Origin of the sequence: Lentzea jiangxiensis (assembly GCF_900104175.1) — a bacterium.
GTDB classification, from domain to species: Bacteria; Actinomycetota; Actinomycetes; order Mycobacteriales; family Pseudonocardiaceae; genus Lentzea; species Lentzea jiangxiensis.
Map to the genome: position 1 here is coordinate 1 of NZ_FNIX01000019.1, position 112409 is coordinate 112409.

General features: G+C 69.8%; 109 protein-coding genes, 5 tRNA genes and 2 pseudogenes (1 of these 116 running past the window's edge). 41 read left to right on the forward strand and 75 right to left on the reverse strand.

Annotation, left to right across the window (positions count from 1 at the left end):
• Both BLQ91_RS32430 and BLQ91_RS41720 read right to left on the reverse strand, forming a co-directional pair.
• Window positions 1–338: CBM35 domain-containing protein (locus BLQ91_RS32430; protein WP_281199709.1), on the reverse strand; the 338-nt coding region annotated here is incomplete at its 3' end.
• Between the two features lie 164 nt (window positions 339–502).
• Window positions 503–655 carry a hypothetical protein gene (locus BLQ91_RS41720; RefSeq protein WP_176960072.1) on the reverse strand — a complete coding sequence of 51 codons (153 nt, stop codon included), beginning with the start codon at window positions 653–655 and terminating at the stop codon, window positions 503–505.
• A 218-nt stretch (window positions 656–873) separates the two neighbouring features.
• Here BLQ91_RS41720 and BLQ91_RS32435 point away from each other — a divergent pair, with 218 nt between their 5' ends.
• Both BLQ91_RS32435 and BLQ91_RS32440 read left to right on the forward strand, forming a co-directional pair.
• Complete coding sequence (locus tag BLQ91_RS32435; RefSeq protein WP_090103116.1) at window positions 874–1467, forward strand: TetR/AcrR family transcriptional regulator; 594 nt, start codon at window positions 874–876, stop codon at window positions 1465–1467.
• 31 nt (window positions 1468–1498) lie between these two features.
• Entirely contained in the window at window positions 1499–2785 is a 1287-nt protein-coding gene (locus BLQ91_RS32440) for a cytochrome P450 (protein ID WP_090103119.1), read from the forward strand.
• Window positions 2786–2944: 159 nt separating this feature from the next.
• On the opposite strand, the gene BLQ91_RS32445 is transcribed toward BLQ91_RS32440, so the two are convergent.
• Window positions 2945–4414: a peptide MFS transporter gene (locus BLQ91_RS32445; protein ID WP_090103120.1), complete on the reverse strand. Its 1470-nt coding sequence runs from the start codon at window positions 4412–4414 to the stop codon at window positions 2945–2947.
• A gap of 180 nt (window positions 4415–4594) precedes the next feature.
• On the opposite strand from BLQ91_RS32445, the gene BLQ91_RS32450 reads away from it, so the two are divergent.
• On the forward strand, window positions 4595–5128 hold the full coding sequence (locus BLQ91_RS32450; RefSeq protein ID WP_245733982.1) for a TIGR03086 family metal-binding protein: 534 nt from the start codon (window positions 4595–4597) through the stop codon (window positions 5126–5128).
• Window positions 5129–5313: 185 nt separating this feature from the next.
• Here BLQ91_RS32450 and BLQ91_RS32455 read toward each other — a convergent pair whose 3' ends face one another.
• On the reverse strand, window positions 5314–5781 hold the full coding sequence (locus BLQ91_RS32455; RefSeq protein ID WP_090103124.1) for a GNAT family N-acetyltransferase: 468 nt from the start codon (window positions 5779–5781) through the stop codon (window positions 5314–5316).
• The gene (locus BLQ91_RS32460) at window positions 5778–6278 is read right to left on the reverse strand and encodes a DUF4262 domain-containing protein (RefSeq protein ID WP_236219076.1); all 501 of its coding nucleotides are present in this window, start codon (window positions 6276–6278) and stop codon (window positions 5778–5780) included. Before BLQ91_RS32460 ends, BLQ91_RS32455 begins: the two co-directional genes overlap by 4 nt.
• 127 nt (window positions 6279–6405) lie before the next feature.
• Here BLQ91_RS32460 and BLQ91_RS32465 point away from each other — a divergent pair, with 127 nt between their 5' ends.
• Together BLQ91_RS32465 and BLQ91_RS32470 are read left to right on the forward strand one after the other, a co-directional pair.
• Window positions 6406–7242: a helix-turn-helix domain-containing protein gene (locus BLQ91_RS32465; RefSeq protein WP_090103128.1), complete on the forward strand. Its 837-nt coding sequence runs from the start codon at window positions 6406–6408 to the stop codon at window positions 7240–7242.
• Window positions 7239–7412: a DUF397 domain-containing protein gene (locus BLQ91_RS32470; RefSeq protein WP_090103130.1), complete on the forward strand. Its 174-nt coding sequence runs from the start codon at window positions 7239–7241 to the stop codon at window positions 7410–7412. The genes BLQ91_RS32465 and BLQ91_RS32470 overlap by 4 nt, the downstream gene beginning before the upstream one ends.
• On the opposite strand, the gene BLQ91_RS32475 is transcribed toward BLQ91_RS32470, so the two are convergent.
• Entirely contained in the window at window positions 7386–7949 is a 564-nt protein-coding gene (locus tag BLQ91_RS32475; protein WP_176960073.1) for a TetR/AcrR family transcriptional regulator, read from the reverse strand. The genes BLQ91_RS32470 and BLQ91_RS32475 overlap by 27 nt on opposite strands.
• 116 nt (window positions 7950–8065) lie before the next feature.
• Between BLQ91_RS32475 and BLQ91_RS32480 the strand changes: the two genes are divergently transcribed.
• On the forward strand, window positions 8066–8995 hold the full coding sequence (locus tag BLQ91_RS32480) for an alpha/beta hydrolase family protein (RefSeq protein WP_090103134.1): 930 nt from the start codon (window positions 8066–8068) through the stop codon (window positions 8993–8995).
• Between the two features lie 57 nt (window positions 8996–9052).
• On the opposite strand, the gene BLQ91_RS32485 is transcribed toward BLQ91_RS32480, so the two are convergent.
• The 4 genes from BLQ91_RS32485 to BLQ91_RS32500 all read right to left on the reverse strand — a co-directional run bounded on the left by BLQ91_RS32485 (window position 9053) and on the right by BLQ91_RS32500 (window position 13204).
• The gene (locus BLQ91_RS32485; protein WP_090103135.1) at window positions 9053–9802 is read right to left on the reverse strand and encodes a YebC/PmpR family DNA-binding transcriptional regulator; all 750 of its coding nucleotides are present in this window, start codon (window positions 9800–9802) and stop codon (window positions 9053–9055) included.
• On the reverse strand, window positions 9799–10431 hold the full coding sequence (pdxT, locus tag BLQ91_RS32490) for a pyridoxal 5'-phosphate synthase glutaminase subunit PdxT (protein ID WP_090103342.1): 633 nt from the start codon (window positions 10429–10431) through the stop codon (window positions 9799–9801). The genes BLQ91_RS32485 and pdxT overlap by 4 nt, the downstream gene beginning before the upstream one ends.
• Before the next feature lie 109 nt (window positions 10432–10540).
• On the reverse strand, window positions 10541–11878 hold the full coding sequence (locus BLQ91_RS32495) for an amino acid permease (protein WP_245734014.1): 1338 nt from the start codon (window positions 11876–11878) through the stop codon (window positions 10541–10543).
• A 138-nt stretch (window positions 11879–12016) separates the two neighbouring features.
• Window positions 12017–13204 (reverse strand): trans-sulfuration enzyme family protein, encoded by a 1188-nt coding sequence (locus BLQ91_RS32500; protein ID WP_090103139.1) that lies wholly within the window; start codon window positions 13202–13204, stop codon window positions 12017–12019.
• Between the two features lie 74 nt (window positions 13205–13278).
• On the opposite strand from BLQ91_RS32500, the gene BLQ91_RS32505 reads away from it, so the two are divergent.
• Entirely contained in the window at window positions 13279–13719 is a 441-nt protein-coding gene (locus tag BLQ91_RS32505; RefSeq protein WP_090103141.1) for an Lrp/AsnC family transcriptional regulator, read from the forward strand.
• Here BLQ91_RS32505 and BLQ91_RS32510 read toward each other — a convergent pair.
• Together BLQ91_RS32510 and BLQ91_RS32515 are read right to left on the reverse strand one after the other, a co-directional pair.
• A complete protein-coding gene (locus BLQ91_RS32510) occupies window positions 13716–14024 on the reverse strand; it encodes an AzlD domain-containing protein (RefSeq protein WP_090103143.1) in 309 nt (102 codons plus the stop codon). The genes BLQ91_RS32505 and BLQ91_RS32510 overlap by 4 nt on opposite strands.
• Window positions 14003–14668, reverse strand: coding sequence for an AzlC family ABC transporter permease (locus tag BLQ91_RS32515; RefSeq protein ID WP_245733984.1), 666 nt, complete (start codon window positions 14666–14668; stop codon window positions 14003–14005). Before BLQ91_RS32515 ends, BLQ91_RS32510 begins: the two co-directional genes overlap by 22 nt.
• 88 nt (window positions 14669–14756) lie before the next feature.
• Between BLQ91_RS32515 and BLQ91_RS32520 the strand changes: the two genes are divergently transcribed.
• Window positions 14757–15311: a helix-turn-helix domain-containing protein gene (locus BLQ91_RS32520; protein ID WP_245733985.1), complete on the forward strand. Its 555-nt coding sequence runs from the start codon at window positions 14757–14759 to the stop codon at window positions 15309–15311.
• On the opposite strand, the gene BLQ91_RS32525 is transcribed toward BLQ91_RS32520, so the two are convergent.
• Window positions 15308–16384, reverse strand: coding sequence for a phthiocerol/phthiodiolone dimycocerosyl transferase family protein (locus BLQ91_RS32525; protein ID WP_245733987.1), 1077 nt, complete (start codon window positions 16382–16384; stop codon window positions 15308–15310). The genes BLQ91_RS32520 and BLQ91_RS32525 overlap by 4 nt on opposite strands.
• Window positions 16385–16997: 613 nt before the next feature.
• Between BLQ91_RS32525 and helR the strand changes: the two genes are divergently transcribed.
• Window positions 16998–19169 carry an RNA polymerase recycling motor ATPase HelR gene (gene helR / locus BLQ91_RS32530; protein WP_245733989.1) on the forward strand — a complete coding sequence of 724 codons (2172 nt, stop codon included), beginning with the start codon at window positions 16998–17000 and terminating at the stop codon, window positions 19167–19169.
• Window positions 19170–19340: 171 nt separating this feature from the next.
• Window positions 19341–19703, forward strand: a complete 363-nt coding sequence (locus BLQ91_RS32535; protein ID WP_090103151.1) for an LppU/SCO3897 family protein — start codon at window positions 19341–19343, stop codon at window positions 19701–19703.
• A 52-nt stretch (window positions 19704–19755) separates the two neighbouring features.
• On the opposite strand, the gene pdxS is transcribed toward BLQ91_RS32535, so the two are convergent.
• Entirely contained in the window at window positions 19756–20649 is an 894-nt protein-coding gene (pdxS, locus tag BLQ91_RS32540; protein WP_090103153.1) for a pyridoxal 5'-phosphate synthase lyase subunit PdxS, read from the reverse strand.
• Window positions 20650–20884: 235 nt separating this feature from the next.
• Here pdxS and BLQ91_RS32545 point away from each other — a divergent pair, with 235 nt between their 5' ends.
• Window positions 20885–22942: an elongation factor G-like protein EF-G2 gene (locus BLQ91_RS32545; RefSeq protein ID WP_090103344.1), complete on the forward strand. Its 2058-nt coding sequence runs from the start codon at window positions 20885–20887 to the stop codon at window positions 22940–22942.
• On the opposite strand, the gene BLQ91_RS32550 is transcribed toward BLQ91_RS32545, so the two are convergent.
• From BLQ91_RS32550 to BLQ91_RS32560, 3 genes are read right to left on the reverse strand one after another with little or no spacing between them, the layout of a single operon-like run.
• Window positions 22897–23535: a class I SAM-dependent methyltransferase gene (locus tag BLQ91_RS32550; RefSeq protein WP_090103156.1), complete on the reverse strand. Its 639-nt coding sequence runs from the start codon at window positions 23533–23535 to the stop codon at window positions 22897–22899. The two genes, BLQ91_RS32545 and BLQ91_RS32550, sit on opposite strands and share 46 nt — an antisense overlap.
• A 9-nt stretch (window positions 23536–23544) precedes the next feature.
• Entirely contained in the window at window positions 23545–25026 is a 1482-nt protein-coding gene (locus BLQ91_RS32555) for a CoA-acylating methylmalonate-semialdehyde dehydrogenase (protein ID WP_090103158.1), read from the reverse strand.
• Entirely contained in the window at window positions 25023–26306 is a 1284-nt protein-coding gene (locus BLQ91_RS32560; RefSeq protein ID WP_090103160.1) for an aspartate aminotransferase family protein, read from the reverse strand. Before BLQ91_RS32560 ends, BLQ91_RS32555 begins: the two co-directional genes overlap by 4 nt.
• Window positions 26307–26413: 107 nt before the next feature.
• Between BLQ91_RS32560 and BLQ91_RS32565 the strand changes: the two genes are divergently transcribed.
• The gene (locus BLQ91_RS32565; protein WP_090103162.1) at window positions 26414–28006 is read left to right on the forward strand and encodes a PucR family transcriptional regulator; all 1593 of its coding nucleotides are present in this window, start codon (window positions 26414–26416) and stop codon (window positions 28004–28006) included.
• A 31-nt stretch (window positions 28007–28037) separates the two neighbouring features.
• Here BLQ91_RS32565 and BLQ91_RS32570 read toward each other — a convergent pair whose 3' ends face one another.
• On the reverse strand, window positions 28038–28481 hold the full coding sequence (locus tag BLQ91_RS32570; RefSeq protein ID WP_090103165.1) for a hypothetical protein: 444 nt from the start codon (window positions 28479–28481) through the stop codon (window positions 28038–28040).
• Window positions 28482–28633: 152 nt separating this feature from the next.
• Between BLQ91_RS32570 and BLQ91_RS43875 the strand changes: the two are divergent.
• From BLQ91_RS43875 to BLQ91_RS43485, 8 genes and pseudogenes are all read left to right on the forward strand, one after another.
• Window positions 28634–28786: pseudogene (locus tag BLQ91_RS43875) on the forward strand (MerR family transcriptional regulator); the annotation flags it as partial.
• A gap of 207 nt (window positions 28787–28993) precedes the next feature.
• Window positions 28994–29617: a class I SAM-dependent methyltransferase gene (locus BLQ91_RS43040; RefSeq protein ID WP_090103167.1), complete on the forward strand. Its 624-nt coding sequence runs from the start codon at window positions 28994–28996 to the stop codon at window positions 29615–29617.
• A gap of 36 nt (window positions 29618–29653) precedes the next feature.
• On the forward strand, window positions 29654–30172 hold the full coding sequence (locus tag BLQ91_RS32580; RefSeq protein ID WP_090103169.1) for an RDD family protein: 519 nt from the start codon (window positions 29654–29656) through the stop codon (window positions 30170–30172).
• A gap of 382 nt (window positions 30173–30554) precedes the next feature.
• The gene (locus BLQ91_RS32585) at window positions 30555–32063 is read left to right on the forward strand and encodes an NCS1 family nucleobase:cation symporter-1 (protein ID WP_090103171.1); all 1509 of its coding nucleotides are present in this window, start codon (window positions 30555–30557) and stop codon (window positions 32061–32063) included.
• The gene (locus BLQ91_RS32590) at window positions 32060–32902 is read left to right on the forward strand and encodes a nitrilase-related carbon-nitrogen hydrolase (RefSeq protein WP_090103173.1); all 843 of its coding nucleotides are present in this window, start codon (window positions 32060–32062) and stop codon (window positions 32900–32902) included. The genes BLQ91_RS32585 and BLQ91_RS32590 overlap by 4 nt, the downstream gene beginning before the upstream one ends.
• Window positions 32899–34284, forward strand: a complete 1386-nt coding sequence (hydA, locus tag BLQ91_RS32595; RefSeq protein ID WP_090103175.1) for a dihydropyrimidinase — start codon at window positions 32899–32901, stop codon at window positions 34282–34284. The genes BLQ91_RS32590 and hydA overlap by 4 nt, the downstream gene beginning before the upstream one ends.
• Window positions 34285–34298: 14 nt before the next feature.
• Entirely contained in the window at window positions 34299–35291 is a 993-nt protein-coding gene (locus BLQ91_RS32600; protein ID WP_090103177.1) for a TIGR03842 family LLM class F420-dependent oxidoreductase, read from the forward strand.
• 1861 nt (window positions 35292–37152) lie between these two features.
• A pseudogene (locus tag BLQ91_RS43485) lies at window positions 37153–37260 on the forward strand (hypothetical protein); the annotation flags it as partial.
• 83 nt (window positions 37261–37343) lie between these two features.
• Here the strand turns inward: BLQ91_RS43485 and BLQ91_RS43050 are convergent.
• From BLQ91_RS43050 to BLQ91_RS32650, 9 genes are all read right to left on the reverse strand, one after another.
• Window positions 37344–38291 (reverse strand): NUDIX hydrolase, encoded by a 948-nt coding sequence (locus BLQ91_RS43050; RefSeq protein WP_090103182.1) that lies wholly within the window; start codon window positions 38289–38291, stop codon window positions 37344–37346.
• Window positions 38288–39400, reverse strand: a complete 1113-nt coding sequence (locus tag BLQ91_RS32615; protein WP_090103184.1) for a glycosyltransferase family 4 protein — start codon at window positions 39398–39400, stop codon at window positions 38288–38290. The genes BLQ91_RS43050 and BLQ91_RS32615 overlap by 4 nt, the downstream gene beginning before the upstream one ends.
• A complete protein-coding gene (locus tag BLQ91_RS32620) occupies window positions 39397–40299 on the reverse strand; it encodes a phosphatidylinositol mannoside acyltransferase (protein ID WP_090103186.1) in 903 nt (300 codons plus the stop codon). Before BLQ91_RS32620 ends, BLQ91_RS32615 begins: the two co-directional genes overlap by 4 nt.
• Window positions 40296–40898 carry a phosphatidylinositol phosphate synthase gene (gene pgsA, locus BLQ91_RS32625; protein ID WP_090103188.1) on the reverse strand — a complete coding sequence of 201 codons (603 nt, stop codon included), beginning with the start codon at window positions 40896–40898 and terminating at the stop codon, window positions 40296–40298. The genes BLQ91_RS32620 and pgsA overlap by 4 nt, the downstream gene beginning before the upstream one ends.
• Before the next feature lie 624 nt (window positions 40899–41522).
• Window positions 41523–42362 carry a helix-turn-helix domain-containing protein gene (locus tag BLQ91_RS32630; RefSeq protein ID WP_090103190.1) on the reverse strand — a complete coding sequence of 280 codons (840 nt, stop codon included), beginning with the start codon at window positions 42360–42362 and terminating at the stop codon, window positions 41523–41525.
• Between the two features lie 308 nt (window positions 42363–42670).
• Complete coding sequence (locus tag BLQ91_RS32635; RefSeq protein WP_090103192.1) at window positions 42671–42850, reverse strand: hypothetical protein; 180 nt, start codon at window positions 42848–42850, stop codon at window positions 42671–42673.
• 56 nt (window positions 42851–42906) lie between these two features.
• A complete protein-coding gene (locus BLQ91_RS32640) occupies window positions 42907–43455 on the reverse strand; it encodes an HIT family protein (protein ID WP_090103194.1) in 549 nt (182 codons plus the stop codon).
• Window positions 43452–45500 carry a threonine--tRNA ligase gene (thrS, locus tag BLQ91_RS32645; protein ID WP_245733991.1) on the reverse strand — a complete coding sequence of 683 codons (2049 nt, stop codon included), beginning with the start codon at window positions 45498–45500 and terminating at the stop codon, window positions 43452–43454. Before thrS ends, BLQ91_RS32640 begins: the two co-directional genes overlap by 4 nt.
• 33 nt (window positions 45501–45533) lie before the next feature.
• Complete coding sequence (locus BLQ91_RS32650; RefSeq protein WP_090103198.1) at window positions 45534–46025, reverse strand: GNAT family N-acetyltransferase; 492 nt, start codon at window positions 46023–46025, stop codon at window positions 45534–45536.
• A gap of 137 nt (window positions 46026–46162) precedes the next feature.
• Here BLQ91_RS32650 and BLQ91_RS32655 point away from each other — a divergent pair, with 137 nt between their 5' ends.
• The gene (locus BLQ91_RS32655) at window positions 46163–46477 is read left to right on the forward strand and encodes a hypothetical protein (RefSeq protein WP_090103200.1); all 315 of its coding nucleotides are present in this window, start codon (window positions 46163–46165) and stop codon (window positions 46475–46477) included.
• The gene (locus BLQ91_RS40635) at window positions 46474–46962 is read left to right on the forward strand and encodes a hypothetical protein (protein WP_143022924.1); all 489 of its coding nucleotides are present in this window, start codon (window positions 46474–46476) and stop codon (window positions 46960–46962) included. Before BLQ91_RS32655 ends, BLQ91_RS40635 begins: the two co-directional genes overlap by 4 nt.
• Before the next feature lie 79 nt (window positions 46963–47041).
• Here BLQ91_RS40635 and BLQ91_RS32665 read toward each other — a convergent pair whose 3' ends face one another.
• The 6 genes from BLQ91_RS32665 to BLQ91_RS32690 form a co-directional block, all read right to left on the reverse strand.
• A complete protein-coding gene (locus BLQ91_RS32665; protein WP_090103346.1) occupies window positions 47042–48685 on the reverse strand; it encodes an AMP-binding protein in 1644 nt (547 codons plus the stop codon).
• A 186-nt stretch (window positions 48686–48871) separates the two neighbouring features.
• Complete coding sequence (locus BLQ91_RS32670) at window positions 48872–49570, reverse strand: FadR/GntR family transcriptional regulator (RefSeq protein ID WP_090103348.1); 699 nt, start codon at window positions 49568–49570, stop codon at window positions 48872–48874.
• A gap of 2 nt (window positions 49571–49572) precedes the next feature.
• Window positions 49573–50340 carry a 3-oxoacyl-ACP reductase gene (locus tag BLQ91_RS32675; protein ID WP_090103204.1) on the reverse strand — a complete coding sequence of 256 codons (768 nt, stop codon included), beginning with the start codon at window positions 50338–50340 and terminating at the stop codon, window positions 49573–49575.
• A gap of 26 nt (window positions 50341–50366) precedes the next feature.
• On the reverse strand, window positions 50367–51719 hold the full coding sequence (locus BLQ91_RS32680) for an aldehyde dehydrogenase family protein (protein WP_090103205.1): 1353 nt from the start codon (window positions 51717–51719) through the stop codon (window positions 50367–50369).
• Window positions 51716–52408 carry a gamma-glutamyl-gamma-aminobutyrate hydrolase family protein gene (locus BLQ91_RS32685; protein WP_218130487.1) on the reverse strand — a complete coding sequence of 231 codons (693 nt, stop codon included), beginning with the start codon at window positions 52406–52408 and terminating at the stop codon, window positions 51716–51718. Before BLQ91_RS32685 ends, BLQ91_RS32680 begins: the two co-directional genes overlap by 4 nt.
• A complete protein-coding gene (locus BLQ91_RS32690; RefSeq protein WP_090103206.1) occupies window positions 52395–53735 on the reverse strand; it encodes a glutamine synthetase family protein in 1341 nt (446 codons plus the stop codon). The genes BLQ91_RS32685 and BLQ91_RS32690 overlap by 14 nt, the downstream gene beginning before the upstream one ends.
• A 111-nt stretch (window positions 53736–53846) precedes the next feature.
• Between BLQ91_RS32690 and eat the strand changes: the two genes are divergently transcribed.
• The 4 genes from eat (at window position 53847) to BLQ91_RS32710 (ending at window position 58042) form a co-directional block, all read left to right on the forward strand.
• The gene (gene eat, locus BLQ91_RS32695) at window positions 53847–55271 is read left to right on the forward strand and encodes an ethanolamine permease (RefSeq protein ID WP_090103207.1); all 1425 of its coding nucleotides are present in this window, start codon (window positions 53847–53849) and stop codon (window positions 55269–55271) included.
• Window positions 55272–55490: 219 nt separating this feature from the next.
• The gene (locus tag BLQ91_RS32700; RefSeq protein ID WP_090103208.1) at window positions 55491–56279 is read left to right on the forward strand and encodes an IniB N-terminal domain-containing protein; all 789 of its coding nucleotides are present in this window, start codon (window positions 55491–55493) and stop codon (window positions 56277–56279) included.
• Between the two features lie 13 nt (window positions 56280–56292).
• Window positions 56293–57186, forward strand: a complete 894-nt coding sequence (locus BLQ91_RS32705) for an NAD-dependent epimerase/dehydratase family protein (RefSeq protein WP_245733993.1) — start codon at window positions 56293–56295, stop codon at window positions 57184–57186.
• A complete protein-coding gene (locus BLQ91_RS32710) occupies window positions 57179–58042 on the forward strand; it encodes a 3-hydroxybutyryl-CoA dehydrogenase (RefSeq protein ID WP_090103210.1) in 864 nt (287 codons plus the stop codon). Before BLQ91_RS32705 ends, BLQ91_RS32710 begins: the two co-directional genes overlap by 8 nt.
• 84 nt (window positions 58043–58126) lie before the next feature.
• On the opposite strand, the gene BLQ91_RS32715 is transcribed toward BLQ91_RS32710, so the two are convergent.
• The 9 genes from BLQ91_RS32715 to BLQ91_RS32750 all read right to left on the reverse strand — a co-directional run bounded on the left by BLQ91_RS32715 (window position 58127) and on the right by BLQ91_RS32750 (window position 68301).
• A complete protein-coding gene (locus BLQ91_RS32715; protein ID WP_090103211.1) occupies window positions 58127–58702 on the reverse strand; it encodes a GTP-binding protein in 576 nt (191 codons plus the stop codon).
• Window positions 58683–59048: a DUF742 domain-containing protein gene (locus tag BLQ91_RS32720; RefSeq protein ID WP_090103213.1), complete on the reverse strand. Its 366-nt coding sequence runs from the start codon at window positions 59046–59048 to the stop codon at window positions 58683–58685. The genes BLQ91_RS32715 and BLQ91_RS32720 overlap by 20 nt, the downstream gene beginning before the upstream one ends.
• Window positions 59048–59482 carry a roadblock/LC7 domain-containing protein gene (locus tag BLQ91_RS32725; RefSeq protein ID WP_090103215.1) on the reverse strand — a complete coding sequence of 145 codons (435 nt, stop codon included), beginning with the start codon at window positions 59480–59482 and terminating at the stop codon, window positions 59048–59050. Before BLQ91_RS32725 ends, BLQ91_RS32720 begins: the two co-directional genes overlap by 1 nt.
• Window positions 59479–61815: a sensor histidine kinase gene (locus BLQ91_RS32730; RefSeq protein WP_342670679.1), complete on the reverse strand. Its 2337-nt coding sequence runs from the start codon at window positions 61813–61815 to the stop codon at window positions 59479–59481. The genes BLQ91_RS32725 and BLQ91_RS32730 overlap by 4 nt, the downstream gene beginning before the upstream one ends.
• A gap of 237 nt (window positions 61816–62052) precedes the next feature.
• Window positions 62053–62967, reverse strand: coding sequence for an SMP-30/gluconolactonase/LRE family protein (locus BLQ91_RS32735; RefSeq protein WP_090103217.1), 915 nt, complete (start codon window positions 62965–62967; stop codon window positions 62053–62055).
• A gap of 100 nt (window positions 62968–63067) precedes the next feature.
• Window positions 63068–63829: an NYN domain-containing protein gene (locus BLQ91_RS32740; protein WP_090103354.1), complete on the reverse strand. Its 762-nt coding sequence runs from the start codon at window positions 63827–63829 to the stop codon at window positions 63068–63070.
• A 66-nt stretch (window positions 63830–63895) separates the two neighbouring features.
• Window positions 63896–64735, reverse strand: coding sequence for a helix-turn-helix domain-containing protein (locus tag BLQ91_RS32745; RefSeq protein ID WP_090103219.1), 840 nt, complete (start codon window positions 64733–64735; stop codon window positions 63896–63898).
• Between the two features lie 318 nt (window positions 64736–65053).
• Entirely contained in the window at window positions 65054–65239 is a 186-nt protein-coding gene (locus BLQ91_RS40640; RefSeq protein ID WP_143022925.1) for a hypothetical protein, read from the reverse strand.
• Window positions 65240–65412: 173 nt separating this feature from the next.
• Entirely contained in the window at window positions 65413–68301 is a 2889-nt protein-coding gene (locus BLQ91_RS32750) for an AfsR/SARP family transcriptional regulator (RefSeq protein ID WP_176960076.1), read from the reverse strand.
• 262 nt (window positions 68302–68563) lie between these two features.
• Between BLQ91_RS32750 and BLQ91_RS32755 the strand changes: the two genes are divergently transcribed.
• Together BLQ91_RS32755 and BLQ91_RS32760 are read left to right on the forward strand one after the other, a co-directional pair.
• Window positions 68564–69769 (forward strand): nucleotide sugar dehydrogenase, encoded by a 1206-nt coding sequence (locus BLQ91_RS32755; protein WP_176960077.1) that lies wholly within the window; start codon window positions 68564–68566, stop codon window positions 69767–69769.
• Entirely contained in the window at window positions 69766–70836 is a 1071-nt protein-coding gene (locus BLQ91_RS32760) for a hypothetical protein (RefSeq protein ID WP_090103223.1), read from the forward strand. Before BLQ91_RS32755 ends, BLQ91_RS32760 begins: the two co-directional genes overlap by 4 nt.
• Before the next feature lie 73 nt (window positions 70837–70909).
• Here BLQ91_RS32760 and BLQ91_RS32765 read toward each other — a convergent pair whose 3' ends face one another.
• The 4 genes from BLQ91_RS32765 to BLQ91_RS32780 form a co-directional block, all read right to left on the reverse strand.
• Window positions 70910–72898, reverse strand: coding sequence for an ATP-binding protein (locus tag BLQ91_RS32765; protein WP_143022927.1), 1989 nt, complete (start codon window positions 72896–72898; stop codon window positions 70910–70912).
• Window positions 72899–72945: 47 nt separating this feature from the next.
• Complete coding sequence (locus BLQ91_RS32770) at window positions 72946–73269, reverse strand: hypothetical protein (RefSeq protein ID WP_143022928.1); 324 nt, start codon at window positions 73267–73269, stop codon at window positions 72946–72948.
• A 66-nt stretch (window positions 73270–73335) separates the two neighbouring features.
• Entirely contained in the window at window positions 73336–73542 is a 207-nt protein-coding gene (locus tag BLQ91_RS32775; protein ID WP_176960078.1) for a hypothetical protein, read from the reverse strand.
• A 103-nt stretch (window positions 73543–73645) separates the two neighbouring features.
• Window positions 73646–75085 (reverse strand): PucR family transcriptional regulator, encoded by a 1440-nt coding sequence (locus BLQ91_RS32780; protein WP_090103230.1) that lies wholly within the window; start codon window positions 75083–75085, stop codon window positions 73646–73648.
• Window positions 75086–75213: 128 nt separating this feature from the next.
• On the opposite strand from BLQ91_RS32780, the gene uraH reads away from it, so the two are divergent.
• Genes uraH through BLQ91_RS32810 form a run of 6 tightly spaced genes read left to right on the forward strand, consistent with a single transcriptional unit; the run spans window position 75214 to window position 80857 of the window.
• Complete coding sequence (gene uraH, locus BLQ91_RS32785; protein ID WP_090103232.1) at window positions 75214–75528, forward strand: hydroxyisourate hydrolase; 315 nt, start codon at window positions 75214–75216, stop codon at window positions 75526–75528.
• Between the two features lie 2 nt (window positions 75529–75530).
• Window positions 75531–76391: an FAD binding domain-containing protein gene (locus tag BLQ91_RS32790; RefSeq protein WP_090103234.1), complete on the forward strand. Its 861-nt coding sequence runs from the start codon at window positions 75531–75533 to the stop codon at window positions 76389–76391.
• The gene (locus tag BLQ91_RS32795) at window positions 76382–76843 is read left to right on the forward strand and encodes a (2Fe-2S)-binding protein (RefSeq protein WP_090103237.1); all 462 of its coding nucleotides are present in this window, start codon (window positions 76382–76384) and stop codon (window positions 76841–76843) included. Before BLQ91_RS32790 ends, BLQ91_RS32795 begins: the two co-directional genes overlap by 10 nt.
• On the forward strand, window positions 76840–78192 hold the full coding sequence (locus tag BLQ91_RS32800; RefSeq protein WP_090103239.1) for an 8-oxoguanine deaminase: 1353 nt from the start codon (window positions 76840–76842) through the stop codon (window positions 78190–78192). The genes BLQ91_RS32795 and BLQ91_RS32800 overlap by 4 nt, the downstream gene beginning before the upstream one ends.
• Window positions 78189–80375, forward strand: coding sequence for a xanthine dehydrogenase family protein molybdopterin-binding subunit (locus BLQ91_RS32805; RefSeq protein WP_090103241.1), 2187 nt, complete (start codon window positions 78189–78191; stop codon window positions 80373–80375). The genes BLQ91_RS32800 and BLQ91_RS32805 overlap by 4 nt, the downstream gene beginning before the upstream one ends.
• A 20-nt stretch (window positions 80376–80395) precedes the next feature.
• Window positions 80396–80857: a nucleoside deaminase gene (locus tag BLQ91_RS32810; RefSeq protein ID WP_245733995.1), complete on the forward strand. Its 462-nt coding sequence runs from the start codon at window positions 80396–80398 to the stop codon at window positions 80855–80857.
• Window positions 80858–81198: 341 nt separating this feature from the next.
• On the opposite strand, the gene BLQ91_RS32815 is transcribed toward BLQ91_RS32810, so the two are convergent.
• From BLQ91_RS32815 to BLQ91_RS32835, 5 genes are all read right to left on the reverse strand, one after another.
• Complete coding sequence (locus BLQ91_RS32815) at window positions 81199–81831, reverse strand: response regulator (protein WP_090103243.1); 633 nt, start codon at window positions 81829–81831, stop codon at window positions 81199–81201.
• Window positions 81832–81969: 138 nt separating this feature from the next.
• Complete coding sequence (locus BLQ91_RS32820) at window positions 81970–83124, reverse strand: sensor histidine kinase (RefSeq protein ID WP_090103245.1); 1155 nt, start codon at window positions 83122–83124, stop codon at window positions 81970–81972.
• Window positions 83125–83133: 9 nt separating this feature from the next.
• Window positions 83134–83859, reverse strand: coding sequence for an ABC transporter permease (locus tag BLQ91_RS32825; RefSeq protein WP_090103247.1), 726 nt, complete (start codon window positions 83857–83859; stop codon window positions 83134–83136).
• A complete protein-coding gene (locus BLQ91_RS32830; RefSeq protein WP_090103249.1) occupies window positions 83843–84736 on the reverse strand; it encodes an ABC transporter ATP-binding protein in 894 nt (297 codons plus the stop codon). The genes BLQ91_RS32825 and BLQ91_RS32830 overlap by 17 nt, the downstream gene beginning before the upstream one ends.
• Window positions 84737–84814: 78 nt before the next feature.
• Complete coding sequence (locus tag BLQ91_RS32835) at window positions 84815–85723, reverse strand: LysR family transcriptional regulator (protein WP_090103251.1); 909 nt, start codon at window positions 85721–85723, stop codon at window positions 84815–84817.
• Window positions 85724–85877: 154 nt separating this feature from the next.
• On the opposite strand from BLQ91_RS32835, the gene BLQ91_RS32840 reads away from it, so the two are divergent.
• Window positions 85878–86696 (forward strand): SDR family NAD(P)-dependent oxidoreductase, encoded by an 819-nt coding sequence (locus BLQ91_RS32840; RefSeq protein WP_090103254.1) that lies wholly within the window; start codon window positions 85878–85880, stop codon window positions 86694–86696.
• Here BLQ91_RS32840 and BLQ91_RS32845 read toward each other — a convergent pair.
• Entirely contained in the window at window positions 86689–87279 is a 591-nt protein-coding gene (locus BLQ91_RS32845) for a TetR/AcrR family transcriptional regulator (RefSeq protein WP_090103256.1), read from the reverse strand. The two genes, BLQ91_RS32840 and BLQ91_RS32845, sit on opposite strands and share 8 nt — an antisense overlap.
• Before the next feature lie 79 nt (window positions 87280–87358).
• On the opposite strand from BLQ91_RS32845, the gene BLQ91_RS32850 reads away from it, so the two are divergent.
• Window positions 87359–87688, forward strand: a complete 330-nt coding sequence (locus tag BLQ91_RS32850; RefSeq protein WP_090103257.1) for an antibiotic biosynthesis monooxygenase family protein — start codon at window positions 87359–87361, stop codon at window positions 87686–87688.
• 48 nt (window positions 87689–87736) lie between these two features.
• Here the strand turns inward: BLQ91_RS32850 and BLQ91_RS32855 are convergent, their stop codons facing one another.
• On the reverse strand, window positions 87737–88339 hold the full coding sequence (locus BLQ91_RS32855) for a DUF305 domain-containing protein (protein WP_090103258.1): 603 nt from the start codon (window positions 88337–88339) through the stop codon (window positions 87737–87739).
• 400 nt (window positions 88340–88739) lie between these two features.
• Here BLQ91_RS32855 and BLQ91_RS32860 point away from each other — a divergent pair, with 400 nt between their 5' ends.
• Window positions 88740–90011: an LVIVD repeat-containing protein gene (locus BLQ91_RS32860; protein WP_090103360.1), complete on the forward strand. Its 1272-nt coding sequence runs from the start codon at window positions 88740–88742 to the stop codon at window positions 90009–90011.
• Window positions 90012–90026: 15 nt separating this feature from the next.
• On the opposite strand, the gene BLQ91_RS32865 is transcribed toward BLQ91_RS32860, so the two are convergent.
• The 8 genes from BLQ91_RS32865 to BLQ91_RS32900 form a co-directional block, all read right to left on the reverse strand.
• Entirely contained in the window at window positions 90027–91187 is a 1161-nt protein-coding gene (locus BLQ91_RS32865) for an MFS transporter (protein ID WP_090103260.1), read from the reverse strand.
• The gene (locus tag BLQ91_RS32870) at window positions 91188–91583 is read right to left on the reverse strand and encodes a VOC family protein (protein ID WP_090103362.1); all 396 of its coding nucleotides are present in this window, start codon (window positions 91581–91583) and stop codon (window positions 91188–91190) included.
• Window positions 91584–91637: 54 nt separating this feature from the next.
• On the reverse strand, window positions 91638–92771 hold the full coding sequence (locus BLQ91_RS32875; protein WP_090103262.1) for a low temperature requirement protein A: 1134 nt from the start codon (window positions 92769–92771) through the stop codon (window positions 91638–91640).
• The gene (locus BLQ91_RS32880) at window positions 92768–93799 is read right to left on the reverse strand and encodes an ABC transporter ATP-binding protein (RefSeq protein WP_090103264.1); all 1032 of its coding nucleotides are present in this window, start codon (window positions 93797–93799) and stop codon (window positions 92768–92770) included. The genes BLQ91_RS32875 and BLQ91_RS32880 overlap by 4 nt, the downstream gene beginning before the upstream one ends.
• Before the next feature lie 7 nt (window positions 93800–93806).
• On the reverse strand, window positions 93807–94589 hold the full coding sequence (locus tag BLQ91_RS32885) for an ABC transporter permease (protein ID WP_245733997.1): 783 nt from the start codon (window positions 94587–94589) through the stop codon (window positions 93807–93809).
• Window positions 94577–95494: an ABC transporter permease gene (locus BLQ91_RS32890; protein ID WP_245733999.1), complete on the reverse strand. Its 918-nt coding sequence runs from the start codon at window positions 95492–95494 to the stop codon at window positions 94577–94579. The genes BLQ91_RS32885 and BLQ91_RS32890 overlap by 13 nt, the downstream gene beginning before the upstream one ends.
• Window positions 95491–96612 carry an ABC transporter substrate-binding protein gene (locus BLQ91_RS32895; RefSeq protein ID WP_245734001.1) on the reverse strand — a complete coding sequence of 374 codons (1122 nt, stop codon included), beginning with the start codon at window positions 96610–96612 and terminating at the stop codon, window positions 95491–95493. Before BLQ91_RS32895 ends, BLQ91_RS32890 begins: the two co-directional genes overlap by 4 nt.
• Before the next feature lie 89 nt (window positions 96613–96701).
• The gene (locus BLQ91_RS32900; RefSeq protein WP_090103268.1) at window positions 96702–97193 is read right to left on the reverse strand and encodes an HAD domain-containing protein; all 492 of its coding nucleotides are present in this window, start codon (window positions 97191–97193) and stop codon (window positions 96702–96704) included.
• Window positions 97194–97240: 47 nt separating this feature from the next.
• Here BLQ91_RS32900 and BLQ91_RS32905 point away from each other — a divergent pair, with 47 nt between their 5' ends.
• Entirely contained in the window at window positions 97241–97642 is a 402-nt protein-coding gene (locus tag BLQ91_RS32905) for a PPOX class F420-dependent oxidoreductase (RefSeq protein WP_090103270.1), read from the forward strand.
• On the opposite strand, the gene BLQ91_RS32910 is transcribed toward BLQ91_RS32905, so the two are convergent.
• Window positions 97637–98560, reverse strand: coding sequence for a hypothetical protein (locus tag BLQ91_RS32910; RefSeq protein WP_090103272.1), 924 nt, complete (start codon window positions 98558–98560; stop codon window positions 97637–97639). The genes BLQ91_RS32905 and BLQ91_RS32910 overlap by 6 nt on opposite strands.
• A gap of 88 nt (window positions 98561–98648) precedes the next feature.
• Window positions 98649–99221, reverse strand: coding sequence for a vWA domain-containing protein (locus BLQ91_RS32915; protein ID WP_090103273.1), 573 nt, complete (start codon window positions 99219–99221; stop codon window positions 98649–98651).
• A gap of 150 nt (window positions 99222–99371) precedes the next feature.
• Between BLQ91_RS32915 and BLQ91_RS32920 the strand changes: the two genes are divergently transcribed.
• Complete coding sequence (locus BLQ91_RS32920; RefSeq protein WP_245734002.1) at window positions 99372–102260, forward strand: AfsR/SARP family transcriptional regulator; 2889 nt, start codon at window positions 99372–99374, stop codon at window positions 102258–102260.
• Here the strand turns inward: BLQ91_RS32920 and BLQ91_RS32925 are convergent.
• Both BLQ91_RS32925 and BLQ91_RS32930 read right to left on the reverse strand, forming a co-directional pair.
• Entirely contained in the window at window positions 102251–103453 is a 1203-nt protein-coding gene (locus tag BLQ91_RS32925) for a helix-turn-helix domain-containing protein (protein WP_090103275.1), read from the reverse strand. The two genes, BLQ91_RS32920 and BLQ91_RS32925, sit on opposite strands and share 10 nt — an antisense overlap.
• Window positions 103454–103560: 107 nt before the next feature.
• Entirely contained in the window at window positions 103561–103740 is a 180-nt protein-coding gene (locus BLQ91_RS32930; RefSeq protein WP_090103277.1) for a hypothetical protein, read from the reverse strand.
• Between the two features lie 220 nt (window positions 103741–103960).
• Between BLQ91_RS32930 and BLQ91_RS32935 the strand changes: the two genes are divergently transcribed.
• The gene (locus BLQ91_RS32935; protein ID WP_090103279.1) at window positions 103961–104608 is read left to right on the forward strand and encodes a hypothetical protein; all 648 of its coding nucleotides are present in this window, start codon (window positions 103961–103963) and stop codon (window positions 104606–104608) included.
• Window positions 104609–104652: 44 nt separating this feature from the next.
• On the opposite strand, the gene BLQ91_RS32940 is transcribed toward BLQ91_RS32935, so the two are convergent.
• The 10 genes from BLQ91_RS32940 to BLQ91_RS32985 form a co-directional block, all read right to left on the reverse strand.
• Complete coding sequence (locus tag BLQ91_RS32940) at window positions 104653–107841, reverse strand: ATP-binding protein (RefSeq protein ID WP_090103281.1); 3189 nt, start codon at window positions 107839–107841, stop codon at window positions 104653–104655.
• The gene (locus BLQ91_RS32945; RefSeq protein ID WP_090103283.1) at window positions 107838–108446 is read right to left on the reverse strand and encodes a hypothetical protein; all 609 of its coding nucleotides are present in this window, start codon (window positions 108444–108446) and stop codon (window positions 107838–107840) included. The genes BLQ91_RS32940 and BLQ91_RS32945 overlap by 4 nt, the downstream gene beginning before the upstream one ends.
• 11 nt (window positions 108447–108457) lie before the next feature.
• Complete coding sequence (locus BLQ91_RS32950) at window positions 108458–110101, reverse strand: KGGVGR-motif variant AAA ATPase (protein ID WP_090103285.1); 1644 nt, start codon at window positions 110099–110101, stop codon at window positions 108458–108460.
• A complete protein-coding gene (locus tag BLQ91_RS32955) occupies window positions 110086–110694 on the reverse strand; it encodes a TIR domain-containing protein (RefSeq protein WP_090103370.1) in 609 nt (202 codons plus the stop codon). The genes BLQ91_RS32950 and BLQ91_RS32955 overlap by 16 nt, the downstream gene beginning before the upstream one ends.
• A gap of 167 nt (window positions 110695–110861) precedes the next feature.
• Window positions 110862–110933, reverse strand: a tRNA-Val gene (locus tag BLQ91_RS32960).
• 1 nt (window position 110934) lies between these two features.
• Window positions 110935–111007: transfer RNA gene (locus BLQ91_RS32965), tRNA-Gly, on the reverse strand.
• 159 nt (window positions 111008–111166) lie between these two features.
• Window positions 111167–111238: transfer RNA gene (locus BLQ91_RS32970), tRNA-Val, on the reverse strand.
• Window position 111239: 1 nt separating this feature from the next.
• Window positions 111240–111311, reverse strand: a tRNA-Cys gene (locus BLQ91_RS32975).
• 42 nt (window positions 111312–111353) lie between these two features.
• Window positions 111354–111426, reverse strand: a tRNA-Gly gene (locus BLQ91_RS32980).
• 106 nt (window positions 111427–111532) lie between these two features.
• Complete coding sequence (locus BLQ91_RS32985) at window positions 111533–111958, reverse strand: SsgA family sporulation/cell division regulator (protein WP_030477975.1); 426 nt, start codon at window positions 111956–111958, stop codon at window positions 111533–111535.
• Between the two features lie 256 nt (window positions 111959–112214).
• Between BLQ91_RS32985 and BLQ91_RS32990 the strand changes: the two genes are divergently transcribed.
• On the forward strand, window positions 112215–112409 hold the start of the coding sequence (locus BLQ91_RS32990) for an RNA polymerase sigma factor (RefSeq protein ID WP_245734004.1). It continues 429 nt past the right edge of the window; only the first 195 of its 624 coding nucleotides appear in the window; its start codon is at window positions 112215–112217; the stop codon falls past the right edge of the window.

The following is a 112409-nucleotide window of genomic DNA, read 5'->3' on the forward strand; positions in this document are numbered from 1 at the left end:
GCGCCGGTGCCCGCGAGAGCCCGTTCGCCGACCGCCAGGCCGCCGTTGACGCGGACGTCGACCGGCCGGGGGTCGGCGGTGCCGTTGGCGTAGCGGATCACCAGCTTCGCCCGGCCCGCCCGCGCCGCGGTGACGGTGAACTCGACGGAGCTGCCCGCGACGTCGCCGACGTCCACGAACCCCGCTCCGGAGAACCCGGCGTGGTCCGACCCCACCACGCCCTGCGAGATCGCGGCGTCCTCCGCCTCGTACCGCACCGGCGCCGCTTCCGACTCCGGTGCCGACATCACGGTGACGGCTGTCGTGCACACGACGGCCATCGCCCCGAGCGTGCGCATCGCCCGGCTTCTTCTCGGTGCCACTGTTGTGCCTCCCACGGGGGACCACGACGGAGCGGCGGCGGAATTGCTTGAAGAGTTTCCTGACTGATGCGCGCAACACTGCGCACGGCAGCCCAGTCAACCCTGTCCCGGGGACGTTGGAAAGCGGTTACCGCATTCCGTCACCGCTCCCGGTTCTCGGCGAGCGCGGCGATGAGGTCGGAGACGTCGCGGGTGAGCAGCAGGTCGACGACGTGGACACCTGTGGATTCACGCCGCTGCCAGCCCAGGCGCTCGGCGAGCGTCGACAGTTTGGTGACCTCCGGGGTGTCCATGGCGGCTGAGGATATTGCCGGGAGGGCGGCGGAGAGGACAGGCGCGGCCGGAGATCCACACGAAAGGACGGGACAGGGGCTGAGGCGGTGTGGTGGCCGCGGCAACCGCCGTGCGAACCGCACCCCCCACGCCCACAGCCGGGAAGATCACACCGGTGGACCCACCAATCCGTACGTACGGATTGGATTTCCCGCCTTCCCCCTGCCACCATTCTCCAGTGCCCAGGGTGAGCCAGGACCACCTCGACGCCCGCCGCCGTCAGATCCTCGACGGTGCGCGTGCCTGTTTCGCGCGACACGGCTACGAAGGTGCCACCGTACGCCGCCTCGAAGAGGCCACGGGACTGTCCCGCGGTGCGATCTTCCACCACTTCCGCGACAAGGAGTCGCTCTTCCTCGCCCTGGCCGAGGACGACGCCCTGCGGATGGCGGACGTGGTGGCCGCGCAGGGTCTCGTCCAGGTCATGCGCGACCTGCTCGACGAGCCGGAGAAGCGCACCGAGGAGCACGCGGCCGACTGGCTCGGCACGCGCCTCGAGGTCTCGCGCCGGCTCAGGACGGACCCGGACTTCCGGGGGCGGTGGGCCGAGCGGAGCGAACAGCTCACGGCGGCCACGCGGCAGCGGCTCATCCGGCAGCGCGAGGCGGGCAACCTGCGCGACGACGTCGACGTGACGGTGCTGACGAGCTTCCTCGAACTGGTCCTGGAAGGCCTCGTCTCGCACCTCGCGATGGGCCTGCCGGCGGACGACATGGAGCCGGTGCTCGACCTGGTGGAGGAAACCGTGCGGCGTCATCGTCGCAGCTCTTGAGAGTTCGCCACGCAAACACCACTGTGGTCCCATGTCGACGCTGAAGACCACCGCCCAGCTCTTCGCGCTGCGCACGCTCGTCCGCGGCTACGCGCTGCTCGGCGACCCCTACGCGGGTGTCCTGGCCTCGCCGCCGGACCGCGACCCCTACGCGATGTACGAGAAGGTGCGCGCGAAGGGCGACATGGTGCGCAGCCGCATGGGCGCGTACGTCACGACGAGCCGCGCGATCTGCGATTCGGTGCTGCGGGACAACAGGTTCATCACCGCCACGTTCGACGAGGCGTCGATGGTGCCGGTCACGCTGGTCAAGAACGGCGAAAAGATCGTCAACCCGGTGCAGGACTCGTTCCTGATGAAGAACCCGCCGGACCACACGCGGTTGCGCAAGCTCGTGCAGCCGTTCTTCACGCCACGCGCGCTCAAGGACCGCACGGCGTCCATCCAGAAGATCGTCAACGACCACCTCGACCGCCTCGGTGACCGGTTCGACCTCGTCGGCGAGTTCGCGTCGCAGGTGCCGATCCAGGTGATCGCCGACCTGCTGGGCGTGCCGGACGAGGACAGGGCGATCTTCGCGCGCTGGGGCAGCTCGCTGGCCGACACGCTCGACGGGGTGTGGTCGCACAAGCAGCTCAAGGACCTGCACGCCACGATCGTCGAGTACAACGACTTCATCGACGTCCTCATCGAGGAACGCCGCCGCAACCCCGAGGACGACATCGTCAGCCACCTCGTGGCGCAGCACGAGGACCTCAGCCGCGAGGACCTGGTCGCCACGACCGGTCTGCTGCTCTTCGCCGGGTTCGAGACGACGGTGAACCTGATCAGCAACGGCGTGCTCCAGGCGTTCGAGAACCCGCACACGGTGCTGCCGCTCGCGCAGAGCCCGGAGTACGCCGAGGGGTTCGTCGAAGAGGTGCTGCGGCTCGACCCGCCCGTGCAGTACACGATCCGCTGGCCGAAGGAGCGCCTGGAGCTCGCCGGCGTCTCGTTGCCGAAGGGCACGCCGGTCATGCTGGTGCTGGCGGGGGCGAACCGCGATCCGCGCGTCTTCAAGGACCCGGCGAAGTTCGACCCGACCCGGTCCAACGCGCGCGAGCATCTCGCGTTCAGTGCGGGCATCCACTACTGCATCGGCGCCGGGCTGAGCCGCATCGAGGGCGCGATCGCGTTGCACGAGCTCTTCAAGCGCTTCCCGAACCTCGCGCAGGACGGCCCGGTCGCGCGCAGGAGGTCGAAGCTGATCCGCGGCGCCTTGCGACTTCCGGTGCGCGCGAACGAAACCAAACGGTCACTGGCAGTGAAGCCGAGCTGACCTGGGGCGAGATTTGTTGCGGTACGTGCGCTACTTCACCCGCGTGGAGCAATGTTCGTGCCCCAATGACACATCTCCGTAGTGCATCCTTAGGGACGAGAGGGAGACCCGCCGCACCGCCGCCGCGACGGGCCTCCCTCTCGCCTCATCCGCGGGTGCCTACTCGACGCCCGCCATCAGCTTGCGGATCGACGGAGCCGCCACCGCGAGCGCGCCGCCGAGCACCACGGCCGCGCCGCCCAGTGTGAGGAAGTAGGCCGACGGGCTCGTCGTGTAGAACTTCACGAGCTGCGCGGCCACACCGGTACCGGCCGACGTCGCGAGGAACCACAGGCTCATGGTCTGCGACGCGAACGCCTTGGGCGCCAGCTTGGTCGTGGCCGACAGGCCGACCGGCGAGAGCATGAGCTCACCCGCGGTCATGATCAGGAACATCAGCACGAGCCACAGCGGCGTCACCTTGCCGCCGGCGGCCGAGTTGCTCGCGAAGAACATCAGCACGAACGACAGGCCGACGAGCACCAGGGCACCGGCGAACTTGCGCGGGGTCGAGGGAGCGCGGGTGCCGAGCTTGATCCACAGCCACGCGAAGACCGGCGCCAGGGCGATGATCATGATCGGGTTGATCGACTGGAACCAGGCGACCGGGAACTCCCAGCCGAACACGTGGTTGTCGACGTTCGAGTCGGCGAACTCCGCGATGACCGAGGCGCTCTGCTCGAAGATCAGCCAGAACATCGCGGCGGCGATGAACAGCGGGATGTACGCGATGACGCGCGGCTTCTCCTCCGGCAGCGTCTTCGGGCTGCGCAGCATCACGGTGAAGTACGCGATGGGCAGCACGATCGACATGATGCTGATCATCAGGATGACGCCCTCGACGCCACCGAGGACGTACGCGAGCACGCCCAGCGCGGCGATGGCGACGGCGATGCCGCCGATGAGGCCGTAGACGCGGCCCTTCTCCTGCACGGGCAGCGGGTTCGGCGGCACGGCGGCGGAGCCGCGGAGGTTCTTGCGGCCGATGCGGTACTGGACCAGGCCGAGGGCCATGCCGACCGCGGCGACGGCGAACCCGGCGTGGAAGCCGATGCCGTCCGCGAGAGCGCCGGTGATCAACGGCGAGATGAAGCCACCGATGTTGATCGCCATGTAGAACACCGTGAAGCCGGCGTCACGACGCGAGTCGTCCTTGGCGTAGAGGCCGCCGACGACGGTCGAGATGTTCGGCTTGAGCAGGCCGGTGCCGAAGACGATGAAGATCAGGCCGAGGTACACGCCGGTGATGCCGATGGGCAGCGCCAGGGCGATGTGACCGCACATGATCAGCACGCCGCCGTAGAACGTCGCGCGCTGGCCGCCCCAGACGCGGTCGGCGAGCCAGCCGCCCGCGACGCCGGACATGTAGACCGCTGTGCCGTAGATGGCGACGACGGACAGGGCGAGCGCCTTGTCGACGCCGAGACCGCCTTCGGACACGGCCGTCCACAGGTAGAGGCCGAGGATGGCCTTCATCCCGTAGAACGAGAACCGTTCCCAGAGTTCGGTGAAGAACAGCGTGGACAGGCCTCGGGGGTGCCCGAAGAAACCTCTGTCCTGCGCGGAGATGCTGGCGCTAGGTGCGCTCACAGTCCATCGCCCTCTCGTGTCAACGATGTCACGGCGGATCCGGTCGAGATTACGCCGAACGTTCGTACGGTTTGCAAACGGGGTTGCGTCCGAGTGGCCCAACTCTCGCGCCGGGGTGCGGGGTTGGCCAGGATTTGATGCACTGCTGGGATGGACTTGATCCAGGCGCACGGAGTGGCGATGACGGAGTTCGACCGGCGGGTGCGGGAGATCGCACCGGACCAGTGGACACTCGGCACCCCCTGCCGGGAGTGGTCGGTCAGAGACCTGGTCGGCCACCTCGTCCACGAGCAGCTCTGGGCATCGGAGCTGCTGGCCGGCTGCACGGTGCGGCAGGTCGGCGACCGCTTCGACCACGACAACCTGGGCGAGGAGCCTCTCGTGTCGTGGGTCTTGGCGGCCGCGGCGGCGCGCGAGGCGTGGCTGGAGCCGGACGCGCTGAAGAAGACGGTGAGCGTGTCGTCGGGGACGATCGACGCCGAGGAGTACTGCTGGCAGATGACGGCGGACCTCGCGGTGCACGCCTGGGACCTGGCACGCTCCATCGGCGCCGATGAACGCATAGACCCTGACCTCGCGTCGTCCGTGCTGTCCTACGTCGAACGCAACATCGACGACTGGAGCGGCTCCTCGATGTTCGACTCGCCTGTTCCGGTTTCCTCGGACGCCGATGACCAAACCCGGCTGATCGGCCTGCTGGGCCGCAAGCCGTAGCCGGTCCGGAGTTCGAAGCGCCCCGCTCCGCATCCCCCTCGCCTCCTGCGGGGCGGGGCGCTCTCCCCCGTGACGGCCGCGGATCCCCCCGGACCGCCGCCGCACCACTGTTCTACCCGGTGGTCGTTGTCCGCTGTCGGGACGATCCGAACGGACAACGACCTCCGGACAACGTCGCGGGACCGTCAGACGAGTTTCTGCTCCAAGCTGACGCACCGGATGCCCACGGCGTCGAGGTGCTCGCTGACCCGCACGAACCCGGCGCTCTCGTAGAACCTCAGGTTCTCGTCGCTCTCGGCGCCGGTGAACAGCCAGACGACGCGCACGCCCTCCGGCGCGCGCTCGCCGATAGCCCGCAGCAGCAGCCGCCCGACGCCACCGCCCTGCGCGTCGGGCGCGACGGCCAGCCGGGCGACCTCCATCCGCTCGCCGTCGACGCGGCTGCGCACCGACCCGACGAGCCGCGTGCCGTCGAACGCCCCGAGCGCGGGCGTGCCGCCGGCGAGGTGCTCGCGGATCTCGTCGAGCGTCTCGACCAGCGGCGGCAGGTCCCAGGCCCCGTACCGGCGGGCCTCCTGGAGGTACGCGGCGCGCTGGACCGTCAGGACCTCGCCGGCGTGCTCCTCCGTCAACGGTCCGATGTGGACGCTCACGGGCCGGTGACCCCCGGCGTCCAGCTCTCCGGGACACCGCTCTCGGTGAGCACGAGCTGGTGGTCGCCGAACCCCTCCGGCGCGTCCGGCTGCCAGGGCCACCTGCCGTCGGGCGTGGGCACGATGATCTGCAGGGCCGCGAAGTCCGACCCGTCGTAGAGCAGGTACGCGCTGCCGAAGAACTCGGGGTAGAAGCCCTTGTAGACCCGCTCGAACACGATCGGCACGCCGTCGAAGAAGTCGTCGTAGAGCTTGCCGGGCACGAACCGCTCCCCCTGGCTCGCCCGCCCGACGTAGGCGTTGATCAGGTTCTCGCCCATGCCCTGCGGCAGCCCGATCACGACGGCCTCCGCCACGCCGAACCGGCGCCACGCCCCCACCGAGAACACGTACCCCGCTCCCTCGGAGTCGGGGTTCACAACGATGTTCATGTGGCCGTGCCGGTCGGCCGCGGACAGCAGCCGGGCCCTCAGTTCGATGTCTTCGTCGGAAAGCACGCCATCCACCCTACGGCACGCTTTTGGCGCCTTAAGCCTGCTTAGAGCTGTTCCAAGGCTCCCACCTTCAGGCATATCCGATCGGAAACGATAGGGCGCTCGCCCGCGCTGCCCCTACTTTCCGTGGATGCCCAAGAGATCGTCCAGCGTGGTGGGCCGCGAGTTCGGCAACGGCGTCCGAGCAGCCGTCGAGCGCACCGGCCTGACCCAGCGCAGGCTCGCCGAGCTGCTCGGCTGGCAGGAGGCCAAGATCTCCGACCTGCTCGCCGGCAAGGGCGGGGTGACCGAGTCCGAGGTCCGCGAGCTGCTCGCCTACTGCCGCACACCGCTCGGCGAACGCGAGGAGCTGCTCACGCTCTTCCACGACTCCGGCAACGTCTACCTGCACGTGCCCGACGACGGCGTCCCGGACCAGGTCCGCACGCTGATCAACCAGGAGCAGGAGGCCGACGAGATCACCTGCTGGTCGATGATCCTCGTTCCGGGTCTTCTGCAGATCCGTGAGTACATCGAGGCCGTCACCGCCAAGGCGCGGACGGTCTCGCCGGAGAACCGGGCGGCGACGGTCGCGGCGAGGGCGGCACGAGCGGAGATCCTCGAATACAGCCGCGCCTTCACCTTCTACGTGCACGAGCAGGCGTTGTGGCTTCCGGTGGGCGGCAGCGAGGTGTGGCGGGAGCAGCTCGCCCACCTCCTGAGGCTGTCGGTGCGGAAGTACATCAGCATCCGGATCGTCCCGAGGTCGATCGGCATGCACGCGGGCGTGTCCGGCGACTTCCGGCTGATGAGATTCCCCAAGTACCCGCCGGTCGTCTACGTCGAGAGCGTCAAGTGCTGCCTGTTCTTCGACGACAAGGACACCGTCGAGACCTACGAGAACATCCTGAAGGACCTCGCTGCCGTCGCCCTGGATGAGGAACAATCGAGGGCGGTGATCAACAGCATCTTGGAGGGCCTCCCATGACCGAGTGGCGCAAGAGCAGCTACAGCGGCGATGGCGACAACTGCGTCGAGATCGGTCGGGGCGTCGGCATCCGGGACAGCAAGGCTCCGGCCACCCACCTCCCGGTCAGCGCTCAGGCGTGGTCGGCCTTCCTGGCGCTGGCCTCAGCCGCGGCACCCGTCGAGCAGTAGGCCGATGGTGATCCGCGCGTCGTAGCCGGGGTCGACGCGCTCGGCCCCGGCGCAGATGTCCCCGATCGCGCGGAGCAGCTGGTACGCGGGGACGTCCGACTTGACCTCCCCCGCCTCACGCGCTGCCGCGAGGATGTCGTCCAGGACCGGCAGCAGGCGTTCGAGGAACAGCCCGTGCAGCGCGGCGAACCCGTCGGGGTCGTTGCGGCTCGCCGCGGCGAGGCCGCGCTTGGTCACGAGGAAGTCCACGAACAGGTCCACCCAGCTCCGCAGCGCCGCGAACGGCGACTCCGCCGACGCGAGCAGCGCGGGTCCCGCCTCGGCGCACGCGTCGACCTGGTGCCGGTAGACGGCGACCACGAGGTCCGCGCGCGTCGGGAAGTGCCGGTAGATCGTCCCCATGCCCACGCCCGCCTCGGCGGCGATCTTGCGCACGGGCGCGTCCACGCCGTCGCTCACGAACACCGCCGCGGCGGCGTCGAGCAGCGCCTTCTCGTTGCGCCGGGCGTCCGCCCTCTTCCCGGTCGACTCCGCCACCGGCACACCTCTCCCACGTCCGCGCTTGCCAAGTGGAACACTGCTCCGTATATTCGGAACTGCGCTCCGGTTCAGAGTCTACAGCGCGCTCACGCACTCGCAGAAGGACACCTGTCATGCCTTTGACCAGCACCGCCGTGCCCACGTTCGCCACGCCGATCATCAGCGCCAAACCGGTTGTGCTGCCCGCGCCCGACCGCGGTGACGACCTCCAGGTGCGGGTGTCCGCACCCGCGTCCGGCACCGATCTCCCCGTCGTCGTCTTCGCCCACGGCTTCAGCCAGTCGATGTCGTCCTACGACCCGTTGGTGGACTTCTGGGCGAGCAACGGCTTCGTCGTCGTCCAGCCGACGTTCCTCGACTCGGTGACGCTCGGCCTCACGCCCGCCGACCCCCGGTACTCGGAGATCTCGCGGTTCCGCGTGGAGGACGTCCAGCGCGTGATCGACGACCTCGACGTCGTTCTCGGTGCGGTGCCGGGACTTCTCGACCGCGTCGACCGCGACCGCCTCGCCGTCGCCGGGCACTCGTGGGGCGCGCAGACCGTCGGCATGCTGCTCGGCGCCCGCGTTCTCGACGCGGACGGCGAGCCCGGCCCCGATCTGACCGACTCCCGCGTGAAGGCCGGGGTGCTCTTCGCCGCGACCGGGTTCGGCGGCGACGACCTGACGCCGTTCGCCAAGGAGAACTTCGGCTCGTTCATGTCCCCGGACTTCGAGCGGATGAGCACGCCGTTCCTCGCCGTCGCGGGCGACGCCGACCAGTCGATGCTCAGCACCCGCGGACCGGACTGGTTCACCGACGTCTACCACCACGCGCCCGGCGCGCGCGGCCTGCTGACGCTGTTCGGCGGCGAACACTCGCTCGGCGGGATCCACGGCTACAACGCCACGGACACGACCGACGAGAGCCCGGAGCGGGTGGCGGTGATCCGCCGGGCGTCCTGGGCGTTCCTGCGCGACGCCCTCGGCCTCGACGACCTGGCGTTCAAGCAGGTGCGGGCCGAGCTCGCGGAGTCCGGGACCGGGCGCGTCGACGTGCGCTGACAACGCGAAAACGCCGGTCACGCGTGCTGCGTGACCGGCGTCCGTCCGCTTCGGGACTCAGCCGACCTCGGCCATGACCTCGTCGGACACGTCGAAGTTCGCGAAGACGTTCTGCACGTCGTCGCAGTCCTCCAGCGCGTCGATCAGCTTGAAGATCTTCTTCGCGCCCTCGGCTTCGAGCTGCACCGAGACCGACGGCAGGAAGCTCGACTCGGCCGACTCGTAGTCGATGCCCGCGTCCTGCAACGCCTTGCGGACCGGGATCAGGTCGCCCGCCTCGGACACGACCTCGAACGACTCACCGAGGTCGTTGACCTCCTCGGCGCCCGCCTCCAGCACGGCCAGCATCACGTCGTCCTCGGACGTGCCCGCCTTCGGCACGATCACGACGCCCTTGCGGCTGAACATGTACGACACCGAACCGGGGTCGGCCATCGAGCCGCCGTTGCGCGTCATCGCCGTGCGGACCTCGGTCGCCGCGCGGTTGCGGTTGTCCGTGAGGCACTCGATGAGCACCGCGACACCGTTGGGGCCGTAGCCCTCGTACATGATCGTCTGCCAGTCGGCGCCGCCGGCCTCTTCGCCGCCGCCGCGCTTGCGGGCGCGCTCGATGTTGTCCAGCGGCACCGAGTTCTTCCGGGCCTTCTGGATCGCGTCGTACAGCGTCGGGTTGCCGTCCGGGTCACCACCGCCGGTGCGGGCCGCCACCTCGATGTTCTTGATCAGCCGCGCGAAGAGCTTGCCGCGCTTGGCGTCGATGGCGGCCTTCTTGTGCTTGGTGGTCGCCCACTTGGAGTGGCCGCTCATTTCTCCTCCGAACCAGTCGAACCACGAACCATGTCCACGAACAGGCGGTGGACGCGCTCATCCCCCGTGAGCTCCGGGTGGAACGCCGTGGCCAGCACGTTGCCCTGCCTGACCGCGACGATCCTACCGGCGGCATCGCCCGCCTCAGCCGTGATGGGCACCGTAGCGAGAACCTCGACCTCCCCGCTCACCGCCTCCACCCAGGGTGCCCGGATGAACACCGCGTGCACGTTCTCCCCCGCCAGGTCGAGGTCGGTCTCGAACGAGTCGACCTGCCGCCCGAACGCGTTGCGCCGCACCGTGATGTCCAGCCCGCCGAGCTGGTGCTGGTCGTCGCGGCCGTCGAGCACGTCGTTGGCCAGCAGGATCATGCCCGCGCACGACCCGTACGCCGGGAAGCCCGCCTTGATCTTCGCCCGCAGCGGTTCCAGCAGCTCGAAGTTGTCGAGCAGCTTGCTGATGGTCGTCGACTCGCCGCCGGGGATGACGATCCCGTCCAGCTCGTCCAGCTCCTCGGCCCTGCGCACGGGCCGGGCCGTGACGTCGCACTGCGCGAGGGAGACGAGATGTTCCTGGACGTCGCCCTGCAGGGCGAGCACACCGATGACGGGCGGGGCAGCGACAACCATGTTCACCAGCATATTCGAGGTTGTCCGGCCTGCTGACCACCCCTGTGCGCGACCGCGGGCCGCCTCCCTCGTGAGGAGACGGCCCGCGGCGCGAACCCCGCCGACCAGATCAGTCGACGGACACCAGCCGCTCGGGCTCCACCGGCTGACGCGACTTCACGAAGCGCCACCCGACGAACAGCAGGAGCGCGAGCACGGGGATGGACCAGAACGCGATCTTCTCCGCGGTCCCGGCGAACGCCATCTGCCCGATCACCAGCGCGAGGAACGCGAGCGTCCCCCACGACGTGTACGGCGCGCCGGGCATGCGGTACGAGGGCCGTTCGATCTCGCCCGCCATCGCCTTCTTGCGCAACCGCAGCTGGCAGATGATCAGCGTCGCCCACGTCGACACGACACCCAAAGACGCCACGGCGATCGCGATGTCGAAGGCTTCCTTCGGCACGGTGTAGTTCAGGACGACGCCGAACAGGTAAGCCGCACCCGTGAAGAGAATGCCGCCGTAAGGAACGTGGCGGGAGTTCATCTTGCCCGTGAACGCGGGCGCCTCGCCCTTCTGCGCGAGCGAGCGCAGAATGCGCCCGGTCGAGTAAAGGCCCGAGTTGCACGACGACAATGCGGCGGTCAGCACCACGGCGTTCATGATGTCGCCGACCGCCGGGATGCCCAATGCGGAGAACACGGTGACGAACGGCGATTCGGTGCCCGTGAAGTGGTCCCAGGGCAGCAGCATCGTCAGCAGCAGGACGGAGCCGACGTAGAAGATCGCGATGCGGTACACGACGCCGTTGATGGCGCGCGGCATGATCTTCTCGGGGTCCTTGGTCTCGCCGGCCGCGATGCCCACGAGCTCGATCGCCGAGTAGGCGAAGACCACTGCCTGCAACGTCATCAGCGCGACGCCGAAGCCCGCGGGGAACAGGCCGCCGTGGCCGAGCGTGTTGGAGACCGACGCCGTCGTGCCGCCGATGTCCGCCGCCGCGATGACCAGGCCGATGCCGGTCACGAGGAACACGACGATGGCCGTGACCTTGATGACGCTGAACCAGAACTCCAGCTCGCCGAACAGCTTGACGGACAGCATGTTGATGCCGACCAGCACGAACAGGGCGACCAGCGCGGTGATCCACTGCGGCAGGTCCGGGAACCACTTGTGCATGTAGATCGCGACGGCGGTGATCTCGGCGATGCCCGTCATCGCCCAGTTCACCCAGTACATCCAGCCGGACGTGAAGCCCGCCCAGGGACCGATGAACTCGCGGGCGTACTCGACGAAGCTGCCGGCGACCGGGCGGTGGAGCACGAGCTCGCCCAGCGCGCGCATGACGAAGAACGCCGCGAGACCGCACAACGCGTAAGACAGGATCAGCGACGGCCCCGCCGTGGCGAGGCGTCCGCCCGCGCCCAGGAAGAGGCCGACGCCGATCGCGCCACCGATGGCGATCATCTGCACCTGGCGCTTGCTCAGCGCTTTGGTGTAGCCGTCCGCATCAGTTTCCACAGAACTCACGAGGAGGTTCCTTCCGAAACGGAAAACGCTCGCGTCGGAACCTCCCGCGCCCCGACGCGCTGATGCGTCGGAACCCTAGTGAGTGGCAGTCATCACCAAGAAATCAGTTGGGGAAGGCTTAACGTAAGCGACGTCACACAGCGCCGCGTTCAAGTCCGCCCAAATGTCCTCGACGTGCTCGAGGCCCACGGAAATGCGCAGCAAATTGTCCGGAACGCCAGAAGCGCGCAGATCTTCACCCGGAACCAGTCGATGCGTCAAAGCCGAGGGGTGCTCGATCAGGGTGTCGACCGATCCCAGTGACACGGCCGGCGTGATCAGCTCCAGCCGGCGCACCACCTCGACCGGGTCGCCGTGGACGCCGAACGCGATCATCGCGCCCGTCCCGCGCATCTGCGGCGATGCCGACGGGTAGCGCACGAACTCGACGGCGTCGTGCTCGGCGAGGCGTGCCGCCAGCACCGCCGCCGACCGGGACGCCGCCTCGACGCGCAGGGGCAGGGTCGCGAGGCCGCGGTGCAGCAGGTAGCCGCCGAGCGGGTGCAGCACGGCGCCGGTGATGATCCGGACCTGCCGCAGCGCCGCCGCCCGTTCCTCGGAGCAGGCCACGACGCCGCCGAGCACGTCGCCGTGCCCGCCGAGGTACTTGGTGCCGGAGTGCAGGACGTACGAGGCGCCGTGCAGCGCGGGGTTCTGCAGGACCGGCGTCGCGAAGGTGTTGTCGACCATGACCGGCACGCCGCCCGCCTGGCGCACGACGTGGTCGATGTCGACGAGGTCGAGGTTCGGGTTGGCCGGGGTCTCGACGACGACGAGCCCGGTGTCCGGCCGGATCGCGGAGGCCACCAGGCCCGCTTCGACGTACGTGGTCGTGACGCCCAGCAGACCCGACGACAGCAGGTGGTCGGTGCCGCCGTACAGCGGCCGCACCGCGACGACGTGCGGCTTGCCCGCCATCACGCAGGCGGCCTGGACCACGGCGGTGACCGCCGCCATGCCGCTGCCGAACGCCACGGAGGTCTCGGTGTGCTCCAAGGCCGCGAGCGCCTGTTCGAACCGGGCGACCGTCGGGTTGTGCAGCCGCGCGTAGACGGGCGAGCCAGCCCGCGCGGCCCCGGTGGCCCAGTCCCCCAGCGCTTGTCCGCCGAGTGCCTGGTCGGGCACGGGGTAGGTGGTGGACAGGTCGATGGGAGGCGCGTGCACGCCGAGCTCCGCGAGGTCGTCGCGGCCCCCGTGCACTGCGATGGTCTCGATGCGCGTCATGGCCCGAATGGTGGAGACTTCCTCGGACGAACGGACAGCGAACCGCAGCCGATTCGGTGGAACGGAGAAGAGCCGTGCTGGATTCGATCGACGAGGCCATCGTGCGGGAGCTGCGGAAGGACGCGCGGCTGCAGAACAAGGACCTGGCCGAACGCGTCAACGTCGCGCAGTCCACCGCGGTGGTCCGGCACCGCGCGTTGCGGGAGCGCGGCGTGATCACCGGCTACCACGCGGAGATCGATCCGAAAGCCGTCGGGCAGCACGTGCAGGCGATGCTCGCGGTGAAGATCCGCCCGCACACCAAGGAGATCGTCGACCCGTTCATGGCGTACGTGCTCTCACTGCCGGAGACGCTCGCCCTCTCTCACGTGACGGGCCCGGAGGACTTCCTGGTGCACGTCGCCGTGGCGGACGTCGGCCATCTGCAACGGCTCGTGCTCGACAAGTTCACGAGCCGCCGGGAGGTGACGGAGGTCCACACGAACCTCCTCTTCTCCCACGTCCGCAAGCACTAGCCGACCCCGAGGAGCCTCAGCCCGGCCGTCGTGGCGGCCGCCAGCACGATGACGACCACGAACGGCAGCTTCCGCCACGCCGCGAGCCCGCCGACGACGACGCCGAGCGCGAGCGCCCAGCCGCCGAACTGCTTGCCGTTCGTCAGCGCCGAGACCGCGACCAGCGCCAGCAGCAGCACGGTCGCGCTCGCGGAGATGATCTCGCGGACCCGGTCGGGCAGTGTGACGCGGTCGCGCAGCAGCGGGCCGGCGAAGCGGATCGCGAACGTCCCCGCGGCGAGGATCAGGACTGCGGTGACGGGCACGGCTCCTCCTTCTTGCTCCGGAACGCGACCAGCCCGGCCAGCGCGAGCAGCACCGGCACCCCGGCGGGCAGGAACGGCGTGGTCGCGAGCGCGATGACGGCGCCCGTGAGCGCCGCGTTGCGGGTGGCGGCGTCCTTCAGGGCGGGCAGGGTGAGCGCGAGCATCGCCGCGGGGAAGGCCGCGTCCAGCCCGAACGTGCCCGGGTCGCCGATCGCCTGCCCCGCGAGCGCCCCGATGAGCACACCCGCGTTCCAGGTGAAGAACAGCGACACGCCACACGCCCAGTAGGCCGCCCGCGCTCTCGCGGGGTCCCTCTGCGCCATCGCGAACGCCGTCGACTCGTCGATCAGCAGGTGGCTGCCGACGATCCGCGCGAGCCAGCCGTTGCCCAGCACGTCGCCGACCGCCAGGCCGAACGGCAGGTGCCGCGCGTTGAGCACGAGCCCGGCCAGCACCGCCGCGGCAGGGCTGCCGCCCGAGGCCACGATGCCCACGGCCATGAACTGCGAGCCACCCGCGAAGATCACCAGCGACATCAGCACCGGCATCCACCACGGCAGGCCGGAGCCCACCGAGATGGCGCCGAAACTGGCACCGGTCACCGCGGCACCGAGTGCCACCGCGGCGACGTCACGCAGGAGCACCGCATCAAGAGTTCGCCATATCGAACGGACCACCCATTAAGATGAACACCTGGACTAGGTGTTCGTCAAGACGAACGGATGGACTTCTGTGTCGAACGCACCACTCGACCTGATCGCGGCCAACCTCCGGCGTGAGCGCGATCGCACCGGCATGTCGCTCTCGGAGGTGGCCAAGAAGGCGGGCATCGCGAAGTCGACGCTCTCCCAGCTGGAGTCCGGCGCCGGAAACCCCAGCGTCGAGACACTGTGGGCGCTCGGCGTAGCCCTCGGCGTCCCGTTCAGCCAACTCGTCGAACCCGCCGTTCCCCGCGTGCAGGTCATCCGCGCCGGCGAAGGCCCCGTCATCCACTCCGAACAGGCGCACTACTCCGCAACGCTGCTGGCCGCGTGCCGTCCGGGCACCAAGCACGACCTCTACTGGCTGGCCCTCGAACCGGGTGGCGCCCGCGAGTCACTGCCGCACGTCCCCGGCAGCGTCGAGCACATGATCGTGGCCTCGGGGCGGTGCCTCGCCGGGCTCGCGGACGACCCGGTCGAGCTCGGACCCGGTGACTACATCGTCTACCCCGGGGACCTGCCGCACATCTGCAAGGCGCTGGAGCCGGGGACGACCGCGGTGATGGTCATGGAGCACACGGTCTAGATGCGCAGTGCGGCCTCGACCGAAGCCACGACTTCACCGATCTCCTCGTCGTTGTGGAACGCGCGGTCGTAGACCACGTCGAGAGTCAGCCGTCCGCCCACCGTCCCCACGAACATCGCGGGTACCGGACCGTGCAACGTCGCGGCGAAGCGGCTACCGGTGACACGCGGGCCATCGGGCAGCGCGGGATCCTCCACGACACCGATGTTCGACACCATGAACGTCATGGTCGGCGGGGGCGCCGGTGAGAGGCACTGGGCCAGCAGGGTCCGCTGCGGTTCGGCCCGCTCCAGAGCCGCACGCAGACCTGCGGCGACGCGCACACCGACCTCGGCCGGTTCGTCGTCGGCAGCGACCGGGACGGTGACCAGGCAGGGAAGAGCACCGCACAGTTGGGCGTCCGGATCGATCGGCGGGGCGAGTCGTTCGCGAAGATCCACCGGGATGCACAAGGTGACCGGTAGCGGGCCGCCGGCTTCGGGCACCCGGGCTCGCACCGCACTGGAAACCGCTCCGCACAGCAAGCTCGTCACCGAGATCCGGCTCGCGCGGGCGAACTCGGTGACCTCGGTCGTCGTCGCCTGGTCGAGTTCGAGGTGCTGCACGCCGAAGCCGGACGGCGGCTCGCCGGGACCCCCTGGCAGGACGGCGGGCTCTTCCACCACTTCGGGCATTTCCGGCCGGCCTGGCGCGTATTTTCCGGAGAAGAGTTCCTCCAGCCCGGCCTCGAACACCGGGCGGGGCGCCGAGGGCTGGACTTCGCCGCGCAGGAGAGTGGTGTAGATGCGGAGCAGAGCCCGCGACAGGACCAGCACCAGCCGGGCGTCCGAAACGGAGTGGTCGACGGCGAGCGTCAATTCCGCGGTGTCAGCCGTCTGATGCAGCGACAATTGACTGACCATGCCGTCTTCGATCCGCCGGGAAATGTCGTGCTCGAAGCTTTCTGCGCCGGCGGTCACCTTCGACATGCTGTCTTGCAGAGCGAACTCGAAACCGTCCTGTCCCTCGATGATCCTGCAGCGCAACAGCGGGTACTCGTGACCGAGCTGCTGCCACGCGTCTTCGAGCAGCACTGGGTCGAACGTTCCGGCGAAGGCCGTGCGGACCATGACCGGGCCGAACCCGGCGAGGATGAAAGCCGTTTCGCTGGCCGTCAGCGCCCGTTCGGTGGTAGGCATCGATTTCCGCCCCTACTCGCATGGTCGTCGGTTGCGGCCGTGAACCTCTCCCATCGCCGGAGCAGCTGTCAATACCGCGGGATGAGGGCGCCCGTTTTTCCGGCGAGATGACCGAGTGGGCATGAGGTCTGCGCCCTCAATGCGGTCGAATCGTGTGCCGTCGCCACAACAGCTTTCACTGCTGTGGCGACGCCTGCTGATGACGCTTTGCCCACTGCCCACTGCCCACTGCCCACTGCCCCGTGTCCGGTTCCGGAAGGAGCAGCGGCCGGGCGAGGTGTGGTCCGCGCCTTCCGGCGCGCTGCCAAGCGAACGGCGCGATCACCCGGCCATGACGAAGAGCGAGGCATCGGAGGCGAAGAACTACGCGGGGCCCACACGCGCACGCCACACTGTGGTGCGATTTCTCCCACTTAACCATATAGCAGAAGGGGGGCCTTGCCACAAGGCCCCGTTCATCGTTCACACTCGACGCCTCATGCCACAACACAGGCGCACTGGGGAGCACGTGGGGTACGAAGAAGAACTGCAGTCCGAACGCGACTACGTGGCCGGGCTCTACGCACGGCTGGACAACGAGCGTGCGCGCGTGAAGGCGGCGTACCAGTCCGCGCTGGGTGGCACCGGCGAGACCGCGATGGACCGTGACAACGAGGTGCGTGCCCGGCACCGTGAGATGAAGCGCCTGAACGTGGCCGACTACGGGCTGTGCTTCGGCCGGCTCGACAGCGCCGACGGGGACGTTTCCTACATCGGCAGGATCGGCCTGTTCGACGAGTTCGACGACTTCGAGCCGTTGCTGCTCGACTGGCGGGCACCGGCGGCGCGGCCGTTCTACACCGCGACCGGCGCGAACTCCGAGGGCATGCGCCGGCGCCGCCAGTTCCTCACCCGGCGCCGCGAGGTGGCCGCGTTCACCGACGAGGTGTTCGGCAGGCTCGGCGAGGACCAGAACGACGTCGCCCTGCTGGAGGCGTTGAACGCGCCGCGCGGCGCGGGCATGCGCGACATCGTCGCGACGATCCAGGCCGAGCAGGACGCGATCATCCGGCTCGACCACCCCGGCGTGCTGGTGATCGAGGGTGGTCCCGGCACCGGCAAGACGGTCGTGGCGCTGCACCGCGTCGCCTACCTGATGTACACGCAACGAGAGCGCATGGAACGGCACGGCGTTCTCGTCGTCGGCCCGAACCCGGCGTTCCTCAACCACATCAGCCGGGTGCTGCCGTCGCTCGGCGAGTCCGACGTGGTCTTCTCGACGGCCGGCAGCCTGCTGCCCGGCCTGCTCGCGACGGCCGAGGACACGCCGGAGGTGGCGCGGCTCAAGGGTTCCCGCAAGATGGTCGACGTGCTGAAGGCGGCGGTCTCGGCGCGGCAGCGGATCCCGCAGGAGCCGATCCCGATCGGCATGAAGGACGTCGTCGTCCAGATCGGACCGGACGTCGCCGAGTGGGCGCGGCAGGAGGCGCGCGACAGCGGCCTGCCGCACAACGAGGCCCGCGCGGTGTTCCGCGAGATCATCACGTACGTCCTCACCGAGCGCGCGATCGGCCGGATCGGCAAGAACTGGATGTCCCGCTCGGACAAGGAGGCCTGGGAGGACATGCGCTCGGGCCTGGTCAAGGACCTCGCCGACGACGACGGCTTCCTCGCGGCGCTGGACCTGCTGTGGCCGATCATGACGCCGTTCGAGCTCCTCTCGTCGCTGTACACCTCGCCGGAGGCACTCGCGGCGGCGGGCGCCGACCCGTCGCTGCACCGCGGGGACGGCGAGGCGTGGACGGTCTCGGACGTGCCGTTGCTCGACGAGCTGCACGACCTGCTGGGCAAGGACGGCACCGAGCAGGCCGCCGACCAGGCCGCGGCGGCCGAACGCGCGGCCGAGGCCCGGTACGCGTCCGAGGTGCTGGAGAGCATGGTCAACCGCGTCGACCACATGGACGACGAGGACCACCTCTTCGCCTCGGACATGCTCGACGCCGAGGACCTGGCCGTGCGCTTCGAGCAGCACGACCAGCGCACGCTCGTCGAACGCGCCCTCGCGGACCGGAGCTGGACCTACCGCCACGTCGTGGTCGACGAGGCCCAGGAACTGTCCGAAATGGACTGGCGCGTGCTGATGCGGCGCTGCCCCGGCCGTTCCTTCACGGTGGTCGGCGACCTGGCGCAGCGCCGCGCCCCGGCCGGTGCCACGTCGTGGGGCGAGATGCTGGAGCCCTACGTGCCGGGCCGCTGGGAGTACCGCTCGCTCACGGTCAACTACCGCACGCCCGCGGAGATCATGGCCGTCGCCGCGCGGGTGCTGGCCGAGTTCGCCCCGGACGTCCGCGCGCCGGAGTCGGTGCGCGCCAACGGGGTCCAGCCGTGGGCACGCCAGGTCACCGCCGACGAGCTGCCCGGCGCCATCGAGGAGTTCGTCGCGGCCGAGGCCGCTCTCGAGGGCACCAGCGTCGTGATCGGCCCGCCCGGCGTGCCCGGCACCGTTCCCGCGTCGGAGACCAAGGGCCTCGAGTACGACTCGGTGCTGGTCGTGGAGCCGGAACGGATCATGGGGGACGGACCGCGTGGCGCGGCGGAGCTGTACGTGGCGCTGACCCGCGCCACGCAACGGCTCGGCGTGCTGCACCACTCGCCGCTGCCGGCGGCTCTGTCCGGCCTGGCCGAGACGGTGCGCACATGACCCGTTGAGCGGGACCGGGCGCAGGCGCCCGCTCCCAGGATGGGCGGAAGTCCGGGGGGACTGCTCGCGTCGGCCAGACGATCACATCCACGTCCGCGCCGAGGGGCTTTCCATGACGACTCCGCCCATCCCGCCCGCCACACCGGAAGAGTCCGGCGACCCCGCCGGGACGTGAAGTACGAACAGGTGCCGTGCGGCGAGGAACCCCACAACTACACCGTGAGCAAGGTGCTGGGCTCGCAGAGCGAGAAGTGCGGCGAAGACCCCGGCGCGTACATGCAGTACCACGGTTGCTCAGGCCGCAAGAGCGTGAACATCTGCCTGATCCCGGCCTTCGTCGACGGTCAGTGCTACCGGTTCACGACGTTCTCGCTGACCGGCGAGTTCGAGACGCCCCCGTGCGGCGGGCTCGAGGTGGTGCGGGTGAAGGTCTTCACGAACACCACGGACAAGACGGCGTGCGGACCGTCCCCCGCGCTCGCGCTGGCGTACCCGGACATCAAGACGACGTACTGCTTCACCCGGACAGGCTGAGAACGCCTGAGGGCGCACCGCCGGAAGCGGTGCGCCCTCAGCAGGAGTCGACCTACCAGCCGCGCTCGGCCAGGCGGTGCGGCTCCGGCACGTCCTCGACGTTGATGCCGACCATGGCCTCACCCAGGCCGCGCGAGACCTTGGCGATGACGTCGGGGTCGTCGTGGAAGGTGGTGGCCTTCACGATGGCCTCGGCGCGCTGGGCCGGGTTGCCGGACTTGAAGATGCCGGAACCGACGAACACGCCCTCGGCGCCGAGCTGCATCATCATCGCGGCGTCGGCCGGGGTCGCGATGCCGCCCGCGGTGAACAGCACCACGGGGAGCTTGCCGTTCTGCGCGACCTCCTTGACCAGCTCGTACGGCGCTTGGAGCTCCTTGGCGGCCACGTAGAGCTCGTCCTCGGGGAGGTTCTGCAGGCGGCGGATCTCCTGGCGGATCTTGCGCATGTGCGTGGTGGCGTTGGAGACGTCACCGGTGCCGGCCTCGCCCTTGGAGCGGATCATGGCCGCGCCCTCGGTGATGCGGCGCAGGGCCTCGCCGAGGTTCGTCGCACCGCAGACGAAGGGGACCGTGAAGGCCCACTTGTCGATGTGGTTCGCGTAGTCGGCCGGGGTGAGCACCTCGGACTCGTCGATGTAGTCGACGCCGAGCGACGCGAGGACCTGGGCCTCGACGAAGTGGCCGATGCGGGCCTTGGCCATCACCGGGATCGAGACGGCGTCGATGATCCCGTCGATCAGGTCGGGGTCGCTCATCCGGGCGACGCCGCCCTGGGCGCGGATGTCGGCGGGCACGCGCTCGAGCGCCATGACGGCGACGGCGCCCGCGTCCTCCGCGATCTTCGCCTGGGTGGCGTCGACCACGTCCATGATCACGCCGCCCTTGAGCATCTCGGCCATGCCGCGCTTGACGCGGGCAGTGCCCGTGACCTGATCAGTGCTCACCGGGGCAACCTTTCGCGAGGGGAAGTTCTGGTGACCTCACGGTACGACCGCTGTGGCCCCCTCACCCAAGCCACTGAGGCCACATTTCGGAATGCCACTTCGCGATCAACGCAGGTCGTGACGCCCGTCACCCAGAAGAGGCGTCAAAGCCGGTCGGCGACCGGATGGGTCTCCGGGGTTGTCCTGCGCCGTCAACGGGTGTGAGATCGGACACTACGACTTGACGGAGGTCGCCATGGGAAGCAAGCACTCCGACAACGGCTCATCGGCAGGCGCGGTCGCTGTGGACGACCCGGCCAAGGTCCGCAACGTCGTGCTCGTGGGACCGTCCGGCGCGGGCAAGACGACGCTCACCGAGGCCCTGCTCGCCACCACCGGCGTGCTGACCCGCGCGGGATCGGTCACCGAGGGCACCACCGTCTGCGACCACGACCCGGCGGCCGTGCGACAGCAACGGTCGGTAGGCCTCGCCGTCGCCCCCGTCCAGCACGGGGACATCAAGATCAACCTGATCGACACCCCCGGCTACGTCGACTTCGTGGGTGAGCTCAGGGCAGGACTGCGGGCCGCGGACGCGGCCCTTTTTGTTGTGAACGCCTTCGAGGGCGTCGACGCGGCCACCATCGCGTTGTGGGGAGAGTGCTCTCTCGTGGGCATGCCTCGCGCCGTCGTAATCACACGCACGGACCACCACCGTGCGAACTTCGCCAACGCGGTGATCGAGTGCCAGGCCGCGTTCGGCGCCGGCGTCGTGCCGCTCTACGTGCAGGAGGGCGACTCGCTCGTCGGCCTGCTCACCTCCGGTGAGAACCACCCGGACGAACGCGCGGCGTTGATCGAGGGGATCATCGCCGAGAGCGAGGACGAGACCCTCATGGACCGCTACCTCGCGGGCGAGGACATCGACCAGGACACGCTGATCGCCGACCTGGAAACCGCCGTCGCACGAGGCTCGTTCCACCCCGTGATGCCCGTGTGCGCCGCCACCGGCATGGGTCTCACCGAGTTGTTGGACGGCATCGCGCGCGCGTTCCCCTCACCGCTGGAACACGAGCTTCCGTCCGTGACGTCAGTCGACGGCATCCCCCAACCCCGCATGGCCCCGGACCCGGACGGGCCACTCGTCGCCGAGGTGGTCCGCACCGCGGTGGACTCCTACGTCGGCCGCGTGTCGCTGGTCCGCGTCTTCTCGGGCACCCTGCGCCCCGAACGTCCCGTGCACGTCTCCGGGCACGGCATGGCCGACCGCGGTCACGAGGACCACGACGCCGACGAACGCGTGGCCCACATCTACTCGCCGTTGGGCTCCACGCTGCGAGAGGTCCCGTACTGCGTCGCCGGCGACCTGTGCGCGCTGACGAAGCTGACCACCGCCGAAACCGGCGACACCGTCTCCGCCCCCGAGCAGCCGCTGCTCATGGCGCCGTGGGACATGCCGGAACCGTTGCTGCCCATCGCCGTCGTCCCGCGCACCCGCAGCGACGAGGACAACCTGGCCCGCAACCTCAACCGCCTGGTCGCCAGCGACCCCACCCTGCGCCTGGACCGCAACGCCGAAACGCACCAGATGGTCCTGTGGTGCATGGGCGAGGCCCACGCCGACGTCGTCCTGGCCCGCCTGCGCGCCGGCGGAGCCGAGATCGACACCGAACCGGTCCGCGTCCCGTTCCGCGAGACCTTCGCGGGCTCCGCGAAGGGCCACGGCCGCCACGTGAAGCAGTCCGGCGGCCACGGCCAGTACGCCGTCTGCGACATCGTCGTCGAACCACTCCCCCGGGGCTCCGGCTTCCAGTTCGTCGACAAGATCGTCGGCGGCTCGATCCCGAACCAGTTCATCCCGTCCGTCGAGAAGGGCGTCCGCGCCCAGCTGGAGCGAGGCCTCCACGACGGCACCCCCGTGGTCGACGTCCGCGTGACGCTCGTCGACGGCAAGGCGCACTCCGTCGACTCGTCCGACGCCGCCTTCCAGACCGCCGGGGCGCTGGCGTTGAAGGAGGCGGCTTCGGTGGGGCGCACGCAGCTGCTGGAGCCCGTGGACGAGGTCGCGATCCGGTTGCCCGACGAACACCTGGGCACCGTGCTCGGGGATCTGTCCGGGCGGCGCGGGCGGGTGCTCGGGACCGAGGCGGACGAGGGCGGGCGGACGGTGGTCCGGGCCGAGGTGCCTTCTTCGGAGCTGCTGCGGTACGCGATCGAGCTGCGGTCGCTGACTTCGGGCACCGGGACCTTCACGCGCCGGTTCTCGCGCTACGACCCGTTGCCGGAGTCGCTGGCGGCACGCGCCAGCAGGTAGCACCGCTCGCTCGCGTGTTCCACCCGCGAGTCCGGCGCGCGGTCGAGGCGGGCCGTCACCACGAGACCCGCCTCCGCCAACGCCCGCGCCTCCTCGTCCGGGTCGAGGAACCGGAACGTCAAGTCGACCTCGTCACCCCACCACTCGGTCAGCGTCCGCGCCTGGCCCGCCGCGGTCTCCGCGTCCCGCACGTGGAACGCCACCAACGCCTGCCCGCCAGGCTTCAACACCCGCGCGAACTCCGCATAAGCCGCAGCGCGTGCAGCGGCATCGAGGTGGATGACCGCGTACAGGCAGATGAGCGCAGACACCGAGTGCGACCGCACGGGCAGTGCCGTCATGTCACCGGCACAGGCAGGAACGGCGGCGTGCGCGCACATCTCCGGTGACAGGTCAACGCCGACCACAGGCACCCGATCGGCCAAGTAGGCCGCGACGTGCCCCGGCCCGCAGCCGACGTCGAGCACCAGACCATCCGCCAGCTCCGCCACCACGTCGAGCAGCGCGCGGTCCAGCGGTTTGCCGGCGAGCTCGCCGCTCAGTTCGGACGCGTAGCGCGCGGCCACGCGGTCGTACGAGCGGCGAGTGCTCACCGGTCCGCTCTAGGTGTTCTGCGGGAACCCCAGGTTCACGCCGCCATGCGAAGGATCGAGCCACCGCGACGTGACCACTTTGGAGCGCGTGAAGAAGTGCACGCCGTGCGGCCCATACGCGTGTGAGTCGCCGAAAAGCGATTCCTTCCACCCGCCGAACGAGTAGTAGGCGACGGGCACGGGGATCGGCACGTTCACGCCGACCATGCCCGCCTCGATCTCGTTCTGGAACCGGCGGGCCGCGCCGCCGTCGTTGGTGAAGATCGCGGTGCCGTTGCCGTACCGGTTCGCGTTCACCAGCTCGACGGCCTCCTCGTAGGTGTCCCGGCGGACGACCGACAGGACCGGGCCGAAGATCTCGTCGGTGTAGATCGTCATGTCGGTGCCGACGTGGTCGAAGAGGGTCGGGCCGAGCCAGAACCCGCCCGCGTCGCCGTCGATCGGGTGGTCGCGGCCGTCGACGGCGAGCACCGCGCCCTCGGAGACGCCGGCGTCCAGGTAGGACGTCACCTTGTCGCGGTGGGCGCCGGTGACCAGCGGTCCCATCTCGCACGCCGAGCCGGAGCCGACCTTCACGTCGGCGATCCGCGACCTGATGCGGTCGACCAGGGCGTCGCCGACGTCGCCGACGGCCACGACGACCGAGATCGCCATGCAGCGCTCGCCCGCCGAGCCGAAGCCGGCGGACACCGCGGCGTCCGCGGCCAGGTCGAGGTCGGCGTCGGGCAGGACGACCATGTGGTTCTTGGCGCCGCCGAGCGCCTGCACCCGCTTGCCGTGCGCGGTGCCGGTCTCGTAGACGTACCGGGCGATCGGGGTGGAGCCGACGAACGAGATCGCCTTCACCACGGGGTGCTCCAGCAGCCGGTCCACCGCCACCTTGTCGCCGTGCACGACGTTGAGCACGCCGCCGGGCAGCCCGGCCTCGGCGAACAGCTCGGCGATGAAGCAGGCCGCCGACGGGTCCTTTTCGGACGGTTTCAGCACCACCGTGTTGCCGCAAGCGATTGCGGTGGGCACGAACCACAGCGGCACCATCGCCGGGAAGTTGAACGGCGAGATCACGCCGACGACCCCGACGGGCTGCTGGATCGAGTAGACGTCGACGCGGGTCGACGCGTTCTCGGAGAAGCCGCCCTTGAGCAGCTGCGGGATGCCGCACGCGTACTCGACGGACTCGAGTGCGCGCTGGATCTCGCCCGCCGCGTCGGACACGACCTTGCCGTGCTCGGCCGAGACGATCTCGGCCAGCTCGCCCTTGCGCTCGTCGAGCAGCTCGCGGAACTTGAACATGACGTTCGAGCGCTGCGCCAGGGACGCGGTGCGCCAGGACGCAAACGCTTCCGCGGCCGCGGCCACCGCGGCGTCCACTTCGGACACGGAGGCGAAGGCCACCTGCGAGGCGACCTTGCCCGACGTCGGGTCGTAGACGTCGCCCTGCCGTTCGGGGGTGCCGTCCCAGGGCTTGCCGCCGATCCAGTGCCTGATCATGCGCGCTCCACCGCCTGCGCCAGGATCGCCAGGGCCTCTTCGAGCTCGTCCTCGGTCAGGGTCATCGGCGGGGCCAGCCGGATCACGTTGCCGTAGAGGCCGCCCTTGCCGACGAGGAGGCCGAGCGCCTTCGACTCGCTGAGCACGGTGGCGGCCGCGGCGGCGTTCGGTTCGCCCTCCGGGCCGACGAACTCGACGCCGACCATCAGGCCCTTGCCGCGCACGTCGCCGATCACCGGGTGCTTGTCGGCGAGCGAGCGCAGGCCGCCGATCAGGCGCGAGCCGAGCTTGGCGGCGTTGGCCTGCAGGTCGTGCTCGAGCAGGTAGTCCACGGTGGCGAGCGCTCCGGCCGTGGAGATCGGGTTGCCGCCGAAGGTGGAGATCGAGTTGGCGGTGATGGAGTCCATCAGGTCGCCGCGGGCGACGACACCGCCGATCGCGAGCCCGTTGCCGAGGCCCTTGGCGAACGTCATCGCGTCCGGCACCACGTCGTGCGCCTGGATGCCCCAGAAGTGCTCGCCGGTGCGACCCCAGCCCGTCTGCACCTCGTCGGAGACGAAGAGGATGCCGTACTCGTCGAGCACGTCCTTGAACGCGCGGAACAGGCCGTCGGGCGGGGACGTGAAGCCGCCGACGCCCTGGATCGGCTCGGCGATCATGCAGGCGACGTCGCCCGAGGTCGTGGTCTCGATGACCTCGCGCAGGTCCTCGACGCAGGCCTTGACGTAGTCGGCGTCGCACAGCGACCTGAACGGCGAGCGGTAGCGGTACCCGCCGTGCACCCAGCTGACCTTGATCGGCGACAGCGCGGACGCGGACCAGCCCCGGTTGCCCGTGATGGCGACCGTGGCGAACGCACGGCCGTGGTAGCTGTTGCGCAGCGCCAGGACCTGCTCGCTGCGCCGGGCTTGGGTGGCGAGCATGAGCGCGGTCTCGTTGGCCTCGGTGCCGGAGTTGGTGAAGAACACCTTGGCGTCCGGGATGCCGGAGAGCTCCGCGATCTTCTCGGCCAGCTCGACCTGGGAGCGGATCAGGTACAGCGTGGAGCTGTGCAGCACGCCCGTGTCGAGCTGCGAGCGGATCGCGTCGCTGATCTCCGCGACGTCGTAGCCGATGGCGTTGGTCAGGATGCCCGCGAAGAAGTCGAGGTAGGTCGTGCCCTCGCGGTCGGTCACGCGGCGCCCGCGGGCACTCGCGATCTCGATGGGCTCGTCGTAGTAGAGGGCCAGCCACTCCGGCATCACCGCGCGGTGTCGTGCCAGCAGCTCCTTGTGGGCCATCACGTCCTCCAGGGGTCTACTCCTGACCTCGGAGTCTCCTGGCGCGCCGGGTTCGCCGCCATGCACAACCTGTACCCGGATCGGCTGGTTGGCATTACGTTGTGTCCATGTACCCGACGGTGGCCGAAGTCGTCGCCCTGCCGGTGATCCGGCAGGGAAAGCCCCGCCTGGTCGCGGGGTCGGCCGGGCTCGGCCGCCGGGTCCGCTGGGTGCACGTGGCGGAGATCGCGGACATCGCGCCCCTGCTGCGCGGCGGTGAGCTCGTGCTGACGACCGGCGTGATGCTGCCCGAGTCCGGTCTCGCCCGCTACGTCGAGGAACTGGCCGCCGTCGGGTGCGCCGGGCTCGTGGTCGAGCTGGGCAGGCGGTGGCGCGACGACGTGCCCGCCGCGCTCGTGACCGCCGCGGAGCACCACGGGCTGCCGCTGCTCACGCTGTCGGAGGAGACCAAGTACGTGGCCGTCACCGAGGCGGTGGTGGCGTTGATCGTGGACGCCCAGCTCGCCGAGCTGCGGGCCGCGGAGCAGGTGCACGAGACGTTCACGGCGCTGACGGTCGCCGGTGCGGAACCCTCCGAGGTGCTGCGCGAGGTCGCCCGCACGTCCGGGCTGCCGGTCGTGCTGGAGACGCTCGGGCACGACGTGCTCGCCTACGACGCCGCCGGGCACGACCCCGTCCGGCTGCTCGACGACTGGGCGGCCCGCTCGCGAGCCGTCACGGTGTCCGAACGGACCGCCTACGACACCGCGTCCGGCTGGCTGATCACGATCGTCGGAGCGCGCGGAGCCGACTGGGGCCGGCTCGTGGTGGTGTCGCCGGAGCCGCCCCCGCACCGGCACGTCGTCGTCGCCGAGCGCGCCGCGTCCGCGCTGGCCGTGCACCGGCTCGTGGCGCGGGACCGCGAGTCGCTGGAACGGCAGACGCACCGGACGCTGCTGGCCCAGCTGCTCGGCCAGTCGCCGCAGTCGCCGGACCTGGGCGCGCGGGCGGCGGCGCTGGGCGTCCCGCTGGAACGGCGGCAGCTGATCGGCGTGGCGGTGCGGCCGGTCTCGGTGTTGCAGGGGCAAACGCTTGCCACACAGGAGGTCCTGCGCGATCTCGCCGAGGCGACCGCGCTGGCCGGGCGGCGCGTGACGGTCGCGGCGCTCGTCGGCGTCGTGGACGACACATCGGTGCGGGCACTGCTGTCGGTGCCGTTGACCGTTGGCGTGGAAGGGGTTCTGCGCAGGGTCGCGCGCGAGATCCACCGTACGGCGGCCTCGGAGGTCGTGATCGCCGTCGGCACGACCGTCACGTCGACCGCGGACGTGCGCCGGTCGCTCGGCGAGGCCGCCCACGTGGCCGGAGCGGCGTTGCGGGCGCCGGGATCGCAGCTCTACCACCGGCTCGACGACGTGCGGCTGCGCGGCCTGCTGCACCTGCTGCGCGATGACGAACGCGTGCGGGCTTTCGCGGACCGCGAGCTCGGGCTGTTGCTGGCGCGCGACACGGCGCAGGGCTCACGGCTCGTGGAACTGCTGCGGCGCCTGTGCGAGAACGGCGGCAACAAGTCGGCGGCCGCCGCGGCGGCCCACCTCTCACGCACCGCCTACTACCAGCAGCTCCGACGGATCGAACAGGTCCTCGGCGTCTCGCTGGAGGACCCGGAGTCCGTGCTGTCGCTGTACGTCGCGCTGCTGGTGCACGAAATGGGCCCGTGAGCGCGCACGGGCCCATTTTCGACGTGCGAACTCAGCCGTTGATGGTCGGGAGCGTGCCCGAGAGAACGGTCGGGTTCGGCACGGCGCCGTTGACCGGCAGCGACGGCGACGGCAGGTTGCCGACGCTCGCCGTGCCCGGCAGGTCGCGCGGGTTGGGCAGGCCGGCGAGCTGGCCGACCTGGGCCGCGATCGGGTAGCCGAGGGAGCGCTCCTGCGCGGAGAAGGGAAGGCCGGGGAGAGCCGGAACCGGCAGGTCGTTCGCGACAGGCGAGCCGACGTGCGGCAGCTGAACGGCGGTGGCCGACTGGAGCGGGAGCCCGTGCCGCGTGGCGTCGGTGATCAGCTTGTCCGCGCCCACCTCGGGAAGGCCGGCCCCCAGCTGCGGGGCCTCGGCGGCGCCGGCCGAACCCGCGAGGAGCGGGGCGGCGCTGGCGGCGAGCAGAGCGGCGGCACGGAACAGTCCGGAACGAGACACAGTTTTCCTCAATCTGGTTTTGGGGACCGATCTTTGATTTCATCGGCGCGTTCGGTTCGCGGATTAACCCGCTCGATCGGGTGTTCAGGGCTTGAACCCCGTGCCGCAGGAGGCCCCGCAACCGTCGTGTGACCCGTTGAAGCACCAGTGACCTGCCGAAAGTGAGCGGACCGACCATCCGTACGCTCCACCACCACGACGAAAAACGTCTTGTCGTCACGTTCGAACGGACGGCCTCCGGTCACCGTCTGTACACACCGGACGGCGTACCCCGTCTCTATCAGGTGAGATCGGTGCGTCGGCTCGGTCTGTGCTTGAGGAGGTCCGACCGACACTGTCCCGTTCGGACTGATTGCGGCGGGCACGCCGGGTCCCCTCTGTCCACTTTGGAGACGCGGGCTGCGCCGCGTGATCCACCCCCTCGGCGTGCAACTGTTCCCGTTCGGCTCCCTGGTCCGCACAGCGCGCTGCGCCGGTTGATCACGCGGCGGCGACCCGGTAGAAGTGGGGTCATGTCCGCAGATGACGACGCCCGCCGCCTCCAGGCGGCCAACCCGACCGGCTGGTTCGAAGACCTGTACGCGGCCGCCGACGCCGGCACCGCCTCCGTCCCGTGGGACGTCCCCCACCCGCAGGCGCACCTCGTCGAGTGGGCGAACGGCCTCGACGGCACGGGCCGGAGCGCGCTGGTCGTGGGCTGCGGTTTCGGCCGCGACGCCGAGTTCCTGGCCTCGCGCGGGTTCGACGTGACCGCCTTCGACGTCTCCCCCACCGCCATCGCCGCGGTCCAGGCGCGCCACCCGGGGTCCGCGGTGTCCTACGTGGTGGCGGACCTGCTGAACCCGCCCGCCGAGTGGCACCGCGCGTTCGACCTGGTCGTGGAGAACATGACCGTGCAGGCGCTGCCGCCGGCGCTGCACGCCGGGGCCGCCCGGAAGGTCGCGGCCCTGACCGGCGGGACGTTGCTGGTGCTGGCCGTGGCGCGGGACGAGGGACCCGAGCCGGACGGGCCGCCGTGGCCGCTCACGCCGGCCGAGGTCGGGGCTTTCGCGGCGGACGGGCTGACCGAGCGGTCGATTGCCAGGGACAACGGCCGGTGGGTGGCCGAGTTCGCCCGGCAAGTGGCCATGAACTGACAATTCACGGGGTACTTCCGCCGCTTAGCGTGAACCATGCTCGTTCGTCGGCTGGTCGCCCGTCTGCTCGACTGGCTCCTGGTGCTGGTCGTGGCGTGGCCGTTGGTCCACGAGCCCGTGCTGGTGGTGGCTTGCGCGGCGGTCTACGACGTCCTGCTGCTGCGCGGGAAAACCCTCGGCAAGGCGCTGACGGGGTTGCGGGTCGTGGGTCCCGCCTGCGGCCTGAGCCTGCGGCGGGCGCTGACCCGCACGCTCGTCACCACCGCGCTGCCGGGCGCGGGCGCGGTGCTCGTGCTGGCCGGCCTCGGCTGGCGGGAGCCGGCGCTGATGGCGGGCCTCGGCTGGCAACAACCGTGGGTCGTCATCGGCGAGCACGTCGCCGTGGGGCCGACCGGCTGGGTCGCGTCGTCGCTGCTGGTCGGCGGGTTCGCGCTGCTCGTGCTGTCCGCCGTGGAGGCGCTGGACCTGCGCGGGACGCGGACGTGGCACGACCGCAAGGCGGGCACCGCCGTGGTGCGGCTCAAAGCCCGCACCACACGCCTACCGGTGACGTGAGCGCCTCCCCCCACACGACACGGCCGTGCAGCACGAGCACCACCGGACCGGACGACCCCCATCCACGCGCCCCACGGCATCGGCTGATCGGGTACAGGTTCGGCGGAGGGGCACCACGCCGTCGGGCCCGATTCAGCCGAGCAGGCGGCTGCCGCGCGGGCCTGGTCGCGGCACCCGTCACACCCGCCGCGACCAGGCCCGCGCTGGCGAGCAGCGGAACACGCCGGGACAGCACCACGCCCGGCAGTGGAACACAATGTGCGCCGATCATGACAAGCGTGGACACTCTGACACTGCCAGACCTGCGACGGCGGACCCAGGATTCCGGGGTGGAATCAGACCGCGTTGGCGTTGTTCCAGCAGCGTAACAGGGGGTTGAACGATGGCAGTCGAGTCCTCACCGCCCCAGGTCACACCTGACGGCCGCGTCGAGCTGAGCGACGTGGGTCCCATCAGGGACAGCAGGTTCTTCAACCCCGAACTCGCGCCCGTTCCCGTGCGGCAGCGGACGTGGACGACCTACAACTTCTTCGCGCTGTGGATGGGCATGGCGCACAACATCCCCAGCTACACGCTCGCGGCGAGCCTGATCGCGATCGGCATGGACTGGGTGCAGGCGTTCCTCACGATCACCCTGGGCAACCTGATCGTGCTGGTCCCCATGCTGCTCAACAGCCACGCCGGCACGAAGTACGGCATCCCGTTCCCCGTGTTCGCCCGCGCGTTCTACGGCATCCGCGGCGCGAACCTCGTCGCGCTCCTCAGGGCCTTCATCGCCTGCGCCTGGTTCGGCATCCAGACGTGGGTCGGCGGCAAGGCGCTGCACGTCATCATCGGGCGGCTGGCCGGCGAGAGCTGGACGAACGCGTCGGTCGTCGCCGGGCAGCCGTGGACGTTGTGGTTGTGCTTCTTCGGCTTCTGGGTCGTGCAGATGCTCGTCATCTGGCGCGGCATGGAGGCGATCCGGCGGTTCGAGAACTGGACGGCGCCGCTCGTCAGCGTCGGGTTCCTGGTCCTGCTCGGCTACGTGCTGGTGAAGGCGGGCGGCTTCGGGCCGATCCTGCAGACCGGCAGCAAGCTCGGCTGGGGCCCCGACTTCTGGAAGGTCTTCTTCCCCGCGCTGATGGGCATGATCGCGTTCTGGTCGACGCTCAGCCTGAACATGCCGGACTTCACGCGGTTCGGTGGCAGCCAGCGCAAGCAGGTCGTCGGGCAGCTCCTCGGCCTGCCGACGACCATGTCGTTCATCGCCATCGTCGCGATCCTCACGACGTCCGGCGCGCAGGCGTTGTACGGCGAGGCGATCTGGGACCCGGCGGACCTCGCGTCCCGCTTCGACAGCACCGCCCTGGTGCTGGTCGCGCTGGTGTCGCTGGTGCTGGCCACGATCTCGGCGAACCTCGCGGCGAACGTCGTGAGCCCGTCCTACGACTTCTCCAACGCCTTCCCCCGCCGCATCACGTTCGCCGTCGGCGGCCTGATCACCGGCGTCATCGGCATCGTGATCCAGCCGTGGCGGCTGATCTCCGACCCCAGCATCTACATCTTCGCGTGGCTCGGGTTCTACGGCGGGCTCCTCGCGAGCGTGGCCGGCGTCTTCGCCGCCGGGTACTGGGTGATCGGGAAGACCGAGCTGCACCTCACCGACCTCTACCTGGACGGGCGGGGCGCGTACTGGTTCAACGGCGGCTGGAACTGGCGTGCCGTCGTGGCGACCCTCGTGGGCTCCGTGCTCGCGGTGGGCGGCGCCCACGGCGGTCCGTTCCCGGAGGACGGCCTGATCCCGTTCCTCAAGCCGCTCTACGACTACAACTGGGTGGTCGGCTTCGCGGCCGGCTTCCTGGTGTTCCTCGCCCTGAAGGACAACACGGCAAAGGAGACGACCAGATGAGCAACATCATCCGGGCGGCGCTCGTCCAGCAGAAGTGGACGGGCGACAAGGAGTCGATGATCGCGAACGCGGTCGAGCACATCCGCAACGCCGCGTCCCAGGGCGCTCAGGTGCTGTGCCTCCAAGAGCTCTTCTACGGCCCCTACTTCTGCCAGGTGCAGGACGCGGACTTCTACGCCTACACCGAGTCGATCCCCGACGGCCCCACCACGGAGCTGATGAAGGAGGTCGCCGCGCAGAACAACATCGTGCTGATCGTGCCGATGTACGAGGTGGAGCAGCCGGGCGTCTACTACAACACCGCGGCCGTGATCGACGCCGACGGCACGTACCTCGGCAAGTACCGCAAGAACCACATCCCCCAGGTGAAGGGGTTCTGGGAGAAGTTCTACTTCAAGCCCGGCAACCTCGGGTACCCGGTGTTCGACACCGCGGTCGGCCGCATCGGCGTCTACATCTGCTACGAGCGCCACTTCCCCGAGGGCTGGCGGGCGCTGGGCCTCGCGGGCGCGAAGGTCGTGTTCAACCCGTCGGCGACGTCCCGGTCGCTGTCGGAGTACCTGTGGAGGCTGGAGCAGCCCGCCGCGGCCGTGGCGAACGAGTACTTCGTCGGCGCGATCAACCGGGTGGGTGTGGAACCCTTGGGAGACAACGAGTTCTACGGCCAGACGTACTTCGTGTCGCCGCGCGGCCAACTCGTGGGCGAGGCGGCGTCCGACACCGAGGAAGAGCTCGTGGTGCGCGACCTCGACCTCGACCTGCTGACCGAGGTCCGCGACACGTGGGCGTTCTACCGCGACCGCCGCCCCGACACCTATGAGGGCCTGGTGACGCCGTGAGCACCCTCATCAAGAACGGCCTGGTGATCAACGCGACGGGCTCGCACGCCGCCGACGTCCTCATCGACGGCGAGCACATCGCGGCGCTCGTGACCCCCGGCTTCACCGTCCAGGCCGACGAGGTGCTCGACGCCGCCGGGAAGTACGTCATCCCCGGTGGCATCGACGCCCACACGCACATGGAGATGCCGTTCGGCGGCACCCAGTCCGCGGACACCTTCGAGACGGGCACGACGGCGGCGGCGTGGGGCGGCACCACCACGATCGTCGACTTCGCCGTGCAGCCCAAGGGCAGCAGCCTGCTGTCCACCCTGGACAGGTGGCACGCCAAGGCCGACGGCAACTGCGCGGTCGACTACGGCTTCCACATGATCATCTCCGACGTGACCGACGAGTCGCTCAAGGAGATGGAGTCGTGCATCGCGGCGGGCGTGAACAGCTTCAAGATGTTCATGGCCTACCCCGGCGTCTTCTACGCCACCGACGGCGAGATCCTGCGCGCCATGCAAAAGGCGCGCGAGACGGGCGCCACGATCATGATGCACGCGGAGAACGGCATCGCGATCGACCAGCTCGTCGCGCAGGCGCTCGCGTCGGGCCTGGGCGACCCGGTGCAGCACGGCCTGACCCGGCCGCCGGAGCTCGAGGGCGAGGCCACGTCCCGCGCGATCCAGCTGGCCCGCGTCACCGGTTCCCCGCTGTACATCGTGCACCTGTCGGCCTCGCAGGCGCTCGACGCCGTGACGGCGGCGCGGGACACGGGTCAGAACGTGTTCGCCGAGACGTGCCCGCAGTACCTGTACCTGTCGCTGGAGGACCTGGCGAAACCGGGCTTCGAGGGCGCGAAGTACGTGGCCTCGCCTCCGTTGCGGCCCAAGGAGCACCAGTCGTCGCTGTGGCGCGGGCTGCGCACCAACGACCTGTCCGTCGTGAGCACCGACCACTGCCCGTTCTGCTTCAAGGACCAGAAGCAGCTGGGGCTCGGCGACTTCTCCAAGATCCCCAACGGCATGCCCGGCGTCGAGCACCGCGTCGACCTGCTGCACCAGGGCGTCGTGAAGGGCGAGATCACCCGCGAACGCTGGGTCGAGATCGTCTCGACCACGCCCGCGCGGATGTTCGGCATGTACCCGCGCAAGGGCGTGATCGCACCGGGCGCCGACGCCGACGTCGTGGTCTACGACCCCTCCGCGACGCAGACGATCTCCGCCGAGACCCACCACATGGCCGTGGACTACTCGGCCTACGAGGGCTTCGAGGTCACCGGCAAGGTCGACACCGTGTTCTCGCGCGGCCGCAAGGTGATCGCCGACGGCGCCTACCGCGGTTCGACGGGCCACGGCCGCTTCGTGACCCGCGACCTCAACCAGTACCTCGTCTGAGAAAAGGCGGTCCAGTGGACTTCGGTGTAGTGCTGCAGACCGACCCGCCGGCGCGGGACGTCGTGGAAGGCCTCCGCGCGGCCGAGGACTGCGGCTTCCGCTACGGCTGGACGTTCGACTCCTGCGTGCTGTGGCAGGAGCCGTTCGTCATCTACTCGCAGGTGCTCGGCGCCACCAAGGACATCGTCATCGGCCCGATGGTCACCAACCCGTCCACCCGCGACTGGTCGGTGACGGCGTCGTTGTTCGCGACGCTGAACGACATGTTCGGCAACCGCACGGTCTGCGGCATCGGCCGGGGCGACTCGGCCCGCCGCGTGATCGGCCAGAAGCCCGCCTCCCTGGCGACGCTGGGCGACGCGATGCGCGTGATCAAGGAGCTCGCCGAGGGACGCGAGGTCGAGCACCACGGCACCGCGGTGCGGATCCCGTGGGTGCGCGACGGGAAGCTCGAGATGTGGATGGCCGCGTACGGTCCCAAGGCGCTCAAGATGGTCGGCGAGCAGGCCGACGGCTTCATCCTGCAGACCGCCGACCCGGACATCGCCCGGTGGACGATCGGCTCCGTCCGGGAGGCCGCCCAGGCCGCCGGGCGGGACCCGTCGGCGATCACGATGTGCGTGGCGGCGCCCGCCTACGTCGGCACGGATCTCCCGCACCAGCGCGACCAGCTGCGGTGGTTCGGCGGCATGGTCGGCAACCACGTCGCGGACCTCGTCGCCCGCTACGGCGACTCGGGCGTCGTGCCCAAGGCCCTGACCGACTACATCAAGGACCGCGAGGGCTACGACTACTCCCACCACGGCAAGGCGGGCAACCGGTCCACCGACTTCGTGCCGGACGCGATCGTGGACCGCTTCTGCCTCGTGGGACCGGAGTCGGCGCACGTCGAGCGGTTGCAGGAGCTGAAGGAGATCGGCGTCGACAACTTCGCGCTGTACCTGATGCACGACGAGAAGGACAAAACGCGCGACGCCTACGGATCGGCGATCATCCCCGCCGTTTAGGTCCATACTGTCGTGCATGTCTGATGATCTGCCGTTACCGGACGTGTCCAACAGTGCGGAGGGCACGTCCGGGCAGGTCAACCAGTTCGGTGTCGTCCACGGTGACGTGCACGTGGGCGGTGCCTCCCGGCCGGCCGCGCTGCCGTTGCGGGTGGGCCTGGTGCCGCAGCGCGCCGGGTCGTTCCAGCACCGCGGTGTGGACGTCCCGGACCGCGCCGTCCTGACCGGGATGGGCGGCGTCGGCAAGACCCAGCTCGCCGCCGACCACGCCGAACGGCTGTGGCACGCGGGCGAGGTCCGGGTGCTGGTGTGGGTCACCGCGGCCTCCCGCGACGCGATCGTCTCCAGCTACGCCGACGCGGCCGCGAAGATCACCGGGCGGGCCGGGAGCGCGCGGACGTTCCTGGAGTGGCTCGCCGAGACCCCGGAACCCTGGCTGGTCGTGCTCGACGACGTGCAGGCACCCGCGGACCTGCACGGCCTGTGGCCACCGGCGTCGGGGCGCGTCGTCGTGACGACCAGGCGGCGGGACGCGTCGCTGCGCGGCGACCGGCAGGTCGTCGACGTGGACGTCTTCAGCGCCCGGGAATCGGTGGCGTACCTGACTTCCGCGGCCGGTGGCGCCGACGGGGCCGCCGAGCTGGCCGAGGACCTCGGGCACCTGCCGCTGGCACTGGCCCAGGCGGCCGCGTACGTCCTCGACCGGCAGCTCTCGTGCGCGCAGTACCGGACTCGTCTGGCGCAGCGGCGCCTTGCCGCCGTGGCACCGGACGACCTGCCCGACGAGCACCGGGCGACGGTCGCGGCGACCTGGTCGTTGTCCGTGGAACGGGCCGACTCGCTGCGACCGCGGGGCGTGGCACGTCCGCTGCTCGCCATCGCGAGCGTGCTGGACGCCAACGGGATCCCGCTGGAGGTGTTCACCTCACCGGCCGTGCTGGAGTTCCTCGGCGTGGACGCCGCCGACGCGCGGGACGGGCTGAGCTGCCTGCACCGGCTCAGCCTGGTCACCTTCGACGCCGAGGCCGGATCGGTGCGGGTGCACGCCCTGGTGCAGCGCGCCACCAGGGACGCGGCCGACCTGGACGCCGTCGCGCGCGTCGCGGCCGACGGGCTGGCGCAGGCGTGGCCGAGGACCGAGCGCGGCACCGCGCGGGGACAAGCCCTGCGCGCCAACGCGGAAGCCCTCCTCGCGACCGGTGGTGATGCCCTCTGGGACGGCGCCTGCCCTCCGGTGCTGTTCCGCCGGCTGGAAAGCCTGGTCGACGTCGGGCTGCTCGCGGAGGCCGTGGACTCGCTGGAAGGCCTCCTGCCGACCGCCGTCGAACGCCTGGGCCCGCGCCACCGCGACGTCCTGACGATCCGCCGCCTGCTGATCCACTTCGGGAGCGAGACGACCGACCCGGCCGGGGCGATCACCGCCTACCGCCGGTTGCTGCCCGAACTGCTGGAGGTCATCGGTCCCGACGACGTCCAGACGCTGCTCCTCAGGCGGGGCATCGCGTGCAGCCTCGGCGTGGCCGGTGATCCGGCCCGTGCCGCCGCCGACCTGGGCCGGCTGCTCACCGACCAGCTCCGCGTCCTCGGTCGCGACCACGACGAAACGCTGACCACCAGGCACAACATCGCGTTCTGGCGTGCCCAGGCAGGCGACCTCGCGGGCGCGCTCGCCGAAGCGCGACGGCTCCTCGCGGACCGGGTCGACCTGCTCGGCCACGACGACGTCCAGACGATGATCACCCGCCAGAACATCGCCGACATGATCGGCAAAGCGGGCGACCCGGCTTCGGCGGCGGAGGAGACCCGGCTGGTGCTGGCCGACCGGAGCCGCGTCCTCGGCCCCGACCACGCGCAGACCTGGATGAGCCGGACCAGCCTCTCGCACTGGCTGTACGAAGCGGGGCAGGTGGCCGCGGCGGCGGCCGAGGCGAGGAAGCTGCTCGAGGACCGGATCCGGGTGCTCGGCCCGGCGCACCCCGAGGTCGCGTCCACCCGCGCATCGTTCCTGTACCTCGCCGAGAGGTCCCGTGAGGCCGTGGGCTTCTGGGAGGCTCAGCGGACCGAGCGGGTCTCGCCGTCCCACTCCGAGCCCAGCGACGGCATCAGCTCGGCCAGCTGGACCGGGTACACGGTGTCCTCGGTGGCTTCGAGCTCCTCCGCGCTCCACCAGCGGAACGTGGAGATCGTGGTCTCCTCGACGTCGTCGAAGCCCGAGGTGTCGACCTCGAGGCCGTCGACGGAGGCGTAGAAGAACCACTCCTCGGCGTCGAAGGTCTCGCCGTCGAAGCTGAACACCGCGCGGCGGCGCCAGACCGGGCCGACCAGCTGCTCCGGCGCGAGCTTCACGCCGGTCTCCTCGAACGCCTCGCGGACAGCCGCGTCGCGCAGTTCCTCACCGGCTTCCACACCGCCGCCGACGGTGAACCAGAACAGCTCCTGCGGCCGTGCGGGGTCGAAGCCCTGGAACAGCAGCACGCGTCCCTCCGCGTCGGTCAGCACGACGCGCGCGGACGGGCGGGGTTTGAGCATCACCGCGTCGGACGGGGCGGTGGGCTCCGCGATCTCGAAGTACGACGGCTGCGGCGCGGTGCCGGAGAGGCGGAGCCAGCGAACGACCCTGCGGCGGCGCTGCAGAAGCGTGTCGCGCACGGCGTCGTTGTGGACCCTGCGGGCGAGCACGACGCGTTCCTCGGCGTCGGCGAGCTCGAAGGCCGCGGCCGGGGCCAGGGACGAGCGGTCCAGGGCGGCGAGCAGGCCGGAGAGCTCGTTCTCGGCGAGCTCGCGATCGGCGCGGGAGGCGGACTCGGCCTTCGACGCGGCAGCGGCCAGCGCGGGGTCGAGCAGGGCGCGGACGACGACCGCGCGACGGGCCAGTGCCGCGTCGAGGGCCGCCCAGGCCGCGTCGGTGCGGACGTGCAGGCGGTCGAGGCGGTTCGCGATGCCGAGAACCCAGGCGGCCAGGAGGAGCGCGACCGCGACGACGACCAGGAAGGCGGTCATGCCTCGCTCACCCGGCGCGGGTCGGCGGCGATGGCGGTCTCGTAGACGCGCAGCACCTGGCTCGCGACCACGGACCAGTCGAAGGCCTGCACCCGTTGCGATCCGAGGTCGACGTACTCGGCGCGCAACGCCGAGTCGCGCAGCACCGAGCGCAACGCGTCCGCCAGCGCGGCCGCGTCACCGACCGGGAACAGCGCGCCCGCCTTGCCGTCGTCCAGCACGCGGCGGAACGCGTCGATGTCGCTCGCCACGACCGCCGTGCCGGCGGACATCGCCTCGGTGAGGATGATCCCGAAGGACTCGCCGCCGGTGTTCGGGGCGACGTAGACGTCGACGCTGCGCAGCATCCGCGCCTTGTCCTCGTCGCTCACCTGGCCGAGCAGGTCGACCCGGTCGGCGTGCGGCCCGTCGAACGAGGACTCGCCGCGGCCCACGACGAGCAGCCGGAGGTCCGGGAACTCGTCGGCGACCAGGCCGAACGCCTCCCACAGGATCGGCATGCCCTTGCGCGGCTCGTCGTAGCGGCCGACGAAGCCGATCGTGCCGCCGGGGCGCGGGTAACCGTCCAAAGTGGACGCCGAGGCGAAGAAGTCGACGTCGACGCCGTTCGGGATCTCCACCGCGTCGCCGCCGAGGTGCTCGACCTGGACCCGCCGGGCCAGCGCGGACACCGCGATGCGGGCGGTCACCTTCTCGAGGAACGGCTGCAGCACGCCCTGGAACGCCGACAGCATCTTCGAGCGCGGCGTCGAGGTGTGGAAGGTGGCGACGATCGGGCCGTCCGCGACCACCAGCGCCAGGAACGACAGCGACGGCGCCGTCGGTTCGTGCAGGTGCAGGACGTCGAACTGGTTCTCGTCGATCCAGCGCCGCACCCGCGCGTACGAGACAGGACCGAAGCTCAGCCGCGCCACGGACCCGTTGTACGGGATGCCGACCGCGCGGCCCGCGGACGTGACGAAGTCCGGGAGCCGCTGGTCGTCGTCGGCGGGCGCGAGGACGTTGACGGTGTGCCCGAGGCCGATGAGGGCGCGCGCGAGGTCGACGACGTGCGCCTGCACTCCCCCGGGGACGTCGAAGGAGTACGGGCAGACGATCCCGACCTTCACCGGGCGAGCCTCCTGGCCAGCGCGGCACGGCGGCCTTCCGGCAGGTCGGCGAGCCACAGCTTCTGCAGCATGTGCCAGTCGGCGGGGTGCGCGGCGATGTCGGCCGCGAACACGTCCGCGACGGCCTGCGTCGCCGTCTGGACGTTGCTGACCTTGATCGGCGGGTGGATGCGGAAGTGCCAGCCGTCCTCGGTGAACCAGCACCCGACCGGCAGCAGCGCCGCCCCCGTCGTCGCGGCCAGGTGCGCCGGCCCCGCGGGCATCAGCGTCTGCTCGCCGAAGAACGTCACGGGCACACCGGACGACGTCAGGTCCCTGTCGCCGAGCAGGCACACGACCCTGTTGTCCCGCAACCGCTCGGCCAGCACCGTCGCGGGTGGACGGTCGCCGCCGTGCAGCGGCAGCACCTCGAAGCCGAGGGTCTCGCGGAACTCCACGAACTTGCGGTACAGCGACTCGGGCTTCAACCGCTCGGCCACCGTCGTGAACGTGCCGGAGTGGCCGACCAGCCACACACCGGCCATGTCCCAGTTGCCGCTGTGCGGCAGAGCGGCCACGGCACCGGTACCCGCCGCGAGGGCCGCGTCGAGGTTCTCCACGCCGGACACCTGCGAGTCGCACTTCTCGTACGCGGCCTTCAGGTCCATCGACGGCAACCGGAACGCCTCGCACCAGTACCGCGCGTACGACCGCACCGAGTCGCGCACCAGCTCGTCGAGCTCGTCGTCCCCCGCCTGCGGCACGACCCGCCGCAGGTTCGCGCGCAACTGGTCGATGCTCGCGCCACCACGCTTCACCGCGTAGTCGGCACCGGCCCGGAACAGCCCGCGGGCCCACGACTCCGGCAACAGGCGGATCAGCCGCCACCCGGCGCTGTACCCGAGCGTCGCGAGGTTCACGCGGCCTCCCGCGCCGACTTCGCCACGGCGGAGATCCGCTGCAGCACCGTCACCACGGTCATCGCCGCCAGCAACCACAACGAGACGTCCAGCAGGTACGGCACACCCAGCCCCTGCACCCCGGCCCCGACGAGCGCGACGATGGACCGCTCGGCCCGCTCGGCGAGCCCACCGTCGGCGGACAGCCCGTTCGCGTCGGCACGCGCCTTCACGTACGAGATCACCTGCGACGCCACCAGGCAGATGAACCCCGCCACCGCCGTCCACCGGTTACCGGTGTCGAAGGCGTACCAGGTGAGCGCCGCGAACAACGCCCCGTCCGCGATGCGGTCACAGGTGGCGTCGAGCACGGCCCCGAACCGCGTCGGCCCCTGCGCGCGCGCCATGGCCCCGTCGATCAGGTCGAGCAACACGAAGAACGCCACGAGCGCGCAGCCGACGAACAACTGCCCGCGGGGGATGAACCACAGAGCGCTGGCAACGGCACCGACCGTGCCGAACACGGTGACGGCGTTGGGCGTGAGGCCACGCGCCAGTAACCACGCCCCGATCGGATCGGTGACGCGCGAGACGGACGCGCGAGCGAAAATGTTCAGCATGGCAGGTCGCAGCCTAGCTGGACTGGTGAAACGCGCGGCTCGCGGGTGAGGCGGCGCGTGGGGAGGCCGGGGCTGCCGGCAGTGAAGCGGTGGTAGGCCGCGACTGTGGCGGACAGCGGTGGGGAACAGCGGTGGGGAACAGCGGCGGCGAACAGGCGCCACGCGGCAGTCGCCTGCGGCTGACATGCGGTCAGCCGCAGGCTGCGGGTGGGATCGTGACGGCGCAGAGGAATGCATTGCGGAGGCATGTGCTGCGGTAGGACGCGCAGCACGACCTGTTCGCAGCGCCCACCACCCCGCTTGTCGGAATGTCAACATTCCTACAGCCGGGCTTGTCCGAATGTTGACATTCCGACAAGCGGCACGCTGACGCCCCGACCAAGCGCACCGGGGCAGCGGGGAGGCGAACCAGCCGAGCACCGCCACCAGCTACAGCACGCGATCAGCCCGCCCACGCCCACAACAGGTCGCGCCACTCCCGCGAACCTGACGCCCCGTCCTCAACTCCACTGCCGGGCCGGCACCGACCTCGAAAGCGACGCCCAAGGCACGCAAGCCGGCGATCCTGAGCCCGACGCCCCGGGCCACCCGAGCCGGCGGCCCGGACGAACCGCCGACCGAGGGCTAAGGGAGTCGCCGATGATCCTCGGCGATCCGCTTCAACAATCCCTGCAACTCCTCTCCCCGCACCGCCAGCCTCTCCAACCGCCCGAACAGCGCGAGGTACTCCCGCACGTCCAGCGGATCGGTGATCGTGGCGTTGCCGGTGAGCACGCTGACCGTCACCACGCGCTCGTCGTAGATGTGGAAACCGTGCAGGGCCACCACGTTCGCGTCGGCGGACCACGGGACGACGCCGAGGCGGACGTTCGGGCGGCGTTGCATGGCGGCCAGGTGTTCCACCTGTTCCGCCATTTGTTCGGGGGTGCCCATCCGCCAGCGCAGGGCTGCTTCGGAGAGCACGAACACGAACTGCTTCGCCAGGTCGTCCATTCGGGATCGGCGGGTACGCAGGGCGGCCACCGCGGCCTCCTGCTCCGAATGCGGCATCGTCCCCAGCACGATGCGCAGGTAGGCCTCGGACTGCAGCAGCGAGGGGACCAGGTTGACCTGGAAGAACCTCGATGTCGCGGCGCGGGCCTCCACGCGGCTGATCGTTTGCTGGTGGCGGTGCGCTCCTCGGTGCAGCACGACACGACGGGTTTCCGCCTCGGCGTGCAGCGACCTGGCGAGTTCGACCAGTTCGATGCGCGTCTCTCTCGCGGCGGCCAGTTCCGCCACGAGACGCTCCACGTCCGTGACGGACGGGAGCAGCATGCCGTTCTCGATCTTCGACAGCTTGGACTGGCTCATCCCGGTGGCACGGGCGGTGGCCGTGCCGGTCATCTTCGCCTCGGTGCGCAACCGGCGTAGTTCACGCGAAAGCCGTTCTCTCGCTAATCGCGAACGCTCAGGTGCGGTCATGTTCGCACCGTAACCATTCGCACACGGTGAGACGATCGGCCATAGGCGGGGACTTGACTCGCAGTTGACACCTCCAGGTGGGTGATCTCACCTACCTGGAATCGCTTTGTGCTGGCGTTACGTCTCGATCCACCGCGGAAATGCACCCGAAAGATGTAATCGAAAGCCATTCCACCCGGAGACGAAACGGAGTTGATTGTCCAACCAGGACAACATGAGTGGTTTTTGTCACTCTTTTGTCCAAGAATTAGTACCGCCTGCAATCACACTTCGACAGACTAAACGCTCTGTTTAGCCGACGAGGTGCGTCAAACGGACTTCCGCGCGCGCAAAACAGAGCGTACGGCGAAGCCGATGGCGCCGAAGATCAGCACGAATGCGATGAGGCCGAGACCGGGGGCGTCGTCGTGCTGCGCGTACAGCAGGGCGGCGACGCCGAGCGCGACGACGAGAAGGCAGGCCACGAGAGGCAGCAGCAAGCGAAGCATGGATCGACTATCGCGCGCCATCTATCGAAAGTCAACAGATAGTTGCTGCCAAACGATCAGTCGATCGCCTTCCAGCCGTCCGCCAGCAGCTGCCGGGTCTCCCCCAGCAGCTGCGGGAGCACCTTGGTGTGCCCGATGACCGGCATGAAGTTCGCGTCGCCGCCCCACCGCGGCACCAGGTGCTGGTGCAGGTGGGCGGCGATGCCGGCGCCCGCGACGACGCCCTGGTTCATGCCGATGTTGAACCCGTGCGGCGCCGCCACGTGCCGCACGACCCGCATCGCCTTCTGCGTGAACGCGGCGAGCTCGGCGGTCTCCCCGGCGGAGAGCTCGGTGTAGTCCGCCACGTGCCGGTACGGCAGGACCATCAGGTGGCCCGGGTTGTACGGGTACAGGTTCAGCAGCGCGAAGACCTCGGCCCCGCGCGCCACGATCAGGCCGTCGGCGTCGGACAGCTCCACCACGCGGCAGAACGGGCAGCCGGCGGGCTCGTCGCCCTCGGCCTTGCCCGCACCCTGCACGTACGACAGGCGGTGCGGGGTCCACAGGCGCTGCAACGCGTCCGGGACCCCGACACCGGCCTGCTCGGAGAACTCAGGCGTCACGAGAGCAGTTCCGCCGTGGGCGAGGCGTTCTCCCGGCGCCCGACCCAGTCGACGATCTGCTCGACGGCCTTCTCCACCGGCACGCCGTTGATCTGCGTGCCGTCGCGGAACCGGAACGACACCGCGTTCGCCTCCACGTCCTTGGCGCCGGCCAGGAGCATGAACGGCACCTTCTGCATGGTGTGGTTGCGGATCTTCTTCTGCATGCGGTCGTCCGAGGCGTCGACCTCGACCCGGATGCCGGCCTTCTTCAGCGTCTCGCGCACCGCGAACAGGTGGTCGGCGTTCTCCGAGGTGACCGGGATGCCCATGACCTGCACCGGCGCGAGCCACGCCGGGAACGCGCCCGCGTAGTGCTCGGTCAGCACGCCGAAGAAGCGCTCGACCGAGCCGAACAGCGCGCGGTGGATCATGACCGGGCGCTGGCGGGAGCCGTCCGGGCCGGTGTACTCCAGTTCGAACTTCTCCGGCAGCATGAAGTCGAGCTGGATCGTCGACATCTGCCAGGTGCGGCCGAGCGCGTCGCGCGCCTGCACGGAGATCTTCGGGCCGTAGAAGGCGGCGCCACCGGGGTCGGGCACGAGCTCCAGGCCGGACTCCTCGGCCACGGAGGCGAGGGTCGCGGTCGCCTCCTCCCACACGTCGTCCGGGCCGACGAACTTCTGCGGGTTCTTGGTGGAGAGCTCCAGGTAGAAGTCGTCGAGGCCGTAGTCGCGCAGCAGGTCGAGCACGAAGTTGAGCAGCGACTTCAGCTCGTCGCGGATCTGGTCGCGGGTGCAGAAGATGTGCGCGTCGTCCTGCGTCATGCCGCGCACGCGGGTCAGGCCGTGCACCACGCCCGACTTCTCGTAGCGGTAGACCGAGCCGAACTCGAACATGCGCAGCGGCAGCTCGCGGTACGAACGGCCGCGCGACTTGAAGATCAGGTCGTGGAACGGGCAGTTCATCGGCTTGAGGTAGTAGTCCTGGCCCGGCTTGCGGACCGTGCCGTCGGAGTCGACCTCGGCGTCGAGGTGCATCGCCGGGTACATGCCGTCCTTGTACCAGTCCAGGTGACCGGAGACCTCGAACAGCTTGCCCTTGGTGATGTGCGGCGAGTAGACGAACTCGTAGCCCGCCTCGGTGTGGCGCTGGCGGGAGTAGTCCTCCATCGCCTTGCGGATGATGCCGCCCTTGGGGTGGAACACCGCGAGGCCGGAGCCGATCTCGTCCGGGAACGAGAACAGGTCGAGCTCGACGCCCAGCTTGCGGTGGTCGCGGCGCTCGGCCTCGGCCAGGCGCTCCAGGTACGCGTCCTGAGCCTCGGCGGACTCCCACGCCGTGCCGTAGATGCGCTGCAGCTGCGGGTTGTTCTCGTTGCCGCGCCAGTACGCCGCCGCCACGCGGGTCAGCTTGAACGCCGGGATGTGCTTGGTGGTCGGCACGTGCGGGCCGCGGCACAGGTCGCCCCACACCTGCTCACCGGAGCGCGGGTCGAGGTTGTCGTAGATCGTCAGCTCGCCGCCGCCGACCTCCATGACCTCGCTCGTGTCGACGTCGCTCTTGATGTCGACGAGCTCGAGCTTGAACGGCTCGGACGCCAGCTCGGTCTTCGCGGCGTCGACCGACTCGACGACGCGGCGGGAGAACCGCTGCGAGGACTTGATGATCTGCTTCATGCGCTTCTCCAGCGCCTGCAGGTCCTCGGGCGTGAAGGGCTTCTCGACCTGGAAGTCGTAGTAGAAGCCGTCCTTCACGGGCGGGCCGATGCCGAGCTTGGCCTCGGGGAACTGCTGCTGCACCGCCTGCGCCAGCACGTGCGCGGCGGAGTGGCGGATCACGCTGCGGCCGTCCTCGGTGTCCGCGGCGACGGCCTCGACCTCGACGTCGACCCGCGGGATCCACGACAGGTCGCGCAGGTGGCCCTCGGCGTCCCGCACGACGACGATCGCGTCGGCGCCCTTGCCCGGCAGACCGGCCTCGCGCACGGCCGTGCCCGCCGTCGTCCCAGCCGGAACCACCACGCGCGGCGGGTTCTGGGCGACTGCTGGGCGCGACTCGGACACGGTGACTCCTAGTTCGAAGAAGGTGATTGCGGATCAGATGTTATCGGTGCTCAAGATGGACATGACGATCGCGTCGTGGAAGACGCCGTCCCACAGCAGGGCGTCCCTCAGCCGGCCCTCCTCGCGGAAGCCGAGCTTGGAGTAGACGTGGATCGCCCGTTCGTTGAACTCGTACACCTCCAAGTCCACACGATGGAGGTCCAGCTCGCCGAACGCGTGGTCGAGGACGTGGCGGATCGCCGCGGTTCCGAACCCCTTGCCGAATCCGTCCCACATCGCGATCCGCAGTCCCGCCGAGCGGTTGTGCGGATTGATGGTGAGAACGACCTCGCCGAGGAACTCCCCGTCCTCCGTTATCGCGCGCGTGTAGCGGTTGGGGTCGTTCAGGGTCCGTTCGACGTAGGCCTCGTAATCCGCGAGCGTGAACGTCGCGTGCGTACCCGTGAGCCGGTTCACCTCGGCGTCGTTCGGCCGCGGTACGGCCATCGCCTGTGCGAACTCCTTGCGGAGCGGTACGAGTTCCATCCTCCGATTGAAGCGGGTGCGCGCAACCCGTTTCCGCCCGAGATACCTACGCAGCCCTTCTGAGTGGTTTCCCGGATGCGTTCACGCGCTCGCGGCTAGCACCCTGTGGTCCCCGGCCCGCCGAATGGAGCACCGACATGTCCGACCTGCTCGTCGAATGCCCGGTCCACCTCACCGAGTCCAACCGGGACGAGCTGCGCCTGCTCTACGCCGACCTGCGCGACCACTACGCGCGGCGTGACGCCCGCAACGGCACCCGCACGACGCTGCACTTCGTGTGGTCCGGCGTCCTCGACCCCGAACTGTTCGGCGCCACCTTCGCCGACCAGCGCCACGTCTTCGCCGCCTCCCGACCGGTGCTGAACTCCGCGCGGGAGCCCGCCGCCCTTCAGGAAACGAACAGGTGGCTGTCAGCCCGGCCTCAGCAGAACGGCGCATCGTTGAGGACATGAGCGAGCAGGGACAGACGCCTCCTCCGCGGGAGCCGTCGCAGGACCGGGCGCAGGACGACCCGCGACCCGCACCGGACCAGGCCACCACCCCGCTGCCGACGGACGCGGCGGGCGCGGCCGGTCAGCAGCCCGCACCGGACCAGCCGGCGGCGGAACCACCCACGGCGGTACCTCCACCGCCTGCGGCAGCGACCCCTCCGGCAGCGACCCCTCCGGCTGCGGTGCCGGTACGCCCTGGCCGGCTGAGGCGTTTCGCGGGTCACCGCGCCACCCCGGTGGTCGCCGCGGGCCTGCTGGGGCTCGTCCTCGGCGGCGGCATCGTGGGAGCGGTCGCCGCCGACCGGTCCGGCCACCGCGGCGGGCCGCCCGGCCACGCGCGCGTCCACGAGCGCGGCGACCGCGTACCCGACCGGGGTGACCGCGGTGGCGACCGCTTCGAGCAGCGCGGGCCGTTCGGCGACCGCGGAGACCGCTTCGAGCGGTGACACCGACCGAGCGCGCGGCTCACGTCCTGCCCGAGTCCCCGACGACGTGGGCCGCGCGCTCCCCGAAGCCGGGCACGCCTCAGTGGGCCTGCGGTCCCAGCCGGATCGCCAGCAGCTGCCGCCGCACCACCTTGCCGGTCGCGTTGCGCGGCAGCTTCGGCACGACCACGACCTCGCGCGGCACCTTGTGCCGCGCCAGCCGCGTCCGCACGAACTCGCGCAGCTCGCGCACGTCGATCCGCGTGCCCGCCACCGGTACGACGAAGGCGCGCAACCGCTGCCCGTACTCGGGATCCGGCACGCCGAGCACCGCCGCGTCGCGCACCCGGTAGTGCGTCATCAGCAGGTTCTCGACCTCGACCGGGTACACGTTCTCGCCACCGGAGACGATCATGTCGTCCTCGCGGCCGTCGAAGTACAGCCGGCCGCTGGGGTCGAAGTGGCCGAGGTCGCCGGTCGCGACGAGGCCGTCGATGGAGTCCTTCTGCGTGCCGTCGGTGTAGAGGTCGACGGTCAGTGAGCCGCGCACGTAGATCCGGCCCGTCACGAACGAGCGCGTGATCCGGTTGCCGTCCTCGTCGTAGAGGCGCACGACGCAGTTGTGCGGGGGCAGGCCGACGCTCGACGGCGCGGCGGCCAGGTCCTCCGGTGTGGCGATGGTGGCGACGGCGACTTCCGTTGAGCCGTAGAGGTTGTAGAGCACCGGGCCGAGGACGGCCTGGGTGCGCTGCACGAGCTCCGGTGAGATCGGCGCGCCCGAGGAGAACACGACGCTGAGGTGGGACAGGTCGAACGAGTCGAGCACGTGGCGGTCGAGCTCCATGATCCGCTGCAGCATCGTCGGCACCAGCACGAGCGTCGTGCAGCGCTGGCCCTGCACCGACCACAGCGTCTTGCGCGGGTCGAAGCGGCGGTGCAGCACCGCGCGGGAGCCCAGCGACATCGCGAGCGTGAGGTGCGAGTAGCCGACCGAGTGGAAGATCGGGGCGGCGATGAACGTCGACTCGCCCGAGCGCATCGGGATGCGGTCGAGGAAGTCCGACGCGGTCAGCACCGACTTGATCTCGCGGGCCGTGCCCTTGGGAACGCCGGTCGTGCCGGACGTCAGCTGGATCACGACGCCGGGCTCGCGCGGTGGTTCCAGCTCACCCCGCGGCGCCTTGGCCACCAGCTGGTCCAACGTGGGCGTGCGGCGGTCCAGGCCGTCGCGCGACCACGAGAGCCAGCGCGGGATCGACGGCGGCAACTGGTGGAACAGCGGCGTGAACTCCTCGTCGTGGATGACGAGGGACGCCCGCTCGCGCTGCAGGAGGTCGAGGATGACCGGCGCGCCGAAGCCCGTGTTCACCAGCAGGACGCGGACGCCGAGCTTCGCGCACGCCAGCAGCGACTCGACCATGCCGCGGTGGTTGCGGCACATGAGCGCGACGATGTGGGTGTGCTGCACGCCCAGCGCGCGCAGGCCCTGCGCGATCGCGTTGGAACGCCTGTCCAGCTGGCGGTAGGTGACGGAACCGCGCTCGTCGACGATCGCGACGCCGTCCGGGTTCAGCCGGACGGCCCGGCGCAGCGCCGTGACGTTCGGTCCCCAGACCTTGACCTCCCGCAGCGCCTGCATGGACATCTTGACGTTCGTGGTGCTCACCATGCCGGCGGCGGACAAGACGCGCAGCGAGTGCACCCGGCCCATGGCGTCGCGGAACACCTTGCGCAACCCTGGCATCAACAGCTCCTCGCGCTGCAAGTCCCCGAGGTATTCGGACGGTAACTGCCCGCAAGGCTCTCGCCAAGGGTTGTTCCGTGCGGAATGTGCATGACAACACGTCATCCTGCGGTGTAAACGTTTTCAATCCGCCCGGATCCGAACCGTGACCGTTCACGACCGTTTCGAAACCTGCTGTCTGCCCGGTCAGACGAGGAAGCCGCGCAGCAGCGACGCCGTTCCGTCCAGGTGCTCGGCCATCGCCTGACGGGCCGTCGCGGGGTCTCCGTCCAAAATGGAGGTGATGATGCGCTCGTGCTGGGCGTTGGAGTGCGCGAGGTTCGGTTCGAGCAGCGGGATGTGGTCGAGCAGCTCGTTGGCGCGCATCCGGGACTCGGCGACGGCGGCCGTGAGCGACGCGGAGCCGGTGGCCTCGGCGATCGCGAGGTGCAGCCGCGAGTCCTTGCGGCGGTACTCGGCGAGCGACGAGGTGGAGGCCTCCTCCAGACGGGCGCGCAGCCCGCGCCGTTCGGCCGGGCCGAGCGACCCGCCCGCCGCCGCCTCCGCGGCACCGGTCTCCAGCACCGCGCGCAGCGTCAGCACGTCGTGCAGGTCGCCGAACTCCTTGCCGGGAGCGGGCTTCGGGATGACCTCGTTGACGAACGTGCCGCCGTACCGGCCGCGCCGGGACTCGACGTAGTCGTTCTCCTGCAACGACCTGATCGCCTCGCGCACGGTCACCCGGCTCACGCCGAGCCGGGTGGCGAGCTCCCGTTCGGACGGCAGCCGCTCCCCCGGCGCGACGACGCCGAGCCGGATGGACTGCATGAGCCGTTCGACGGTCTCCTCGAAGGCGTTGCCCGCCCGGACCGGGCGGAACAACGCCTCCTGCGCGTGCTCCACCATCACTAGAGCGGTGTCACGTACGCGCCGGCGATGCCGCCGTCCACGAGGAAGTTCGACGCGGTGATGAACGACGAGTCGTCGGACGCCAGGAACGCGACGGCCGCGGCGATCTCCTCGGGTTCGGCGAACCGGCCGAGGGGCACGTGGACGAGGCGGCGCGCGGCCCGCTCCGGGTCCTTGGCGAACAGCTCCCGCAGCAGCGGGGTGTTGACCGGCCCGGGAGACAGGGCGTTGACGCGGATGCCCTCGCGGGCGAACTGCACGCCGAGCTCGCGCGACATCGCGAGGACGCCGCCCTTCGACGCCGTGTAGGAGATCTGGGACGTCGCCGCGCCCATCGTCGCCACGAACGACGCCGTGTTGATGATCGAGCCCTTGCCGCCGGCCTGCATGTGCGGAATGGCGTACTTGCAACACAGGTAGACCGACGTGAGGTTCACCTTCTGCACGCGGTCCCACGCCTCGATGCCCGTCGTGAGGATCGAATCGTCGTCGGGCGGCGAGATACCGGCGTTGTTGAAGGCGACGTCCAGCTTGCCGAAGGTGTCCACAGTGGTCTGGAAGAGCGCTTTCACCTGCTCCTCGTCGGTCACGTCGACCTGGACGAACAGCCCGCCCACCTCGTCCGCCGCGGCCTTGCCCGTCGCCGGGTCGAGGTCGGCGACGACGACCTTCGCGCCCTCGCTCGCGAACCTGCGCGCGGTCGCGAGTCCGATGCCGCTGCCGCCCCCCGTCACGACGGCCACGCGGCCCTCGAGTCGCTGCACCATTTCTGTTCTCCTCGGGTTGCGCGGGATCAGGTTGCGATGAAGACGTTCTTGACTTCGGTGAAGGCGTCGAGCGCGTCCGGGCCGAGCTCGCGGCCGAGACCGGACTGCTTCACGCCGCCGAACGGCGTCCAGTAGCGGACGGACGAGTGGGAGTTGACCGACAGGTTGCCGGCCTCGACGGCGCGCGACACCCGGATCGCCCGGCCGACGTCGTTCGTCCAGATGGAACCGGACAGCCCGTACTCGGAGTCGTTCGCGATCCTGACGGCGTCGGCCTCGTCCTCGAAGGGCAGCACGACCACGACAGGGCCGAAGATCTCCTCGTGGACGGTCACGTGGTCGGCCGGCGGCGTCAGGACGGTCGGCGGGAACCAGAAGCCCGGTCCGTCCGGAGCCGTGCCGCGGAACGCGACGTGGGTGTCGTCTGGGACGTAAGACGCCACCTTGCCGAGGTGCGCCGCGGTGATGAGCGGCCCCATCTCGGTCGCCTCGTCGCCCGGTTCGCCGACCTTGACGCCCTGCACGGCGGGCTCCAGCAGTTCCATGAACCGGTCGTAGGCGCTCGCCTGCACGAGGATCCGCGACCGGGCGCAGCAGTCCTGCCCCGCGTTGTCGAACACCCCGTACGGCGCGGTCGCCGCCGCCTTCTCCAGGTCGGAGTCGGCGAAGACGATGTTGGCCGACTTGCCGCCCAGTTCCAGCGTCACCCGCTTCACCCGGTCCGCGCAGCCCGCCATGACCTGCTTGCCGACCTCGGTGGAGCCGGTGAAGACCACCTTGCGCACCAACGGGTGCGTGACGAACCGGTTGCCGACGACGCCGCCCTTGCCGGGCAGCACCTGGAACACGCCCTCGGGGATGCCCGCCTCCAGCGCGAGCTCGCCGAGCCGGACGGCGGTGAGCGGGGTGACCTCGGCGGGCTTGAGCACGACGGTGTTGCCGGCGGCCAGCGCGGGCGCGAACCCCCAGCCCGCGATGGGCATCGGGAAGTTCCACGGCACGATCACGCCGACGACGCCGAGCGGTTCGTGGAACGTGACGTCGAGGCCGCCCGCGACGGGGATCTGCTTGCCGAACAGCCGTTCCGGCGCCGCCGAGTAGTACTGCAGCACGTCGCGGACGTTGCCCGCCTCCCAGCGCGCGTTGCCGATGGTGTGCCCGGAGTTCTCGACCTCCAGCCGCGCCAGCTCCTCGTTGTGCGCGTCGACGACCTCCGCGAACCTGCGCAGCAGCCGGGCGCGGTCGCCGGGAGCGACGGTCCGCCAGCTCTCGAACGCCTTCTGCGCGCGGGCGATCGCCGCGTCCGTCTCTTCGAGCGAGGTGTGCGGGACGGACCGCACGACCTTCTCCGTGGCCGGGTTGATGACGTCGAAGGTCACGCTTTTCTCCTTGCAACATCCACGAGGGCCGCGAACAGCCTCAGGTCTTCGATGTCCTGCTCCGGGTGCGACTGCACGCCGACGACGAACCGCGCGCCCTCCAGCTCCACGGCCTCGACCGTGCCGTCAGGCGCCCGCGCCGTGACGCCGAGGCCGTCCGCGACGCGGTCGAGCGACTGGTGGTGGTGGCACTGGACGGTCGTCCGGCCGCCGAGGATCCCGTGCAGCGCGGTGCCTTCGGCGATCTCGATCTCGGTGTGCTCGAAGACCGCGGGCGCCGGGTTGTGGCCTTCGACGTGCTGGTGCAGCGTGCCGCCGAGAGCCACGTTGAGGACCTGCATGCCCCGGCACACGCCGAGCAGCGGCAGGTCGAGCTTCAGCGCGGCCTCGACCAGGGCGAACTCGGTCTCGTCACGGGCGGGGTTCGGCGTGCCGGTCCGGTCGTCGCGCTCCGCGCCGTAGGCGGCGGGGTCGATGTCGGCGCCACCCGCGATCACCAGGCCGTCGAGGAACGCGATGGTCTCGGCGTTCCACGCGCCGACCGGGGGCAGCATGACCGGGTTGCCGCCGGCCTGGACCACGCAGTCGAGGTAGCCGCGGTAGAGCACCGCGGCCTCCACGTCCCAGTGCCCGAAGCGCGTGCGCTCCAGGTAGGTGCTGATGCCGACGAGGGGCTTAGAGGCGCTCAAAACCGCGCACCTTCTCCCAGTCCGTGACCGCCGCCTCGAACACGTCGAGCTCGACCTTCGCCGCGTTCAGGTAGTGGTCGACGACGTCCTGCCCGAACGCGTCGCGCGCGATCGTGCTGGAGGCCAGCAGACCGGCGGCCTCCTTCAGCGTGGTCGGCACCGTCGGCCGGTCGGACGCGTACGCGTTGCCGACGAACTCGTCCTCCAGCTCCAGCTCCCGCTCGACGCCGTGCAGGCCGGCCGCGATCAGCGCCGCCACCGCGAGGTACGGGTTGACGTCCCCGCCGGGCACCCGGTTCTCGAACCGCAGCGACTGGCCGTGGCCGACGACGCGCAGCGCGCACGTGCGGTTGTCCCGGCCCCACGCCACCGCGGTCGGCGCGAACGAGCCCCGCACGAAGCGCTTGTAGGAGTTGATGTTCGGCGCGAGGAAGTACGTGAGCTCCCGCAACCCGGCGAGCTGCCCGGCGAGGAAGTGCTCCATCAGCGGGGACATGCCGCGGCCCTCGGCGAAGACCGGCTCGCCGTCCTTCGAGCGCAGGCTCAGGTGGATGTGGCAGGAGTTGCCCTCGCGTTCGTTGTACTTCGCCATGAACGTGAGCGACTTCCCCTGCTGCGCGGCGATCTCCTTGGAGCCGTTCTTGTAGATGGCGTGCTGGTCGCACGTGCGCAACGCCGTCGTGTAGCGGAAGGCGATCTCGTGCTGGCCGGGGTTGCACTCCCCCTTGGCCGACTCGACGACCATGCCCGCGCCCGTCATGCCGTTGCGGATGGCCCGCAGCAACGGCTCGACGCGCGCGGTGCCGAGCAACGAGTAGTCGACGTTGTACTGGTTGGACGGCGTGAGGTCGCGGTAGCCGGAGTTCCAGGCCTGCTCGTAGGTGTCGTCGAAGACGATGAACTCGAGCTCGGTGCCGACGTAGGCGTCGAGGCCCAGCTCCGCGAGGCGGTCGAGCTGCTTGCGCAGGACCTGCCTGGGTGACGCGACGACGGGGTCGCCGTTCTCCCAGACGACGTCGCACATGATGAGCGCGGTGCCCTCCTGCCACGGCACCCTGCGCAGCGTCTCCACGTCCGGCTTCATCACGAAGTCGCCGTACCCGCTCTCCCAGCTCGACATCTCGAAGCCGCTGACGGGGTTCATCTCGACGTCGACGGCGAGCAGGTAGTTGCAGCCCTCGGCGGAGTGGCCGAGGACCTCGTCGAGGAAGTACCGGGCATCACACCGCTTGCCCTGCAGGCGCCCCTGCATGTCCACGATCGCGACGAGGACGGTGTCGATCTCACCGGTGTCCACGGCCTCGCGCAACTCCTCGACGGTCAGCATCTCCGCTTTCCTCCAAAGGTATGTCTACGAGCCATTGACGGCATCATCTTGACACCGCAGGGTGACGAGCGCCACCCTCAACCACTGCTCAAAGGACTGTTAGGAGTCCATATGGCCAAGCACGTCGAGTACGAGAACGTGAGCAGCGACTACCTGGAGCACCGACAGCTCAGGCGAGGCGCGGCGGGGTGGGTCCTGCTTGCGGGGCTGGGTGTCTCGTACGTGATCTCCGGCGACTTCGCCGGGTGGAACTTCGGCCTCGCCCAGGGCGGGTGGGGCGGGCTGCTGGTCGCCACGGTCCTGATGGCGACGATGTACACGTGCATGGTGTTCGGTCTCGCCGAACTGGCCTCCGCACTGCCCGTGGCAGGCGCCGGCTACGGCTTCGCGAGGCGCGCACTCGGCCCGTTGGGCGGGTACGCGACAGGCATCGCCATCCTGATCGAGTACGCCATCGCTCCGGCGGCGATCTCGGTCTTCATCGGCGACTACGTCAAAGCACTCGGCCTGCTGGACGCCACGTGGCCGGTGTACCTCGCCTGCTACGTCATCTTCGTCGGCATCCACCTGTACGGCGTGGGCGAGGCGTTGCGGGTGATGTTCGTGATCACCGGCGTCGCCGTCGTGGCCCTGGTGACGTTCGTGGCGGGCATGATCCCGAAGTTCGACGCCTCCAAGCTCTTCGACATCGGCGACGGCTCGTTCCTGCCGATGGGCGTGACGGGCGCGTGGGGCGCGATCGTGTTCGCGATCTGGTTCTTCCTCGCGGTGGAGGGCGTTCCGCTGGCCGCCGAGGAAGCCCGGGACCCCAAGCGGGACATGCCCCGCGGCATCATCGGCGCGATGGTGGTGCTTCTGGTGTTCGCCGCCGCGATCCTGCTGGTGGCACCGGGCGGCGCGGGCGCCAAGGCACTGGAGGCGTCCGGCAACCCGTTGCCCGAGGCGGTCCGCGCGGCCTACGGCGGCGACAACTTCCTGGCGCAGCTGGTGAACTACGTCGGCCTGGCGGGCCTGGTCGCGTCGTTCTTCTCGATCATCTACGCCTACTCGCGCCAGCTCTTCGCGTTGTCGCGCGCGGGATACCTGCCGCGGTGGCTGTCGAAGACGGGCAAGCGCAAGACGCCGTACCTGGCGTTGATCGTGCCCGGCACCGTCGGGTTCGTGCTGGCGACGATCATGAAGACGGCCGACCCGGTGACGGGCGGCGCGCGGCTCATCAACATCGCGGTGTTCGGCGCGGCTCTGTCGTACGTGCTGATGATGGTGTCGCACATCGTGCTGCGGAAGACGGCGCCGGATCTGCCGCGTCCGTACCGCACTCCCGGTGGTGTCGTGACCACGGGCGTGGCGCTGGTTCTCGCCGTTGCCGCTGTCATCGCCACGTTCCTCGTCGACGAGGTCGCTGCTGCCGTGACGGCGGGCATCGTCGTGATCGCCGTTGCCTACTACTGGTTCTACAGCCGGCACCACCTGGTCGCGAACGCTCCGGAGGAGGAGTTCGCGGCGATCGCCCGGGCGGAGGCCGAGCTCGACTGAGCAGGCGAGCGCCGGTCCTCGGCGGCACGCGCCTCCTCGGCCGTGCCGCCGCCCGGCGTCCGCGCCCCGACGAGGCAGGGCATCCCCTAACAGGTGACCGCTCGCCCCTAGGGAGCCCGGCCGCCCGAGATCTAGGGCTCACACCCGATGTCCGGGGGACGTCGATCTCACTACGGTTCCCGGCGACATCCCCCGACCCGCCGTAGGAGCCCTACTTCCATGATGCAGCAGGCCACCCCGCAGCAGCCCGTTCAGCCCGCCGCCCCCGAGGCGACCGCCCCGGTCACCCCGGTGGCCGTGCCGCAGGAGGCCCAGCCGGCCACGCTGCAGGAGTTCGCCCTGAGCCTCCTGAACGACCCGGCTGCCCTGTCGGCGTTCGACCTCGACCCCGAGGGCGTCCTCAGCGCCTGCGGCCTGAGCGACATCACCCCCGGTGACGTCCAGGAGATCCTCCCGCTGGTGCTCGACGCCGCCTCGTTCGCGGACGTCGACGGCCTCGCGTCCTACAGCGCCCTCACCGGCCTCGCGAACGCCGACGCCGCCAGCGGCCTGGCCGGCGACCTGTCCGGCCACTGCGACGTGTCGAAGACCCTCGACGGCGTGACGGGCGCCGGCGACCTGTCCGGTCTGGGCGGCGTCACCGACCTCGGCACCGTCACCGACCTGTCCGGTGTCCCGGATCTGGTCGGCACCGCCGACGTGCTCGGCACGGTGACCGGCGCGGCGGACGTCGACGGCGTGCTCGGCACCGTCACCGGCGTGACCGGCGTCGTCTCCGTCGACGGGGTGCCCGGCGTGCTCGGCGCCGTCACCACCGACGTCACGACCGTCACCGACGTGGTCCACGAGGTCGTCCCGGACATCGCGCCGGTCAGCGACGTGCACGACACCGTCCACGGCGTCGTCGACAGCACCGTCGGCACCGCCGGCACCGTGCTCGGTGGCGACGTCGCCGACCTCGACCTGCTCGACGGCGTCGGTGGCCTGACCGAAGGCCTCGGCCTCTGATCTGATAGCCGGCGTGGGCAGACGAGCGTTGATCCTCGGCGGCACGGGCCTCATCGGCCGTGCCGCCGCCCGGCGTCTGCGGCAGGCGGGCTGGTCCGTCGACGCCCCCGGCCGCGAGGTGGACCGCGGCGATCCCGGGGCGTTGGCGGCCGCGCTGGGCGACGGCGCCGACCTGCTGGTCGACTGCCTCTGCTACTCGGCCCGGGACGCGCGAACGCTGGTGCCGTTGGCGCGCAAGGCCCGGTCGGTCGTGATGATCTCGACCAAGGCCGTGTACGTGGACTCCCGGGGGCGGCATGCCAACTCCGACGACCCTCCCCGCTTCGACGGCCCCGTGTCCGAGGACCGGCCGACGCTCGCCCCCGCCGTCTCGGATCCGTTCACGCGCGAGGGCTACGGGCCGAACAAGGTCGCGGCGGAGCGGACCTTGCTCGACAGCGGCCTGCCCGTCACCGTGCTGCGAGCGTCCAAAGTGCACGGTCCCGGCAACAAACGGCCGCTGGAGCGCTACTTCGTCGAACGGGTCCTGGCCGGGCACAAGGTGGTCGTGCTCGCGTCGCGCGGCGAGGGCGTGGACCACCCGACCTCCACCGCGAACCTGGCCGCGTTGATCGAGGCGGTCGCGGAGAACCCCGGCGCGCGCGTGCTGAACGCCGCCGACCCGGACGCCCCGAACGGCCTGGAGATCTCGCGGATCATCGCCCGCTCGCTGCGGCACGAGTGGCGCGAGATCCTGCTGGACCACGACCAGGCGGGCCGCCATCCGTGGAGGCGCGGCTTCGTCCTCGACACCTCGGCGGCGCGCGCACTCGGCTACGTACCCGTCGGCGACTACGCCCACACCGTCCAGGAGGCTCTCCGCGACCTCGTTTCGAGCAGGTCGTGGCAGGATCGGGCGTGTGAGTGACATTCAACGTGTGGGAATCGTCGGTTCCGGCCTCATGGGGTCCGGAATCGCCGAGGTGAGCGCCCGTGCCGGCCTCGACGTCATCGTCGTCGAGGTCAACGCGGGCGCGGCCGAGGCAGCGCAGGGGCGGATCGCCACCTCGCTGGCCAGGGGCGTCAAGTCGGGCAAGCTGAGCGAATCGGACCGCGACGCCGCGCTCGGCCGCATCCGCTTCACGACCAACATCGGCGACTTCGCCGACCGCCAGTTCGTGGTCGAGGCCGTCGCCGAGAACGAGCAGGTCAAGACCGAGGTCTTCACCGCGCTCGACAAGGTCGTGACCGACGAGGACGCCATCTTCGCGTCGAACACGTCGTCCATCCCGATCATGAAGCTCGGCATGGCCACGAACCGGCCCGAGCAGGTCATCGGCGTGCACTTCTTCAACCCGGTGCCCGTCCTGAAGCTGGTCGAGATCGTGCCGTCACTGCTGACCGGCGCCGCCACGCAGGACCGCGCCGAGGCGTTCGTGCGCGAGACCCTGCACAAGGAGGTCATCCGCTCGCAGGACCGCGCCGGCTTCGTGGTCAACGCGCTGCTGATCCCCTACCTGCTCTCGTCGATCCGCATGCTGGAGTCCGGCTTCGCCTCGGCCGACGACATCGACAACGGCATGGTGCTCGGCTGCGCCCACCCGATGGGTCCGCTGCGCCTCACCGACCTGATCGGCCTCGACACCACGAAGGCCATCGCCGAGTCGATGTACGACGAGTTCAAGGAGCCGCTGTACTCGCCGCCGCCGCTGCTGCTGCGCATGGTGGACGCGGGCCTGCTGGGCAAGAAGTCGGGCCGCGGCTTCCACAACTACGCGAAGTGATCGCGGCGAAGGCCCGCTCCGAGGAGCGGGCCTTCTGCTTCCACCACAGCGCAACGCACAGCGCAATGCACGACAACCCGGCCGCTAGACCGCCGCCAGCCGGTTCATCGAGTGCTGGATCAGCCCCACCAGCACCGCCTTCGACGACTCCCGGTTCCGCGCGTCGCACAGCACCACCGGGATCGCCTCGTCCAGGTCGAGCGCGTGCCGCACCTCGTCCACCGTGTAGTTCTGCGACCCGTCGAAGCAGTTCACGGCCACGATGAACGGGATGCCGCGGTGCTCGAAGAAGTCGATCGACGGGAACGACGAGTCGAGCCGCCGCGTGTCGACGAGGACGACGGCGCCGATCGCCCCGGTCGCCAGCTCGTCCCACATGAACCAGAACCGGTTCTGGCCCGGCGTGCCGAAGAGGTACAGCACCACCTTGGTGTTGATGGTGATGCGGCCGAAGTCCAGGGCGACGGTGGTGGTGTCCTTGCCCTCGATGCCCGCGAGGTCGTCGACGTGCACGCCGGCCTCGGTGAGCAGCTCTTCTGTCCGGAGCGGCGGGATCTCGGACACCGACGCGACCATCGTGGTCTTGCCGGTGCCGAACCCGCCCGCGATGACGATCTTGACCGCGGTCGGCACGGTCAGCTCAGATGCCACGAACACCATCCAGTACGGCCTGCAGGAGATCCCTGTCCGGGATCTTGGGGGAAGAGGTCTGCACGAGCACGTCACCCCGCTCGATGAGGTCCGACAGCAGGACCTTCACGACGACGAGCGGGACGTCGAGGTAGGCGGCGACCTCGGCGACCGAGAGCGGGCGTGCGCACAGGGCCATGATCTCGCGATGTTCGACCGTCAGCGACGTCTGGTCGGACGCAAACGCGGCGGCCCGGACCTGCGTCACGAGGTGCAGGTCGGGCGCGTTCGGCCGGGTGCGGCCGCGCACCATCGCGTAGGGCCGCACCAGCGGCCCCGCGGCCTCGTCGTACCACCAGTCGTCCCGCGCGCTCATCAGCGCGACTCACGCGCCGAGGGGACGGTGGCGGTCTCCGCGCGCGGTGCGGACGACAGGTACGTTCCCACGCGCTTGACCAGCATGTTCATCTCGTACGCGATCATGCCCATATCGGCGTCCTCCTCGCCCAGGACGGCCAGGCAGGCGCCGTGCCCGGCAGCGGTCACGAACAGGTAGGCGTGCTCCATCTCGACGATGGTCTGGCGCACCGCACCGCCGCCGAAGTGGCGGCCGGTGCCGCGGGCGAGCGACTGGAACGCCGACGCCATCGCGGACAGGTGCTCCGAGTCGTCGCGGGACAGCCCGGCCGAGCGGCCGAGCAGGAGTCCGTCCGCCGACAGCACGACCGCGTGGCGGGCGCCGACCACGCGCTGGATCAGGTCCTCCAGCAACCAGTTCAGTTCGCCGTGCTGGTTGGTGTTGTCCTTCATGACGAGGGGGCTCCTTCTGATCTCCAGTCATCGGTCAGCCTGGCGTCACGGGTGCCGCGCTGGAACGCGGCGAGCCCGTCACGGGTCCGCTCGGCCGACCTTTCGCCGGTCACCGGCTCGGCGTGGGGCGGCGGTTCCTCCGACGGGTGCACGAGCTGCGGCGCGAGGTTCTGCCGCTTCTTCCTGCGGGGAAGGGGTGCCTTCCCGTCTCCCGTGGGAGGGGGTGCCGCTGGGGGTGGTTCGTCCGCTGGTGCACCTGTCCCGGCAACGTCGGCGGGCGCCAAGGCGTTCAGTCCCGCGTGCAGGGCCTCGAGCCCCTCGGGCGTGACCGTGATCGGGAAGCTCGGGTGGTCCTCGGCGTGGCCGTGGTGCCGGACGTGCGACGACCGCACCGGCGGCATCTGCGTGGTCTCGGTGATGTCGTGCGGGGCGACGATGTTCGGCGGCAGGACGCACAACGCAACGGTGCCACCGTAGGGCGAGTCGCGCAGCTCGACCTTGATGCCCCGCCGCGCCGCGAGCCGGGCGACGACGAAGAGCCCCAGCCGGGACTCGCCGCGGAAGGCCATCGTCTCGAAGTCCGGCGGGTTGGAGAGCTTCGCGTTGGCCTGCAGGCGTTCCTCCTGCGTGAGGCCGAGGCCGTGGTCCTCGATCTCGACCACGATCCCGTGCGGCACCGCGTTGGAGTGGATGACCACCTCCGACCGCGGCGACGAGAACGCCGTCGCGTTGTCGACGAGCTCCGCCAGCAGGTGGATGGTGTCGGCGACGGCGACGCCCACGAGCGCGCGGTCGGGCACCGGGTTGACCCGGACGCGGACGTACTGCTCGGTCTCGGCGACCGCGGACCGGATGACGTCGCTCAGGCGCACCGGCTTGCGCCACTGCCTGCCCGGCTGCTCCCCCGCGAGGATGATCAGGTTCTCGGCGTTGCGGCGCGCGCGGGTCGCCAGGTGGTCGAGCTGGAAGAGCGCGTCGAGCTGCTCGGGGTGCTCCTCCTCGCGCTCCAGCCTGTCGAGGATCTTGAGCTGGCGGTGCACGAGCCCCTGGTTGCGGTGCGCGATGTCGAGGAAGACCCGGTTGACGCCCTCGCGGGCCTGCGTCTCCTTGACCGCCGCCGCGACCGCCGTGTACTGGGCGGTGTTGAACGCGTCGGCGACCTGGCCGATCTCGTCGTTGCCGTAGTCCAGCGGCGGCATGTCGCGGTGGACGTCCACCTGCTCGCCGCCGCGCAGCCGCGCCACGATGTGCGGCAGCCGTTCCTGGGCCAGCCGCAGGGTGTCCTCGCGCAACGACGTGAGCCGCGTGATCAGCGCCCTCGACACGAGCCGGTTCGAGATGCGCAGCGCCAGCACGATGCCGACCACGACCGCGAGCAACGCGATCAGGCTGCCGATCAGCACCGCGGCCACCCGGCTGTCGGCCTTGTCGAGACCGAGGTCGGCCGCGTCACGCGCCTGCCGGACGGCGAGCCCGACGAGGTTGTCGTGCACGGGACCGGCCGCCGAGCGCCACTGGCGGTCGGTCACCGACCGGTCGCTGTTGATGATCCGGCCCTCGAGGTCGAGCAGCGTCCGGTACTCGGTGCTGCCGCGCAGCGCGTCGTACTGGCCCTTCGCCTGTTCCAGCGCGAACGGGATCGTGGAGTCGAGGCTCGAGTGGTAGGCGCCGACGAGCCGGGAGAACTCGACGCGCTCGGCCGGGGTGAACGTGCCGTTGAGCAGCCCGCGCGACCCGACCGTGGTGCCCCGCGACAGCCAGTCCGCGGCCTGGAAGATCGTGACGGCCTGGACGTTCGCCTGGCCCGCCTCCGCGTCCGGCACGAGCCGCGCCTGCCGTGCCAGCAGGGCGACGCCCGAGTCGAGCAGGCTGTTGTAGTAGTCGTAGACCGCCTGCGGGCTCGCCGTCCGCGCCTCGACGCGCGAACGCTGCTGCGGCAGCTCGTTCAGCGCGGAGTCGAGCGCGGAGATCCGGTCGGCGACGTCCTGGGGCGCGTCGTCCGCGAGGTCGGCGAACGCGTCCCTCATCTTCCGCACGGCCTCGTCGGTCCGGCCGTGCTGGTTCTTCAGCTCGCCGGTGTCCCCGGCACCGCTGAGCAGTTCGAGGCTCAGCCCGCGTTCCTCCTGCAGCCCCGCGAACGCCTCGACGGACGGGATCGCCGCGCCCTTCACCCCGGCCGCGACGGAGCGCATGTAGAAAACGTCGAAAAGGGTGTAAGAGGAGAAAACGGCCCACATGACGAGGAGCACGACGCTCGGAACGACCACGACACCGGCCAGCCGCGACCGAATGGTCCGGTAGTCGGTCGGTGTGTAACCGCTCTTCTCGTTCACAGCGCTCTCACGGTCTCCTGTGTCCCACGGCTAGCGCTGCGGGTTACCTGAGTAACTCCTTCGGCTGCATTAAAGTTACGGCGAGTGATCATCGTTACCCGATGACAGCGATCACACGCGGTATGCGGTTGGCAGGCTACCCAGTCGAGTGAGTGAAGCAACACCCGGTACGGGGGTTCTCACAAGGCAAGAACCCCCGTACGGACTAGTTCTGCCGCCGGTTCCGCTCCCCCGTCCCTAAGGACGCTCGATCGCGACGACGGTGTAGGTCGTCTCGGGCGTCGGAGGAGTCGTGAAGCGGGCATTCGGCAGGTAGAGGCGTTTGCCGAACGCGGCGACCGTCGTGGGAACGTCGAAACGGGCATCCGTGCGTTCTGCGGCGAGCGCTGCCCCATCACGGCTCAACGTGTAACGCGCGACTTTGTTGAGCCTGTTTTGCACCACGTACAGCTGCCGCCCCTCGCGCAACAGTCCGTCACCATTGGTGAGTGTTTGACCGTTCAAATTGATCTCGGCCGTTTTCCCGCTCCGGCGATCGACCCCGAACAGCTTTCCGGTGTTGCTCTGCACGACGATCAGCCCGCCGTCGAGTCCGGTGACGATGCCGTTGAGGTTCGTCGCGCCGGGCGTGATGACGAGGTCGCCGGTCAGGGCGAGCGTGCGGTGCGGCTCGAGGCTCAGCGGCACTTCGTAGAGCACCGCCTTGCGCGAGTCGGTGAACCACGCCGACCTCTCGGTCAGCACGACGTCGTTGACGAACGTGTCCGCGGTCGCGAACTGGAACTTCGCCAGCAACGCACCACTTCGCGTGTCGTAGACCCGTGCGTCGCCGCCGACGCCACCGGCGACCCAGAGCCGCTTGCGCGAGTCGACCTTCAGGCCGAGCGACGGGGTGCCGGGCCCCTTCGCGAGCACCTCGCCCCGGCCCGTGCGCAGGTCCGCCGCGTAGATCGACCCGTCGGCCCGCGACCCGAAGTACGCCGTGGTGCCGCTGATCGCGATGCCTTCCGGTTGCCACCCGTCGGGCAGCGAGAACTCGGTGGGGAAGCTCCCGGGACGGGAGTGCCCGGAACCGTCCGCGGTGGCCGGCGCCGCGATGACGAGCGTGACGCCCAGGACCGCCGCGAGCAGGACACCGAATCTGCGGTACATGCCGCCTCCTTGTCGGATTGGGGTGCCCTCGATCCTTCTCCAGCCTGGCGGCAGAACCGGAGTTTCCTCAGCAATCCGACATCTCCACAGCTCAGCGCTCTCAGCCGACGGGACGCCGCCGCTTGTCGCGGGTGTAGATGATCGCCGACTTGCCTTCCCCCGGGCTGCGGCGCTCCAGCTCGAACAGCGTCGTCGCGGTGATCAGGTCGCTGAGCTTGGTGTAGCCGTAGGTGCGGGAGTCGAAGTCCGGCCGCTGCTTGGTGATGATGTTGCCCACCGACCCCAGCGCCGCCCAGCCGTCGTCGTCGGACGCGGCCTCGACGGCGTTGCGCAGCTGGTTCACGAGCGCGCTGTTGGCCTTGAGCTGCGCGGCCGCCGTCGCGGTCTTCTGCTTGGGCGCGATCTCCTCTGGCGTGGTCGCGCTGGTCAGGTTCTCGATGTAGACGAACTTGTCGCAGGCCGCCACGAACGGCTGGGGCGTCTTGCGCTCGCCGAACCCGTAGACGATGAGACCGGACTCGCGCAGCCGCGCGGCGAGCCGGGTGAAGTCGCTGTCGCTCGACACGATGCAGAACCCGTCGAAGCGCTCGGAGTACAGCAGGTCCATGGCGTCGATGACCATCGCCGCGTCCGTGGCGTTCTTGCCGGTCGTGTACGCGAACTGCTGGATGGGCTGGATCGACTGCGCGAGCAGGTGCTCCTTCCAGCCCTTGAGGTTCGTGCCGGTCCAGTCGCCGTAGGCCCGCTTCACGTGCGCGGTGCCGTACTTGGCCACCTCGGCGAGCAGGTCTTCGGTGATCGAGGGCCGCGCGTTGTCCGCGTCGATCAGCACCGCGAGCCTGGCTGTGTTCTCGCCGACCACGACCTGCACACCTCCGTCGTTCGTTCACCCGGTCGGCGTCATCGTCGCACGCCCCGCCCCGGCGGCTCACAGCTCGGCCGCCGCCTCGGCGATCAGCTCCAGCGACTCCCCGTCGCCGAGCGCTACCTGACGCAGCCCGGCGAACCGCCGCGCGCACAGGTCGACCAGCCCTTGGTCTTCGACGTACGCACCCCTGATGAACGACTCGAAGTAGACGACGTCGTCGTGCTGGCGGTGCGGGAACCCCAGCAACGTGAACGGCGACCCCATCGCGGGATACGCCCCCACGCCACGCGGCACGATCCGCAGGCTCACAGAGGGGTCCTCGCTGAGTTCCATGAGGTGCAACAGCTGGGCCTTCATCACCCTCGGTCCCCCGACGACCTGCCGCAGGACCGCCTCGGGGAACACCGCCTGCACCGCAAGCGGATCCTTGTCCTTCAACCGTTCGGCACCCGACTCACGCACACGGTCGACCACCGCGGCGCGAGCGGGGTCGTCCGCCCGCGCCACCGCGTTCGAGTAGTCAGCGAGCTGGAACACCGCCGGCACCAGGTCGGTCGTGAAAGCACGCAGGGACGTGGCCTCGAACACCAGGTGCGCGAAGTCCGCAGTCGGGTCGAACAGCTCGGGACGGCGTGGCTTCGAACGTCTGCGCTCCGCGTATTGGGCCTGCAGCACGACCTCCTGCCACTGCGCGGCCGGCACGCGGTAGACGTAGCCCAGCGCCATGATGTCCACGGGCGTCGACGGCTGCACCGCGTTCTCCATCGTCGACAGCTTCGCGCTGCTGAACCCCACTCGCACGCCCGCCTCGGTGAGGCTGAACCCCCGTTCATTGCGCCACGAGGCCAAGCTGCGCCCAATCGCACGTTCAAGCGTCGTCGCGCGGAAATCCTTAGGCATGGAGCAGAGGATAGGACGAATTGATGAGCGATCGAACGACACCCATGTGGACAACCCTTTAGAGCCCCCGTTCGGGTTTTCGGGGCCTCACCTGGACTTTCAGTGTCCTAAGAGGTGGTTCACACCCTACGACACAGGGCATCATCATCGACGTGCACACAGCCAGAGAGGACCACACGGCGCTATAGAGAACTTTAATTTTGGAACCGCAATTCCAGCCGTATCGAGATGCGGATGCCTCGGTCGGCTAGCGAGCGCGTAATGTAAAACGTCCTGTCCCCGGTGGCCGCCGGGGACAGGACGTGGGTGAAGCAACGGCTAGTTGAGCACCGCTGGTGTGGATCCCCACTTCATGGAGTCCGTGCCGCACTCTGGACCGAGTGCACGGACGGTGGGTTCGCTCACCTGCTCGGCGGCCGCAGCGTTCGCCTGCGTGCTGCCGAGCATTCCGGCGATCACGGCCGCCCCTAGTACAGCGCTGAGGCGCACTGTTGTAATGATCATGCGCGGATGATGCCAGGACGGCACTGAGACGTGCGTCACCGGGGTAGCGCAGAGCGACCGCCACCCATTGGAGTAGCCGGTACGGCCAACCTTCCCGATCCGATCGTCGGCTGTCCAGGACGCCACGCCCGTTCAGGCACACCTGAGGTAGAGGACCAATCGATTGGGTGAAATTACTCCACCCAACCGTTGTCGAACCGCACAACGGTGTCGTCCACGCGCGAGAGGGGCAGGACCGGAACGCTCAGCGCCACCTGCTCGTCGAGCTGAGCGGCGACGGAGTGGGCGCGTTCGTCGCCTATGTCGCGGTAGGCCCTGTAAGCCTCTTCGAGGTGCTCGATCGAGGTGTCGCGCTCGCCGGCCTTCCACGCGAGCTGGGCCAGCAGGTCGTGCGAGCGCGCTTCGAGCTCCCGGTCGAGTCCGGCGCAGAGCTCCAACGCCTCGGTCGCGTAGGTCAACGCGCGCCCGGCGTCGTCGTGATCTCGCGCGATCACGGCCAACACCAGCCGCGCGTCGGCCTGTCCCGGCAGGCAGTGCGCCTGCACGTACCGCAGGACGGCTTCGTGGCAGTTCGTCCGTGCGGAGAAGTCGTCACCGCTCTCCCGTGCCAACCGCGCCAGTTCGACGAGCGAGTCGGCTTCCCCCTTGTAGTCACCGGTGCGCTGACGGATCAGGCGTGCCTGGACGAGGTGGGCGGCCGCCTCGTCGAGCCTGCCTCCCCCGCGGCACGCGACGCCCATGCGGTGCAGGATTCCCGACCGGGTGTCCTCGAACCCGTCCGCGAGATCGAGCGCCTCCTGGTACAGCTCGAGTGCCCTGGGCACGTTGCTCGCGCCACGCAGGCAGTCGGCCTTGTTGCGCAGCAGCACGGCCAGCGTCTCGGGGTCGTCATGATCGCCAAGGACCCGTTGCGCCCGTTCGAGCAGGCGGTCCGCAGCTGCGTAGTCGTGCAGCTTGATGTGGAAGTGCGCGAGGTTCGAGAGAGTGTCGGCCTCGGGCAGGACGTCGCCGTTGAGCCGGGCGGCCTCCGCGCCGGCGGTCATCATCGCGACCACTTCGTCGTAGTGGCCGTAGCGCGAGAAGAGCTCGCCCGCACCGTTCGCTATACGCCACACGTAACCCGGCTGAGGTGAGCTCCGCAGCACACCGACGATGCTCGCCTTCTCCTTGGCGATCCACCTGGCGACCGCGTCCTCATCGGCGAACTGCAACGGCCGCACCCCGTCGGCCAGGGGCAGCATCGGCACGGCGTCGCGATATCCGAACACCATGCGATCGGCGTTGTTGACCGTGTGCAGGTACCAGCTCATGAGTCGGGTGACGGCACCGTCGCGCTCGGTTCGCGGCCCGTCGTGCGCGAGCCGGTCGGCCGCATACTCCCGTAGCAGGTCGTGCATCCGGTAGCGATCTCCGTCGACGGTGTCCACGAGCCGCTTCCACATCAGCTCGTCGGCGAGCGCACGGGCACGCTCGATCGGCAGTCCGGCCAACGCGGCGACCACCGGCAGCGGGATCTCGTGGAAGGGGTGCAACCCGAACAACCGGAAGACGTGGGCCTGCTCCGGCGACAGCGCACGGTAAGAGCGCTCTAACTCGGCGCTGATGCCGTTGTGCTGCAGGGACAACAACGTTCTGCCATCCGTCAGCGAGACGAGCAGATCCGCGAGGGACCTGTCCGGCTGCGCGGCGACGTGCTCCCCCATCAGCTGCATCACCAACGGCATGCCGCCAGTCCGCTCGGCGAGGCGCGCCACGAGGTCGGGTGCGGCGGCGGCTCGGGCCCCGAGCCGGTCGTGCAGCCACCCCGCGATCTCCTCGTTGCCCAACGGCAGAACGGTGAACGCGCGGGCTTGATGGCGCAACACGAGACCGCTCATCCTCGCACGGCTCACCACCAGGACCACGCTGGTCGCCAGGGCGGGCAGCAGCGGCTCCACGCCGGTGACGTCGTCGAGCACGATGAGCATCCGCCGTGTCGCCAGCAGTTCGCGGAGACGAGCGATGCGCGCGGGCAAGGACGGGATCGACTCGATCGGCACGAGGAGTGCTGTCAGCAGGTCAGCGACCACTTCCGAGCCATCGGCGTGGGAGGCGAACCAGCAGCCGTCGGGGAACCGCTGGCTCACCCGATGCGCCCAGTGCACGGCTAGCGTTGTCTTCCCGATGCCGGGCTGACCGTCCACGGTGATCAGGCGCGGTGTCGCCCCCGGCGGCACCAAGGCGTCCAGTTCGGACAGCAGGTGCTCGCGCCCGACGAAGACGTCGACGTCGCGCGGCAGGTAACGCGGTCCCGGCGACCTGGCCGCGGTGGCCTGTTCGTGCCGGACGCGCAGTCGTTCGTGCAGGGCGTTCAGTTCCACTTCGGACCCGTCGCCGATCTCCTCGACGATCCTGCGCCGGATCCGCACCAGGTAACTCAAGGCTTCTTGAGCGCGCTGCAGTCCGTACAACGCGGTGAGCCGGTGCTTGGCGAGGAGTATTTCCAGGTCGAGTTCCGGAGGGATTTCGTCGAGGTGGTCAAGCATCCGCGTGTAGTTGCCGAGCTTGCCCAGCCCGTAGAGCAACGCGTGGGAGGCGCTCAGGTAGTGGTTGCGCACGAGGTGATCGCGGCGACGAGCCGCCAAGTCACCTTCGAGGTCGGCGAGCGGTTCGTCGCCCCACAACTCCAGGGCCTGCTCGACCAGTTCGCACGCGGCCTGGTGATCGGTGCCGCCGATCGCGCGGGCCCGGTCCACGAGTCTGCGGAAGACGTGCAGGTCGATCAACGACTTGTCGACTTCGAGGCGGTAGCAACGTTCCTCGTTGCGCAACGAGAACCGCACACCGGAACGCTGCAACGCGGCGCGAACACTGGTGATCGCCGTCTGGACCGTCGGGTACAGGTTGGCAGGACGGCGGTCGGGCCACACCCAGTCCGCGATCGTGTTCACCGAAATGGCGTTGCCCGCATTCAGCAACAGTACGGCGAGCACGCCACGGGCCTTCGGTTTTCCCCAATCCACCACGAACTCGCCATCGACGCGCACGCGCGTCCGACCGAGGATCCTGAATGCGATCTCCATCGGCGCCATCCCTCCCCGGATGCACCCTTCCGATGAGCAGTGTGCCGGGTTCCAGCGAGGCGATCCAGGTTTGTTGTCGTTTCGAGTCACTTATTGGCCATCAATCACGGAAAGCTATCGGAAAGCCGTTCCAGTCCACCTCGTGCGGAAGACGATCATTTCAAGCGCTCTTACCTGCACGTTCAGCAATGAGCGGGCAACGCGGAAAGGGGAGGGACAGAACCACGTTCCAACCTGGTGCCACCTCGACAAGGGAGGCCAAATGGACACCGTCGTCATCGGGCTCGGATTCACCGGGTTGCCCGTCGCCGTCGCCGCCGCGACGGCGGATCTGCACGTGCTCGGCGTAGACGCCAGCGCCAGCCGCATCCACGACATCGCCACCGGTGCGCCGGGATGCGGGCTCACCACCGTCGACGAGACCGCGCTCGCCGGAGCACTCCGGTCCGGCCGGTTGTCGCTGAAGCACAACGAGATCGTCGCGGCCGACAATTACGTGTTGTGCGTACCGACGCCGCCCGACCGCCACGGCGGACTCGACACCACAATGCTCGTCAACGCCGCGGACCGCGTCGGAGCGGTGCTGCCGAAGGGCGCGCTGGTGATCATCCAAAGCACCTGCGAGCCCGGGACGGTCGACCAGTTGCTGAGCGCACGGCTCGCGACGGCGTCGGGTCTGCGGCCCGGCACCGACTTCCACCTTGCGCACTCGCCGGTGCGCACCGATCCCGGCAGCACCGCCTCGGCTCCGAGGGTCGTCGCCGGCCTCACCTCCGCTTGCGCCGACCGCGCCACCGAGCTGTTGCGGCGGCTGTCCGCCGAGGTCGTCACGGTGAGCACCTTACGGGCAGCGGAGCTCACCAAGGTGTTCGAGAACACCTTCCGCCTGGTCAACATCTCGCTCGCCAACGAGCTCCACGCCCTGTGCCGGGCTCAAGGCGTGGACGTGCACGAGGTGATGGACGCGGCGGGCAGCAAGCCCTTCGGGTTCCTGCCGCACCGGCCGAGTCCCGGCGCGGGTGGCGACTGCATCCCCGTGTCCGCAGGCTTCTTCGCCGCGAACGCGCGGAGGTACGGCTTGCATTCCCCAGTCGTCGACGCGGCGATCACGGTGAACAACTCCATGCCGGCGCACACCCTGCACCGCGTCCGGGTGAAGCTCGCCGAGCTCGGGCTGCCCATGCGACACGTCCACGTGCTCGGTGTGACCTACAAGCCCGGTGTGGCGAACGTGAGGCAGTCCCCGGCGCTGCGGATGATCAACGAGCTGAGCCGGGAGGCCGTCGTCACCTACCACGACCCTCTCGTCCCCGAACTGTTGCTGGACAATGGCACCAGGCTCACCAGCCAACCGGTGGACACCGCTGCGGACGTGGTGCTGGTCATGGCGGGACGCACTTCCGCGCCACACCGCACGTCGGCTCCGGTGATCGACTGCACGGCTGGCGACGCCGTGCCGGCCGCGTGAGCGCCGTGTGGGTGGACGCGCCGGTCGGCCCCAAGGCAGCCCGGCGGGTGACCGTGGCGGGCTGCAGATCCGTACTCGTCCTGGTGCCGCACATCGTCGCCGGCACACGCCTCATGGACGTGCTCGAGCTGTTGAAGGCAGATCAGCGGGTCCAGGTCGTCTCGACGGTGCCTGACACACACGGCATCTCCTTCGGCACGAGTGAGTTCCTGCAACGCCAGGGCGTTCTCACCCTGCCGTGGAGCCAGGCGACCGGTGTGGAGTTCGACCTCGTGCTGGCGGCCAGCCGCCGCGACCTCGAACACGTCCTCGGCCCGGTGCTGGTGTTGCCGCACGGCGCGGGAGCGTTGAAATCACGGCGGCTCACCGGTCACGGCCTCGACCGCCACGAACTGATGCGCGGTGGCCGGGTGACCGCGGCGGCCCTGGTCCTCAGCCACGACGACGAACTGGAGGTGCTCGAGCGCTCGTGCCCGGAGGCGGTACCGCACGCGGTAGTCGCTGGTGACCTGTGTCTGGACCGGATGCGAGCCAGTCTGCCCCGCCGGGCCGCCTACCGGGCGGCGCTGGGCGTGGCGCCGGACGAGCACCTGGTCACGATCAGCTCGACGTGGCGGCCGGACTCGACGTTCGGGAGCAGGCAGGAGCTGTACCGCGGTGGTGACTTCCGCAAGGCGGTGGTGATCCACCCCACGACGTGGTCCGTGCACGGGCCGTGGCAGGTCCGGGCGTGGCTGGCTGACCGTCCCGACCTGATCGTCATTCCTCCCGATGAGGGGTGGAGGGCGGCGGTGATCGCGAGCGACCGCGTGATCGGTGACCACGGCAGCGTCACGCAGTACGCGGCCGCGGTCGGTGTACCGGTCGAGCTCGCCACACGGGCTCCGGTGCGACCCGGCAGCCTCGCGGACCTCCTCGCCCGCGGCACGCCCGACATCGCCTCTTCGCTCAGTTCACGGCTCGACCAGGCAGCGGGACTGCTGCGTGCCTCGATGTACCGGCTGCTGCGGCTGCCGGAGCCTGCCCACGAGGCCCGCGCGGAACCTGTGGCGGCCCACCATGCCTGACCGCTGGGTCATCGCGAGATCGGGCACGCGCCTGGCAGGTGTCGCGGACGTGGTCTTCTGCCCGCCGGGCACGTCACCGTTCGCGGCTCTGCGGGACCACCCCGGTTGCACCGCCGTCCTGGTCGAGCAGAGCCTGAATGCGCACGGCCTGTGGATCGGTCTCGTCGTGGTAGCACGCGAGCGCGGCCAGCCGGTGCGGGCGCGGGTCGTCGGCCAGCTCGGCGAGTTCGAGGTGTACGTCGGCGAGATGCATCGGTGAGCGGCTGAGCCGGTCGAGTGCGGAGTCGAGCAACGCCCGCGCCCGCTCCGGCTGACCGCCCAACCGGCAGGCCCTCGCGAGGAACGTCCGCGTGCGGGCCTGCTCGGCGGCTTCCGCCAGTAGCGAGTCGGCGAGTTCCAGCTCAGCGATCGCCTCGGGGTAGCGACCGAGCTCCACGAGCGCCTCACCGATGCGGCGCCTCGCCTGACCCCGGCCCCGGTCCCGGGTGCGCAACGCGAGCGCCGCACGGTAAAGCTCCAACGCCCGTTCCGGCTCACCGCGTTCCCTGCACACGCGGCCGAGCAGGGTCAGCGCCGTCGACCTGCTGGGCGGGTCGTCCAGCTCCAGCACGGCCTCCAGCTCCGAGACAGCCTCGTCCAGCGCACCGGTGTTGATCAACGCCAGCGCGAGCTTGGTCCGCAGCCGCGCCTGGGCGACGAGCTCACCGCACGCTCCTGCCGCCGCGACGCCGAGCCGGTAGGTTGAGATCCAGTCGTTGTACAGGTGGTGATGTGTGAACAACGCCCACAACGGCTCGCACAACTGCCACCGCAGCTCAGCGGGAGCGACTTCGACGGCGCGAACGAGGTTCTCCCGTTCCAGGACGAGCCAGTCCATCGCGTCTTCCGGTGTCGAGTACGCGTCCTTGCGCGCCGAGGCGTACACCGGCCCGGTCCGCAAACTGTCGGGCGCCACGACGTGATCGGCCTCGACGGCTCGTGTCAGGTACCACTCGACCGCTCTGCGCACGGCGGCTTCGCCACCGGGATCGGCCTTGCTCCGCGCGTGCACCCGCAACAGGTCGTGGTACCGGAACCGGTCGTCACCAGCCTCGCTCAGCAACGACTTCTCGACGAGGTCCTCGAGCGCGTCCTCCACGTCGTACTCGGGTTCTTCGATCATCGCGGCTGCCACGGACACGTCGAAGTGTGCGCCGGGGTGCCAGGCGCACAGGCGGTACAGCCGGGCCTGCCGTTCCGGGAGGTCCACATAGGACAGGTCCAGCACCGACCGGACCGAGGCGGACTCGTCGAGCTCGGGCAGCCTGTCGTCTCGCAAGTCGACCACCTCGCGCTCGAACGTTCGACGCGGCCGCGTCGACAACCGCGCCCCCACCACGGACAGCGCGATGGGGAGTCCCCCGCACAGCCGGGCGACCTCCCGCACCGCATCCGGTTCTCGTGCGAGCCTTCCCGGGCCCACGACGGTTTCGAAGAACTCGATCGACTCCTCGACGTTCATCGGCGCGACGTCCACGAACCGCGCACCGTCCAGCCCCAGAGGACTGAGCCGCCAGCGGCTGGTGATGACGACCGTGCCCGACGCCGGCAGCAACGGACGGACCTGGGCCGCGCTCGCGACGTTGTCGAGGAGAAGGGACAACCGGCGCCGGTCCGTGACGGACCGGAACAGCGCGGCGCGGCGCGCGAGCTGCGGCGGGATCTCGCCCACGCCGAGGGCGTGGAGGAACCCCTCCAGCACGTCCTCAGGGGAACCGGGTCCGTTCTCCGCATGGGCACCGAGATCGGCGTAGAGCTGTCCGTCGGGGAACGCGGACCGCCGATCTTGGAGCCACCGCAACGCCAGCGATGTCTTGCCGACTCCTCCTGGGCCGCTCAACACCACCAGATCGCCGAGTCGGATCGCGGCCAGCTCGGCCTCCCTGTTCACGAAGCACCGCGGCGCCGGCGGTAGCTGGAACGGTGGGGGCACCTCACGCCACGGTGAGTGGAAGTGCACGTCCCGAACGGTCCCCGCTTGCACGACGTTCCCGGCGCTGCCGCTCATGATGTTCTTCGTCACCGGCACCTCCCCGACATGTCGAAGCTACGGGCTTGCGGCGCTTTTCGTCAGACGGCCATAGAGTGATCGCACGTGAGCGCGGCGCCGGTGCTCGACGTCGAGGACCGCACCTGCCGCCCGTTGACGATGATCTTGCACGTGAGCTCGCCGTGCACGCCCTCCAGCCGGATGGCGACCCGCCCCTTGCGCTTGCCGATGCGCTCGAACGGCATGTCGGGGTTGCGCAGGGTGCGCTCCTCCTCGCCGGGGAACGTGTAGGTGAGCTGGTCGGTCGTGCCGGTCCCCTCGACCACCACGCGGATGCTGGGCGCTGCCGCGCAGCCGGTCGCTCCGGCCAGCAGCAGGCCCACGAGTAAAGCGGCGGTCCTCATGGCGGGAACGGTAGGAAGCGCGGGGGTGCTCCGGCATCAGCCTGAAGGCTCGATCGGTATCAGCCATCAGAGTGACAATCCGAGGCTCCTCAGTCGTTCCTCGACCCTGAACCGCTCGACCTCGCGGTCCACTCCCTCCCCCAGGGCGTCCAGCCGGTGCTCCACCTCCAACGCCGAACAGGCCTGCGCGAGCAACGCGTCATAGGCCTGACGAGCACCGATCTTCTTGGCGGCCGACGCGCCGGGTCCGAAGCGGGCCCGTGCCCGGCGCACGCGACGGAGGTCGGCCGCGATTCGTTCTATCGGCCGATGGTCGGACACCGGGGCGGAAGGCCGGAGGAGCGCCTTCACGAAACCGAAGGGCACACACCCCAAGCTACCCCGCCTGCAACGCCAGGAAGAGGTCCACGCGCACCTCGAACTCCGCGAGGTCGACGCCCAGCAGCCCCTCGACCCGGCCGACCCGGTACCGCAGCGTGTTCACGTGGACGTGCAGCCGGGCGGCGGCCGCGGTCCACGAGCCGGAGCAGTCGAGGAACACCTTCAGCGTGCCGACGAGGTTCGAGCCGTGTTCGGCGTCGTAGTCGAGGACCGGTCCGAGGAGGCGGCGGCGCAACGAGGCGCGCAGCTCCTCCGGCACGCCCGCGAGCAGCAGCTGGTGCAGTGCGATCTCCTCGCCCGCCACCACGCACGTGCGTCCGCCGCGTCGTTCGCCCAGGCGGCGTGCGTGCGCGGCCTCTTCCGCGGCTCCTCGCAGGCCGCGCCACTCGACCGGTGAGCTGATGCCGACGAGCACGCGGGACGAGCCGAGGCCCGGTTCCATCACGCGCATCGCCTCGCGGACGTCGTCGGGTGGTGAGTCGTCGGCTTTCGCCACGGCGCAGACGGTGTCGCCCACCGGGGTCACCAGCGCCCGGGGCAGCGCCTCCTCCAGCACCGCGGCGGCGAGGTCCGTGCGCTGGTCGGACGTCACGGCGCTGATGACGCGCAGGCGGGCGCGTTCCAGGCCGGCGGCGGCGAGGCGGGACTCGAGGTCGGCCGAGCCGCTCAGGACGGCGGAGACCAAGGGGGCGGCGGTGCGGTTCTCGATCTGGCGGCCCTGGGCCTGGCGCAGGCGTTCCAGGCCGACCAGTGACGCCAGCTCGGCGGCGGCCTCCTGCTGCACCGGGCCGCCGACGACGAGGATCCAGCTGGTGAGGCGGGTGCCGCCGCGGTCGGAGACGGGCACGAGGGTCATGCCCCTGACCGTCTTCGGGAGCCGGTCGGCCTGGAGGAACTCCTTCACGAGCGTCAGGCGGTCCGGCAGCGCGCCGCCCGCGACGACCCGGCCGGCGGTGGAGAGCACCCAGCAGGGCGCGTTCAGCTCGTGACGGCCCGCCAGCACCAGCGCGGGCAGGCCGGAGCCCTCGGCGACGACGTTCAGCAGGCGGCGGTGCCGTGAGAGGCCGACCAGTTCCATCGAGACGCGTTCGGTGATGGTCGCGAACGAGAGGTCGACGGGCACTTCGAGCAACGGCACGTGGTGGCGCAGGCAGGCCTCGACCAGGTCGGACGGCAGGGCGCGGTTCTCGACCTCCGAGGCGGCGAGGCCGGCGACGCGGGCGGAGGCGAGCGAGCGGACGAACGTCTCGGAGTCCTGCGGGCCGTGGTGCCAGAGCAGGCCGGAGAGCACGAGCTCCCCGCCGGACAGGTACCGGCTGGGGTCGGGCAGCTCCGTTCCGTACACGCGGGTGACCGTGCGGTCGAGCTGGTCCTCACCGGTGTGCAGGCTCAGGCGCAGTTCCGGCATCCGCAGCAACGTCCGCAGCAACAGCATGTCAGGTCACTTTCGTCCATTCGTGTTCGTAGGAAAGCACAAATCCTCGTTGTGCAGGAGCCCGGCGATTCATGTACTTCTGCCGTAGAGGAAGGCGGCCGTGCCTCTGTGTACTGGGTCACAACCGGATGGGAGGGCGTGTGACGATCTCCACGCACGTGCTGGACGCGGCGCGCGGCAAGCCGTTCACGGGCATCGCCGTGTCGCTGCAGCGCCGCGACGGGACAGAGGTGGCGAGCGCCGAGACGAACGCCGACGGACGGATCACCGGATGGGGCGAGGGCCTGGAGGCCGGGGTCTACCGGCTGGTGTTCGACACCGCGCGGGCCGCGCCGTTCTTCCCCGAGGTCGTGCTCACCTTCGACTACTCCGACCCGGCGCAGCACTACCACGTGCCGCTGCTGCTGTCGCCGTTCGCCTACTCCACCTACCGAGGTAGCTGACGATGGACTTCCTTCGACCGGAAACGCTCGCGGAGGCGTTGGAGCTCAAGGCCTCGCGGCCGGACGCCCTGCCGATCGCCGGCGGCACCGACGTGATGGTGGAGCTCAACTTCGACCACCGCAGGCCCTCGGCCCTGCTCGACCTGACCCGCGTCCCCGAGTTGCAGCGGTGGGAGGAGGGGCTGCGGATCGGTGCCGGCGTGCCGTACGCGCGCATCATCGACGAGCTCGGCGCGAGGCTGCCCGGCCTCGCGATGGCCTCGCGCACGGTCGGGTCGCCGCAGATCCGCAACCGCGGCACGGTCGGCGGCAACCTGGGCGCCGCCTCCCCTGCCGGGGACACCCACCCGGTGCTGCTGGCGTCGGACGCGGTCATCGAGGTGGCGTCCGTGCGCGGCACGCGGATGATCCCGGCCGCCGAGTTCTACCTGGGCGTGAAGCGCAACGCCCTGGAGCAGGACGAACTGATCGTGGCGGTGCACCTCACGCCTGCCCGGGGGCCGCAGCAGTTCTCGAAGGTCGGCACGCGCAACGCCATGGTGATCGCGGTGTGCTCGTTCGCGATCTCGCTGTTCCCGCGGGAGAACCGCGTCGGCGCGGCGGTCGGGTCGGCCGCCCCGACGCCGCGGCGGGCGCCGGAGGCGGAGCGGTTCCTGGCGTCGGCGCTGGACTTCCGCGACCCGAAGCCGTTGCCGGACTCGGTGAAGCGCGAGTTCGGGGAACTGGTCTCGCGGGCCGCGTCGCCGATCGACGACGTGCGCGGCTCGGCGGCGTACCGCAAGCACGCTTTGGCAGTGATGGCACGCAGGACGCTGGGCTGGGCCTGGCAGGAACTTCTCGACGGGGAGCGGGCATGCGCGTGAACGTGACGGTCAACGGCGAGCAACGCCAGGCCGACGACGTGTGGGAGGGCGAGTCGCTGCTGTTCGTGCTGCGCGAACGGCTCGGGCTGCCCGGGTCGAAGAACGCCTGCGAGCAGGGCGAGTGCGGTTCGTGCACGGTCTACCTCGACGACGTGCCGGTGTGCGCGTGCCTGGTCGCGGCCGGGCAGGCGCAGGACCGCGAGGTGCGCACGGTCGAGGGGCTCGCCGAGGGCGACCGGCTCGACCCCGTGCAGGAGGCGTTCGTCGAGGCGGGCGCGGTGCAGTGCGGCTTCTGCACGCCCGGTCTCGTCGTCCAGGCGCACGACCTGCTCGACCGCGTGCCGAACCCGTCCGACCCGGAGATCCGCGAGGCGCTCGCCGGGAACCTGTGCCGCTGCACCGGGTACGAGAAGGTCCTGGACGCCGTGCGGCTGGCGGCGTCGCGCCGATGATCGTCCTGGACCGCTGTGCGGTGTCCACTGTGGACGAGGCCGGAACGGAGCACGCGTCCGGGCACGTGGTGGTCGAGAACGGGCGGATCTCCTCCGTCGCGTCCGGTCCCGCCCCACGGCCCTCCGAGTCGCACACGTACGTCGACGCGTCGTCGTGCCTCGTCACCCCAGGTTTGATCAACACCCACCACCACCTCTACCAGTGGGCGACGCGCGGGCTCGCGACCGACGCCACGCTGTTCGAGTGGCTGACCACCCTCTACCCGGTGTGGCGCGGGCTCGACGACACCGTGACGCACGCGGCGGCGTCCGCGGGCCTGGCCAAGCTGGCGTTGACGGGCTGCACGCTCGCCGCCGACCACCACTACGTCTTCCCCTCCGGCGGCGGTGACGTGTTCGACGCGCTCGTGTCGGCGGGGCGGCGGATCGGGATCCGGCTGGAGGCGATCCGCGGATCGATGGACCGCGGCGAGTCCCAGGGCGGGCTGCCGCCGGACAACCTGGTGGAGGAGACCGAGGCCGCGCTGATCGCGACCGAGCGGGCCATCGGCGACCACCACTCGACCGCGGACGACGCCCTGGTCCGCGTCGCCGTCGGCCCCTGCTCGCCGTTCTCGGTGTCGAAGGAGCTGATGACCGGCGCGGCCTCTCTCGCGCGACGGCACGGCGTCCGGCTGCACACGCACCTCGCCGAGACGATGGACGAGGAAGAGCAGTGCCTGGCCGAGAACGGCTGCACGCCGACCGAGTACGCCGAGCAGCTCGGCTGGCTGGGACCGGACGTGTGGCTCGCGCACACCGTGCACCTCAACGGCGACGCGGTGAAACGACTGGGAGCCACCTCCACCGGGTCCGCGCACTGCCCGACGTCCAACGGCCGGCTGGGCACCGGGATCGCGCCCGTGCGCGACCTGCTCGACGCGGGCGCGCCGGTCGGGCTCGGCGTCGACGGCGCCGCGTCCAACGAGGACGGCGGACTGGTCGTCGAGCTGCGATCGGCGCTGTACCAGGCACGTCAGCGCGGCGGGCCGGGTGCTCTCGACGCCCGCGAGGCGTTGTGGATGGGCACGATGGGCGGCGCGCGGGTGCTGGGCCGCGCGGACTCGCTGGGCTCGATCGAGCCGGGCAAGGTCGCGGACCTCGCCGTGTGGGACCTGTCGGGACTCGACCACGCGGGGATCGCGGACCCGGTGGCGGCGCTGGTGCTGGGCGCTCCCCCGCCGCTGAAACTGTTGATCGTGGGCGGTGAGGTCGTGGTGCGGGACGGGGTCCTGCTCACGGCGCCGACCGACGAACTGGCGCGTGACCTCGCCGCGGCCAGCGTGAAGCTCCAGGAGGCGGCGCGATGACCCTCACCCCCACCGAACTCACGTCCGCTGTCCCGGGCGGCATCGGGACGTCGCCACAACGCCCGGACGGCAACCTGAAGGTGCGCGGCGAGTTCGCCTACGCGTCCGACCTGTGGCACGAGGACATGATCTGGGGCGCGACCCTGCGCTCGCCGCACCCGTACGCCCGCATCACGTCGGTGGACATCACCGAGGCGTTGAAGGTGCCGGGCGTGCACGCGGTGCTGACGCACTCGGACGTGCCCGGCCGCAACCTGTACGGCCTGGAGCACAAGGACCAGCCGGTGCTGGCTGTGGACGTCGTGCGCTACCAGGGCGAACCGGTCGCGCTGGTCGGCGCCGACCACCCCGAGACCGCGCTGCGGGCGATGAAGAAGATCGTCGTGACGTACGACGTGCTGGAACCCGTGGTGGACATGGAGACGGCCGTGGACGACACGCCGTTGCACCCCGGCGGCAACCTCGTGCGGCACGTGCCGATCCGGCGCGGATCGCAGGACGTCACGGCCGAGGTCGTCGTGAGCGGGCGCTACGAGGTCGGCATGCAGGACCAGGCGTTCCTCGGGCCGGAGTCCGGGCTCGCGGTGCCGGCGACCGACGGCTCGATCGACCTCTACATCGCGACGCAGTGGCTGCACGTCGACCGCGACCAGGTCGCGGCGGCGCTGGGGTTGCCGCTGGAGCAGGTGCGGCTGACGCTGTCCGGCGTCGGCGGCGCGTTCGGCGGCCGCGAGGACCTGTCGATGCAGGTGCACGCCTGCCTGCTGGCCCTGCACACCGGCAAGCCGGTGAAGATGGTCTACAACCGCGAAGAGTCGTTCTACGGCCACGTGCACCGCCACCCGGCGGTGCTCTACTACGAGCACGGCGCCGACCGCACCGGCAAGCTCGTCTACGTCCGGTCGAAGATGTACCTCGACGGCGGCGCTTACGCCTCGTCGACTCCCGCTGTCGTGGCCAACGCGGCGACGCTGGGTGTCGGGCCGTACGAGGTCGACAACGTCACGGTCGACGCGTACGGCGTCTACACGAACAACCCGCCGTGCGGCGCGATGCGCGGATTCGGCGCTGTGCAGGCGGGTTTCGCCTACGAGTCCCAGATGGACAAGCTGGCGGAGGCGCTGGGCATGTCCCCCGTGGACGTGCGGATCCGCAACGCCATGAGCGAGGGCTCCACGATGCCGACCGGGCAGGTGGTCGACTCGGCCGCGCCCGTCGCGCAGCTGCTGAAGCTGGTGCAGGACAAGCCGTTGCCCGCCGGCACCTCGACCGACATCCGCGAGCTGCCCGGCGGCGTCTCGAACACCACGCACGGCGAGGGCGTCGTCCGCGGTGTCGGGTACGCGGTCGGCATCAAGAACATCTGCTTCTCCGAGGGCTACGACGACTACTCGACCGCTCGGGTGCGCGTCTCGATGGTCAACGGCGAGCTGGCCGCCGCGGTGCACACCGCCGCGTGCGAGGTCGGCCAGGGCCTGGTGACGATCATGCAGCAGATCGTGCGGACCGAGCTCGGCATCGAGCGCGTCACCGTGCTGCCGATGGACACCACCATCGGCAACGGCGGTTCGACCTCGGCCTCGCGCCAGACGTACGTGACCGGTGGCGCGGTGAAGGCCGCGTGCGCGCTGGTCAAAGCACGTCTGGACGGCCGCGCCGACATCGGCGACGAGGTGATCGACGAGACCACCGAGTGGCGCCACCGCGCGACCGAGGCCATCGACCCCGAGACGGGGCAGGGCAACGCGCACGTCCAGTACGGCTTCGCGGCCCACCGCGCGGTCGTCGACGTGGACGTCGACCTCGGCCTGGTGCGCGTCGTGGCGCTGGACTGCGCGCAGGACGTGGGCAAGGCGCTGAACCCGCAGGCCGTGGTGGGCCAGATCCAGGGCGGCTCCGCCCAGGGCCTCGGCCTCGCGGTGATGGAGGAGATCCAGACCTCCGGCGGCAAGGTGCGCAACCCGTCGTTCACCGACTACCTCATCCCGACCGTGCTCGACATGCCGCCGATGAGCATCGACGTGCTCGAGCTCGCCGACCCCCACGCCCCGTACGGCATCCGCGGCGTCGGCGAACCGCCCACCATCTCGTCGACCCCGGCGATCGTGGCGGCGATCCGCGCGGCGACCGGCCTGGCGCTCACCCGCGTCCCGGTCCGCCCGGAACACCTCACCGGTACCTGATCCTCCTGGAGCTCCCTGCTGTGAACGCACATCTGCTCGCCACCATCGACCTGGCCACCCGCAACGTGGCCTCCGGGGGAGGCCCGTTCGGCGCGATGATCGTCCGGGACGGCGAGGTGATCGCCACCGGTGTGAACCAGGTGACGCCGACGCTCGACCCCACCGCGCACGCCGAGGTCGTCGCGATCCGCGCCGCCTGCCGGGCGCTCGGCGACTTCAAGCTGACCGGCTGCACGCTGGTCTCCTCGTGCGAGCCGTGCCCGCTGTGCCTGTCCGCCGCGCTGTGGGCGCGCGTGGACGAGGTCGTGTACGCCGCCGACCGCCACGACGCGGCGGCGGCCGGTTTCGACGACCGGGAGTTCTACGAGCTGTTCAGCAGGTCCCGCGACGAGTGGGACCTGCCCGTGCACCGGATCTCCACCGGCGAGGACAACGCCCCGTTCACCGCGTGGACGTCCCTCGCGACCCGTATCGACTACTGATCGGACCTCGGCGGCCGCAGCCCGGCCGGGACCGCCGAACTGGAGGACGGCAGCGCCGCCCTGGCCACCGTGCCGCGCGACGCGGTGGTCGACCCGTTGCTCCGATCGGGTGACGTCCGGGACGTCTCGTATCTCGGGGAGTGGCTCGCGTTCCTACATCACGAGGGGTGAGGGAAGTGGCATCGGGGGGTGCCACCGGCAAGGGGGAGTTGCCGCAGCGGCGGGACCAACCGAAGTGGTCCCGCCGCGGGGGTCCCTCAGCCCCGTCGAGCGCCACGCAGCAGGCGACGACGTGCAGGTCGTCCACCGGCAACCGTGCAGTCAGCCGCCTCTCCGGCGCCTCAGTCCTCTGACTGCCGCCCCACCTCGAGCAGACCGCGCTCGTACGCCACCGCGACGGCCGCCGCGCGGTCCGAGACGCCCAGCTTCGCGTAGACGTGCAGCAGGTGCGTCTTCACCGTCGCCTCGCTGATGAACAGCGCCGCCGCCACCGCCCGGTTCGTGGTCCCCTTCGCCACCAGCGCGAGCACGTCGAGCTCGCGCGCCGACAACGGCTCCAGCGCGGGCTTGCGCACCTGCCCCAGCAGCCTCGTGGCCACCGCGGGCGACAGCACGGCCTCGCCCGAGTGCGCCGCACGGATCGCGCGGTGCAGCTCGTCGCGAGGCGTGTCCTTCAACAGGTAACCGGTGGCGCCCGCCTTGATGGCCGGCAGCACGTCGCGGTCCGTGTCGTAGGTGGTGAGCACCAGGACGCGGCACGGGTGGCCGCGCAGCCGTTCGATCGCCGACACGCCGTCCGAGCCCGGCATGCGCAGATCCATGAGCACCACGTCCGGCGACACGGCCGTGACGACGGCGACCGCCTCGTCCCCCGAGGCCGCCTCGCCCACCACCTCGAAGTCGCCCGACGAGAGCATGCCGCGCAGACCGTCCCTGACGACCGGGTGGTCGTCGACGACGACCAGCCGGATCACGCGACCACCCCGAAGCGCCCGGCCGCACTCGGCTCGCAGCTCAGACGATCACTCCCGCACCCCGGCCAGCCGCTCACAACGCACCCCCACCTCGACGTCCACTCCGGGCCCGGGCCGCTGCCTGCCCCGGTCACCACCTCACGCCGGCACCCGAGCCGAGATCGCCGTCCCCGCCCCGGGCTCCGACTCCACGAACAACGCCCCCGACAGCCGGTGCACCCGGTGCCTCATCGCGGGCAGCCCGAAGCCCGACGACGGCACGGCGAGGTCGAACCCCGCGCCGTCGTCGCGCACGTCGAGCGTCACCACGTCCTCCATGTAGGACAGGGTGAGCCCCACCCGTGAGGCCGAGGCGTGCTTCGCCACGTTGGCCAGGGCCTCCTGCGCCGTGCGCAGCAGCGCGACCTCCACCTCCGGGTGCGTTTCCCGCACGGAGCCGGTCAGCGTCACCGACACCGGGACGCCGTTCAGCGCCGACCAGCCCGCGGCCACCTCGTCCAGCGCCTCGTGCAGCGCGGCGGAGTCGAGGGCCGGCGGGCGCAGGGCGTGCACGGAGCGGCGGGCCTCGGTCAGGTTCGTGCGGGCCAGGCCGGTGGCCACCGCCACGCGGCGTTCCCAGTCGGCGGGGGTGGCCGCCGACAGCTGCGTGATGATGCCCGCCAGGCCCTGGGCCAGGGTGTCGTGGATCTCGCCGGCCAGGCGGTGGCGTTCGTCCTGCACGCCCGCCTCGTGCGCCTGCACGAGGAGCTGGGCGTGCAGGCCCTCGTTCTCCTCCAGCAGTTCCTTGCGCAGGCGGGACTGCTCGGTCGTCACGTGGCCGACGTACGTGAACGTGCACGCCACCACCACGAAGATGAGCAGCAGCAGCCAGAAGGCCGCCTCCGCGCCCTCGGGCGGGTAGCCGCCGAACAACGACAGCGTCGCCAGCGCGGCGGTGATCGCCACGACGAAGAACATCCAACGGCCGCGCAGGACCTCGCTCGCGAAGAGGTAGACCGCGAACGACACCGCGCCGAACCAGTGTTCGCGCAGGCCCAGCACCGCGTAGAACACGACCATGCCACCGATGAACACGGCCATGAGCTCCGTGCGCTTGTGCCACGCGGGATGCAGCGTGAACCACCACGCCATCCACGCGTAACCGAACGCCACGACGCCATAGGTGAACCAGCGCTCCGAGGCCGGGTGCGTGGTGAAGATCGAGTACACCACGGTGGTCACGGTCAGCACGAAGTACGGGATCACGTGGGCGATCGAGGTGAGTCTGCGCTCCCACCTGTCCAGCGCGGCCATGTCCACGAGCTACTCCCAGCGGAACGTTCTGGCCGCGACGGTACCCGCCACGAGGCTCACGAGCCCCATGATCGCGAGATGCCTCCAGTCCGGCGCGGTGCCGAGCCACGCCTGGTGCAGCGCCTCCACACCGGGAGGCGTGTACGAACCGATCACCTGAACCGCAGTGGGCAGCATGAACCGCGGCAGGTACACGCCGCCGAAGAACATCAGCAGCATGAACACCGCCGTCGCCCAGCCGCCGGCCGCCCGCGCGGTGGGGGCCAGTGCGGCGATCACCAGGCCCAGCGCGAACGTCCCGGCGCCTCCCAGCACCACGGCACACGCCAGGCCGAGGGGGTGGTGAGGCAGGTCGACGCCGAAAACGACGTACGCCACCACGATAGTCAGCAGCACCGACAAGATCACTGCGGCGAAGTTGACCACCAGCTGCCCCACGAGCAACCGCGCCGGGCTCATGGGAGTGGTCGACAGCCGCCGCAGCACACCTTTCTCCCGGTAGGTCGCCACGACCGTCGGCACGCGTTGCAACCCGATGAACGCCAGCGTGAACACGATCAGCGACGACAGGTAGCCGTCGATGAACCGCAGGCCGCCGAACTCCGGAGCGGGCGTCCGCAACGCCGGGACCGCCCCCAGCACGAGCAGGAGCAGGCTCGGGAACACCACGGCGAACAACGAGTTCAGCCGGTCGCGGAGGAACAGCCGCGCCTCCACCTCAACGATCTTCAGCACCGCTACCCCCGGTCAGCTCGACGTAGGCGTCGTCCAGCGAGACCTGGTCGACGCGCAGACGGCGCGCCACGACGTGCTTGCGCGCCAGGAAGGAAGTCACCGCGTGCAGGAGGTCCTGCGACCCGCTGACGACGAGCTGCTCGCCCACCGACGTCACGTCGGTGACCTCCGGCAGCGCGCGCAGCGCGGACAGGTCCAGGGGATCGGACGGCACGAACCGCACCCGCGCCGCACCGTCCACACGCGACACCAGCGCGGAGGGCGTGTCCAGCGCGACGATCCGCCCGTCGCGGAAGACCGCCACCCGGTCGCAGAGCCGCTCCGCCTCCTCCATGAAGTGCGTGACGAGCAGGATCGTCACACCGGCCGCCCGCACCTCCTCGATCACCGACCACGTGTCGCGGCGCGCCTGCGGGTCCAGCCCGGTCGTCAGCTCGTCCAGGACCGCGACCCGCGGCGACCCGATCAGGGCCAGCGCGATCGACAGCCGCTGCTTCAGCCCACCGGACAGCCGCCCGAACTCCGCCTCGAGGTGCTCGGTGAGCCCCAACCGCCCGGACCAGTCGACCGGTGACGGGTAGAACGACGAGAACAGCGACAGCGCCTCGCCGACCCGCATCCGTTCGGGCAACTCGGAGGCCTGCAGCTGCACCCCGATCGCGGCCCGCACGTCGGACGGCCGCTTCCCCAGCACCGCGACGCTGCCCCGGTCCGGCGTCCGCAGCCCCGCCACGCACTCGACCGTCGTCGTCTTGCCCGCCCCGTTCGGCCCCAGGACGCCGAAGATCTCCCCCTCGGCCACCTCGAACGACACCGAGTCCACCGCGACGCGGGGTCCGTAGCGCTTCCCGAGGTCGCGCACTTCGATGATTGCCATGCGACCAGCCTCGGAGAACTACGGCGCCGGATCATCGAACGACGGGTTCCACCTGGATCAACCGATCGGTTGATGCCGCTACTCGGTCTCCACCACGACGGCGCGCAGGGCGGCGGCCAGACGCGCGACCGGCTCGGGCACCGGCCCGGGCAGGCGGGCGAGCAGCACGCGGCGCTGCTCGGCGGGCCCGCCCCGCACCGGCAGGACCCGCACACCGGCGGGCGCGACGGCGACCAGTGACGCGGGGATCGTGGTGATGCCGAACCCGGCCGCGACGAGCTGCAGCTTCGCCAGCCAGTCGCGGGCGGTGTGCGCGACGACCGGCCGTTCGCCCAGCCCCGGCCACACCCCCATCACCCACGGGTCGCCGGGTCCGGAGATCCACCGCTGGCCCCGCAGGTCCTCGACGTCGATGTAGTCGTTGCGGGCCAACGGGTGCACGGCCGGGACAGCCACGCGCAGGCTGCGTTCGACGAGGGTGTCGACCTCCAGCGCGGGCGTCTCGTCGTCAGGCGCGCGGAACGGCGGTGCCGACGCGATGAGTGCAACGTCCAATGTTCCCGCACGCAGCGCGCGCACCAACGCCGGTGTGCTCCCCTCACGCGTGATGACGGTGATCGACGGATGCGTCCGCCCGAGCGCCATCAGCGCCCGGGGGACCAGCCACGCGCCCGCCGTCGCGAACCAGCCGAGCCGGACCGTGCTCTCGTCGTCCGGCAGCCCCGCGAGCTCACGGGTCCCCGCGTCGATCTCGTCCACGACGACCGCCGCCCGCCGCAGCACGAGCCGCCCGGCCGTGGTGAGCCGCACGCCGTCGTGCCGCCGTTCCAGCAGCTCCACGCCCGCCGCCCGTTCCAGCGCCGCGATCTGCCGCGAGACCGCCGACTGCGTGTACCCCAGCGCCGTCGCCGCCGCGGTCAGCGTGCCGCGCTCCGCCACCTCGCGGAACACCCTCAGGGCGACCAGCGACGCATCCGTGAAGGCCATGACATCTCCGCATACCTGGATTGAGCAACTCTCGCTACCCGCATACGTCCGGCGAGCCTAGCGTGCAAGCGTGATCTCAACTCGAATCGGATTCAGCAGCACCGCCGCCCGCCCTTGGGCGTACTCCGCGACCCTCCTCGCGAAGGCCTGACCCGTGGCGGTCGCACTGGTCACCGGAGCCACGCAGGGGCTCGGACTCGCGCTGGCCCACGGGCTCGCGCGGCGCCTGGGGCCGTCGGGCACCGTCTACCTCACCGGCCGCGACGCGAACCGCGTGGCAGCCTCCGCCGAGGCCGCGTCCCGGGGCGGAGTCGAGGTCCGCGGTGCGCTGTTCGACGTCGCCGACCCCGGCGCGGCGCGGGAACTCGCCGAGCAGATCGCGGAACGGCACGGCGGGATCGACGTCGTGATCGGCAACGCCGTGATGCGCATCGGCCCCGACGACGACCCGCGCACGGTCATCGGCGAGTACGTCCAGGTCAACAACCACGGCACCACAAGGCTGCTACGGGCGTTCGCCCCGTTGCTGAACGACGGCGGGAAGCTGCTCGTCGTCGCGAGCTCGCTCGGCACCCTGCACCACCTGGCCCCGGTGCTGCACAGGAGGTTCACCGATCCGTCCACTTTGGACGAGCTCGACGAGCAGGTCGCCCGCTGGCGCGACGAGGTCGAGGACCGGCGCACCGGGGCGTGGCCGGGCTTCGTGAACATCCCGTCGAAGATCGGTCAGATCGCCGCCGTGCGCATCCTGGCCGCCCAACGGCGAGACGCGGACCGCGAGAGAGGCATCCTGATCGCCGCCGTGTGCCCAGGGATGATCAACACGCCGACTTCCGCGCTGTGGTGGGACGTCAGCACCGCCCCGACCCCGGACCAGGCCGCGACCGCGGTGCTGGACCTCGCCCTGAACCCGGCCGAACCGCGGCACTACGGCGAACTGGTGCGCCACGGCGAGGTGGTGCCCTTCAGCTGATGGGCTTGTCCAGCCCGTGCACCACCTGGTCGAGCAACGTCTGGATGACGGCTTCGTTGTGCTCGGTGCGCCCCGGCGTGATCATCCGCGACGTCGCCTCGACCATCGCGTGCACGAGCATCGCCCGCAGGTGCGCGCGCTGCACGCCGGCCGTCGTGAAGACACCGACCAGCGGTGCCAGCAACCGTTCGTGCTCGGCCCTGATCTGCTCGCGCGACGAGTCCGGCAGCGCGTGCGCGGACAGGGCCACCACGGCCCCGTGGCTGCCGTCGGTGATGATCGCGAGCTCCGCGCGCAGGTACGCCTCGATCTTGTCCGGCACGGACGCGGCGCCGTTGACCGCCTCCTCCAGCTTCTCCGCCCACTCCGGCAGCGCGTCCGAGACGATCGCCGCGACCAGTTCCTCACGTGAGCGGAAGTACTCGTAGAGGCTCGGCCGCGACAGGCCCACGCGCCGGGCGAGCGACGCGAGCGTCAGCGCCTCCGCACCCCCGGTCGCCACGATGTCCCGCCCGGCGTCCAGCAGGGCGCGCAGCCGGTTGGCGCGGTGCTCGGCCACGGTGTCTGCGCTGATCCTCGGCACACCGGAATCGTATCGCGCTTGATTTCCCGACGCGGAGTTGGAATAGTTCCCGACACAGCGTCGGAATCAGGAGGGCCCCATGTTCATCGCGACGAACCGCCTGTTCGTCCCTGCCGACCGGGCAGAGGAGTTCGAGGCCCACTTCCGCGACAACATGCGCACGTACCTGCCCGGCGTCCCCGGCCTGCTGCGCAGCACGCTGCTCAAGCCCACGAAGGACGACCAGCCGTACGTGTCGGTCAACGAGTTCGAGTCCGAGGAGCACTTCCGCGCCTGGGTCGCGTCCGACTCGTTCCGCGAGGCGCACAAGCGCAACCGCGGCATCGCGCGGCACGTCACGGGCAACGCCGTCGAGACGTTCCAGCACGCCGAGGACCTGGTGCTGCCGCAGCAGCGCGCCGAGGTGTAGGCGGCACTCCCCCGCGAGGGGACGTCCGCTTCCTGGTGCTCGCCCGGCTCACAGGGTCGCCAGCAGCGCCTTCATCCGGTTGATCTCGTCGGACTGCGTGGCCACCACGTCGTCCGCCATCTCCTCGACCTGGACGTTGGTGCCCGCCCCGCGCACGTCCGTCGCCATCTTGATCGCACCCTCGTGGTGTTTGATCATCAGCTCCAGAAACATCCGGTCGAAGTCCTTGCCCCGCGCCGCACCGAGGGCGTTGAGCTGGTCCTGGGTGGCCATGCCCGGCATCGACGAGTGGTCGCCGTGCGTGCCGATCGCGTTGAAGGTGCGCTGCCACTGCTTCATGGCGCCGATCTCGGGTTCCTGGCTGAAGCGGATGCGGTCCGCGAGGCCCTTCACGGTCGCGTTCTCGGCGCGGTCGGGCGCGAACCTGGTCATCGCGAGCGCCTGCTCGTGGTGGCCGATCATCATCGCCACGTACTGGCGGTCGGCGTCGTTCGGCGGCGGCGCGATCCTGGCGCTCACGTCCGAGGGCGCGACGGTCGGCGCCGACCCGCCGGGTGTGTCCGGTGCGATGACCGGAGCCGCGTCCGGCTCCGAGGAACAGCCTGCCAGCAGGGCGAACGCCGCCACGACGACCAGAACCGGAGAGCGCATGCCCGGACAATACAGTTCGACCGCCCACGAACGGGCGCTCCCGGTCACGACCCGGGTCGAACAGGCGATCGACTCCGTTGTCCGGTCTCCCCCGTGCGGACAAATCCAGATCCCTCCGAAAGATGCTGGCCCTTAGCAAGGCGAAAGGGTCATACTCCCCTCCACCAACCCGTACCGAGGGGGTACAGCAGTGACTTCACGCGCAACGACCCGGCGGCGCAGAGCGCCGTTGGCGGTTCTGGGGGCGCTCGCGCTGACGCTGTCGACGTTGACCGCGCCCGCGCTCGCCGAGCCCGACCTGCCCGCCGACGGCAAGGGGCTGACCGAGGCACAGCTCGAAGCGCAGGCGGAAGCCGTCGACGGTCTCCCCCGCGTCGACGAGATCTCGCGCAGCCGCAACATGGTCCCGGTCGCCCACCTGGACAAGCAGGCTCCGCTCAGCTCGACGCAGACCGACATCGCGTTCCAGGACAACTACGCGTTCGTCGGCAACTACGACGGCTTCGTCGTCTACGACATCCGCAACCCGAAGAAGCCGACGATCAAGTCGCAGGTCCTGTGCCCGGGTTCGCAGAACGACATCTCGGTGTACGGGAACCTGCTGTTCCTGTCGACCGACTCGTCGCGCAGCGACAACTCGTGCAGCAGCGTGTCCCAGTCCGCGACGATCAAGGAGTCTTGGGAGGGCATCAAGGTCTTCGACATCAGCGACAAGGCCGCCCCCAAGTACGTCGCGGCCGTCGAGACCGCCTGCGGCTCGCACACCCACACGCTGGTCCCGGGCAAGAACAAGAAGGACGTGTACCTCTACGTCTCGTCCTACTCGCCCAACGCCACGTTCCCGGACTGCCAGCCGCCGCACGACAAGATCTCGATCGTCAAGGTCCCGGTGAAGAACCCGGCCCAGGCCTCGCTGCTCAAGGCGCCCGTGGTGTTCCCGGACGGCGGCAACGCGGGCCGCACCGGCACCATCGAGACCGGCTACGTCAGCGCGACCTCCGGTTGCCACGACATCACCGTCTACCCGCAGCTCGACCTCGCGGCCGGCGCCTGCATGGGTGACGGCGTCCTGTGGGACATCTCCGACCGGGAGAACCTGGTCGAGATCAACCGCGTGCAGGACGACGCGAACTTCGCGTTCTGGCACTCGGCCACCTTCAACAACAACGGCACCAAGGTCGTCTTCACCGACGAGCTCGGTGGCGGTGGCGCCGCGACCTGCAACGAGAAGATCGGCCCGACGCGCGGTGCCAACGGCATCTACGACATCGTGGGCAAGGGCAAGAACCGCAAGCTGGTGTTCAGGTCCTACTACAAGATCCCGCGCATGCAGGGCGACACGGAGAACTGCGTCGCGCACAACGGTTCGCTGATCCCGGTGCCCGGCAAGGACATCATGGTGCAGTCCTGGTACCAGGGCGGCATCTCGGTGTGGGACTTCACCAACTCGGACAAGCCGCGTGAGATCGGCTTCTTCGAGCGCGGCGCGATGCCGAACGGCGTGACCGGCGGCACGTGGTCGACCTACTGGTACAACGGCTACATCTACTCCTCGGAGATGGGCCGCGGCTTCGACGTCATCGACATGCGCGACCCGCGCACGTTCGTCGCGAAGCTGTTCCGCACGGACGAGCTGAACGTGCAGACCCAGGGCAACTTCTACCGCGGGTAGGAGTTCCCACCCAGATCAGCGCGGCTGCCGGCGTTCGGCAGCCGCGCTGATCGCTGTCAGGACCAGGGTGACGGCGATGCCGCCGAAGACCGCCCAGACCGGCGAGCCGACGTCCATCGCCCACGCGGCGACGACCGCCGTGAGGCCGTAGCCCGCGCCGGTCACCGCGTACATCATCGAGAACCCTGCCGCGTGCGCGCCGACCGGGAGCCGTTCACGCAGCGCGAGGCTCCGCGTCACCAGCACACCGGACTGGAACAGCCCGGCCGCGAGCAACGCGCCCGCGATGCCCGGCAGGTTCGGGAAGAGCGCCAGCGCGCCGGCGCAGGTCGCCGTCACGACGAGCAGCACCAGCCCCTGCGTGCGGAACGTGCCCGGCCACGGCTTGAGCCCGTACAGCACCGCGCCCAGCGCGCTGCACGCCGCGAACCCGGTGAGCAGCGGCCCGGTCCAGCCGATGCCGATCCCCCGGTGCTCCAGCAGCGCGGGCAGCACCAGCTCCGCCACCGCGAGCTGCGCCAGAGCCGCCGCGCTGACGAGGTAGATCGGCCACGCCGACGCCACCACGTGCACCTTCGCCGTGCCGGACCGCGACGTCACGTGCCCGCGCGGCAGGATGAACACGAGCCACGCCGCCACGACGACGAGGCTGACCGACACCACGACCGGCGCGCGGTGGTCGACGCTCAGCGCCAGCACGGTGACCAGTGCGGGCGCGACCGCCCACACCACCTGCGTGATCATGGCGTCGAAGCCCATCGCCTTGGGCACCAACGAGTCCGGCACCAGCCCGAGCAGCATCGCCCGCAGCCCGCCCGGCGTCGTCGACGGCCCGGCGCCCGCGACGAACGCCGCGATCGCCAGCACCGTCACGTTCTGGGTCAGCGCCAGCGTCGTGAACGCCACCGCCCCGACGACCAGCCCGACCGAGAGCTGCCCGCGCATCCGGGACGGGTCGAGGAACAACCCGAGCAGCGCGGCGCCGAGGACCTCCCCCAGCACGTAGACCGCGACGAGCGAGGCCGCCAGCACGTACCCGCCGGGCAGTCCCCTGGTCAGGAACACCATCATCAGCGGCGTCATCGACATCGGCAGCTTCGCGGCGACCGTCACCACGGCGCACGCCAGCACGTCCCGGTTCGCGAGGTCGCGGTAACCGGCAGCGGAGATCGTCATCTACTCGCCCAGCTCCTCGAACAGCGTCAGCTGCAGCCCGGCGGGCGCTCGCAGCCTCGCGTTGAGCGAGTTCCACGGCGTGCGCGTGGGTTCCGCGACCACCTCGGCCCCGGCCGCCTCCAGCGTGCGGGTCACCCCTTCGGCGTCGGTCACCTCGAACGCCACGCGGATGTGCCCCGCAACGCGCCTGCCCACCTCGACGGAGTCGATGAACTCGGCGTGCGGCGGATCGGTGATCTCGAGCGTGGCCCGGCCGGCCTCGAGGATCGTGACCCGGCCGCCCTCGGACGCGAACGCCGCCCGTTGCTCGAGGCCGAGGACGTCTCGGTAGAAACGCAGGGCTTCTTCGTAGTCGTCGGCGGTGACGACCAGGCGGAGCTCACGGACACCGGTCATGGTGACGATCATTTCACCCCTCGTGCCGGAACGAGGAGAAGACGCGGAACTGCCTCAGACCTCGACGCGCTGGGGCGCTCCCCGCACCAGCCGGGTCGCGACGACCAGCACCAGCGCGATCCCCGCCGTCACGTGGATCGGCGCCGGCCCGAACGTCGCCGCCAGCACCGCCACCGCCCCGAACGGCAGCAGGTACCTGCGCAGGCCGTCCTGCCCGGGGCAGTCCTGCACGTACCAGACGAACAGGAGGAACACCGCCAGCGGCACCGTCGTGAACGCCGCGACCGTCGTCCCCGGCGCGTGCGAGAGGTGCAGGTCGTGGTCCACCGACGCGGCGAGGCCCGCGCCGAGCGCCGCGATCGAGCCGAGGACGAAGAGGTGCGCGTAGCCCCAGAGGAACGCCTTCCTCAGGTCGTGCAGGTGGGTCGGCGCCTCGAAGTAGATCCACCACACCGAGAAGACGATGACGAGCGACGCCGCGGCGAGCGAGATCAGGTTGACGCCGCTGTCGAAGCCCTTCTGGAACGCGAGCGTCGCCGCGAGGATCGACTCGCCGAGCACGATCAGGGTGAACAGGCCGTGCCGTTCGGCGATGTGGTGCGGGTGCCACGTCGTGGCCCCCGACCGCTCGGCCCAGGCCGGCACCAGCAGCTCACCGATCATGAAGAGCGCCCACAGCGGGACCTGCAGGGCGGGCGGCGCGACCAGCACCCACAACACCCACAGCACCTGCATGAAGGCGATGCCACCGGCGTACCGGCGCGTGCCGGTCCTGTGCTCCGGGTTGTCCCGCGACGCCCGCAGCCAGTGCGCGACCATCGCGAGCCGGATGACGACGTAGCCGCCGACGACGATGCGGTAGTCCTGGCGTTCGAAGACGGCCGGGATGCCCGACGCGACCACGAGCACGCCGGCGATCTGGACCATCGTGAGGATCCGGTACAGCGTGTCGTCGTTGTCGAACGCGCTGGAGAACCACGTGAAGTTGAGCCACGGCAGCCAGAGCGCGAAGAACGCCATGCAGAACGCCATCAGCCCGGCACCGGCGTGGTTCTCGGTGACGGCGTGGTGCAGCGAGGCGGCGGCCTGGGCGACCGCCACCACGAAGCTCAGGTCGAACAACAGCTCCAACGGCGTCGCGACCCGGTGGGTCTCCGCCGTGTCGCGCGCGAGGAGCTTCCTGATCATCCCGGCACCACCATGATCCTTGACTCGCTGAGGTCCAGTGCGATCCGCGTGCCCGGCTGGTACGCGGAGGCGGCGTTGGACGGCTGGTCGATGCGCAGCACCTGGTCGCCGACCCTGACCGAGATCCGCGTGACCGGCCCGAGGAACGACTGGGTCAGCACGTCGCCCACGATCTTGCCATCGGCGTCCCCGTCGTGCCCGGACACCCCGATGTCCTCCGGCCGCACGATGACGCGGACGTCGCTGCCGGACGGCTGGTCGTGCTCGGCGGGCACCGTGACGCCGTTGATGACGACGGTCTGGCCCTCCGCCTTGGCCTCCACCGAGTTCGTGACGCCGACGAACTGCGCCACGAACGCCGTCGCCGGCTGCCGGTAGACCGCGGACGGGGTGTCGAGCTGCTCCAGCCTGCCGTGCGACATGACACCGACCCGGTCCGAGACGGCGAGCGCCTCCTCCTGGTCGTGCGTGACGAACAACGTCGTCATGCCCAGCTCGGTCTGGATGCGGCGGATCTCGTCCCTCAGCGTCACGCGCACCTTGGCGTCCAGCGCGGACAGAGGCTCGTCGAGCAGCAGCACGCGCGGCTGGATCGCGAGTGCACGCGCCAGTGCGATGCGTTGCTGCTGACCACCCGACATCTGGTGCGGGTACCGGCCACCGAGGTGTGAGAGGCCGACGAGGTCGAGCAGCTCTCCCGTGCGCTTCGTGTCGGCCTTGCGCATCTTGAGGCCGAACGCGACGTTCTGCGCCGCCGTCATGTTCGGGAAGAGGCTGTAGGCCTGGAAGACCATGCCCATGTCCCGCCTGTTGGCCGGGACCTTCGTGATGTCCTTGCCGCCCACCGTGACCGTGCCGGAGTCGGCGGTCTCGAAGCCCGCGACGATGCGCAGCGCCGTCGTCTTGCCGCAGCCCGACGGCCCGAGCAGGCTGACGAGCTCGCCCTCCGCCAGTTCGAGGTCGAGCCCGTCCAGCGCGATGTTGCCGCCGAAGGACTTGCGCAGCCCCTTGAGTTCCAGATGACCCATGTGTTTGTTACTCCTCGACCACGGTCTGACGGCGCCGCTGGCCGACATAGGAGAGTGCGAACAGCAGGACGAACGCGAAGACCAGGCACAGCAGCGACACCGCGATCGAGACGCCCGCGTTGCGCTTGCCGAGCAGGTTGACCTGGACCTGCAGCGTGTCGAAGTTGAGCAGCGACGCGATGGTGAACTCCCCGAGCACCAGCGCCACGCTCAGCAGCGAGGCACCGATGAGCGCCACGCGGATGTTCGGCATCACGACCTTCCACAGCACCGTGAGCCACGACGCCCCGAGGCTGCGCGCGGCTTCGGCGAGCGTCTTCAGGTCGATCGCGGCGAGTCCGGCGTCGATCGCGCGGTAGGCGAACGGCAGCACGAGGATCGTGTACGCGAACGTGAGCGTCAGCGCCGAGTCGCCGAGGAAGTAGTTCACCCACGCGTAGAGCGGCGCCATGCCGACCACGAGCACGATCGCGGGAATCGCGAGCGGTAGCAGGCACAGGAACTCCACGAGCCGCTGCAGCCGCGGGAGGCGCAACCGGATCCACGCCATCGTCGGCACGAGCAGCACCAGCATCAGCACCGCGCTCGTGACCGACAGCAGCAGCGAGTTGACGAGCGCCTCCATGAGGCCTTCGTCGTCGACGATGGAAGTCCACGACGCGAGGCTGCGGGTGTTGTTCCTGCCGCGCGTCGAGAACTCCGCCATCGCGATCAGCGGCAGGACGAAGTAGACGCCGAGGACCAGCAGGACGACCGTGCGCAGGACGCGTTGCCTGACTAGCGGACCCACTTGGCCACCCTTCGCTGCAGCAGCACGTTGACACCCATCGCGACGCTGACGACGACCACCATGCCGAGGCCCAGCGCCTTGCCGAGGTTCTCCTGCCCCAGCACGACCTCGCCGGTGAGGAACCCGCGGATCTGCAGCGGCACGATCGGGCTGCCCTGCGAGACGAGGGCGGCGGCCGTGGCGTAAGCGCTGAAGGCGTTGGCGAACAACAACAGCAGCGCGCCGAGGAACGGTGGCGTGAGGATCGGTCCGCCGACGTGGCGCCAGTAGGTCCAGCTCGTGCCGCCGAGGCTCGCGTTCGCCTCGCGCCACTGCGGCCGCAGCCCGTCCAGTGCCGGCAGGAACACGATGACCATCAACGGGATCTGGAAGAACGTGTAGACGAGCGTCAGGCCGGGCAGCTCGAACAACCACGCGCTGCCCGCGAACAGGTCGATGCCGGCGTTGTCACGCAGGAACTTCGTGACGAGACCTTCGAAGCCGACCGTCGCGAGGAACGCGAAGGCCAGCGGCACGCCACCGAACTGGGCGAGCACACCGCTGCCCGCGACGACGACCCGGCGCAGCACGCCGTCCGGGTTGCCGACCGCAATCGCCCACGTGAGCAGCGCGCCGAAGAGCGCGCCGATCAGCGCCGTGAGCGCGGAGAGCTCGATGCTGCGCACGAAGGCGTCGAAGACGACGCCCGTGAACAGGGTCTCGAGGTTGGCGAGTGTGAACGCGCCGTTCGAGTCCTGGAACGCCCCGACCAGCACGAGGGCCGTGGGGTAGACGAGGAAGGTGCCGGCGAACGCGAGGAACGGCACCGCGACGAGCCAGGCGGCCGCGGACGGCCGACCGGCGGCCCCACCCTTGATCTCGGTGGAACCGCCGGGCGTCGTCGCTACGGGAGCGACCGAGGTCATCCGATGGCCTGCGCCCAGGTCGCGGTCAGGACGGCCTTGGCCTTGTCGGCCTGGGCCTGCGTCTGGAACACCTGCTTGCCGTCGGTCTTCGGCAGCTTGTCCTTCGCGGCCTTGTCCGCCTTGTCGCCCATCTTGTCGAGGCGCACCGGGCGGGACATGCCCTGCAGGTACAGGTTCTGGCCCTCGTCGGAGTAGAGGAACTCCTGCCACAGGCGCGCGGCCGCGGGGTGCGGCGCGTCCTTGTTGACGGCCTGGTTGTAGTAGCCGCCGATCTGCGCCTCGGCCGGGACGACGACCTTCCAGTCGAGCTTGCCCTTGAGCTTGTCGGTCTGGGCGGCGTTGGTGTAGTCCCAGTCGATGACGACCGGCGTCTGGCCGGACTCGATCGTCGCGGGCGACGGGTCGACCGGCTGGAAGTTGCCGGCCTGCTTGAGCTGCTTGAAGAACTCGACACCGGGCGCGATGTCGTCGGCCGAGCCACCGTTGCCGAGCGAGGCCATGACCACGCCCGCGAACGCCGCACCGGCCTCCGTCGGGTTGCCGTTGAGCGCGACCTTGCCCTTGTACTCGGGCTTGAGCAGGTCCTTCACGCTGGTCGGCGCCGGCACCTTCGCGGCGTCGTAGCCGATCGACATGAAGCCGCCGTAGTCGCCGTAGTACAGGCCGTCCGCGTCCTTGAGCTCCGCGGGGATGTCGTCCCAGGTGCTGACCTTGTAGGGGGCGAACAGGTCCTTGTTGGCCAGCGCCACGTTCAGCCCGAGGTCGAACACGTCCGGCGCGCGGTCGTTGCCCTTGAGCTGCTTGGCGGCGTTGATCTCCTCCTGGCTCGACGCGTCGGGCTGCGCGGAGTCGACCTCGATCCCGTACTTGGCCTCGAACGCCTCGATGATCTTGCCGTAGTTCGCCCAGTCCGGGGGCAGCGCGATGACGTTGAGCTTGCCCTCCTTCTTGGCGGCCTCGACCAGCTTGTCCACACCGCCGAACTCGCTCGCGGACTTGGCCGTCCCCGCGGCGCCGGTCTGCGTCTCCTTGGCGGGCGGGGCACCGCAGGCGGCCACCGCCAGCACCAACGCGCCGACACCGATGAGTTTCGTGGTGACGTTCCCTCGCTTCAGCACAGGCGGAGGATTCGCGCGCATCGCTTTCGTTGTCAAGCCAACCGCGCCGGTTGAGACCTTCTCGACTCCAACCGTGAATTCTCGGCGCCCTACGGGTTGCGGCCGAATGCTTCCCGAGCCTCGTCCAGGTGCCGCGCCGAGATCCCGGTCCCCGGATCGACGTGGATGAGCGCGGTGGTCAGGTGCCGTCGCTTGTGGACGAACTCCTCCCGGCGCGCCGGGTGCAGCCCGAAGTCGTCGTCGAACCAGACGAGCGGCCGTTCGTGGGCGTACCGGGCGACCGCGGGGTACTTCCAGCCGTGCGCGTCGTGGAACTCGACCACCTTGAGCGGCGGCAACCCCAGCCGCGGCCCGATCTCGGCATTCGCGCGGTGCAGCCAGCTCGACGCCCACGCCAGCTCGGCGCCGGTCTCCTCCGCCAGCCGCTTCAGTTGGTCACCGTGTCCCGGATCGAGCCAGACGCGCAACCTGCGCCGCCACCCGACCTTGATGTCGAACGGCCGGTAGTTCGCCGGCTTCGGGGTGCCCGCCCAGGGGTTGAGCGGGCCGTCGACGTCGAGCAGCACAAGTGGGCGCACCACACCAGCATCCCTGGTCTAATCCGCCGGCGGCTGTTCGTATAGGTGGCATGTTCACCGACGAAGAGCTCGCCTACCTGAGCTCCCAGCCCCTGGCCCGCCTCGCCACGGTCGACGAGGACGGCCAGCCCGACGTCGTGCCCCTGGCGTTCGAGTACGACGGCACCCACTTCTGGGTCGGCGGCGTGGGCGAGCAGGTCCTGCGCACCCGCAAGTTCCGCAACATCACCGCGGGCCGCCGCAAGGTGTCGCTGGTGATCGACGACCTGCCGTCGCTCACCCCCTTCGTGGCCCGCGCGATCCGCGTCTACGGCACGGCGGACGACCCGGTCGAGCGGGTGGGGCTCGTCGGGCCCGGCCTCTACTGCCGGATCACGCCGACGCGGGCTTGGGCGTGGAACATGGCGGGCGAGCCGGCGGGCGAGACCTGGTACGAGCCCCGCAGGTCATGACGCCCGGCGTGCCGAGCAGACGGCCGAGCCTTCCCACCTCACTCCGTAGAGCAGGCCGGGCAGCAGCCGCCGGAACCTCAGGTGGACCTCCCCCGCCCGGTCCACCGCCTGCTGCATCCCGGCCGGCTCCACGTCGGAGCGCTGCAGCACCCCGTCGAACGTCCGCACGAACCGCCTGCGGTCGTGTTCGAACCTGACTCGCAGGTCGAACAGCTCGCACGGCCGTTTGGGCACGTGCAGCACACACGGGTGCATGGCCTCGCGGTTCGGCAGCCGGTAGCGGACGGTGAAGTCGTGGGTGTCACCGCGCCTCAGCGGCTCGGCCGGGACGAGCGTGAAACCCGGGCGGTCCACGCGGTTCTCCAAGGTCCCGCCGTACAGCAGGTGCACGTCCACGTCCCGCCGGCGCACCGGGAACACCGACGTGAAATCCAGCGAGTCCACCCCGTCCTGGTCGACGACGATCTGGTAGCGCTCCAGCACCTCCGGCTGCCCCTGGTCCAGCACCACGGCGACGCTGAGCTCCGCGGTGTGCCAGCCCCCGTCCACTCGGCTGGTGGTCGTGGCCGCCAGCTCGGCGAGTTGCTCGACCGCCTCGTCGACGCGGCGGCGCACCGTGCGGGAGTCGCGGTCGATCTCCGCCGCGACCCAGCTGACCCTCTCCTGGTAGAGCGGGTGCCGGACCTCGGGGATGAGGCCGAACGCGGCCCGTGCCGCGAGCTGGAGGTCCTCCGGGAGCTGCTCGACCAGCTCGGTGAGCCTCACGACCAGCTTCTGCCGGGCGGCCCCCGGCCCGTCGGCCCTGGTGATCCCGCAGGCGACGGCGATCCCGGTGCCGATCTTGTCCACGATCCGTCCCGTGTGCACGCCCCGTCCCTTTCGGAGGGTCTTCAGTTCCCGGACCAGGTCCGTCGTCATCTCGCGATCTCCTCCCTCGCTCGCTCACGTGCGGCGTAGGAAGGTTGCGTCGGGCATGTGGACGAGAAGTGGACACGCCGTGGATCGGTCACACGTGCTCCGGTCTCAGCGCGGTCCGCGCCACCGACGAGGCGAGCGCGACCCCCAGGCGCACGCCGTCCCGGCCCAGGAAGACCCGCGACGTGCCGATGCGGTCGAGCGCCGTCTGATCGACGGCCCCGACCCCGAACGCGATCATCTCGGGACACGACGTCGTGGCGGTGAGACGGGCCAGCGCGGCGGGCCACGCCTGGTCGGTCGCCCTGCCGTCGGAGACGAAGAAGAGGACCGGACGGCGGACCGGGATGCGCTGTGCCTTCAGGTCTTCGACATCGCTCTCGATCGTGGTGCGCACGAGGGTGAACGCGGAGCCGAAGTCGGAGCCGGGTTCCAGGCGCGGCCTGATCACGGCGGCCCGGTCGAGCGCGGGCAGCAACGGCCGCACGACCGTCGGGCTCTCCGCGAAGACGACCACGCAGAGCCGAACCTGCGCGGCCGGCCGCCGATCCGCGTGCACCACACCGCGGAACTCGCGCACACCCGCGTTCACCTCGTCGATGTGGCCGCTCATCGACAACGACACGTCACACACCAGGTAGCACGGCAACACGTCCGGAACCATCCGTCTCCCCTCAGCACCCGACCGCCACGGGAGCCACCGTTACCGGATCGCGTTGATCAAACGTGGACAAAAAGCTGATTCGCTGACACACCAACGGCGCCTTGTACGACATTCCATCCGGATGAAGGCTCGGACACCTAGGAGGACGGCGTGGAATTCCGGATGCTGGGGCCGCTGGAAGCGTGGCACGGAGACACCTCCGTGCCCCTGGGTGACCTGCAGCAACGGTTCATCCTCGTCGTGCTCCTGTTGAACGCGAACAAACCCGTGTCAGCTGAACGGATCACCGAGGTCGTGTGGCCCGACCAGCCCGAACGCCGAACGCTGGTCCGCGGCTACATCAACAAGTTGCGCAAGGCGTTCGAGCCGACCGGCACGTCGATCGAGACGACGGCGACCGGGTACGTGCTGCGCGTCGAGGAGGACGACATCGACATCGTCCGCTTCGACCGGTTGCGTGGGGAAGCCGCCCAGGCTCAGCAGGACAACGACCAGCGCAAAGCCATCGATCGGCTGCGCGAGGCGGTGGCGCTGTGGCGCGGCCGGTTCCTGGAGGACATCGACATCGACAGGGTCGGTGGCGCCGACGTCTTCATCCCCGACGAGACCTACCACGACGCGCTGGGCGACCTGGCGGAACTGGAGCTGGTGACGGGCGACCACAGGTCGGCCCGGGACCGGATGCGCCGCGCGGTCCGCACTTCCCCGGACAACCAGAAGTACGCGGAGTTCCTGATGCGGGCGTTGATCGCGGATGGCGACCAGGCCGGCGCGATCAGGGCGTTCGACACCGCGGCCCAAGCCCTGGCCGAGTCCGGCATCGAACCCGGAACGGTGCTGCGCAACCTCGCGGAACGCGCGCGGCGCGGTGAACCGGTCAGCTCGCTGCCGTCACGTCCCGGTGGGTTCACCGGCCGTTCCGAGGAACTTGTCAAGATCGAGGCGGCCGCCGCCGGCTCCGACGAACGCCGCGCGGTGTGGATCAGCGGTGCCCACGGCACCGGCAAGACCGGCTTGGCCGTCGAGGCCGCACACCGCCTGCGCCACCGGTTCCCGGACGGCCAGCTCATGGTGCGGCTCAACGGTTTCACGCCGAACGTGGCGCCGATGTCCGTGTCGGACGCCCTGACCCAGCTGCTCACCGAGCTGGGCGTGCCCGCCGAGCAGATCCCGGACACGGTGGGCCGCAAGGCGACGCTCTACCAAACCCACCTCTACGGAACGAAAACGCTGGTGGTGCTGGACAACGCGGCGTCACCCGACCAGGTCCGGCCGTTGCTGCCGGAGACCCCCGAGTGCTTCGCCGTCGTGACGAGCAGGAGGATGGGCGAGCCGGACATCACCGAGCACGTCCGCCTGGCACCGATGCCACCCGCCGACGCGTCGGCACTGTTCCAGCGGCTCACCGGGCAGGCCCGTGTGCGCGGCAGGGCGGCGGAGGTGGCGGGACTGGTCAAGCGCTGCGGATACCTCCCGGTGTCGATCACCATCGCGGCGGCGTTGCTGCGCAAGCACGACCGGTGGTCGCTCGACCACCTGCTCGGCCGGATGGACGACAGCGGGGCGTGGCGGGAGGACGGGGCGGCCATCCACGCCTCCTACCGCGAGCTCGACGTCCACCAGCAACGGGTCTTCCGGTTGTTCGGGCACCTGCCGGGACCTGACGTCGACGTCGTCGGCGCGGCAGCCCTCATCGGAAGCGACATCGCCACCGCCCGCAAGCTCCTCGACGACCTGCACGAGGTCTGCCTGCTCGAAGAGGTCGCGCCGGACCGCTACCAGATGCTCGACTCCATCAAGGAGTACGCCGCTCTCGAACCACGGGACTTGGCCGCCGTCACGCGTCTGCTGGACTTCTACCTGGTGACGCTGGCGAACGCGGTGAGCGTCGCCCACCCGTTCGACCGCACCGTCCAACCACCGGTGGACCGTGAGAGCCCGCTCAGCCGCACGTTCTCCAGCCAGGACCCGGCGCTGGCGTGGATCACAGCCGAGCGCGACAACCTGATGGCCGCCATCCGGCAGGCCGAGCCGGACCACGCGTGGCGACTGGCGGCGTTGATCTGGCGGCACTTCAACACCGCGAACCGGTTCGACGACTGGATCGACGCCGTGAAGTCCGTGCGGGTGGACGACGACTTCGGCCGCGCGCACCTGCTGTCCCGGCTCTCCACCGCGAACGACCGGTGCGGCCGGCACGCCGAGGCACTCGACCTTGCCGAACAGGCGTTGGCGCTCTTCACCCGCCTGGGCGATGTCCCTGGCGAGGCCGCGGCCCTGTGCGCGATCGCCGTGTCCACGATGCAACTCGGGGCGCACGACGAAGCGGCACGCCACTACGAGGCGGCGCTGACGAAATACGAGCAGGTCGGGGATCTGCGCGGCCAGGGCCACGCGCTGAGCCTGCTCGGCTACCTCAACGAACAGCACGGCAGGTATGCCGTCGCCGTGCGGCAGCACGAAGCCTCCGCCCGGATCATGCGGGAGATCGGGCACCTGCAGGGACTCGCTCACGCGCTCAACAACCTCGGCGCGAACCGGCAGCACCTCGGGATGATCGACGAGGCCATCCCCGACCACCTGGAGGCGCACGAGATCGCGCTCGAGCTCGGTGACTCCTGCGTGGCGGCCTACGCGTTGACCAACATCGCCGACGCGCACCGGCTCGCGGGCAGGATTCCCGAAGCGGTGCACCACCACGACCTGGCGGCGAGGGCGGCCACCGGGCTGGCGGACGCGGAACTCCAGGCGAGGCTCTTCCGCGATCGGGCCGCCACGGAGACCGACCGCGGCGACCTGCGTGCGGCGTTGCGGCTCTACCAGTCGTTGCTGGACGTGGCCGGCGGCACCGGCAACCGCACGCACGAGTCGTACGGTGAGATCGGCGCCGCACGCACGATGCACGCCCTGGGCAGGCACGCGGACGCTGTGCCGCACTGGAACGCGGCGGAGGCTGTGTACCGCGAACTCGACCAGCCCGAAGCCGACGAGGTGCGGCTCGAGCGTGCGGTGTTGACCTGCGCGTGCGGTCAGCGGTGAGCCAGCAGCCGCTTCAGGTCGGGGTAGACCTCGCGCACCGCACCGTGGTTGTGCCACCTGCCCAAGGTTCTGGCGAGCTGGCGCAGGTCCGTGCGGACCGTCGCGGAGTCGACGTGCGCCACGTCGTCCAGCGTCTGCACGAGCGTCCGGCAGCTCTCGTCGACCTCGCCCGACAACGCGTGGGCGAGCGACCGCCGGATGCCGAACCGGGCCCGGCTGCGGCGTGACGTGGCCGGCACCAGGGCGAGTTGGCCGCCCAGCACTTCGGCGGCTCGCGCGTTGAGCCCGAGATCGGCGAGCGACCAGCCCCTGGCCAGTTCCAGCGGGTCCGGGACACTCGACCCGAGCGCGGGGTAGGGGCTGTCGGGTGGGACGGACTCCATCCGCTGTGCGGCGAGGTCGAAGGCCCGTTCCGCGGCACCGCGGTCTCCCGCGAGTGCGTGCCCCTGCGCCTCACGCCGTGCGGCCAGGGCGAGAACGCGAGAACCCGCCTGCCCGATCCACTGCGCCTGCTGGGCGAGGTTGACCGTGGTGGCCGCATCCTGGCGGTAGAGCGCGAGACCCGCTTCCCGCACGAACGCGTAGCTCGCGATGTCCGCGTCGCCCGCCGCGCGCGCGAGCTCGGAGGAGTGCCTGGTCCACCACAGGGCCCGCTGCTCGTCGCCCGCTTCCTGGCACATCCAGCCGGTGTACTCGGCGATCCGCGCGGCGAGCCGGAGCAACCGGGTCCCCACCGGGCCGGCGTTCTCCCGCGCCATGCCGTGCACCGTGTGCTGCAGCGCTTGCAACGGTTCGAGGACCACCTGGGGGCTGGTGCGCAGACCGAGCCCTTGCAGCTGTTCGAACGAGGTGCGCATGCCGGCGATCACGTGCTCGTCCGGCACCGGCCGCCGTCCGCTGCCGGTGAGCGCGCCGACGCCGAGCATCGTTCCGGCCACGAGCACCTGACGCCGGCCGAGCGCCTGGCCGTCGTGGGAGGACGGTCCGACGTGCAGGGCTGCCTCGACCAACCGGCCACCGACGTCCAGCACGCCGTCGCAGAGCCGGGCCACCGTGGGCGTCGGCGGTTTGAGGTCGTTCTCGATCTTGCTGAGATAACCCTTGCTGTAGTGGATCAGCTTGGCCAACTGTCCCATCGACAGTCCTGCCGCGACGCGATGTGCTCGCAGCAACTCACCAAAAGTTTCGGCCACGATTTGCCTCCCGCTCCGGCGTGAGCCGAGTACACCATCACCAACCGTTGGATCGCAATCGCCCCGGCCGTTTCCGAGAAATGGCCGGGGCGCTCATTCGTGCTAGCTCACCCGTGCCACGGGTTGCCGCCGCCCTGCTGGTTTTCCGTGGTCGTGGTCGTGGTGGGAGGCGGCGGCGGGGTGTCGTCGGCGTTCGCCACGACACCGCCGGAAACGGAAGCAGCGACCGCGATCGCGGTCAGCAGAGTGGCGGTACCCGCGGCGAAAGTGGACACGATTTTGGACATGGCGAATCCTCCGAAGGGATCGGATTTGTTTTTCGGATTTCGCCCGCTCTCCGGCGGGCTCCCTTCGAGCATTCGTCTTCGAAAAGCGCGGAACCAGGTGTTTCCCGTTGCCCACCGAGGTGGTCAACACGTCCACTCCTCATCCACTTCTGGTCAACACCGGGCGTGGATGCTGCGCGCACCCGGCCGCCGGCCGGGGAGTCACAACAAGGAGGTTGGAGTGACCGAATCCGCGAGCTACGACATCGCCGTGTCGTTCACCGAGGAGCAGCGCGCCGTGGTGGACGAGGTGGTCGAGGCGTGCCGCCAGCGCGGCCTGACCGTGCTGGAGAGCAACGACCTCCCCGAGGCGGAGGTGCGCTTCCTCGTGCCGTTCGTGTCCGGTGAGGACGAGGTGAAGACGAACGACGAGCACGTGCTGCCGGTGCTGACCGGTGAGAACGCCACGTCCTCAGCACACCTGCGCGCGGACGAGCACCTCGTCGACACCCTGGTCGCGCGCGTCGAGGCCGCCGAGACCGCAGGACGTCGCAGGGTTCCCGTCGCCGACCTCGTGACCGCGCTCAAGCAGCCGGAGCCGGAACCCGAGGTCGCTGTTCAGGACAACAACCCCCTGCGCACCCTGGCCGAGCAGTTCGCCGCCGCGTCGCCGGCACTCGCCAAGCGCGGCCTCGCCGGCACGATGCACCTCGGCGACACCACGGTCGCGGTGCGCGTCGAGCGCGCGGAGGACGCGGTCTACGCCGTGGAGGTGCGCAACGACGGCGTCAACGACGACATCGTGAACTTCGTCGTCATCGGCGGCTCGACCGACCAGTTCTCCACGCTGTGGCACCGCATCGAGGGCATGCTGACCGCGACCGCGTGACGCGAAAAGGGCGGTGTCCCCCTTCGGGGGGACACCGCCCTTTCTCACTGCCTGGCCCGCTCGACCACTTCCTCCAGCCGCAGCGGACTCGGAGGGTGGTGGCTCAGGCACATCGGTGCCAGCATCCGCCGGAACCCGAACGTGTCCCCGGTGACGTAGAACTGCCCGCGTTCCAGCCGCGAGATGTCCGCGACCGAGCTCCCCTTGGCACGAGCCATCTCCGTCGCCGCCGCGATCTGCGCGGGACTGTTCAACCGCCCGAAGAACTGCGTGGTGGCGTTGCCGGTGATCTGGTTGTGCACACCCTTGGGCGCCTGCGTGGCGAGCAGCAACCCGAGCCCGTACTTCCGAGCCTGCGAAGCCAGCAGGATCGTCGTCTGCGTGCTGGCCGTGACCCCACCGGACGGCGCGATCGTCTGAGCCTCGTCCATCACCATCAGCCCGCCCAGCGGCCGGTCCACCGCCGGGTTCCGCTTGATCCAGGCGAACACCTCCAGCTGCAACTGGCTGATGAACCCCTGCCGCTGCTCGTCCGACGGCAGCCCGACGAAATTGATCACCGAGATCCGCGCCCTCTTCCCCGCGGACGGCTGGAGCAGCACACCGGGATCGGTCGGCTCGCCCCGCCCACCGAGCAACGGGTCGTTGACCATGGCCGCCCGCAGCGTCTCGGCGAGATCCGCGGCCGTGGCCGGCGCCGAGTTCAACCCGCTGACCCCCTCCGGCAACTCGGCCAGCAGATCGACGAACCCACCGAGATCCCGCCGATCGCTGCGCGCATAGTGCTTCAACGCCTCCTTGAGCACAGCCCGCCCTCTCACGGCGAACTTCGTCTCGTTGCCAATCCGCGCATGGGGCACCAGCCGGGCAACCGCGGCCTCGATGGCGGCGACGAACTCGTCCTCGTCCCCCCGCACCTCGGCGAAATCGGGCAACGGGTGGAACACCAACGGCCGCCCACCAGCCCGCCCGGGCGTCCACACGACGACCTCGGTGCCGGCCAGGTACTCGGCAGCCGCCTCCCGGTCACCCGGCCGCCACTCCCCCGGCGGCTCGGGCCAAGCGTCCCCGAGCCGCGCCAGGTCGTTGTTGGGATCCAGCACGATCGCCGAAACCCCTTGCAACGCACACTCTTCGACGATCCGGCGCAACAACACCGTCTTGCCGCTACCCGATCCGGCGAAGACGATCGCGTGCTTGCGCAACGACTCCAGCGCGATCCGGATCTCCCCGTCCATCCCGAGCACGATCTCGCCCTCTTGCGCGCCCTGCCGCTGCCTTCCCTGATGCGGCTGCGGCACCTCAGGCAGCGAAGGCGGTTCCGGCATCTGCACGGGGTTCGGTTCTGGCCCCAGCCGGGGCGGTTCGAGCTTCCGCCGCGGCGGAGGACGCGTCTCCTGCCGTCCTCCTCTCGGAGTGGTGCGCGTCGGATCGGGCATGATCTGCCGCAGGAACGTGGTGCTGCTGGCGGGTTTGCGCGCGGCGAGCCACGCGAACAGCTGGTAGCTCTGGGTGGACCACATCTCTTTGAGCGCTCCGAAGGTGCGTAGGTCGTCATCGGAGACGTCGATGCTCCTGCCGCCGCTGCGTTCGAACTCAGCGACCTCGCCGCGGGTCTTCGCGCCGGTCCACCCCTTGGCGCCGTTGCGGATGAGGATCAGGTGGCGGCCCCGCACGTTCTCCGCCGCGGCACGGGCGTCCCGGAGCCTGCGCAGCACGCGGTTGCCGTGGCTGCTGGCGATAAGCCGGAACACCCAGCGTTCCTCAACGTCCTTCTCCTCGTCCACGGTGTGGCGAAGTCCCGCGTGCAGGCTGTTGTCGTCCAGCTGGGGTTCCGGGTGCCAGGTGAGGTCGTCGTTGCCGATTTCGGTGACCCAGGACCTCAAGCCTGCCAGCAGCAGTGCCGGCATGACCTCGTCCTCGTTGTGCGGCTTGACGTCGGCGGCCGCAAGGCCCGCCTTCGCGCGCAGCCGCGCGAACTCGGCGTCGAGCTCGGCAAGGTCGTCGAACTCCTGCTCCGCGGTCACCGCGGCGACGCTCTGCACCGCTTCCTCACGAGGCTGCTGCTTCTCGTCGAACGACCGCAGTTCCTCGATCTCACCGTGGAAGCAGCTCTCGGCATGTGCGTGGATCCGCTTGAGCAGCTCGCGTGGAGTCATCGGTTGCCAGGAATCGAACGCTTCCGCGGCAACGGGCCAGGTCGGATGCGGTGGAATGATCCCCTTGCGCTGGTAGATCGTCCCCAGCCACTTCTCCACGAGCGTGCGTGCGATCCCGCCGTCCATGATCGCGGAGAGGATCGGGGTGGTGGAGAAGCGGTCACCCACAGTGTCGCTCGCGATCGACCCGAGTTTCACCCACGTGTTCGGCAGGCAGGCCACGATCGTCAACGTTCGCCTCGTGGTCTCGCGGAGCTGCATCAACCCGTCCGAGATGAGTGCGATCTCCTGCGCCAACTCGCTGTTCGACGTGTCGTCGTCGAAGGCGTCCTGACTCTTGTTCACCAGTGTGTCCAGCTGGTCGACCGCGATCACGCACGGCCCCGTCATCGCGAGGATGCGTGAGATGTCCCGCACGAGCGTCTGCGGACGCTTCGGCTTGACCGGGAGGCCCCAGTGGCGGCGCTCGTCCTGCAACTCGTCGAGGCCCTCGAGGTAGGACCGGCCGATGTCCGCGTGCTCGGAGGCGTAGAGCACGAGAGCTTTGATCGTGTCACCGCACTCGACGGCGATTCGTCCGTCCACCTGGCGCAGTCCGTTGAGCAACGCACGAAGATCGTCCGGGATCAGCGGAGCCTCACCCAGAACCGCGCGCGTGACCTCTACCGACGAGGCAGCTCGTTCGCACAGCTGCTTCAACAGCACCGTCAGCTGGAAGACACCGTCATCGTTGGCCCTGAGCAGTTCGCTGCGCATCGCGTCCGCGACGTCGTCCCAGAACATTTGGCCGGACGTGAGCTCGATCAGGAAGAAGTAGCCCCCTTCTCGCTGTACGACTCGACGTACCGAACCGAGCAGGTGGGTCTTGCCGATGCCCTTGCGTCCCTGCAGTGCAAGTCCGATCGGGCTCGGCCCCGTGCTCGCTTTGGCGTCCGCAATGCCAGTCCTGATGCGGTGCTCCGCTCTGGGGTGCAGACCGTCGACGTGCGAAGGCGAGGTCTGCCAGACGTCATCCGGTGTCTCGGCGGAGTTGAAGCGCAACGCGGCGAGCGCTTCTCGCAGTTGCGCGGTCATGACGATTCCTCGATCGCGATGAGGTGCAAGTCCTCACCGCCGATCCGCACCGCGGCGGCGCGGTCGTCCGCGCTGAGCATCTTCGTGTTCGAGTCCGGTGCCAGGTGGACGGTCCCGGTCTTCAGCATCTCCAGCAGCACCTCGTCCACCTGGCTCTTCTCGGCTCCGTTCAACCGGGGGCGGATGCGGGCCAGGCGGATCCACTCCTCCGGCGCGCTGGCCAGGTCGCCGTAGACCGCTCGGATCAGCGACTCCAGGTCCTCAGATCGGACCGCCTCGACGAGCAGGCCGCGGCGGTGGAGAAACCCGATGACCCGGCGGAGCATCTCGGTGTGCGCCCGAGCCAGCGGTCCGGCATGGGTGGGCGCATCACCGCGGACGAGATCCTTCATGCACCACTCGACACCCTTGTCGGTGATCTCGTGCACAAGCTTGCCGGCCTCCTTCGAGGTCGACATCAGGTCGTCGTCGTTCAGCGGGCCGCGCACCTTCGGCGGCAGCTTGATCTTGAACCGGTCGGTCAACTCCTTGTGCGGGATGGCGCGGTCTTCCAGCATGAGCTGCATCAGTGCCGCTCGTGCCTGAGGGCTGTACGTCTCCGGCATCACGCCGCCTTTCAGTCCGTGAACGCGTTGATTCGTCGATCGATGCGGGTGAGCAGTGCGCCCACCTCTGCGCGCAACCGCCCCGGTACCGGCACGCCGGTACCGTTGCTCCGGCTCTTGCTGAGCAGCATCAGGTCCGCCGACCGGTCGCGGAGGAGGTCCATGTCCCCGTCGTCGAGGGCGCTCGTCATCCCGCCCACCGCCTCCCCGAGCAGTGCGAGCCGTGCTTCGTAGGAAAGTTGGTCCGGCAGCTCGCGCAGGGCGGCCTCCGCGATGCGCAGCGCTTCGAGATCCGGCTCGGTCTCGGGCGCAGGGGCCGCCTTGATGAGGTCGTGCAGCTCACGCGCCACCTGCGCGGGCCGCCCGGTCGGGTCGAACTGCAGGTGCCGCAAGCTGCGCAGGAAGCCGGGTAGCAGCTCACGGTCCGTGCCTCGGGTGAGCAGGCAGAACATCTGCCGCTGAGACCCGTCCGGTCCGAGGGTGCGTCGCATGAAACGTTCCGCCTCGGTCAACTGCCACCGGCTCAGCGCACCGTCGACCACGAGGCAGAGGTGCTCGGCGGGATCGTCCGTCTGATCGAGGAATTCAGGGTCTCCCGACACCGACCTGTCGGCTGTCACCCCGAGCAACCGCAGTTCGGTGATGAGTTCCGTCCCAGTGCGCCAGAGCGTCCGCGGACTGGACACCAGAAGGTCCCAGTCGAACTTGCGGCGGTGTCGCGAGCGGGCCGCCGCCACGTAGGCGTCGCGGTTGTCAGCCAGGAGGTCGGTCCGGTCGAACTCCTGGGCGATCACCGCAGCGACGGTTTCCAGAGCGAACGAGATCTGGTCCGAGGACGGAGGTCGCTCGGCCAGCACCGGCAGCAGTTCGCCGAAGCTCCAGTACGAGATGTACGGCACCGTCAGATGTCGCACCATCTGTTCCGGAGTAACGCCCTTCACCAGCCAGTTGTTGAACAACGGCGCAACGACGCCGACGCACTTCTGCTGCCATTCCTCGGCCCGCTCGTACTCCATGCGGTTGTCGAGCCGAGATAGCACCGGCATCACCTGATGACGTGGCCGGTCGTAAGGCAAGCGGTCCCGTGCCTGATCCGCGAGGTGGACGATGTCCACGACCTCGTTGAGGTTCTGCTCGTTGGCGGTGAACACCACCACCAACCGGTCCGGCAGTTGCGCGGCGCAGATGCCGGCGATGTCCGAGACGCCGGTACGGCTGTCGATCAGCACGAAGTCGTACTTGGCAATCCATTCCTCGCGACGGTCCTCGAGGTATTCGGCGAAGCCCTGTTCGTAGAGCTCCTCCCAGTCGATCTCCTGCATCCGGTACGTGTAGGCGGCGTCGAGCTTGTTCCCCACCACTTTGCCCGCCGCCATCAGGTCGAGCACGCCACCCTCGACGTCGACACGAACCGTGTGTGCCGGAGGCACTTCAACCTTTTGGAGGAAGTCGTAAGCGAGATCCACCACACCGCTGTCCGGCACGTGGGAGAGGTGGGGGCGGAAGTAGAGGTGAAGACCGGGCGCTTCCAGGTCCCAGTCGACGGCGAGCACCCGATAGCCCCAGCGGGCGAGCAGCACCGCCGTGTTGGCCAGGGTGAAACTGCGCCCGACGCCGCCCTTGTAGGAGTAGAACGTGATCACGGTTCCGGACATGGCTTGAACCTCGGCAAAGGCGGTCGCGGAGTGACGATCGGGTCGGGTAGCTCGACGATCGGCCAGTCGGGCTGCCAGTCGGGAACCTGGTTGACCAGTTCCACCAGATCCCGGGCCAGCCGCTTCACTTCCTGGTGGAACTGGAAGTAGTGGACGGTCTGCTGGTACACCGGATCGGGATGCGCGAATTCCTTGAAGTCGTGGTAACTGCGCATCCGTTCCTCCTCCGGGAAGTTCTCCGAATCAGAGAAGAGGATGGGATAGATCAATCCCTGAGGGATCTCGGTGGTGGCAAAACCCAGCATCTCCTCCCGAGCCCGCATGCTGTACAGCTCCGCCATGCACCAACCCGACGTGAAGTAGTGCGGTGTCATGACCTGGATCATGATCTTGCTGCGCCGCAGCGAGGTCTGCAGGTTGTGCGCCCACTGCACCGCTTTGGGCATGTGGCGGTCCATGTAGATCCTCGGCGTCGGCGCGCACTCGTCGGCGAGGCAGTCCTTCAGCTTGTTGTAGAAGTGGTTCAACAGCCATTTCTGGACGTTGCCCTGACGGCTGTAGCTGATGAAGAAATCGAACTCGTAGCCGGACACGAGGAACAACGGTAGATGCGGCACACGGTCGATAAAAGACAAAAAAGTGGGCATTTTCGGCCGTTGCGACCAAAAATTGGACAAAAACCGGGCGGGCGACTTCACGAACCCGGAACAGCGAGAAGCCCCCCGATCGACTTCGACCAGAAGGCTTCTTCGGTGCTGAGTGGACGATACTGGGATTGAACCAGTGACCCCTACCGTGTCAAGGTAGTGCTCTCCCGCTGAGCTAATCGTCCGAGCGGATGACGAGACTCGAACTCGCGACCCTCACCTTGGCAAGGTGATGCGCTACCAACTGCGCTACATCCGCTTTGCTCCCCGGTTTCCCGCGGCGCGAGAGGAACTTTATCCGACGGTCCCCGGAAGTTCCAAATCGGCTGATCTCGAGGCCGACGCCCCCGCAGGCAGCCCCTGGCAACGCCAGCGGGGCCCGGTGCGATGTGCACCGGGCCCCGCTGGGTGATCCGAGTGGACGATACTGGGATTGAACCAGTGACCCCTACCGTGTCAAGGTAGTGCTCTCCCGCTGAGCTAATCGTCCGAGGCGGAGACGGGAATCGAACCCGTGTACAGGGCTTTGCAGGCCCTTGCCTAAACCACTCGGCCACTCCGCCAGGAGCATGAGTCCACAGTGAAACTCCACTAGGGACTCACAGAGCGGATGACGAGACTCGAACTCGCGACCCTCACCTTGGCAAGGTGATGCGCTACCAACTGCGCTACATCCGCGTACATCACTGACTTCGTGATGTTGAAACTACCTTATACGAGGGGTTCAAGCGGTTTTCACCGGGGGTGCCCGCTTCGCCTTCGCGGGCCCCCTACCTCGGGTTATTCAGCTCAGGTCGTTCGAGATGAGGTGCGTGAGCGCCTCGTCGACGTTGACCCAGAGGTGCTCGTTGCCCGGCACGACCACGTCGTAGGTGCGGTCGAGGAAGTCGGCGAGCTCCTGGGCGGACGCCTCGAACATGGCGTGGCCGGACGGGGAGCTCAGCTCGATCACGACGACCTCGGGGTCGTCGGCGGCGGGGCGGATCCGGACGTCACCGTCGCCGGCGTCGGCGATGAGACCGTCTGCGAGCAGGTCGCGGGCGTACACCCACTCGACCCAACCGGCGCGGCCGGTGCGGAACGCGGCGACTACCGCGTACGGGTCCTTCGTGTCGTATCGCAGCTCCACCTGAACCGGAACCGCAGGGGTCCTCGGCGCCAGCAGGTCGAAGACCGCTGTCGAGCGGAGCGTCACGTGATCGTTGCGCATCGTCGTTACCCTCTTCTCCCTTCCCGGTCAATGAAACGACCGAGTACCTCAGTTGTGACGTGCATGTGGCGAGGAACGCTCGCGATCCGGGGTCAGATCACCCCATTGGGTCAGCTCGACTCCGCAACGCGACCGCTTGCACGCACTCCGTGTCCTCCTCGCTCGTCAGCAGATGTTCAGCGACCCCCATCTTGCTGGGTCTAACCTGAACCCGGTACCGGCTGTTGCGCGAATGTTGGACGTGAGGACATCTCTGGTGGCTGAACCGCCCGGCCCGGCCGCTGCGCCACGCGACGGCCGGCCGACTGATTTCGAGCTGGTGCAAAGGCTCGCACAGGGCGATCGGCCGGCGTTCGGTGAGCTGTACGACAGGTACGGCACACCAGCTTATTCGCTGGCCAGACGCATCTGCGTGGACCCGGAACTGGCCGAGGACGTCGTCCAGGAGGCC

What these genes read in the sequence shown, in the direction of transcription:
- BLQ91_RS32440 (WP_090103119.1), top strand. Translation starts at nt 1,499, where the DNA reads ATGTCGACGCTGAAGACCACCGCCCAGCTCTTCGCGCTGCGCACGCTC.
- BLQ91_RS32800 (WP_090103239.1), top strand. Translation starts at nt 76,840, where the DNA reads ATGATCGTCCTGGACCGCTGTGCGGTGTCCACTGTGGACGAGGCCGGA.
- BLQ91_RS32655 (WP_090103200.1), top strand. Translation starts at nt 46,163, where the DNA reads ATGTCCGACCTGCTCGTCGAATGCCCGGTCCACCTCACCGAGTCCAAC.
- BLQ91_RS32865 (WP_090103260.1), bottom strand. Translation starts at nt 91,187, where the DNA reads ATGACGATCTCCGCTGCCGGTTACCGCGACCTCGCGAACCGGGACGTG.
- BLQ91_RS32830 (WP_090103249.1), bottom strand. Translation starts at nt 84,736, where the DNA reads ATGGCAATCATCGAAGTGCGCGACCTCGGGAAGCGCTACGGACCCCGC.
- BLQ91_RS32725 (WP_090103215.1), bottom strand. Translation starts at nt 59,482, where the DNA reads ATGAAGGACAACACCAACCAGCACGGCGAACTGAACTGGTTGCTGGAG.
- BLQ91_RS43050 (WP_090103182.1), bottom strand. Translation starts at nt 38,291, where the DNA reads ATGACCGCCTTCCTGGTCGTCGTCGCGGTCGCGCTCCTCCTGGCCGCC.
- BLQ91_RS32850 (WP_090103257.1), top strand. Translation starts at nt 87,359, where the DNA reads ATGTTCATCGCGACGAACCGCCTGTTCGTCCCTGCCGACCGGGCAGAG.
- BLQ91_RS32875 (WP_090103262.1), bottom strand. Translation starts at nt 92,771, where the DNA reads ATGATCAGGAAGCTCCTCGCGCGCGACACGGCGGAGACCCACCGGGTC.
- BLQ91_RS32745 (WP_090103219.1), bottom strand. Translation starts at nt 64,735, where the DNA reads ATGCCTAAGGATTTCCGCGCGACGACGCTTGAACGTGCGATTGGGCGC.
- BLQ91_RS41720 (WP_176960072.1), bottom strand. Translation starts at nt 655, where the DNA reads ATGGACACCCCGGAGGTCACCAAACTGTCGACGCTCGCCGAGCGCCTG.
- BLQ91_RS32855 (WP_090103258.1), bottom strand. Translation starts at nt 88,339, where the DNA reads ATGCGCTCTCCGGTTCTGGTCGTCGTGGCGGCGTTCGCCCTGCTGGCA.
- BLQ91_RS32665 (WP_090103346.1), bottom strand. Translation starts at nt 48,685, where the DNA reads ATGCCAGGGTTGCGCAAGGTGTTCCGCGACGCCATGGGCCGGGTGCAC.
- BLQ91_RS32915 (WP_090103273.1), bottom strand. Translation starts at nt 99,221, where the DNA reads ATGGTTCCGGACGTGTTGCCGTGCTACCTGGTGTGTGACGTGTCGTTG.
- pgsA (WP_090103188.1), bottom strand. Translation starts at nt 40,898, where the DNA reads ATGCTGAACATTTTCGCTCGCGCGTCCGTCTCGCGCGTCACCGATCCG.
- BLQ91_RS32630 (WP_090103190.1), bottom strand. Translation starts at nt 42,362, where the DNA reads ATGACCGCACCTGAGCGTTCGCGATTAGCGAGAGAACGGCTTTCGCGT.
- BLQ91_RS32795 (WP_090103237.1), top strand. Translation starts at nt 76,382, where the DNA reads ATGCGCGTGAACGTGACGGTCAACGGCGAGCAACGCCAGGCCGACGAC.
- BLQ91_RS32880 (WP_090103264.1), bottom strand. Translation starts at nt 93,799, where the DNA reads ATGGGTCATCTGGAACTCAAGGGGCTGCGCAAGTCCTTCGGCGGCAAC.
- BLQ91_RS32565 (WP_090103162.1), top strand. Translation starts at nt 26,414, where the DNA reads ATGTACCCGACGGTGGCCGAAGTCGTCGCCCTGCCGGTGATCCGGCAG.
- BLQ91_RS32560 (WP_090103160.1), bottom strand. Translation starts at nt 26,306, where the DNA reads ATGGCCCACAAGGAGCTGCTGGCACGACACCGCGCGGTGATGCCGGAG.
- pdxT (WP_090103342.1), bottom strand. Translation starts at nt 10,431, where the DNA reads ATGGTTGTCGCTGCCCCGCCCGTCATCGGTGTGCTCGCCCTGCAGGGC.
- BLQ91_RS32635 (WP_090103192.1), bottom strand. Translation starts at nt 42,850, where the DNA reads ATGCTTCGCTTGCTGCTGCCTCTCGTGGCCTGCCTTCTCGTCGTCGCG.
- BLQ91_RS32675 (WP_090103204.1), bottom strand. Translation starts at nt 50,340, where the DNA reads ATGGTGCAGCGACTCGAGGGCCGCGTGGCCGTCGTGACGGGGGGCGGC.
- BLQ91_RS32700 (WP_090103208.1), top strand. Translation starts at nt 55,491, where the DNA reads ATGATGCAGCAGGCCACCCCGCAGCAGCCCGTTCAGCCCGCCGCCCCC.
- BLQ91_RS32485 (WP_090103135.1), bottom strand. Translation starts at nt 9,802, where the DNA reads ATGAGCGGCCACTCCAAGTGGGCGACCACCAAGCACAAGAAGGCCGCC.
- BLQ91_RS40635 (WP_143022924.1), top strand. Translation starts at nt 46,474, where the DNA reads ATGAGCGAGCAGGGACAGACGCCTCCTCCGCGGGAGCCGTCGCAGGAC.
- BLQ91_RS32835 (WP_090103251.1), bottom strand. Translation starts at nt 85,723, where the DNA reads ATGGCCTTCACGGATGCGTCGCTGGTCGCCCTGAGGGTGTTCCGCGAG.
- BLQ91_RS32650 (WP_090103198.1), bottom strand. Translation starts at nt 46,025, where the DNA reads ATGGAACTCGTACCGCTCCGCAAGGAGTTCGCACAGGCGATGGCCGTA.
- BLQ91_RS32820 (WP_090103245.1), bottom strand. Translation starts at nt 83,124, where the DNA reads ATGGCCGCGCTGGACAGGTGGGAGCGCAGACTCACCTCGATCGCCCAC.
- BLQ91_RS32905 (WP_090103270.1), top strand. Translation starts at nt 97,241, where the DNA reads ATGTTCACCGACGAAGAGCTCGCCTACCTGAGCTCCCAGCCCCTGGCC.
- BLQ91_RS32890 (WP_245733999.1), bottom strand. Translation starts at nt 95,494, where the DNA reads ATGACCTCGGTCGCTCCCGTAGCGACGACGCCCGGCGGTTCCACCGAG.
- BLQ91_RS32870 (WP_090103362.1), bottom strand. Translation starts at nt 91,583, where the DNA reads ATGACCGGTGTCCGTGAGCTCCGCCTGGTCGTCACCGCCGACGACTAC.
- BLQ91_RS32985 (WP_030477975.1), bottom strand. Translation starts at nt 111,958, where the DNA reads ATGCGCAACGATCACGTGACGCTCCGCTCGACAGCGGTCTTCGACCTG.
- BLQ91_RS32500 (WP_090103139.1), bottom strand. Translation starts at nt 13,204, where the DNA reads ATGACGCGCATCGAGACCATCGCAGTGCACGGGGGCCGCGACGACCTC.
- BLQ91_RS32940 (WP_090103281.1), bottom strand. Translation starts at nt 107,841, where the DNA reads ATGACCGCGCAACTGCGAGAAGCGCTCGCCGCGTTGCGCTTCAACTCC.
- BLQ91_RS32805 (WP_090103241.1), top strand. Translation starts at nt 78,189, where the DNA reads ATGACCCTCACCCCCACCGAACTCACGTCCGCTGTCCCGGGCGGCATC.
- BLQ91_RS32690 (WP_090103206.1), bottom strand. Translation starts at nt 53,735, where the DNA reads ATGCTGACCGTCGAGGAGTTGCGCGAGGCCGTGGACACCGGTGAGATC.
- BLQ91_RS32950 (WP_090103285.1), bottom strand. Translation starts at nt 110,101, where the DNA reads ATGTCCGGAACCGTGATCACGTTCTACTCCTACAAGGGCGGCGTCGGG.
- BLQ91_RS32910 (WP_090103272.1), bottom strand. Translation starts at nt 98,560, where the DNA reads ATGACGACGGACCTGGTCCGGGAACTGAAGACCCTCCGAAAGGGACGG.
- BLQ91_RS32465 (WP_090103128.1), top strand. Translation starts at nt 6,406, where the DNA reads ATGCCCAAGAGATCGTCCAGCGTGGTGGGCCGCGAGTTCGGCAACGGC.
- BLQ91_RS32715 (WP_090103211.1), bottom strand. Translation starts at nt 58,702, where the DNA reads ATGGTGTTCGTGGCATCTGAGCTGACCGTGCCGACCGCGGTCAAGATC.
- BLQ91_RS32755 (WP_176960077.1), top strand. Translation starts at nt 68,564, where the DNA reads ATGGACACCGTCGTCATCGGGCTCGGATTCACCGGGTTGCCCGTCGCC.
- BLQ91_RS32735 (WP_090103217.1), bottom strand. Translation starts at nt 62,967, where the DNA reads ATGTACCGCAGATTCGGTGTCCTGCTCGCGGCGGTCCTGGGCGTCACG.
- BLQ91_RS40640 (WP_143022925.1), bottom strand. Translation starts at nt 65,239, where the DNA reads ATGATCATTACAACAGTGCGCCTCAGCGCTGTACTAGGGGCGGCCGTG.
- BLQ91_RS32585 (WP_090103171.1), top strand. Translation starts at nt 30,555, where the DNA reads ATGGCAGTCGAGTCCTCACCGCCCCAGGTCACACCTGACGGCCGCGTC.
- BLQ91_RS32930 (WP_090103277.1), bottom strand. Translation starts at nt 103,740, where the DNA reads ATGTCCAAAATCGTGTCCACTTTCGCCGCGGGTACCGCCACTCTGCTG.
- BLQ91_RS32470 (WP_090103130.1), top strand. Translation starts at nt 7,239, where the DNA reads ATGACCGAGTGGCGCAAGAGCAGCTACAGCGGCGATGGCGACAACTGC.
- BLQ91_RS32590 (WP_090103173.1), top strand. Translation starts at nt 32,060, where the DNA reads ATGAGCAACATCATCCGGGCGGCGCTCGTCCAGCAGAAGTGGACGGGC.
- BLQ91_RS32670 (WP_090103348.1), bottom strand. Translation starts at nt 49,570, where the DNA reads ATGGTGGAGCACGCGCAGGAGGCGTTGTTCCGCCCGGTCCGGGCGGGC.
- BLQ91_RS32555 (WP_090103158.1), bottom strand. Translation starts at nt 25,026, where the DNA reads ATGATCAGGCACTGGATCGGCGGCAAGCCCTGGGACGGCACCCCCGAA.
- BLQ91_RS43040 (WP_090103167.1), top strand. Translation starts at nt 28,994, where the DNA reads ATGTCCGCAGATGACGACGCCCGCCGCCTCCAGGCGGCCAACCCGACC.
- BLQ91_RS32945 (WP_090103283.1), bottom strand. Translation starts at nt 108,446, where the DNA reads ATGCCGGAGACGTACAGCCCTCAGGCACGAGCGGCACTGATGCAGCTC.
- BLQ91_RS32780 (WP_090103230.1), bottom strand. Translation starts at nt 75,085, where the DNA reads ATGCTGTTGCTGCGGACGTTGCTGCGGATGCCGGAACTGCGCCTGAGC.
- BLQ91_RS32495 (WP_245734014.1), bottom strand. Translation starts at nt 11,878, where the DNA reads ATGATCGCCATCGGTGGCGCGATCGGCGTCGGCCTCTTCCTGGGCGCG.
- BLQ91_RS32580 (WP_090103169.1), top strand. Translation starts at nt 29,654, where the DNA reads ATGCTCGTTCGTCGGCTGGTCGCCCGTCTGCTCGACTGGCTCCTGGTG.
- BLQ91_RS32790 (WP_090103234.1), top strand. Translation starts at nt 75,531, where the DNA reads ATGGACTTCCTTCGACCGGAAACGCTCGCGGAGGCGTTGGAGCTCAAG.
- BLQ91_RS32480 (WP_090103134.1), top strand. Translation starts at nt 8,066, where the DNA reads ATGCCTTTGACCAGCACCGCCGTGCCCACGTTCGCCACGCCGATCATC.
- BLQ91_RS32720 (WP_090103213.1), bottom strand. Translation starts at nt 59,048, where the DNA reads ATGAGCGCGCGGGACGACTGGTGGTACGACGAGGCCGCGGGGCCGCTG.
- BLQ91_RS32860 (WP_090103360.1), top strand. Translation starts at nt 88,740, where the DNA reads ATGGTCCCGGTCGCCCACCTGGACAAGCAGGCTCCGCTCAGCTCGACG.
- BLQ91_RS32545 (WP_090103344.1), top strand. Translation starts at nt 20,885, where the DNA reads ATGGGAAGCAAGCACTCCGACAACGGCTCATCGGCAGGCGCGGTCGCT.
- BLQ91_RS32770 (WP_143022928.1), bottom strand. Translation starts at nt 73,269, where the DNA reads ATGAGGACCGCCGCTTTACTCGTGGGCCTGCTGCTGGCCGGAGCGACC.
- BLQ91_RS32750 (WP_176960076.1), bottom strand. Translation starts at nt 68,301, where the DNA reads ATGGAGATCGCATTCAGGATCCTCGGTCGGACGCGCGTGCGCGTCGAT.
- BLQ91_RS32450 (WP_245733982.1), top strand. Translation starts at nt 4,595, where the DNA reads ATGACGGAGTTCGACCGGCGGGTGCGGGAGATCGCACCGGACCAGTGG.
- uraH (WP_090103232.1), top strand. Translation starts at nt 75,214, where the DNA reads ATGGGAGGGCGTGTGACGATCTCCACGCACGTGCTGGACGCGGCGCGC.
- eat (WP_090103207.1), top strand. Translation starts at nt 53,847, where the DNA reads ATGGCCAAGCACGTCGAGTACGAGAACGTGAGCAGCGACTACCTGGAG.